The organism is Paenibacillus puerhi (assembly GCF_009846885.1).
Taxonomy (GTDB): Bacteria; Bacillota; Bacilli; order Paenibacillales; family NBRC-103111; genus Paenibacillus_G; species Paenibacillus_G puerhi.
Genome location: NZ_WUWM01000008.1, coordinates 57,297 through 172,639 on the forward strand (window position 1 = coordinate 57,297; position 115,343 = coordinate 172,639).

Sequence of the window (115,343 nt, forward strand, 5' to 3'; positions counted from 1 at the left end):
GCCGGCCTTGTCTTCTACATAAGACGACCCGTATTCGAACAGAAACTACGACAACAAGCGTCTGAATCTTCGATTCAGGCGTTTTATTATGAATCGTCGCGCATAAGGGTATTGCAGGCCACAGGGCCGCATGCTATAATAACAAAACCGAATGGTCATCGGGGTATGGCGCAGCCTGGTAGCGCGCACCCTTGGGGTGGGTGAGGTCGCACGTTCGAATCGTGTTACTCCGAGTTAGCTTTTTTCAGAAAACCACTGGTTTGCGTTTAGTGCGCACTGGTGGTTTTTCTCTATGGCCTCTAGAGGTTGACATCCCTTTCATTTTTCGTCATGATTAAGATTAAATTCAATTGTTGGGCTGGAGGTCATACGGCTATGGATACAAGCCAAAACGAATATTTCGTTATCAAGGCTATGGAGAATGGGGTTCAGGTCATCGGCTTGACGCGCGGGCAGGATACGCGTTTTCATCATACGGAGAAGTTGGATAAAGGCGAGATTATGATCGCACAGTTTACCGACCATACCTCAGCGGTTAAAATTCGCGGCAAAGCGGTGGTCATGACGAAGTTCGGCACGGTAGAGACGCAGGAATAATTTTCTTTGGCAGAGGCAGGCATAGCCTGCTTTTTTTCGTTGTACAATGATAACAGACAGGCCAAGGGCTCATCAGCCCGGCCGCATGCAAAGAACGCCTGCGGCATCAGCCGGTCGCACTTCCCTTGAGGTTGGCAAATGGGTCAAGGAGGAACGCGCCGTGATGAATTGGATCCCCCGTTTGGTTGTCATGACCCTGCTCTCTGCCGGTTTAGCCATCAGCTTGTCCTATCTGCTTAAGCTCGATGAAGACGCTGCGGCCTTCCGCATGAATAAGCCGGTGCAAGTGACGGAAGCGAACATCGTCGACGTGGTGTCTCGCATGCCGCTGCATCTGCGCATACGCAGCGTGGAAGTGAGCCGCACCTATGTGGCGATCGACCTGATCGCCGTCACCACGACCGATGCCGGAGATACGATACGCGATGTCTACGAGATTCCCAGATCCTTATTCGCCGCCTCCACCAATATTAACCAGGTCTTCGTAAGGGTCCTGGATGCTTCCCGCGGCCAGGAAAGCGGAGCTCAGCTGCTGGTGGCTGCGGACGCCAGACGCGACAAAGCGGCGGAGGGCGAGGAGGGTCTTCGTCCTGTCGGGGTGGAGGAGATCCAGGCCTATCTCGATTCGCATTACCGCATGACTTACACGCCCGTGTGGAAGGAGCGGCACCTCAAGTCCAAAAATGAAAAACTGTAAGAAATGACAGTCAGGGCAGAATGCGAAACGAAATTGTTTATGCTATAATGATTTGGATTGAATGGCAGGATTTTTTGTAAGGTTCGGAGGCTTACATATGACTACTTACCGAATACCCGAATTGGCTCGGCCGTATATCGAATACGATATGATTCGGAAGCACACCGATTTGCCCGGATTCCCGGATTTTCGCGCCCGTTTGCTGCATGCTTTCCTGGGCAAGTACAGTACGCTTTCCGGACACCGTGAACTGTATACGCTGGTCACGAGCCTCGTTCAGCTCGGTCTCGATACGCATGACACGGTAAGCATTACGAATGACGACAAGGAGATGAAGGCGGCGCGCGCAAGGCAGCTCAAGGTGCTTGCAGGCGATTACTTCAGCAGCCGTTTTTATTATCTGCTTTCCCAGGCGGGACATATCGAGCTGATCCGGGTTTTATCGGGCGCGATATGCGAAGCGAATCGATTGAAGATGAATTTGTACCTGCTGATGAAGCAGTTCAAATTAACCGCTGAGGAATATATAAAGCAATCGGTTGAGGTGAAAACCAGACTGTTCCTGTCGTTCGACGGAATTCTGGAAACACAGATAGGCCCGATCTGGGCAGAGCTGCTTGAGCTGTTTACGCGCTGCGAGGTGCTCCTGCAAGAGATTGTGCGCTCCGAATCTTCCCAGCACTATCGGGAGAGCTGGGGCTTTTGGCATGTGCTGCAGTGGGGGACGAAGGAAGAAAAGAAAATGCTTCAGCACGAAGAACCCGATCATGCGAAGCTCAGGTCGCTTTGGCTGAAATATAAAGTGACCTCGCAGCTTTATCAGATGCTCGAGGCTTGTACGAAGGAACTGCAGGATAGACTTCAAGCGTTTGAGCCGGACCAGTGGGGCAAGGAGCTTCTCTCCATAGGGGAGCCGTTCCGCAGCTACTTATCGGACAGGCGCGATACGTCAAGCAGAGCCATACTGGAAATATGAGGTGACATGGATGGACACCAAGACCAAGGAACAATTCGTTCATTCCGTATTCGAGAGCATCGCTCCCAAATATGACTTGATGAACGACATCATAAGCTTTCGCCGGCATAAAGCCTGGCGGGAGTTTACGATGCGCAAGATGAATGTTCAGCCAGGGGAGACGGCGATCGATCTTTGCTGCGGCACCTGCGACTGGACGATCAGTCTGGCGGAGGCCAGCCGCTCGGGGAAGATGGTAGGTCTCGATTTCAGTCAAAATATGCTGGACATTGGGGCAGAGAAAATCGGCAGACTCGGGCTGGACAAGCAGATCAGCCTGGTGCGCGGCAATGCGATGGACTTGCCGTATGAGGCTAATTCCTTCGACTATGCGACCATCGGCTTTGCCCTGCGCAACGTGCCCGATCTCGTGAAGGTAATCGAAGAGATGCAGCGGGTCGTTAAGCCCGGAGGCATGGTCGTATCGCTGGAGCTGTCGAAGCCGACCTGGCAGCCTTTCAAGTCGCTGTATTATTTTTACTTCCAGAAAGTACTTCCTTTGCTGGGCAAGCTTATCGCGAAGAAGTACGATCAGTATAAATGGCTTCCGGAATCGCTTGTCCATTTTCCAGACCACAAGCAGCTTGCGGACATTTTCCGTTCGACGGGCCTAACTGACGTACGCGTGTATCCGCTATTCAGCGGTATCGCCGCCCTTCATATAGGGTTCAAGCCGAAGGCTGCAGACGGGCATACAGGAGAATGGTAATCAAGGGAGAATGAGCATCATGTGGAGAAAGACCAAGATTTTTTTGGAAATGATCAAAGTCGAGCATACGCTTTTTGCGCTTCCGTTTGCCTTCATGGGGGCGCTGCTCGGATCGGTCGTCACCTATCAGCAGCTGCCCTCTTGGGCGCAGATCGGCTGGATCCTTCTGGCTATGGTCGGGGCGCGGAGCGCGGCGATGGGGATAAACCGGGTAGCGGACAAAGTATTTGATGCCAAAAACCCGCGTACAGCCATGCGGGCTATTCCGGCAGGATTGATATCGTCGAAAGAAGCTATCATTTTCATTATTATTTCGTTCATCCTGCTGTTTGTGGCCGCGGCTAATTTGAACCCGCTTTGTATAAAGCTGCTGCCGATCGCCGTTTTCTTTCTAGTGTTCTATTCGTACACCAAACGCTTTACGTGGGCATGCCATATCTTCCTGGGCGTAGCGATCGCGCTTGCGCCGCTTGGAGGCTGGGTGGCAGTGACGGGGGAGATCACCTGGACGGCGATCGTGTTCTATATCGGCATCGTGTTCTGGCTTGCCGGCTTTGACGTGATCTATGCTTGTCAGGATACGGAATTCGACCGCAAGGAGGGGCTGCACTCGATCCCCGTCAGATTCGGAATTCCGAAGGCATTGCGCCTGGCCCGTCTGTTTCATGTGATAACGGCTGCCGGTCTGCTGAGCCTGTACTTCTTGACCGAGCTGACCTGGATCTATTTGCTTGGGGTGCTGCTGTCGTTCGCATTGCTCTTCTACGAACACTTTATAGTCAAGCCACATGATTTGAGCAGGGTAAATACGGCCTTCTTTACGATGAACAGCATGCTTAGCATCGCGATGTTCGTCTTCACGCTCATTGATTTGGTGGTGTTTTCGACATGAAGAAGCCTTGGGTGATCGGAATATCGGGAGCCAGCGGAGCCGCATACGGGGTCCGCTTATGCCGATTTTTGCTATCGCGAGGTGAATGTGTCCATCTGATCGTGACCGACGCCGGCTGGCGGGTGCTGAAGGAAGAGCTGGGCTGGGACGCGGCACGGCGTCAGGATACGATTGACCGTCAGTTCATGGGCTTGCCCGGAACGATCGAGTACGTGCCCGTACAGGATATCGGGGCGAAAACAGCCAGCGGCTCCTTTCTGACCAAGGGGATGGTCGTGGTTCCGTGCTCGATGGGGACGCTCGCCAGTCTGGCCAGCGGAGCTTCAGACAATCTGCTCGAACGGACCGCCGATGTTATGCTGAAGGAAGGGCGCAAGCTGATTCTGGTGCCTCGCGAGACGCCGCTGCATGCGATACATCTCGAGAATATGCTGAAGCTTGCTCGCATGGGCGTACGGATGATACCGGCTATGCCGGCCTTCTATCAGGGGCCTCAGACCGTGGACGACATGGTCGACTTTATCGTAGGCAAAGTACTCGACGCTATGGAGATCGAACATCACTTGTACAAAAGATGGGGTATGCCACATGACACCGAACAACCAACCGATAAGGATCGGACGGATTGACTTTACGAATGTCTGGCCGTTGTTTTACTATTTTCCATTCGCTGCGTTCGGCGACCGGCTGGAGGTTTTCCAGCAAGTGCCTACGCAGCTGAATAAAGCGATGGCGGAGGGGCGGATCGATATCGGCCCGATCTCGTCTTTCGCTTATGCCGAGCATGCCGATGATTACTTGCTCTTCCCTCATATGTCGGTCAGCGCCTACCGGCACGTGCACTCGCTGCTGCTGTTCCATCGCAAGCCTCTCGCGGAGCTCGGAGGAGCGACCATCGCACTGCCCACGACGTCGGCTACGACGGTCAATCTGCTGAAAATCATACTGGCCAAGTTTTACCGTGTCGACGTTCAGTATGTGTACCAGGAGCCGAACCTGGAGACGATGATGAATAGCGCGGACGCCGGCTTGCTGATCGGGGATCATGCCATCAGGGCAAGCTGGGAGGATCGCGGTTATCTGGTTACGGATCTGGGCGAGGAATGGACACGTCTGACCGGCCAATGGATGTCATTCGCCGTATGCACGATCCGCAAGCAAGTTGCTCTGGAACAGCCGGAGCTGGTGAGGGCGATCTATAACGCATTTCTGGAGAGCAAGCGCAAGTCGCTGGACGATCTGACCTTGCTGGTCGAGGATGCACAGAGAGCGATTGGAGGAACCAAGGAGTATTGGCAGCAGTATTTCTCCAATCTTTGTTATGAATTCGGTCCGAGACAGTGGGAAGGGCTTCAGCTATACTATCAATATGCGGTGGAGCTGGGCTTCCTGAAGCAAGAGGTTCAATTGCAAATATGGCAAGATAATTCGGTAGCACAGGTGACGGAATGAAATTATTGGATTTGTATGCCAAGTTAAAAAAAGATATCAGCAGCATCGAAAAGGAATTGGAGCGCAGCATCGATGTGGATCATCCGCTGCTGCGCGATGCTTCGCTTCATCTGCTGAAGGCGGGCGGGAAGCGGATACGTCCGGTCTTCGTGCTGCTGGGAGGCAAGTTCGGCAACTATAACCTGGAGCGGATCAAGCATGTAGCGGTTTCCCTGGAGCTGATCCATATGGCATCGCTTGTCCACGACGATGTGATAGACGATGCAAAAACCCGGCGGGGACAGCTGACCGTCCGTTCCAAGTGGGACAATCGGATAGCGATGTATACGGGGGATTATATTTTCGCCAAGGCGCTAAGCATCGTGACCCGGCTGGACAATCCCGCTATTCACCGGATCATGTCCAAAGCCCTGGTGGAAATGAGCATCGGAGAAATGGAGCAAATCCGGTTTTTCTATCATACGGAGCAGTCCGTCCGGAACTATCTGCTTCGCATCAAGCGCAAGACCGCGCTGCTTCTGGCGATCAGCTGCCAGCTGGGCGCGATGGCGTCCGACGCTCCAGAGAAGACGTCCAGGCTGCTTTACCGTTTCGGATATTTTGCAGGCATGGCGTTTCAAATCCGGGACGATCTGCTGGATCTATGCGGGACCGAGAAGGAATTGGGGAAGCCGCCGGGCAGCGATATCCGGCAGGGCAATATTACGATTCCGGTGATTTATGCCTTGGAGAATCCGCAGCTTCGGCCGTCGCTTTTGGAAGAGCTTGACCGGATCAAGGGCTGCGACGGACAGACAAATATCGACCGGTTCCTGGATATGATTCGCGGGAGCGAGGGAATTGCCCGGACGGAAGCGCTTGCCTCCTCATATATCGATAAAGCGATCGCCGTCTTGCAGGAATTACCCGACATTCAGGCGAAGAAAGACTTAACCGGCATCGCTCATTTCTTCGGCAACCGTTCCTATTGATCAGGAGGGCGGCACGGAGACTGAGGGCGAGTCAGGAGAGAGGAGAGAAACGAGCATGGAGAGAACCTTTTTAATGATCAAGCCTGACGGTATCGAACGGGGGCTGATCGGGGAGATTGTGAAGCGCTTCGAGCGCAAAGGGCTGCAGCTCACGGCAGCCAAGCTGCTGCAGGTAAGCCGCGAGCAAGCGGAAAAGCATTACGCGGAGCACGAGGGCAAGGATTTCTATGAGCCGCTCGTCGAGTTCGTCACTTCCGGGCCCGTATTCGCCATGGTCTGGCAAGGGGACCGGGCTATCGGACTTTCCCGCAGTCTGATTGGCAAAACGGACGCTCTCGAGGCGGCCCCCGGGACGATCCGAGCTGATTTCGCGGTACATACTAGACTGAACTTGATACATGGCTCGGATTCGCCGGAAAGCGCGGAAAGGGAGATCGCTAACTTTTTCGCACCGGAAGAAGTCGTCCATTATACGAAATCGGTACAAAAGTGGGTTTAATGCGGAGAGCTGACGAGGTGGGGATGACGGCATGGAGGATCAGGATTTCCTGGGTTTCATCAAAAAAGTAAAGGATTATACGTCCATTGATCTGGCGCTGTACAAAGAGGCTCAAATGAAACGCCGTCTTACTACGCTGCGGATGAAGAAAGGGTATGATACATTTGCTTCTTTCTTCACCGCGATGACCAAGGACCAGGCGCTGTTCTATGAGTTTCTGGACCGGATGACGATCAATGTGTCGGAATTCTGGCGCAACCCGAACCGCTGGGAGGTGCTGGAGCAGCGATTTCTGCCGGAGATGGCCAAACGAACGCGCAGACTCAAGTGCTGGAGCGCGGCTTGCTCGACGGGAGAAGAGCCCTATACGCTGTCTATGATCCTCGCCGAGCTTGGCGTCCTGGGCGAAAGCTCCGTAACCGCTACGGATATCGATGAAGGCGCACTGGAAAAAGCGAAGCAAGGGGTATACTCGGACCGTTCGATCCGGGATGTGCCTGCCAAGTATCTGCAGAAATACTATACGCAGGATAAGATGACTTACAAGATAGCGGATTCGCTTAAGCGCTCGATCAGGTTCCAGAAGGGCAATTTGCTTACGGATCGGTTCGAGACCGGCTACGATCTGATTATTTGCCGTAATGTGATGATCTACTTTACCGAGGAAGCCAAGCACTTGCTGTATCAGAAGTTTGCCGATGCGCTCAGACCCGGAGGCATTCTTTTTGTAGGCAGCACGGAGCAGATTTTCAACCCCGGGCAGTATGGCATGGAATCGGCGGAGACGTTTTTTTATCGGAAAATATAATCGCTTGATGAATAACGGCTGCCAATCAATCCCATACTGTGTAGTATACGGGCTGTCAAGCCAGGTCTGCTGCTGCGGGAGGAGTCGAATTGGACAAGCGTAAGGTCATTACGGCCTATCGCCGGGGATTTATTACGATGCAGGAATGCGCGCAAATCCTCGGCATCGATTCGTTGCAAATTATGGGATGGGTAGACGATCCGCATGGAAAGCAATCGGGACGCAAGCTGGGCAAGCTGCCGGTCAACGGCTAAGCCGGCCCCTCTTCGTCCCCGCGAATACGCCGTACGTGGCTTTTTTGGCCTCGTTACCGGCGTATTTTTGGTTGTAAGAAATCGGACGCCGCCCGTTTTCTGCGCCTATTCGGAGGCTTGCCCGCAAGTAATCGGATGCTCATATCGAAGCAATACGCCACTCAGGAAGGACCTGATATGCGTTACTTTCCTTGTCAAAGAAGCAAGCCTATACTATAATGAGGCAAAGGAATCAGTACATAAAAGCGCTAAAGCGTTTTGTGGCCCATGCCGAATTGATTATGATTTTTATGGGTGTTAGGGGTATGGACGAAAGGGGATAATTTGGGTGAGATATTTAACAGCAGGAGAAACGCACGGGCCGCAGCTGACGGCCATTATCGAGGGCTTTCCAAGTAATGTGAATGTAGATTTCGAAGCGGTTAACGAACAGTTGGCACGCCGGCAGAAGGGTTACGGACGGGGTCGCCGCATGCAGATCGAGAAGGATACGGCCCAGATCGTAGGCGGCGTACGCCACGGCAAAACGACCGGAGCTCCGATCGCCCTGGTGGTGGAGAACAACGATTGGAAGCACTGGACTTCCGTGATGAACATAGAACCGATCGAAGGCAGCGATGAGACGAAGCGCAGAGTGAACCGCCCCCGTCCGGGCCATGCCGATCTCAACGGCGGTCTGAAGTATAACCAGCGCGATCTGCGCAACATCCTGGAGCGCTCCAGTGCGCGCGAGACGACGATGCGCGTAGCTGTAGGCGGCATGGCCCGCGAGCTGCTGAAGGAATTCGGCATCAAGGTCGCAGGTCAAGTCGTTCGGATAGGTGATGTGGAAGCGAAGCGCCAGGATATGCCGATCGACGAGCTGATCCGTATTACCGAGGAGTCACCGGTACGTGTGACGGATAAGGAAGCGGAGGAGCGGATGATTGCGGCCATCGATGCGGCCAAGCAGGACGGCGATACGCTCGGCGGGGTCATCGAATGCATCATCGAAGGCGTGCCCTCCGGTCTTGGCAGCCATGTGCAGTGGGATCGGAAGCTGGACGGACGGATTGCTCAAGCGGTGCTTTCGATCCAGGCATTCAAGGGCGTGGAATTCGGCATAGGCTTCGAGGCTGCCCAGCGCCGCGGTTCTGCCGTGCATGACGAGATTTTGCACGAGGAAGGACGCGGCTTTTACCGCGCGACGAATCGTGCAGGAGGCTTCGAAGGCGGGATGACAACGGGCGAGCCTATCGTGGTCCGCGCTGTGATGAAGCCGATCTCGACGCTGTACAAGGCGCTTCAAAGCGTAGATATCGATACGAAGGAAGCATTCACGGCCCAAGTCGAGCGTTCCGATACTTGCGCGGTTCCGGCGGCAGGCGTCATTCTGGAGAATGTCGTAGCCTGGGAAGTGGCCAGCGCATTCATGGAGAAGTTCGGCGGCGATTCGATCGAAGAAATCCGCAACAACTATAACAGCTACTTGGAGCAAATCAAGAGCTACTAGAAAGAGCGGGTGACCCTAGCGAATGATCAAAGAGCTGGCTGTACAACTGGGAGAACGCTCCTATCCGATCTACATCGGAGAAGGGCTGCTTGAGAATATCGGCAGTTATTTCGAGAAGCACGGCATTTCCAAGGCATCGCCGCTTCTGATCGTGACCGATTCGCATGTGGCGGAGCATTACCTGCATCCGGTAACCGAGCGCCTGCGGGAGGCCGGCTTCCAGCCGGTTGCCCATACGGTGAGCGCAGGAGAGCAATCCAAGTCGCTGCAAGTTCTGGAGCAGGTCGTCACGACTTGTCTGGAAGCGGGGCTTGACCGCAAATCCGCCGTTGTGGCGCTGGGCGGTGGCGTCGTAGGAGATTTGGCTGGGTTCGTGGCAGCCAGCTATATGCGCGGCGTCCGCTTCGTGCAGATTCCGACCACGATTCTGGCGCATGACAGCAGCGTCGGCGGCAAGGTGGCGGTCAATCATCCGCTGGCTAAAAACATCATCGGGGCTTTTCATCAGCCCGAGTTTGTCCTATATGACACTACGACTCTCCAATCGCTGCCGGATCGGGATGTCCGCTCCGGACTGGCGGAAATGATCAAGCATGGGCTGATCTGGGATGAGACATTCACAGTTTGGTGCGAGGACAATGCGGAACGTTTGACGGGGCTTGACCCGGAAGCGCTCCAGTACGGACTGTATATGGGCTGCGGCGTCAAGGCGGAGGTCGTCTCGCAGGATGAACGGGAGAACGATCTGAGGGCCATCCTGAACCTCGGACATACGATCGGGCATGCGCTTGAAGCGGTTGCGGGCTATGGCGAGCTTATGCACGGAGAAGCGATCTCCATCGGGATGGTCGGAGCGGCGATGCTGTCGGTCCGCATGGGCAATCCGGAGCATATTCACACGGTCACCGAGCGGATATTCCGCAAGTTCGGACTGCCGGTACGGATCCCGGCCCACTACGATACGGATGCGATCATGGCCGCGATGATGCATGACAAGAAGTTCAAGGAAGGCCAGATGGTCTACATCGTGCCTACGGAGATCGGCAAGGTGGAAATCAATAAAAACGTGTCCGCAGCGCTCGTCAGAGACATCGTGGAGCGGTTAAAACAGGAGGACTGACGCATGTTCGTAAGGGGAATTCGCGGTGCGATAACGGTAGAACATAACGAAGAGAAAGAGATTTTAAGCGCGACGATCGAGCTGTTGAATCAGATCGTGCAGGAGAACGGCATCGTCCCGGAAGAAATCGCTAACGTCTTCGTCACAGTAACCCATGACCTGACAGCTACCTTTCCGGCACGGGCTATCCGCCAGATGGAGGGCTGGGAGCTGGTCCCCTTGATGTGTTCGGTGGAAATCCCGGTAGAGGGCGGATTGCCCCGCTGTATCCGCTTGATGGTTACGGTCAATACGGAGAAGAAGCAAGCCGAGATCAATCATGTTTATCTCCGGGAAGCCATGCGTCTGCGTCCGGATTTATCGAATTTGACAAACGCATAGCCGAGGTAGTATAGTGATCTTTAACGAGCCTGTGAGAGTCACGGGCTGTGAGCAGAGTAGAGCGAGAGCAGAGTACAGTAGAGATGAGCAGAGATTGGCATGACGGTTCGGCCGATAGGTAAGGAGTAAGTCTGTGCATGGCATCATGGCCTTTTATTTCTTTTGCGTGCAGCCTTCCTTTTTATCAGTCCGGTTATCCCGTCCGATTTATGCCAGGAGCATTCGATCCCTACTGGATTAACGACCGCCTCTACCAAGCGTAGAGGCTTTTTTTATTGACGGGATTCAGAGAAGCAGCGTCCGCCGTGACGATTAGAGGAGAGATGAACGATGTATACACCGGAAGCCCAAGAGGTCATTCGGCTGGCAAAAGAGTATAACCTGATCCCTGTCGTGCGCACGCTGATGGCCGATACGGAAACCCCGATTCGCGTGTTCCAGCATTTTTACGAGGAGAAGCGCTCCTTCCTGCTGGAAAGCGTCGAGGGCGGAGTCAAATGGGCTCGCTATTCGTTTATCGGTACCGACCCGTTCATGATGCTCCGGGCCAAGCAAGGGGAGACGGTCATCGAAGGACCAGAGGGAACGCGCAAGGTCACCGAGAAGCCGCTTGAAGTGCTAAAAGCGTATCTGGGTACATACCGGAGTCCTTCGCTTCCCGGACTTCCTCGCTTTACGGGCGGCGCGGTCGGCTTCTTCGGATACGACCTGCTTCAATATTACGAGAAGCTCCCCGCTCACCGGCAGGATGATCTGCAGATGAATGACGTAGAGTTTATGTTCTGCGATCAGGTCATCGTGTTTGACCATTTCAAGCAGCAGCTCAAGGTGATTGCGAATGTCCATGTGCCCAAATATGGGACAGACGCGGAGATCGCAGCGGCCTATGAAGTGACCTGCGCCAAAATCGAGGCGACGATCGAACGGTTGAAGCGCCCGCTCCCGACGCTAACGATGTCGCACCGTCCTATACCCGACGATGTGCCGCTCGGGGAGATCAAGTCCAATGTGACGAAGGACCAGTTCATCGACAATGTGGAGAAGGCCAAGTCGTATATCCGTTCAGGCGATATTTTTCAGGTCGTGCTTTCTCAGCGCTTCGAGATTGAAACGGACGTGTCGCCTCTTCAGGTATACCGGATTCTGCGCACGATGAACCCTTCCCCCTACATGTACGTGCTGAAAATGGATGATCAGGTCATCGTGGGCACGTCGCCCGAGCTGCTGGTGCGCGTAGAGGACGAGAAGGTGGAAACCCGGCCGATCGCCGGTACGAGGCCCCGCGGGAAGACGCCGGAGCAGGACGAGGCGCTGGAGAAGGAGCTGCTGGCCGACGAGAAGGAGCGCGCTGAGCATCTGATGCTGGTCGATCTGGGCCGCAACGATATCGGTCGCGTATCCGAGTTCGGGTCTGTCAAATGCGATTCCTTTATGGAAATTGAACGATACTCCCATGTCATGCATATCGTCTCGAACGTTTCCGGCAAGCTTGCGCCGAACAAGGACTTTTACGATGCCTTCATCTCCTGCATGCCTGCCGGAACGGTGTCCGGGGCACCAAAGCTGAGAGCGATGGAGATCATCGCCGAGCTGGAGAACGAAGCCCGCGGCGCTTACGCAGGAGCGATCGGATACTTGGGCTTTTCCGGCAACTTGGACACGTGCATCACGATCCGCACGATTATTTTCAAGAACGGGAAGGCGTATGTACAGGCAGGCGCCGGCATTGTCTGGGATTCGGTGCCGGAGAGCGAGTATCAGGAAACGGTCAACAAGTCGATGGGCATGTTGAAGGCTATCCGCGTGGCGGAGGCGGTATTCGCCCCGAAGGCGCGCGAGCTGGCATTGACGAATCACGACTATTACGAATAAGCGGTCAAGCCAATATCGAAAGAGGGGAAACCAGTCATGACGGAATCGGTGATTATGACGGTCCAGCAGGCCGTCCAGAAGCTCATCGGCATGCAGCATTTGACAAGAGCTGAAGCTCGTGAAGTAATGGATGTGATTATGGAAGGCCGAGCTACGCAAACACAGATCGGTTCACTGCTGACCGCTTTGCGGATGAAGGGGGAGACGATCGAGGAGATCGCAGGCTTCGCCGAAGCGATGCGTTCCCGCTCGAATCGCGTGCTGACCGAGCAGTCCGATCTGCTGGATACTTGCGGGACTGGCGGCGACGGGGCGGATACGTTCAACATCTCGACCACGGCCGCCATCGTCGCGGCTGCAGGCGGCATCCGCGTTGCCAAGCATGGGAATCGCGCTATGTCCAGCAAGAGCGGCAGTGCGGATGTGCTGGAGGCGCTCGGGGTCAACATCCAGCTGAACCAGGAGCAAGCGGCGGTATGTCTGGAGCAGGCGGGTATTTGCTTTATGTTCGCGCAGCTGTATCATCAGTCGATGAAGCATGTGGCGGCGTCCCGAAGAGAGCTTGGCATACGCACCGTGTTCAATGTGCTAGGGCCTCTGACGAATCCGGCCGGTGCGGACCGTCAGGTACTCGGTATCTTCGACCGCGGCAAAACGGAAACGATAGCGCATGTCATGCAGGCGCTTGGCGTTAAGCGAGCGCTGGTCGTCGCAAGTCACGACGGGCTTGACGAAATCAGTATTTCGGATTCTACTCAAATTACCGAGCTGAGGGATGGAGAAATCCGGACGACGGAGATTTCCCCCGAGGAGCTGGGATTGCAGAGATATGCGATGAAAGAGATCGTCGGGGGCGACGCGGCAGTGAATGCCGCCATCGTCCATGATATTTTCCGCGGCGCCCGGGGCGCGCGCCGGGATATCGTGCTTGCGAATGCAGGCGCATGCTTCTATGTCACCGGTAAGGCTGAGACGCTTCGCGCCGGCGTGGAGCTGGCGGCCGAGACGATCGACAGCGGCCGGGCGGCTGCGAAGCTGGAGCAACTAGTTCAATGTACGGGAGAGCTGAGCCATGTTTCTTGATCGAATTGTAGTGACGAAAAGGCAGGAGGTCGCTTTGCTTCACGAAGCGGTGACGATTGCCGAGATGGAACGCCAGATCGCGGGCATGCCCGCATGTCTTGGTTTTGAACGGGCATTAAGCACCGGGAAAAAACGTCCGATGGGACTGATCGCCGAGGTTAAGAAGGCATCCCCGTCCAAAGGACTGATCCGCGAGGATTTCGAGCCGGTCTCGCTGGCTGCCGAGTATGAGCGGGCCGGAGCCGATTGCCTTTCCGTGCTGACAGATGTCCAATACTTCCAAGGGGCCAATGATTACCTGACCCGTGTCAGGGAAGCGGTAAATGTACCGCTGCTGCGCAAGGACTTCACCATAGATCCTCATCAAATTTATGAGGCGCGCTGCATTGGGGCGGATGCGATTCTGCTGATCGCTGCGATACTGACGACGCAGCAGCTCCGCGAATATCAGGCGATCGCCCGTTCCATCGGGCTGGATGTGCTGATCGAGGTGCATGATCGCGAGGAGCTGGAGCGCGTTCTTGAGCTGAATCCTTCGATGGTCGGCATCAACAACCGTAACCTGAAGACGTTCGTGACGGATTTGAAAACGACCGAAGAACTGACAGCCCACATCCCTGCGGGTGTAACGGTTGTCAGCGAAAGCGGAATTTCACAGCCCGGCGAGATCGACTGGCTGAAGTCGGTAGGCTCTCATGCGGTGTTGATCGGCGAGCATTTTATGCGCCAGCCTGTCGTGTTCGATGCCGTTCACGATCTGATGGGGCCTTTGACGGAAAGCGAGTCTTCCGCCGCAGCGGTTCAGGGGATGGGCGACTAAGATGACGCTGGTCAAAATATGCGGGCTGCTTACGACGGAGCATGCGCAGCAGGTAGCCCAGCTTCCGGTTGACTATATCGGGCTTGTATTTGCACGCAGCAAACGGCAGGTTAGCCCTGCGCAAGCGGCGGCCATCATCGAGGCTATACGGACCGCCAGCGGGGACCACCATATTAAGGTGACGGGCGTGTTCGTCAATCCGACGCTGGAGCAGCTGGATGCCGTGATGAACGAAGCGGCGCTGGACGTTCTGCAGCTGCATGCGCAGGAGACGCCGGATTTTTGCCGGGAAGCGAAGCTGCGATATGGCGGCGTCGAGGTGCTCAAAGCTTTCTCGCTGAGCGCCCGAACCCAGCCCGCCGCTTCCGAACGGTCGTTAGCGGACGCGGATAAGGCCTCTGGAGGCGAGCATTTGTCGGACCGCGGCTCGAACGTCGATGAGGCTGGATCGGATAGTGCCGATGGTTCGGTCCGCGTCCAGCTTGACCCGTACCGGGGGATGATCGACGGCGTGCTGCTGGATACGCTCGACCCGGTGTACGGCGGCGGCTCAGGGCATGCCTTCGACTGGACCTCGATTCCTCCGTACCAGGCATGGTGCCGGCGGGCAGAGATTCCTCTGCTAGTGGCAGGAGGCTTGCAGCCGGGTAACGTGAGGGGACTGCTGAAGGAGTTTGCTCCTAGCGGGGTGGACGTGTCCAGCGGAGTAGAGACGGACGGGGTCAAAGATATCGTGAAAATAACGACTTTTGTCGAAAGGGTGAAATCAATTGTTTAACGGACCGGATGAACAGGGTCGCTTCGGCAAATTCGGCGGGCGCTATGTGCCTGAGACGCTGATGAATGCGCTGATTGAATTGGAGCATGCGTTCCAGACCTACACCAAGGAAGAACAATTCAAGGAGGAGCTGAATTATTGGCTTCACCGCTATTCGGGTCGTCCGACCTCGCTGTATTATGCCGGCAGACTGACGGAGCATCTGGGCGGGGCAAAAATTTATTTGAAGCGCGAGGATCTGAACCACACAGGCGCTCACAAAATCAATAATGCACTGGCACAAGGCTTGCTCGCCAAATGGATGGGCAAAAAGAAAATTATCGCCGAAACCGGCGCGGGCCAGCATGGCGTAGCAACGGCGACCGTAGCCGCTCTTCTTGGCTTTGAGTGCAAGGTGTTCATGGGCGAGGAGGATATTAAGCGCCAGCAGCTGAACGTGTTCCGGATGAACCTGCTCGGCACCGAGGTCGTTCCCGTCACCTCTGGCACGCGAACGCTGAAGGATGCCTGCAACGAGACATTGCGCTACTGGGTGAGCCATGTGGAGGACACCTACTACATCCTTGGATCGGCAACGGGACCGCATCCGTATCCGGTAATGGTACGGGACTTCCAGCGCATTATCGGGGATGAGTCCCGCAGGCAGATTCTGGAGCTCGAAGGAAGGCTCCCGGATACGGTAATTGCAGCCGTCGGCGGCGGAAGCAACGCGATCGGGATGTTCTATCCCTTCGTACAGGACGAAGGCGTTCAGCTGATCGGCGTCGAAGCTGCCGGTCACGGGATCGATACAGATAAGCACGCGGCTACGATGACGCGGGGGACTACCGGCGTGTTCCAAGGCTCGTTCAGCTATCTGCTTCAGGACGAGCATGGGCAGGTGCAGGAAGCTCACTCCATCTCGGCAGGTCTGGATTATCCCGGCATCGGACCGGAGCACTCGCATCTTAAGGATACGGGCCGGGCTGAGTATGTGCCGATCTCGGATAAGGAGGCGCTCGAAGCGCTTCAGCTTCTGAGCCGCAAGGAAGGCATCATCCCTGCGCTCGAGAGCGCGCATGCCATCGCCGAAACCTTGAAGCGGGCGCCGCTGATGGGCAAGGATCAGGTCATCGTCGTCAGTTTGTCCGGACGGGGCGATAAGGACGTGGAAGCGATCATGAACCACTTGGGAGGTCCGAAGGATGAATCGCATTGATCGGAAGTTTGCCGAGCTGCGCGAGAAGAAGCAGCCTGCATTTATACCTTTTATAACGGTGGGAGATCCGGATCTCCGTACCACTATCGATATTATCCGTACCTTAGAGGAGGCCGGCGCGGCTATGGTCGAGCTCGGCGTGCCGTATTCCGATCCTTTGGCGGACGGACCGGTGATCCAGCGCTCGTCCATGCGGGCGCTGAGCAGCAACCGTATCTCGATACTGGATTGCATCGAAGTGGCCAAGCAAGCGCGCAGCGAAGGCTGCGAGCTGCCCTTTATTTTATTTAGCTATTATAATCCGATTCTGCAGACCGGACTGGAGCGTCTGTTTCCGCTGCTACTGGAAAGCGACATCAGCGGCCTGATCATTCCCGACCTGCCGATGGAGGAGGATGAAGAGCTTCGTGCAGCCGCTTTGGCTCACGACATTCACTTGATCCCTCTGGTGGCGCCAACCTCGAAGGAACGGGTCCAGAAAATTTCATCGCGTGCGAAAGGATTCATCTACTGCGTCTCCTCTCTGGGCGTGACCGGTACCCGTAGCGAGTTCCATACGGGCATCGAGGAGTTTCTGGCCACGGTCAAGGCATCGACCGATCTGCCTATCGGCATCGGCTTCGGAATTTCGAACCGCGAGCAGTACAGCCGTTTTTCGGAGACCTGCGACGGGATCATTGTCGGCAGTGCGCTTGTCCGCACGATCGAAGAAGCTCAGCCTAAGCTTCTGAATCCGGACACGAAGTCCGAAGGGCTTGAACAGATCCGTCAATTTGTGCAAGAGCTGATTTCGTAGACGCGGCAACACCGAAGCCAATCCCCCGGTCCCAGCGAACCGGGGGATTTTGACGTGGCTGCCCTCTTATGTAGTCGTCCTTCACCGCTTTACAGAAAAAAATTGCTGGAACGGCTCCTGCAAATGAGGTAAAATGATATCCGACTGTTTACCCTTACAAAGTTATTGTTAAGTATGACGTCAACGACCCAATTCTAATGAGGTGACTATTCGTATGCAGCCCAAAAAAAATATTGTTCACTTGCCGGTTTATCAGCCGGGAAAACCTATCGATGAAGTAAAACGCGAGCTAGGCTTAACGGAAGTGATCAAGCTGGCGTCCAATGAAAATCCTTTTGGCTGCTCGCCGAAGGCCAAAGAGGCCATTCTGGCGGCTGTCGAACAAACAAGCATATATCCGGATGGCGGAGCGGTGGAGCTGACCCAGGCGGTTGCGGAGGAGCTTGGCGTTCAACCGAACCAGATTATTTTTGGCGCAGGCTCGGATGAAGTGATTCTGATGATCGCGCGTGCGTTCCTGACACCCGACGACGAGACGATCACCGCATTCCCGACGTTCCCTCAATACAAGCATAATGCTGAAGTGGAAGGCGCACGCGTTATTGAGGTCCCAGTCGATGCGAACGGCAAGCATGATCTGAACGCGATGCTGGCGAAGGTGACGGACAAAACCAAGATCATCTGGGTTTGCAACCCGAACAATCCGACCGGCACGATGCTGAATGAAAACGAAATCACCGCGTTTCTGGATGCTGTACCGGGCCATGTGATGGTTGTGCTCGACGAGGCCTACGTCGAGTATAAGGCAAGCGGACAATTTCCGGACAGCATCAAGCTGCTGGACACCTACAAGAATATTGTCGTGCTGCGCACCTTCTCCAAAATATACGGTCTCGCTTCCCTTCGCATCGGATACGGCGTAGGGGATGCGGATGTGATTCGTTCCGTCAATCAGGTACGAGAGCCGTTCAATACGACGACCTACGCTCAGAAGGCCGCGCTTGCCTCTGTACGCGACTCCGCCTTTCTGGAGTTTTGCCGCGATGCCAATGCCAAGGGCATCGAGCAGCTGACGGCGGCGTTTGAAGACCTGGGGCTGCCGTACTTTGAAGCGCACGGCAACTTCGTGATGGTAGATGTCGGCCGTCCCGGCGGCGCCGTATTCCAAAGCCTTCTCCGTCAAGGCATTATTGTTCGCCACGATCCAAGCTGGGGCTATCCGACGAAAATCCGGGTAACCGTAGGCAGCGAGGAGCAAAACAACAAGTTTCTGTCCGCTCTCCGGCATACACTCGGCGAAGTGACGGCTTCATGACAAAAATAGCGATCATCGGAGTCGGTCTGATCGGGGGTTCGCTGGCCCTTTCCTTCAAGGGGAAGCCGGACCTGCATATCGTCGGTCATTCCAATAATCCGGCTTCCGTGGAAAAGTATATGAAGCGGGAGGTCGTGGATCATGCGACGACCTCTCTGGAAGAGGCCGTCCGGGACGCCGATTTTATATTTCTTTGCGTTCCCGTCGGCAACTTGGAAGAATATTTGCATAAGCTGGCAGCGCTGGAGCTGAAGTCCGGCTGCATCATCAGCGACGTGGGCAGCACCAAAGCAGCTGTAGCCGCCAGCGCGAAAGCGGTGAATTTCGGCGGTGCTCATTTCATTGGCGGGCATCCGATGGCAGGGAAAGAGAAGTCGGGCGTCGAAGCGGCGAGTTCCCGGTTGTTCGAGAATGCGTTCTATGTATTGACGCCGGGACCGGATACGCCGGATGAAGCTTATGAAAGGTTAGCCGGCTTGCTGAAGCATACCCGGGCCCACCTCGTCAAGGTCGAGCCTGTGCTTCACGACGAAATTGTCGGAGCCATCAGCCATCTCCCGCACATTATCGCGGTTGCGCTGGTGAATCAGATTGCCCGCTATAATGAATCCAATGAGCTCTATCAGATTCTTGCTGCGGGAGGCTTCCGGGATATTACCCGGATCGCTTCAAGCGATCCCATCATCTGGCGCGATATTCTTCTTACCAATAAGGATGCCGTACTCCGGCTCCTGAAGGATTGGAATGACGAGATCGCCGGGTTAGTCAAGCTGATCGAGCAGGAGGACGGCAAGGGAATCGAGCATGAATTTCAGCAGGCAGGCAGTTTCCGCAGCGGGCTCCCGGAACGGAGAAAGGGCGGCATGCATGCTTTCTACGATATTTATGTAGATGTACCCGACCATCCCGGAGTGATCGGACAAATCACCATGCTGCTGGGCAGCAACAAGGTGAACCTGAGCAATATCCAGGTTATTGAGAGCAGGGAAAATATCCCCGGCGTACTCCGTTTATCTTTCCGTGAGGAAGGCGATATGGACAAGGCGCTGGAGTTATTGAAAAAAGACTACGCGGTATACGTGTAGTCTTTTCCTTTTAGTCGCTGGGCGCGTTGGCTGAAGTGCCGGATAAGGCTAGCCCAGGGGCCCACATATTTGCAAGGCAAGCGAAGGGAAAAGAAGCCAAGTTCGTTCTAATAAAACGTTTTCAAAAAAAACGTTGACAATTTGTAAACGTATACATATAATAAAAGTACAGTATGGTTTCTCTCCACTCCTATCCGAATACTTGCACACTGTGCACCCGCCTGATTAGCAGGCGGTCTTTTTTTTTGCAGGAAATGGATAAACCAGGTTTCGACAAAGCAGGAGTTTTGGCTCATCATCTCGAATGAGTATAGTGCAGGCCAACTTTCTAAAATTTTTTTAAGAAATACCGCAACTTTTTGCTCCCAAACCAGTCAAATTGGATGTCGACACAGGGAGCAAGCGGGAATCACGAGGAGGGTCGTCTACGGCATGACCGATTCCCAGTTGATCCGAGAAATCAAAGACGGCAACGTGCAGATGTACAACGAGCTGATGCGCCGTTACGAACGTAAAATATTAGCTTTCATCTATCATATGCTGAAAAGCTCGCAGATGGAGTCACTCGCAGAAGACCTTTGCAACGAAACATTTTACAAGGCTTACCGAAGCCTGCATTCGTTCCGCGAGGTTGAGGCGACCTTTTCTACGTGGCTTTATACGATTGCGCGCAATACGGTGTTAAGCGAGCTACGCAAACATAAGAATGTGAAAGTTTCGCTGGAGCAGAGCGGGTACACCCCGCAAACCGCTGTGGAGGCGCAGCCGGAACAGACGGCCCTTCGGAACGAGAAGGTGACGATGGTTCGGGAAGCGATCAATAATTTGCCCGAGAAGCAGCGGAGTGCGCTTATTCTGCGCGAGTACGATCAGCTGGATTATCAGGAGATCGCAAACATATTGGGACAGACGGTCAGTTCCGTCAAGTCTCTGCTGTTCAGGGCGAGGGCGAGCGTGAAGCTTCAGCTCGAACCATACTTACTTGAACCTATTTTTGAGGAGTATGAGGGGATGAATCAACGATGAAATGCGAAGACATTCAAGAATGGTTCGGTATTTATTGGGACTTGTCCGAGGATGACGCGAGAAGGAAGCAGGTGGATGAGCATTTGACTCATTGCCCGGCTTGCGCGGAGGAATTCGAGATGTGGCAGGAGAGTACGATGCTCATCCGGACGATAGCCGATACCGAAGGCGCGGTTCTGCCCGGGGGCGGGGTATCCTCTTCCGTGATGGACCGGATCTATCGGGACGAGGCCTGGAGGCTTCCGGTTACGGAGCGTCTCCACCAATTCTCGACAAAGCTCAGACGCAACCTGGCGGCGGCGATCGCCGTATGCATCATGGCGTTCCTGTTTACTTTCTGGATTTCGATTAACCAAAATCAGTCCTTCGAGGCTGCTCTTCCCGAGTCCCCTGTCTTCGGAAGGATCGGAGATCCTGTCGTAGCCGCTTCCGGCTCTCCGGCGGAATCCTTAAACGTACATGCGATGCCGACGGCCGTTGCGAGTCTTAAGGGCTTCAACAAGCCGTTTACGTACCAGGTCGGACCTATTCACAGCGTTAGCGATTACTTGCTTTTTCTTTCTCTGCTGGGCTTGACCAGTACGCTGCTTATTATGAATTGGCTTTCCCGCACGAGACATTGATTTGTAGGCCTGCGGCTCCCAAGGGGAGCCGTTTTCTTTCTAATAAAAAGACATAGCTTCACGGCAGCACATTCGACAGGAGGATACGATGATGACCACTATCGGATTCATTCGTCATGGGACCACAGAGTGGAATCTTGCGGGGCGCATGCAGGGACAGATGGATACGCCTTTGGCCGAGGTCGGAAGACAGCAGGCGGACCGCTTGGCGGCAAGGCTGAAAGGAGAGCCGTGGGACGGGTTGATAGCCAGCGATCTGCAGCGGGCCAAAGAGACGGCCGAGCGTATAGCGGCGGTAACGGGCATTCCTTTGCTGCGGGTGGACAGCAGACTGAGAGAACGGTCCTTCGGCTTAATCGAAGGCACTACGCAGGAGGAGAGGATTGCCCGCTGGGGGGAGCAATGGCGTACGGCCGATGTGGGCATGGAGCCCGACGAACTGCTGCTCCAGCGCTGGCAATCGTTTCTGAACGATATCGAACAGGAGTTTGCAGACCGCAAGCTGCTGATCGTCAGTCACGGGGGATATATCGCTCCAGTCATCGAATCGATTCGCAGGCAGACATTGGACACGCATCTGATGAATACCTCCTTTACCATCCTTCAGCGCAAGGGGACGAACTGGGACTGCCTGCTGTTGAACTGCACGGCTCATCTGGAGCAGGATGCAGCGAAAGGACAAGGCGCTTAAGCTTATGCTTAAGCCGTCCCTTGAATAGAGATAGCTTCCATGACCCTAGAGGGAATATGGAAGCTTTTTTTGTTAGCGGCATGTTTTAAATACGGAACAATTTCCCATAATGGGTAGTAGGATTGAAATGCCTCCCGAGGGATGAAGGGAGTCGCGAAGGGAAGCGTCAAGCATGAATTTAGCCGATATGTTGAGCTACGCTGACATTCATGATCTGGGCCGGATCGCAGGAACGTACGAATGCGAATGCAACGGTCATTCGAAGCATGAACTGATACAGTCCATTCTATCCCGCGTGGGACGCAAGGACGTGCTGAATCATTTCGTTGAGGAATTGTCGATGGAGGATATCCGGTTTCTGAACTCGCTGCTGTTCGATCAGCGCGGATCCTTCAGCCTGGAGGAGCTCATCGCGAGGGTCAGGCAAAGCCGGATAGGTCAGGAGAAAGATCAGGACGACTGGAATCCGCGGGATATGATCGCCCGGTTCAAGCATCGAGGCTGGCTCTTCAACGGGTATTCCCAGCAGACCCGCTATTTGTTCGAGGTCCCGCAGGATCTGAAGCAAAGATTTATCGCGGCGCTTGCCAAACGCTTTGAGGAGACCATCGTGCGGACGGAGGAGCCGGCGGCTTATCGAGACGAGCAACGGCTGCTTGCCGACGATATCGTGCTTTTCCTCCGCATGCTTCAGGGGCAGGAGATAATGCTGACCGCCGAGATGGTGATGTATAAGCGCAATCTGCAGCAAATACTGGATAGCCTGTCGGTTCATGAGGAGCCTGTCGGCAAGACCGCCTGGCGGTTCGGTTACGGCCGCATGTTCCGCGATTACCCCAATCGCTTCTCCTTCATCTATGATTATTGCTACTTCAATGACCTCATCACGGAGCATCATCAGGTGCTGGCCTTAACCGATCGGGGCAGGGAGATCGTAGAAGCAGGCAGCAGGGAGGACCCGGTTCAGCTGTACCGGTTCTGGTTAAGGCTCTATAAAGGACCGATCCCCGGGCTGCAGTCGATCGTTCACTGGCTGAATAAGCTGTCCTCTTCCTGGATGACGCTAGCCTCGGTGAAGAACACGCTCGGCCCGTTGATCCGGCCTTTCTATTACGATACGGCAGAGTCCATCCTGGAGCTGCGTATTGTTCAGATGATGATGCATCTGGGACTCCTTCGTATCGGAGAGCATGAGCGGGAGGGACGCGTGCTGCAGGTGACCCGGCTAGGCGCCGGTATCATCGAAGGCACCTACGTGGCCGAGAATGACCGTATTAAGCTTCCGGTTGACAACCGACAATCCTAGTTGCTACAATCTCTCCGACATTCAACCCCGAGGAGCGATGAACATGCTGCACAGCTATAACGGTATTCATCCGCAGGTCCATCCGAGCGTGTTTTTGGCGCCCGGCGTGCAAGTGATCGGAGACGTAGTGATCGAAGAGGGAGCAAGCGTCTGGTACAATGCGGTGCTTCGAGGCGACCTGGCTCCTATCCGGATCGGGAAGCGAGCGAATATTCAGGACGGCTGCATCGGCCATGTCAACACGAATCAGCCGCTAATCGTAGAGTCTGAGGTATCCGTCGGACATGGAGCCATCATACACGGCTGTCATATAGGCAAAGGCACATTAATCGGTATGGGGGCTATTGTACTAAACGGTGCGGAAATCGATGAATATGCTTTAATAGGGGCGGGGTCGCTGATCACCGAGAACCGCTCGGTTCCTTCCTATACCCTGTGGCTTGGTTCTCCGGCCAAGTTTGTTCGTACACTGACGGATGCGGATCTCGCCAGAATGAAACGAACGATGGAGAGCTACTGTCTGAAGGCCGAAGAATATCGGACCGAGCAAACGTAAAGACGCCCGCCTTACGGAGAAAGATTCTTACATGACCCGGTTTGGAGGTAGGTACTCATGGGCAAAATGAACGTGACAAATGACATGATGCTGAGTTTGTTTGCGGAAATGGTGCTGGACGAAGCCATCTGCAACTTCAGAGAGAAGCGGCTGTATCATGAAATCGATCAGGCTTTGGCTGCGGGAGACGAATCAACCTTTCTTGCCCTCACGAACGAACTCAACTTGCTGCGCTCCCAGGTCAAAGAATCTCTTCATACACAAGGTACGGGACAGATAGAAAACTAATAACGGCACGATTTTTGAAAAAAGACATGTGAGAACCATTCATATGTCTTTTTTTCTGTGTTAAAGTAAGAAGCGGAAAGAAGGTGATACGGTGAAATTTAGTGAAATCGAATCGTCTGCCTGGCCGGGGCTGAAGCCATACCTCGATACGGCGCTGCTGCCGGTGACCGGGCTGGACGGTTCGGAGAATCCGGTAGAGGCGGCCGAGGCGCTTGAAGATCTGAGAGATGTACTCGATCTGATCGAGATCCCGTTCAAAGGAAGAACCGTGACATATCCGGCCATGCATTACATCGGAGACGGGGATGCCGGCGCTGCTTCGCGGCTAGTGATCGAGCATGCCTGCGAGCGTATGAAAAGGGCCGGCTTCCGGTACGTGATTCTCGTGACGGCAGCAAAGCGCGAGATCATGGAGCTGGGCCCGGAATTCCCGGGGGCCGATCTGATCGTGCGGGTGACCGCTGAGGAGCTGGGGGCACAGTACGAGGAGGCGAGACGAGCAGTGGCCGATAAGCTGACCGAGCTTTGGCTTGCAAGGTAATCGGCGTAAACTATGTATGATCTATGCCAAGGGTGTCAATTCTATGTAGAGCAAGCCCTCGAAGCATGGCGTCACAGTTGTGACAAATATGTTAAAACTGCTCCGAACCCCTTGTTTTCCAAGGTGTGAAGTCTTGTCTCCATTCTTGACGCACCCAGTGACGTAGGCTATTATTAGTTATGTCCTAGTATCTGGTGTAAAGTTATGTCGAACGACTGATATATGTTGCAAAAGGGGGTAGAACGAGAATGAACGATCATACGAATCAGGATTCGCCGCATCACGGCGAGAAGCCGGTAAAACGTCGGGAGATGTCCAGACGCCAGTTTCTTTCCTACACCCTTGGCGGAGCAGGAGCTTTCATGGGCGCGGGAATGTTGGTGCCTATGATTCGGTTTGCCGTGGATCCGGTTCTTAAGCCCAAGAAGGAAGCTGAATGGGTTAAGGTTGTGGAAGAATCCAAGATCACGGATGAACCTAAAGTATTTAAGTTTAAGATTCAGCAAGTGGACGGCTGGTATGAGAGCGAGCCTGAGCTTGAAGCCTGGATTTCCAAAGGCAGCGACGGACAAGTGTTTGCATTGAATCCGACCTGTAAGCATCTGGGCTGCACCGTAAACTGGAATTCGAATCCGGAGTTCAAGAATCAATATTATTGTCCTTGTCACGGAGCGCATTACACAGTTGACGGCAAGCAACTGGCCGTTGCCAATGCGCCGCTCGACCAGTACGAAGTGAAAGTGGAGCAAGGCTTCGTGTACCTCGGTCAGCTTGGTCCGAACAAACGGGTGTAGAAAGGAGGCGTAACATCAGATGATTAAAAGTATTTATAACTGGATCGATGAACGCCTGGATATCACGCCGCTGTGGAGAGATGTCGCGGACCATGAGGTGCCCGAGCACGTTAACCCCGCGCATCATTTTTCTGCGTTTGTATATTGTTTTGGCGGCTTGACGTTCTTCATCACAGTTATACAAATTTTGTCCGGTATGTTCCTGACTATGTACTATGTGCCGGATATTATCAACGCGTATGCAAGCGTTGATTATTTGCAGCATAAAGTCGCGTTCGGCGTGATCGTACGCGGTATGCACCACTGGGGTGCCAGTCTTGTTATCGTGATGATGTTCTTACATACGCTCCGCGTCTTCTTTACCGGCTCGTATAAAGCGCCACGCGAGATGAACTGGGTTGTCGGCATGCTGATTTTCTTCGTCATGCTGGGCCTCGGGCTGACAGGTTACCTGCTGCCTTGGGATAACAAAGCGTATTTCGCAACAAGCGTTACGCTTAAGATTGTAGAATCGGCGCCTTACATCGGCCCTTATGCCAAGACTCTGCTGCAGGGCGGCGAGATCGTCGGGGCACAAACGCTGACGAGATTCTTTGCCTTGCACGTGTTCTTCCTGCCGGGCGCGCTGCTTGCTCTGCTCGCCGGTCACTTTATCATGATCCGTAAGCAAGGGATCTCCGGACCGCTATAAGCCTATCGCTAGCGGATCGATCGGATAGACCAAGCTTCATAATAAGGTTCATGAGAACAAAAGAAGGAGGGGCGATACGTGGCTCACGGTCATAAATCTGACGAAAAAATCGTTTATGTAGGCGATTCTCGCGTCCGTGCCAAAGACACGAGAATGATTCCGCAGGACTTCTCGGCATACCCGGGAAAGTCGGAAGTATTTATTCCGAACTTCCTGCTGAAGGAATGGATGGTAGGAGTCGTCGTATTGATGGGGATTCTGGTCCTCGTTATGTCCGAGGCGGCACCGCTCGGCTATCCGGCCGACCCGACGAATACCGAAATCATTCCGATGCCTGACTGGTATTTCCTGTTCATGTATCAATTGCTCAAATACCCTTACACGTCTGGAAACTGGGTAGTACTTGGAACCCTCGGCGTTCCTGGTATATTGTTCGGCTCTTTGCTGCTTGCTCCATTTCTGGATACAGGCAAAGAAAGACGCTTCTACAAGCGTCCGATTACAAGCGCGCTGATGTTTCTGAGTTTGGCTGCGGTCACTTACCTGACTGTGTTTTCCTGGCAGCACTATACACATGAGCTGGAAGCCAAGAACCTTATTCCTGAGCATATTAAACGTGAACAGGAAATGCATGCATCCGGCGGTCAAGGCGGCAGCCCCGTCAAGAAGCCGGCTGCGGCCCAAGCAGCGGCCATCGTGGCTCCAGATGATCCGGCTGCGGCGCTGTATCAAAGATCGACTTGCTTGCAGTGTCATGGCGGCGATCTGAAAGGTATGCCTTCTGCTAAAATTCCTGCCCTGCGCGTCGTAGGCGATTCGCATGACAAGGCAGCCATTCTCGATATCATCAAGAACGGACAAGGCAATATGAGCGCTCAATATGACCTTAACATTGCTAAAGGCCTGACTGCCGATGATATTGACAAACTAGCCGATTGGCTCGCGAAACAGAAAAAGTAAGAGCAAAGCCTGACCGTTTGCAAGCGGTCAGGCTTTTGTATACTAAAGAGAGAGGAGCCCTGCGCTTGAGAGATTGGCGCTTGTCTTATTGGTTCAGCGATGCATTTCTGGGCGGGCGATGGATGCTGACGTTCCTGCTGATTATGAATATTCCTGGCACGGTATACGGCTATATGTGGTATGGCAATCAATTAGCGTATACGGCCAAAGCGTTCGGACTGGCTTTTTTGCCTTTCGTTCCTGACAGTCCGACGGCCAGTCTGTTTTTTTCGCTGTTCCTGCTCTTCCTGGTAAAAGATATGGATCGCAAGCGCGGCTACGCAGTCCCCCCGGAACGGGTGAGCTTGGGACGCGGAGTCGTAGAGGCATTCGCGCTCATCACATCCTTCAAATACGGAATCTGGGCAGTAGCCATGATCTGGGCGGGCGCTTGGCAGGGAGACGAGCTTGGATGGCAGGATTGGATGCTGACCCTGTCTCATCTGGGTATGGCTGCCGAAGCTCTGCTGTATATCCGGTTTTACCGCTTCTCGCTTGTCGCGGCGATGGTTGTGAGCGTCTGGGTGCTATGGAATGACGCGATGGATTATGGCGTCGGGGTGTTTCCATGGCTTTCGGAGGTGCTGATGGATGATTTGACCGCCGTTCAGTGGTTTACCATCGGCTTGAGTGTGATCAGTATAGCGATCGCGATAGTCGTCGGGCTGCGGCGTGTAACGAAGAGCTTACGAGAAAGCCGATGAAAGTCGGTCTAAAGCAGACAACCTTTCCATAGGATTTATGTAGGAGGGGATGTCCAATGGCCGGAAGATGGAGCTGGATAGGGTTGGCGGCGATACTGCTGCTGCCTTTGCTTGGGGGCTGCGGCGATCTTCAAGGCGCGAAGCAGCAAGGGCAGACGGAGCGTACCGCCAGCGTACTGAGCGAGCGGCAGAAACAGCAAATCAAGCTGTTGAATGACGCGGCTGAGGTACTGTATCAGAACATGCAAAAGGGCAATGTGGAAGACGGGCGGGTCGTTATCCAGCAAATCAGCGATCAAGTGACGCAGATTTCATTTGATGGGGTAACATCCATTGAGGGAATGAAGGCCTTGACCGAGACGATAACGCAGGCCAGACGCGTAATGGGGGCGGTAAAGTTTGATCCGGACGCTGGACAGGTTGCTGCGGCGAGGGTGAGGCTGGCAGCCGATGCTTTGTCTCATTCGAGCCAGCCGATGTGGCTGCAGTTTTATAAACCTTTGCAGGATGATCTGGATGCTGTGGAGCAAGCCGCCAAAGCGAACGACAGCTCTGCACTGCATGACGCCATTTCACATCTGGACCAGCATTACGCGACGGTTCATCCCAGCCTCGTAATCGGCAGACCGGCCGAGGACGTGGAGAAGATGGACTCCTTGCTCGCCTTTGTCAAATCCCAAGTAGCCGGGCCGCAGACTTCGCTTCGCAATGTGCTCAACGCGGTACCGCCGATGCGTCAGATGCTGGATAAGCTTTTCATGAAGCGTGAGACGACGGCCTACCTGCCGTATCCCGAGCAGCAAAATCCCATCTTGTGGACCATGGGGCTCGGTTCGTTTATTTTGGCGGCCCTTGGCTTCGCCGGATGGAGACTTTCGAAAAAAAATGACGGGCTCGTTCCCGTCAAGCGGGGAAAAGAGTCCGATTATTGGCAGCGCTCCTAGCCTGTCAGGTCACTGGCTTGAAGCCTTCGCCCACCACATCGTGAACTTCCGTGATAATGACAAAGGCGCGGGAATCGATGGCATGGACGAGGTCTTTAAGCCTTTTTATTTCACTGAGCGCGACGACACAGTACACCACGTTCTTCGGCTGCCCGGAGAACGCGCCGATAGCCGGGAATATCGTAACCCCCCGGTCCAGCTCGTCGGTTATGCGCTCAGCGAGCCGCTCGGCATGATCGGAAATAATCGTGAACGATTTGGCCGCGTAAGCCCCTTCGATCAGGATATCGATGACCTTGGATGAAATAAACACAACGACCAGCGTGTACATGATTTTTTCCTTGGGTAAAAATAGAAGGGAAGCTCCTAATACGACTGCGTCTATCGCGAGAATCAGTCTGCCTACGCTCCAACCCCTCTTTTTATGTAAAATCCTCGCTACGATGTCCGACCCGCCGGTTGTGCCTCCATATCGAAATACGAGTCCTAGACCTGCCCCTAAAGTCACGCCGGCATAGGCGGAAACAAGAAAGTAATCGCTTTCCGTGCGAAAGGGCGCGATCGCCCCCGAATGAATCAGTTCCTCCATCACCCACAAAAAAAACGAGAGCAGCAGGGTTCCACACACGGTATAAAGCATCGAGGCCTTCCCCAGCATTCTCCACCCCAATAGAAATAGCGGAATATTAATGACCAGCGTGGTCAGGGAAGGGGGGAAGCCCGCTATGTAATTCAAAAGCAAAGCTACGCCCGTAATTCCTCCTTCCATAAGTCCGTTGGTTATGACAAAATAATGGAGACCGAACGCGTATACGGCTGTTCCGACAGCGATAGGCAGCAGGTTGCCCAATAGGGTCCAATACGGTTTGTTCAAGCCGCAATCCCCTCCTTTATTTTCATAGGTTCTCCTGTCTTAGCAAAAATAATTTGTCATGAAGCCTCCGTTTGCGTTAACATGGAAATGACGTCTCGTGGAAATTCCCGAACCATGTCAGAACTTGAACTCAAGGCTGGTGAATAATCCGGATTATGGAGAATGAACGCTCATTAAAGGATCTGCAGGACGAGGTCCATGCTTACATATCTCAATTTAAGGAAGGCTATTTCAGTCCTATGTCGATGCTTGCCCGGATGTCGGAGGAGGTTGGAGAGCTGGCCCGGGAGGTGAACCACCAGTTCGGGGAAAAACCGAAGAAGGCGACAGAGGCCGATAATTCGATCGAGCTGGAGCTGGGCGATATTTTGTTCATTACGATCTGCTTCGCCAATTCTTTGGGTATTGACCTGACGGAAGCGCATGATAAAATCATGTATAAATTTCAAACTAGGGATGCGGGCCGTTGGACCAAAATAAACACCGATTCCTAGCGCGAAACATATGCTGTACTATCACCTCTTTCCGTACGGCCGTTCTTCGGGTGCCGGCTTTCTCTCCATAGATTAGAGAAGAAGGGGGCGCGGCAATGGACGGCGAGTTTGCGATAAAGAAAGCGTATGAATCGATTTTGCAGCATGATTTTGAACAGGCGGTCCGCTGGTTCGAGCTTGCGATAGCGATAAAGCCGGACTGCGCTTCCTATCATTATAAGCTGTCCATCACCTACGCTCGCAGCAACAAGCTGCAGAAGGCTATTCGGCACGCAGCGCAGGCATCTGCGCTCGATCCGCAGGATGAGCATTACTCCTTTCACCTGCAGCATCTGCAGGCCAAGGCGTTGCTTGTGCAGGCGGAGAGGTTGTTTGAGGATGAGGATTCGGAGCGGTTATGGCTGGCTGTGTCGCTTGTCAAACGGGCTGCGGAGATGGACCCGCTGTCTCTAGAAGCTTTCCTGCTGATGGCTATCGCTTATGCCAGGCTGGACGAATATCATCTGGCGATTCGAGCCGTAAAGGAATTGCTGAAGCTGGATCCCGCACATTCGATCGGAATCCGGCTGCTCTCGGAATACGAACTTAAGTGGAAAAATTATATGCAGCGTACTTCAACATCGGGAGTGCAGAAAGTGAGGAAGCAGGAACATGGAGCAAGCGAACATTAGAGTAGCGGTAGCTGGAGCAAGCGGCCGTATGGGACGAGAGGTTGTCAAAATGGTTTTGGCCGATCCGGAGCTGGAGCTGGTGGCTGCGGTAGCCCGTTCCGCCAAGCAGACGGATGCAGGTACGCTGGTCGGGGCGGAAGCCTGCGGTATCCCCGTGACGGATGATCTGGAGCTGGCGCTTGTAGAGTCCAGGCCGGATGTGCTTGTCGACTTTACGACGCCTCAATCGGCTGCGGCTCATACGCGTCTTGCCATCAAGCATAAGGTTCGTCCCGTGATGGGCACGACTGGCTTCACACCTCAGGATATCGAGGAGCTGGACAAGCTGTGCAAAGAGAGCGGAATCGGCGGCCTCATCGCACCTAACTTCTCCATCGGCGCTATTCTGATGATGAAATTTGCAGCTCAGGCTGCTAAATATATGCCTCATGTCGAAATTATCGAATATCATGGCGATCAGAAGCTGGATGCGCCTTCGGGCACCTCGGTAAAAACGGCCGAGATGATCTCGCAGGTACGGGGCGAGCTTCGTCAAGGCAACCCTAAGGAAGAAGAGACCATTGAAGGCGCTCGCGGCGGTTATTATGACGGCTTCCGGATACATAGCGTCAGATTGCCCGGCATTTTCGCCCAGCAGGAGGTCGTGTTCGGCGATTTCGGACAGACGCTCAAGATTCGCCATGATTCCTACGAGCGGGCAGGCTACATGCCGGGGGTTAACGTTGCGGTCAAAAAGGTTATGACCTACGAGGGTTTGATTTACGGCTTCGAGCATTTTATCGACTAACGTCTGGGAATGCATGAGGGGACAGTCGGGCGGTCCGAACGGACGGTTTCCGTGTCCTCGTTTTTCCATACGGAAAGCAGGATATCCTAAGGAGGATCATCGTCTATGGCAATGAACATTGCACTTATCGCGCATGACCGCAAAAAAGACGAAATGGTGAATTTTGTAATCGCCTATGAGCATGTATTCGAGCATCATCGCCTGTTTGCGACCGGAACGACGGGAACACGCATCATGGAGCAGACGAATCTTCAGGTACATCGCTTCATGTCGGGACCGCTAGGGGGCGATCAGCAGATCGGAGCATTGGTTGCGACCAATGAGATGGATCTGATTATTTTCTTGCGGGATCCTTTGATGGCACAGCCGCATGAGCCCGATATCATTGCTTTGCTTCGCTTATGCGATGTTCAGGGCATACCTTGTGCAACGAATATTGCGACCGGCGAGATCTTGGTCAAGGCGCTGGACCGGGGAGATTTTGCTTGGCGGGAGCTTGTCCATAAGTACAAGCCCGGTGTGGAAGAATGAGCCCGGGGCTGGATATTCTGGTCTTCGGCGCCCATGCGGACGATGCGGAGATCGGGATGGGCGGCACCATAGCCAAGCAGGCAGAGGCGGGCTGCCGTATCGGCATATGCGACCTGACGCTTGCGGAGATGTCCTCCAACGGCACGGTGGAAAGCAGGCGTGAGGAAGCTTCCGCGGCAGCAGAAGTACTCGGTCTGGCAGCTAGAAGCAATCTGGAGCTGCCGGATCGGGGGCTTGTCTCGGCGCCCGCTTTCATCGAACGCATCGTTGCCGAGATTCGCCTGCACCGTCCGCGCATCGTGTTCGCGCCTTATTGGGAGGATCGTCATCCCGATCATATCGCGTGCAGCCATCTGGTACAGGAAGCCGTATTTAATGCCAAGCTGCGCAAGTATATGCCGGGGGTGCCGGCGCATAACGTAGAACAGACTTACTTTTATTTTATTAACGATACGGTTGAGCCGGATGTGATGATCGATGTCAGCGCAGTCTATGCGACCAAGCAAGCGGCATTGCGCGCCTACCGTTCGCAGTTCCAGACGACGGGCAGCGATGTAGTACGGACGCCGTTGAATCAAGGCTATTTGGAGCGGGTGGAAGCTCGGGACTCCCTCCTCGGTCAGAAGCGATCTGTTGCTTATGCAGAGGGGTTCAAGACGAAGCTCCCTTACATGCCCGTTCGATTTCTGTAAGATGTGTATATCCGAAAGGAGGCAGCAACCATGGATCGGTTGAAAATCGGCATTACCTGTTATCCTACGCTCGGGGGCTCCGGCGTGGTAGCGACCGAGCTTGGCAAGCTGCTGGCGGAGAAGGGGCATCAGGTACATTTTATTACGCACAGCATGCCCTTTCGACTGGGCAAGTTCGATAAAAATATTTTTTATCACGAGGTCGAGGTCAACGACTACTACGTGTTCAAATACCCCCCTTACGACTTATCGCTGGCAAGCAAGCTGGCCCAGGTCGTGAAGCAGCAGCAGCTTGATCTGCTCCATGTGCATTATGCTATTCCTCATGCGGTCTGCGCCCTGCTGGCGAAGCAAATGGTCGGACCTGAGCTCAAGGTCGTCACGACGCTGCACGGTACGGATATTACCGTGCTGGCGCAGGATGAATCGTTGAGCGATCTGATCCGCTACGCGATCAACGGAAGCGATGCGGTGACGGCTGTGTCGGAGGACTTGATCCGGGAGACCAGGCAGCTCCTCGGGATCGAAAAGCCAATCGAGCTTGCCTATAATTTTGTCGATAAGCGGGTTTATTACCCCCGCGAGGTGGCTAACCTGCGCAAGGAATTCGCCCACCCCGACGAAAAAATTCTGATCCATATCTCGAACTTCCGTCCGGTCAAGCGAGTGACGGATGTCGTCGAGATCTTTGACCAGGTTCGCAAAGAGGTGCCGGCGCGGCTTCTCTTCGTAGGCGAGGGCCCCGAGCTGTCCAAGGTGCTTTGTCAGGTGAAGGAGCGGGGATTGCTGGACCGGGTGACCTTCTGCGGAAAGCAGGACGATGTGGCTCAGCTGCTGTCCTTGGCCGATCTCATGCTGCTTCCTTCCGAGAAGGAGAGCTTCGGATTGGTGGCCTTGGAGGCGATGGCCTGCGGCGTGCCTACGATCGCCTCGAATGCCGGCGGTATTCCCGAGCTTATTACCCATGGCGAAACCGGCTATCTGGCGGAGATCGGCGATGTGGACCTGATGTCTCAACTGGCGATCGGTTTGCTCAAAAACGAATCGGCTTATCGGGCGATGCGAGAAGCTTGTCTGCATCGCGCCCGCTACACGTTTTGCAATGATGTGATCACCAGACAATACGAGGCTCTGTACTACAAAGTGCTCGGCCGGCCGGTTCCGCTTGCGCTCAGCGAGAAGCCTTTGCAGTGCTGAAGAGGGAAGGGAACATGATGGAATCGGCCGATCAAGGCCTGCTGAAGGACAAAGCCATGCAGATCATCGCCAGGCTGGAGGAGGCCGGTCATCAGGCGTATCTGGTCGGAGGCTGCGTCCGGGACGAGTGGCTCGGAAGGCCTGTCAAGGATTACGACATTGCTACTTCCGCCCTTCCCGAACGGGTCGAGGAACTGTTCGAGCGGACGATCCCTACCGGCCTGCAGCATGGCACCGTTACCGTGGTCGTCGACCGCTTGCCATTTGAGGTCACCACGTTCCGGAAGGAAGCCGGGTATGCCGATTATCGGCGCCCGGCATCGGTGGAATATATCGAGGTGCTTGAGGAGGACCTGCGGCGTCGCGATTTTACGATGAATGCGATGGCGATGGACGGTCGAGGGAGAATTCTTGACCCGTTCGGCGGACAGGTCGATCTGGACCATGGGGTGTTAAGATGCGTCGGATCAGCGGCTGAACGCTTCTCCGAGGATGCGCTGCGGATGCTGCGCGGTATCCGATTCGCAGCGGAGTATGGGCTCGAAGTAGAAGCGGAGTCGTGGACAGCCTTGGCGGCCTCCGCCCCCTTGCTGGCGCATATAGCGCTAGAGCGCGTCCGCGCCGAGCTGGAACGCATGATGGGCGGAAGCGATCCGAGCCGGGCGCTCCGGCTGCTCGGGCGAAGCAGGCTGCTGGGGCATACGAAAGCCGGGCTTCTGTGGGCAAGGCTGCCGGAGCATCTGGACGATTGGCCGGACCTGGGGAAACTGACCTCTGCCGAGCAAAGGATCGCCTATGTGTATGGAAGGCTGGATGCTCCAGTAAAGGACTGCGCAGCCGATCTGAAGCTGTTGACCTTCTCGGGCAAGCAGATTGACGCGATAACCGCTTTACTGGCCGCCCGCAGCTGGCTCCAGGAATTCCCGCCTTGCGATTCCTCCGCAGTCCGGACGGTTTGGCAGCGGGCCGCCATACGATACGGCAAGTCTACGCTTCATGCGCTGCTTAACCTTTACAGGCTCGATCCCGCTTTTGCCGGCGAAGCCCGTTCTGCCGTGCCAATATGGATCGAAAGCGGCGAAACCTGGCTGGAGCAGATGCCTGCAGCCTCGCTGCAAGAGCTGGCGGTCACCGGACAAGACATTCTGGAGAGGCTGCAGACCCGCGGAGGCCCGTGGACGGGGAAGCTCTTGCAGCGGCTGCTGGAGCGAACGGCGCTTGGACTTCTGCCAAATGACAAGGAGGCTTTGCTCCAGGCCGCTTTGGCGGAATATGATGAATACCGGGAGACAGACAAATTATGACGGATACATTAATCGAGCTGTTCGAGCAATCGAACGGCGCTTTTATTTCAGGAGAACGGCTAAGCGGGATATTGGGAGTCAGCCGGACGGCCGTCTGGAAGCAGATCGAGCGTCTGAAGCAGCAGGGCTATCTATTCGAATCGGTCCCCCGCAAAGGGTACCGGCTCTTGTCCGCTCCGGAGAAGTTCCCTCTGCCTTCCTTTTTGACTAATCTTCGGACCGAGGTATTCGGCAGACAGCTGAAGTATGTCGAGGAAGTAGAATCGACCCAAGCTGTAGCTCAGCGGCTTATACAAGATGGGGCTGCCGAAGGGCTGCTGGTGCTTGCGGAGCGGCAGACGGCAGGGAGAGGACGGCTCGGACGCAGATGGCATTCGCCCAAGGGCAAAGGGTTATGGTTCAGTCTCGTTCTGAAGCCTGACTGGCTGAATATGGCCCGGACTCCACAGCTTACTTTGCTGACAGCCGTTGCCTTATGCCGAGCGGTACGGTCCGTAACCTCGCTGGATGCCGGCATCAAGTGGCCCAACGATCTGCTGGTAGACGGAAAAAAGGTCGGCGGCATCCTGCTCGAAGCCAGCGTGGAGAATGGCACCTTAACCCATGTTATTGCCGGCATAGGAATCAGCGTGAACCTGACGCCTGCAGACTATCCGGACGAGCTCCTGGAGAAAGCAACCTCACTCTGCATCGCAGCCGGAAGAAAGATCGACAGGGCAGAGCTGCTCGCCGCGGTGCTCGCCGAATGGGAACGGCTGTACAAGCTGTACCGGGAAGAGGGCTTCGCACCGGTTAAGCTTCTATGGGAGGCGCTGACGGTGTCGCTAGGAAGAGAGATCGTGTGCACGACGCCACACGGCCAGGCTCGCGGCTTCGCGGAGCGAATCGACGACCAGGGCGCTCTGATTCTGCGGCTAGAGGACGGCTCCCGGCAGACTTTATATTCCGGAGATATCGATTTTAGATGACATCCGGTATCGGTTTTGTTACAATAACAGGTATCTACTTTTCGAATAGTTCGGCAGCGCTAGGCTCGGCTCGTTGGGGCGGCATCCGTATCGGAGCTGCACCCGGCTAGCGGGCAGCGGACTGCCAGGTATAGAATCGAATAGTTGCTTCTAAAGCTTGCTTACTTAATGTCGGATTCTGCTCTGAGCCTAACGGACCGAGACAGAAGGATCATGGGATGAATTTGTCATGTGAACCTTTTGGCTCTCGATCGTGGAGGGACTGGAAGGTTTTTTTGCGTAGCTGCAACAATCCGGCGTACAAACGTTAATACTAAAGTCTATCGACCAACATGGGAAAGCAGGTGCTGTTCTATGGAAACGCGCAAACCGATTACGACGGCCAGACTGCGCAAGATGAAAGAGGAAAAGTCGCCGATCAGCGTAGTTACCGCCTATGATTATCCGTCAGCTATGCTGGCCGAGCAAGCCGGGGTTGAGGTGCTGCTGGTCGGGGATTCACTCGGCAATGTCGTGCTGGGGTATGATACGACCGTGCCCGTAACCCTGGACGATATCTTGCATCATACGAAAGCAGTCACGCGGGCGGCAAAAACCAGCTTTGTGGTGGCCGATCTTCCGTTTGCCACGTACCATGGCAGTCTGGATCAAACGCTTCGCAACGCGGCCCGGCTGATGCAGGAGGGGCTGGCTAAAGCCGTGAAGCTTGAAGGAGGAGCGGAGATTGCTCCTGCCGTTCAAGCCCTCGTGAGGGCGGGCATACCGGTTATGGCCCATCTGGGACTGACGCCCCAATCGATTCATCAGATCGGCGGGTTCAAGGTGCAGGGGAAAACGAACGAGCAGGCGAAGAAGCTGCTGGACGATGCCAGAGCGCTGGAAGAGGCGGGCGCCTTCTCGGTCGTTCTGGAGCTTGTGACCGATGAGCTCGCCAGAGAAGTGACCGATGCGATATCGATCCCTACGATCGGCATCGGGGCGGGAGCGTCCTGTGACGGGCAGGTGCTGGTCTTCCACGATCTGCTCGGCTTCGCGGCGGATACCCAGCCTAAGCGGATGGTGAAGGAATACGCTGCAGTCGGCAGCATGATCCGCGGCGCACTTCAGCAGTATGTGCAAGAGGTGAAATCCCGTCAGTTTCCAGCTGAGCAGCATACCTTTCATCGGCCGGAGGATGTCGCAGTCCATCTTTACGGAGGGGGGAACTCCTGATGCAAGTGATTACGGCTATCTCCGAGCTCAGGTCTGTTATACGGGCCGCCAGGGTGAAACAGCCTGCCCTTCAGGTTGGGTTCGTTCCAACCATGGGCTTTCTGCATGAAGGGCATGCCTCGCTTCTCAAGGCGGCGCGGGATCAATGCGAGCTCGTCGTTCTAAGTATTTTTGTGAACCCGCTTCAGTTCGGTCCCAATGAAGATTTCGAACGCTACCCCCGGGATGAAAAGCGGGATCTGGCCATCGCGGCCGAGGCGGGGACCGATATCGTTTTCATGCCTCAAGTAGCCGAGATGTACCCCTCGCCGATACGAACCACGGTGTCGGTGAGCGAGGTGACACGGCGCTTATGCGGCGCTTCCCGCCCCGGCCACTTTGACGGCGTCGCTACCGTCGTGACGAAGCTGCTGAATATGGTGCAGCCGGACTATGCGTATTTTGGAATGAAGGACGCGCAGCAGGTCGCAGTCATCGAGCAGATGGTGCAGGATTTGAACATACCCGTTCATATCGTGGCCTGTCCGACCTTGCGCGAGGCCGACGGATTGGCCAAGAGCTCGCGCAATGTTTATTTGAACGAGGAGCAACGAGCGCAGGCCGTTCAGCTGAGCGCCGCGCTGCGCAAGGCTCGATCTGCCGTGGAGGAGAGCTGGAGGCATCTGACTCCCCGCGAAGTCGAGGAGCAGGTCCGGGAGGAAATCGCCCGGGCGCCGCTGGCCGACATTGATTATGTCGAGGTGCTGGACTACCCGTCCTTGCAGACAATCGACACGTTCGTCAGCTCCAGGCGGGTCATTATCGCTGTAGCCGTCAAATTCGGGAATACCCGGCTGATCGACAATGTTGTCATTCCTATCCAGTCCTGAGGAGGAGAACTTATGTTTCGAACTATGCTGAAAGCTAAAATCCACCGTGCCACAGTCACGGAAGCCAATCTGAATTATGTAGGCAGCATCACGATCGATCAGGATCTGCTGGATTCTGTCGATATGCTCCCCAATGAAAAGGTACAAATCGTCAATAATAATAACGGTGCCCGGTTCGAAACCTATATCATTCCCGGTCCGCGAGGCTCAGGCGTGATCTGTCTGAACGGAGCGGCTGCCCGCATGGTACAGCCTGGCGACAAGGTCATTATTCTGTCTTACGCGATGATGACGGACGAAGAGGCCCGTCGTCATGTTCCGAGCATTGCCATCATGGGCGACAATAATGAAATCGTCAGTATTCTGAAGGAAGAAATTCATTCCACCGTATTGTAAACCGCATGAAAACCGTCGGGGCGACGCACAATGAATATACCCATACCAAGCGAGCAAAGGTGGGATGTGCGTATGTTCAAGCATCTGTTTGCTTCGATGAACGATATGCTGGATGAAGTGCTGTCGGAATTCCCTTCCTCGACCGGCTTGAAGCGCAAGCAGCTGATGGAAAAGCTAAGATCGCTCAAAGCCATGAGCGATGACTGCATTGAGGATTGGCTGCTCTTCGAAGAAAAGCTGGGGCATACGATGCAGACCGCCGGTATCCCGTCCTTATCCGAGGAGGAGCCGCTGCCAACCGAGTTCTCCGAGAAGCGATCGGACCTATTTATCCGGGCTCAAGGCTATTATAAGCTTCATATGTATGAAGAGGCGGTTTGCCATTTTTCCGAGCTGTTGCGCAAGCATCCCGACTTTACGCTGGCCCGTATTTATTTGGCCATGTCCTATCTGCACCAGGGTCAGAAGGAGGACAGCTATGCCCATTTTCTGTTTCTCTCCGAGCTTACCGACCATGTTCAGTTGAAAGCCATCTCGCTCAATGCGATGGGTTGCATTCAGGTGCAGCTGAATAATCTGGACAAGGCATGCGAATTATTTAACTTGGCTTACCGTACCGATCCGGCCAGCGTTGAGCCTCTGCTGGATATGGGGCTGTGCGCCGAGCTACAGGGCGATCTGCAGTTTAGCTTGATCAGCCTGCGTTACCCCGGCCCGCCGCTGTAGAGCTTGTCTACAGCGGCTTCCTGCAGTTGGCGGCTATTCACTTTTCGCACAGTATGGTATGCTAGAAAGAAGATAGGCTTGCGAAGGGATTGAACTGAACACCGATGAAATTTGCGGTATTGGACTTTGAGACGACCGGCATTTCGGCGACAGACCGAATTATTCAGGTCGGACTTATCATCATAGAAGACATGCAAATTACGGGCCGATATTCGTCCCTCGTTAATCCCGGCATTCGTATTCCAGAACCGATTACAGCGCTTACCGGCATCGATGATTCTATGGTGAAGGACGCCCCCGGCCTTGATTCGGTAATGGCCGATATGGTCCCGCTGCTTCAGGATGCCGCGCTTGTGGGTCATAATATCAGCTTCGATCTGGCCTTTCTGCAAAGGGCGCTGGATGAGAATGGATACTTTGCCTTCGACGGACGGACGCTCGATACCATCGACTTGCTTCGCATCCTGTACCCCGGCATGTCAAGCTTGCAATTATCGATGGTCTGCGATGCCTTCGGCATCGAGCATGAGCGCCCGCATCAGGCTGATAGCGATGCCGAGGTGACGGCGCTTATCTGGCTTGGCTGCCTGGAACGTTTGCAGGCGCTTCCGCTATTGACCCTTCAGCGGCTGGATATGCTATTCAAGGATTCGACGAGCGATCTGGGCTGGCTGATCCACGAAGCGCTCACCTATCGTGAGCATCATCAGCCGCTTGATCCTGATGCGGACCGGTATTTCCGCCAATTCGCCTTGAACGTACGGGATTGGGGAGATGAGGAGCCTTTGCGGGACGAGCAGGAGGTCCGCGCCATGGCTGCTACCTTCGATGAGTTTTACGGCCAGCTCCGCGAGGTTCTGAAGGAACGGTTCGAGGCTTATGAGGAACGAGAGGCCCAGGTGACGATGCTCAGCGAGGTTGAGAGCGCGTTTGAGTCCGGGCGGCATTTGATGGTGGAAGCGGGTACGGGCACGGGGAAATCACTCGCTTATCTGATACCATCGCTTTATTACGGCATGAAGCATGATAAGAAGGTCGTCGTCAGCACCCACACCATCAACCTGCAAGAGCAGCTGCGCGAGCGGGATGTGCCTTTGCTGCACGATTTATTTCCCGTAGGGTTTCAAGCGTCTGTGCTGAAGGGGCGGAGACATTATTTATGCCTGCGCAAATTCGAGCATAAGATCGTAACCCAGGATTTCGAGCCGGGTAAAGAAGACCGGGTGACGGCGGGACAGATGCTGGTTTGGCTGGGCGAAACGAAGCATGGGGATCAGGAAGAGCTTTACATGGCCAACAAAGGCAAGCAATTCTGGCAGTCTGTAGAGAGCGATACGGATTCCTGCCTGAACCGGGCGTGTCCGTGGTTTAAAAAATGCTTCTATCACCGTGCCCGTCATCAGGCGAACACGGCGGATGTCGTCATCACGAACCATTCGCTGCTGTTTACGGATATGAAGGCGGAGAACAGGCTGCTGCCCGCTTATAAGCATCTGGTCATCGACGAAGCCCATCATTTCGAGGAAGTGGCAAGCAAGCATCTCGGAATGGAGCTGCATTACCATACATTGTTGAACACGCTTCAGTGGCTCTATAAGGACAGCAGGTCGGGACAATTGTCGAGCCTGCGCTTTAAGCTGTCTAAAGCCGAGGAAGACCCCCGAGTGGCCGGCTGGAATGCCGCGATCGACCGAGCAGTTGAAAACCTAGTGGAGCTGAAGGAAGAATGGGATCAGCTGAACGAGCTTTTGTTTCAGCTGTTATCTGCACGCAGCGCCGATGCGTCGCAGGGTGAAGGCAGCTCGCTCGTCTTGCGTCTGAAGAAGGATCAGCTGCCACGCGGCTGGGATAAGCTGGATGTCCTGGAGGAAAATCTGCAGCTCCATGCGGGAGAGGCGTTGAAGCACCTGGATAAGCTGCTCTCCGATCTGAAGGAAACCCAGGATGAGTTTGAAGTCCAGAGCCAGGTCACGGATCTGACGGGAACCGTGAAGGAGCTGCACCGACATAAAGAGGACCTGCACTTTTTCATGACGATGCCTGATGACAACTATGTGTACTGGCTGGAGGGAGCCCAGTACGGCAAGAACCGCTCCCTGCAGCTGAATGCGGTACCGGTCGATGTCAGCTCGATGCTTCGCCACCATTTCTTCGAGCCGAAGGACAGCGTGATCTTGACGTCGGCGACTTTGTCGGTCGGCAAGTCGTTTGACTATACTTGCGAGCAGCTCGGCCTTCGTGAATCCGAGCCGACGGGACAGCTGAGAACCGTGCAGCTGCCCTCGCCGTTTAATTATCGCGAGCAAGCGCTTGTGGTCATTCCCCGTGACTTTCCAACGCTCAGGAGCGGTGCTGGAGGGGAGCAAGAATTTGTGGATGCGCTGATACCTTCGCTCGCCGAGGTAGCGCTGGAGACCAAAGGGCGCATGCTGGTGCTCTTCACGTCGAACCGGATGCTGAGGTCGGTGCATGCGGGCCTTAAAGAGATGCTCAGCCCTTTCGGGGTTCATGTCTTAGGTCAAGGGGTTGATAGCGGCAACCGGAGCAAGCTGACCCGGATGTTCCAGAGCAGCCCGGCTTGCGTGCTGCTTGGGACGAGCAGCTTCTGGGAAGGCGTCGATATCCCTGGGGATGCGCTGACGGCTCTGGCCATCATACGCCTGCCCTTCCAGCCTCCGACCCATCCGATCGTGGAAGCGAAGATCGAGAAGTTGAAGCAGAAGAATATGAATCCGTTCATGAAGCTTTCTGTACCGCAGGCGGTCATCCGGTTCAAGCAAGGATTCGGCCGGCTTGTACGAACCGCTTCGGATAAGGGGATCGTCCTTATATACGATACCCGGGTCATCGACACGAACTATGGCAAGTACTTCCTATATTCGCTGCCGGGTCCGAAGATCGAGCATATGAATGCGAGTCAGTTGGTACCGCGTATCAAGCAGTGGATGGAGGAAAAACGAACATGAAGACAATAAAAATATCCGAGGCGGTCGTACGTCGTCTGCCCATTTACTTGCGTTTCCTTAACGAGCTGAGCAAAAAAAATATTTCCACCGTCTCTTCGCAGGATTTGGGCCAAAAGCTGGATCTAAACCCTGCCCAAATCCGCAAGGACCTGGCCTATTTTGGCGAGTTCGGCAAGAAAGGGATCGGTTATGATGTCGATTATTTGATCGAGAAGATCAGACATATTCTTAAGCTGGATAAAGTGATTCCCGTTGCGCTTGTCGGAGCGGGAAACCTGGGGCGTGCCTTGTGCAACTACAATGCCTATCTGAAGGATAATATGAAAATCGTCGCGATCTTTGATGCTCAGGCGTCCAAGATCGGCGAGTCGATCAATAACCTGAAAGTGAAGCCGATGGAGGATCTGGCCGCGGTCATCCGCTCTCTGCATGTCAGGATCGGGATCATTACGGTTCCGGCGGTAGAAGCCCAGCAAGTTGCCAATCAGTTTGTCGAAGCCGGGGTGGAGGCCATTCTGAATTTCGCGCCAGTCATTATTAAAGTGCCCGGCGAAGTCCGCGTTCATCACGCTGATTTTACTACCGAGCTGCAAAGCTTGGCGTATTATCTGGATTAACGACGTTATTTGGAACGAGAAAGCATCAGGTCCGTGCCGGAAGGCGCGGGCCTTTATGAGGTTGGCTCCAGACAGGACAGAGTCGTCGCTGTGTGGCCATTGCTTTTGACACCGCTTGTCTTATGAAGCAGAGCATACAAAAAAACCGTCCTAAGGACGGCCGTTCACAAAGTAGCTTAGATGACGAAGAGAGATATGATTTTGTAAATAATGAAGGCGATCACCATACTGATCGGGATCGTGATAAACCAGGTCATGACCATGCGGGTGACCGTCGCCCATTTCACATCATGAAAGCGCAGGACAGAGCCGGTACCGATGATGGACGAGGAAATAACCTGTGTTGTCGACAGCGGCATTCCCATATGCGTCGACACCTGAATGATGATGGAGGAGTTCAAGTCCGACGCAAAGCCGTTGATCGGCTCGATCTTCAGCAGCTTGCGGCTCATCGTCTTAATGATCTTCCAGCCGCCGATGGAGGTGCCCAGACCCATGGCCGTAGCTGCGGATAGCTTAACCCAGAGCGGAACGTCCAGCGTATCCTGAACATTCAACGTAACTAATGCGAATACGATTATGCCCATTGCTTTCTGCGCATCGTTGCCGCCGTGGGAGAAGGAGAGCAGACCGGCTGATAAAACCTGGAACGAACGGAAGGTGCGGTTCATTTTGGTTCGGGATTGGTTCCCTGAGGCCAGGATGATTCTCTTGAGAATCCACATGATCACGAAGCCGGAGGCGAAAGCGACGATCGGGGACAAGATCAGAATCATAATAATTTCTCTGAAGCCCGACCAGTTCAGCGCGCCTACTCCTGCGCCAGCGATAACGGCTCCGGCAAGCGAACCGATCAACGTGTGCGATGAAGAAGACGGGATCCCGTAATACCAGGTTAGCAGATTCCAAAAAATAGCGGCAATCAGTGCGGCGATTACGATATAAATCCCGTTCTCGATGGTGGCCGGGTTCGCAACGCTGCCGCCGACCGTCTTGGCTACCTCCGAGGAATACAGTGCGCCTACAAAGTTCAGAATCGCGGCGTACATGATGGCAAACCGCGGAGACAAGGCCTTGGTTGAGATGGATGTGGCGATGGCATTCGCCGTATCGTGAAACCCGTTAATGAAATCAAAAATGAGCGCTAAAGCAACGACTATGATTAAGGTGATTAACATGATTTCCTCCTAAAGTCTCCGTGCGGATCTCGTAAGCTGCAAGCGGCAAAGGAAATGGGCTTACGAATAACGCAGCACAACGCTTTCCAGAATGTTGGCAACGTCCTCACAGGCATCCGTCGTTTGCTCCAGACGTTCGTACAATTCCTTTAGTTTAAAGTCATGGTAAGGCTCTGTAGGATTGGTGAAAATTTCGCGGATTCCTTCGCGCATCAACCGGTCGGCCTCGTTCTCCAGGCTGTTGATCTGAACGGTATGCTCGGTAAGCTGCATGTACTTTTTCTTGGACAGCAGCTTCATCGCATCCAGGATGTGCTGACAGCTCGCTACAAGCACGGCAGAGAATTCTTTCATATATTTATCCGTGAAGGTGATGTTCATATAGTCGAAGCGGGCGATGGTGGCCTCGATTCCGTCAAGCACGTCATCCACTTTGGATGCAAGCTCCATGATGTCTTCACGGTCGATTGGAGTTATGAAGACTTTGTTAAGGCCTTTAAAAATTTGGTGTGTGATTTGATCTCCGGCATGCTCGAGGTCCCGAAGCTGGGCGGAATACGTAGCGGGCGGCTCGGTTCCCATCATGGCCGTGCGGAACGTTTGCGCCGCTTGCAGAGTGTTTTCCGATGCTTTAATGAGAAGCAGCAGAAAATCAGTATCATTCTTTTTGGTGAACAGCATGGCTTTCGCCTCCTAGGTTTCTCTTTAGTTTACAAAAAATTAACATTAATACGTAGAAATATGTAGAATAATGGAGCAAATTCACACAAAATTAAAAATAACATAATCGAACACCCCATTGCAATGATAGTTTGAGCCAATCTCAGTTTATCCAAACGGAAGGCTGAGAATCCGCAGGGCATGACGGGCGGCTTTAAGGCCATGGCTTGATTTATAGACGGTGAAACGGTACATTGGAAGTTGGAGTGGCAAGCCAATGGAAGGGACGATTTCTGTGAAAAAAACGCTCATCGCTAACGGTATATTTATTACCATGGACGCAAGCCGTCCTTTTATTCAAGGCCATATGGTCATCGAAGGAGATAAAATCGTCCGTATAAAGGAAGGAAGTCCTTCTGGAGACGAAGGATTCGACGAAACCATGGACGGACAAGGCAAGCTGTTTCTGCCTGGCTTCGTCAATACGCACGGGCATGCGGCTATGTCGCTTCTGCGCGGCTATGGCGATGATATGGCTCTGCAAGTATGGCTTCAGGAGAAAATGTGGCCGATGGAGGCCAAATTTACAGCGGCCGATGTAGCGGCCGGCACCCGTCTTTCCATCCTGGAGATGGTAAAGGGCGGAACCACAACCTTCGTCGATATGTATGATCATATGAATGAAGTGGCGCAAGCGGTCGAGGAAAGCGGCATTCGCGGATGCTTGACCCGGGGCGTTATCGGCCTGTGTCCGCGAGACGTTCAGGACGCCAAGCTGGCGGAAGCGGTCAAGTTCGCCAAGGACTGGCATGGCAAGGCCGACGGCAGGATCACGACGATGCTCTCGCCACACGGTCCTTATACATGTCCTCCGGATTATATCGAAAGAATCGTACAGGCTGCGCATGAGCTGAACCTGCCTATCCATATTCACATGTCGGAAACGGCTCGCGAGGTCCAAGACAACCTAGATCAATACGGATTGAGACCCGTTCAGCATCTGGAGAAGCTTGGCGTGTTCCAGAGACCGACTCTGGTCGCTCACGGCGTTCATCTGAACGATGAGGAAATCGGCATATTAAGCAAATACGATGTGCGCGTATCGCACAACCCGGGCAGCAATCTGAAGCTGGCCAGCGGTATCGCACGAGTTCCCGAGCTGTTGAAGGCAGGGGTGCTCGTTTCCCTGGGAACAGACGGAGCAGCCAGCAACAACAATCTGGATATGCTGGAGGAAATCCGCCTCGCAGCGCTCATACATAAAGGAGTGAGCGGAGATCCGGTCGCGGTCGCTGCAGAGGATGCGCTTCGTCTGGGGACCTTGGATGGGGCCCGCTCGATCTGGCTGGAAGATGTGGGCTCGCTCGCTCCCGGCATGAAGGCGGACTTTATCGCTCTGGATATCGATCAGCCGCATTATTATCCGCGTACAAATCTGCTCTCGCATGTCGTCTACTCCGGCAGCTCGCGGGACGTGACGGATGTATGCGTAAACGGTCAGTGGATTGTCCGCGCAGGCGAGTGCCTAACATTGGATGAAGAACGCATAATTTACGAGGCACAGCGGAGCTTCGAGCGGCTAACCGGAGCCTAGGAACGGGAGAGGAATGACTGCCGTGCGGAAAAAATGGAAATGGACGATCGTCGCCGCGGCAGCGCTGATCCTGATCGCCGCAGCCTTGAACTGGATGTATCACTCCGTATCCCGGGAGGAATGGAACTCCCAGCGGGCAGCCGTGGCTCTCGCCTACGAGAAGACGGCTCTGACCGAGACGACTTGGGTGGAGCGCTTCGTGGGAGACAAAACCTACACGGTCATCTCGGGAGTAGACAAGCTGGGACAGCCTCTCTATGTATGGGTAGGCGGCGAAGGGGAGCTGCGCTCGGAGCTTGCGGCCAACGGAGTAGCCGGTGAGGCAATGGCTGAACAGGTGAAGGCGAAGCACGCCGGGGCCGAGATCATGCGGGTTACGCCTGGGATTCAAAATGACAAGCCGGTATGGGAGATCTTTTACAAATATACGCCGGAAGGTCAAAAGCGCGAGCAACATTTCTACGATTACTATCAATTCTCGGACGGAACCTGGATCGACACATGGCGGCTCTCGATTCAGTAACCAAGAAATAAGCATTTGAATCATTCCGGTTCACGCTGAATAAGCGCGAACCGGTTTTTTTTACGTTTTTCGCAAAGCTGCCACACATTTCATTATCATTTCGTATAGAATCTGTGATATACTTTCTATACAGATTAGTTGATATACTGATTTTGGTTGAGGTTGTTTTTGATTAACTTTTTAAGGAGAGGTGAAGTTATTGATATGAAAATTCGTTTTCTACCGGTTTTGCTTAGCTTAGTCATTACAACGGCGCTCTTGTTCGGCGGATATTTTGCGTATCAAAGCTATGCGATGGAGAGTCCGCTTCAAAAGACCGTTTCGCAAATAGAAGGTGTCGAGCATGTTTCTACTCATTTGACTTCCACAGCGGTGGACATTCAAATCAAGCTTGACGCAGGGAAAAGCCTGCGCGAGGTGTATCAACAAATTCTTAACGAGGGACGTCAAGTGATTGGCAGCCGCGAGCTTCAGCTCAAGGTCAAGGAAGAGCCTTCCGCCAAGCTCGATGAGTGGTGGTCGCTGGCGTTGTTCGAGGTCGCCCAGGCGATGGACACGAAACAGTACGCCCAGATTCCTGCGACGCTTCAAGCCAGAGCGGCTGCGGATCAAAGCTCGGGAATTCGCGCAAGCTCGGAGATGGACGACAAGTTCGTCTATATCACGCTTACGGATGGACAGGCCAACAAGTACGTTATGCTTCCTAGAACGCCTGTAAAGATGGGAGTGTGGCCCAATGAGTAAGTATGGGAAAGAGATTCTGCTCGGAGCGGCGCCAGTCGTCGTAGTGTTTCTATATTTTCTGGGAGTAAACATTATTCCGGTCGTATTTATGGCGGCTATTTTGGGTGCTTTTTTCTTTATGAACCGTGCCCGCAACGGGATGAGCGCCAGCTCCGACCGGAGAGCCAAGGCCAAAGCGCCGTCCTTTATGACGTTCGAGGATATCGGCGGGCAGGATCGAGCGAAGCGCGAGCTTAAGGAAGCTCTCGACTTCCTGATCCGATACGAGGATATCAAGCGGCTGGGAATCCGGCCTCTGAAGGGAATTCTGTTAACCGGACCTCCGGGAACAGGGAAAACGCTGATGGCTAAAGCCGCGGCTCACTACACCAACTCGGTATTCATGGCGGCTTCCGGCAGTGAGTTCGTCGAGATGTACGTAGGCGTCGGGGCGAGCCGCATCCGCGATTTGTTCAAAGAGGCCAAAGCGCGTGCAGTCAAGGAAAAAAAGGACAGTGCGATCATCTTTATCGATGAGATCGATGTTATAGGCGGAAAGCGGGACGGAGGCCAGCATCGGGAGTATGACCAAACCTTGAACCAGCTGCTGACTGAGATGGATGGCATCCACACGAGCGAAAGCCCTCGCGTGCTTATTATGGCTGCCACGAACCGTAAGGAGATGCTCGACAGCGCGCTGCTTCGTCCCGGACGGTTCGATCGCCATATCGATGTCGATCTTCCCGACAAAAAGGCACGTTTGCACATTCTGAATATTCATGCCAAAGGTCGGCCGCTGTCGGAGGAGATCGATCTGGATGCTATCGCGAAGGAAACGTTCCAGTTCTCCGGTGCCCAGCTTGAGAGCGTGATGAATGAAGCGGCGATCTATGCGATGCGCGAAGAAGCTAGCGTGATCGGCCAGCTGCATCTTTCGCTTGCCGTAGATAAGGTCATGCTCGGCGAGAAGACGGACCGCGAGTCCACCAAGGAAGAGCGGGAACGGGTTGCGCTTCATGAGCTTGGCCACGCGATCGTAGCGGAGCGCGTACGGCCAGGCTCCGTCTCCCAGGTGTCGCTTAGCCCGCGGGGGAAAGCGCTCGGATTCGTCCGTCACAATCCCCAGGCCGATCAATATTTGTACACGAAGCAGCAAATTGAAGAGCAGATCATGATAGCGCTCGGCGGCTCCGTCGCTGAGGAAATGTTCTATGGCGGGAGAAGTACAGGGTCCCGCAACGACTTCGAGCAGGCGCTGCAGATGGTTCGGACGATGATGGATTCCGGGCTGACGCGCCTCGGTATTATCGATAGAAATATGGTAACGAAGCAGGAACTCATGAAGGAAAATACGGCGATTCTGGAGGAAGTGACGAACGCGACCCGCAGTTTGCTGGAGCGTCATCGCCGAGTGTTCGAGCAATCCTTGGATATTCTGATCGCTGAGGAGGTTCTATCGGGAGAGCAGTTCCGCGAGCTGCTCGTCAGATTGGAGCAGCCGCAGATCGCGTAATATTGGCACTAAGAGAGGGCAATCCGACGGGATTGCCCTTTTTGCTCGTTAATTGTGGCGAAACTCAAAAAATATCGCAAACTCTGCAACTTTTTAGGTGTACAATAGTCTAATAGAGTGATAGATTTTGTCAAATTTTTGAGTTTCGAGGTGTAAGATGAGGTTTATAACGGCTTGGTTCACATGTTTATTACTGTCGCTGTTGTTGATTCCGGTCGCCTTTGCCGAAACGTCGTCGATCCAGTTGTTTATGAACGGTAAGCAGTTAGTGCCAGAAGTCGCTCCCCAGATAGTGAATGGCAATACGATTGTTCCGGTGCGCATCATTGCCGAGGCGGTCGGCTCCAAAGTCTCCTGGGAACCGAAGCAGCGCAAAGTAACGGTCGAACAAGGTTCGACCCGCATTCAATTGTTTATCGACAAAACGTCCGCTACTGTTAATGAAAAGCCTTTCACGTTGGAAGCGGCTCCGGTTATTATGGACGGAAATACGATGCTGCCGCTGCGCTTTGTGGTTGAACAATTGAATACGAAGGTGGAGTGGGACGGCCTCACTCGGTCGGTGTTTATGTATCAGAACAAGGATAAGGAAGAGGCTGCCGCGGAAGGTGTGGCTGCCGGTGACAAGGAACCCGCGAAGGAGCAGGACGGAACCGGCCTGACTGATCGGGACGGGGGCAAGACGGATGGGAAGGAACTGGCTGTCGATAACGGCAAGCCTGAGGCCGCGGCCGGTGAGCAGAAGAATGACAAACCTTCAACAAAACCGGACAAGGCAGCCGGGCAGACAGGCAAGCCGTCCGAAAGCCTGCAGGCCTCCAGCTCCTCCAAAGACAAGGATAAGGATCAGGCGAATGTCCTGCCAGTGGGCGGCGGAGCCGGGGCAAACGGAAACGCCCCCGCCAAAGCCGGTGAATCGGTAGAATCCACGCCGAAACTGCCGCCGTTGAACAATTCCTTATATGCTGTCACCTTGCTGAAGGATGAGATCCTGATCCAGACCTCGCGAACGGAGCCCTTAGAGCCCAAGGTGTTCCGTCTGAGCAACCCGGATCGGATCGTAATTGATATTCCGGGCATTGAGCTGGACACGCCGCTGACCGAGAAGATCGGCGCTCTTACTGAAGGCTCGCTGGGACTTTCCAGTGACAAAATTGCCAATATTAGATACTCGCTATTTTCAAAAGAGGATTCTATCGTTAGAATAGTAATAGACTTGGCGCAAAAAGCTCAGTTTATGCTCGTTCCGGGAGAGAAGCCCGGGCAATTTTCCTTGCGGATCGCACCCCCGAGATCGCAGTACCTGGTCTATATCGACCCGGGTCACGGAGCCAAGGATAGCGGCGCCGTCTCCAAGCTGACCGGACGCTATGAGAAAACATTCGTTCTTGCCCTAGGCAAGAAGGTGGCCGCGCTGCTGGAGAAAGAGAAAAAAATTCAAGTTGTGATGACCCGGTCTGACGATACGTTCCTGGAGCTTCCGGAGCGCGTAGCGCTGGCCAACAATGCGGATGCCGATTTGTTCGTGTCCATTCATGCCAATTCTGCCGATAAAGAATCGATTCGAGGTACCGAAACGTATTACTATACGGAGCAAAGCGCTGATTTCGCGAACACGATGCATGCGGCACTGCTTAAAGGCACCGGGTTTATCGACCGCAAGGTGAAGAAAAGCGCGTTTCATGTCATTCGCAACACCACGATGCCTTCGGTGTTGCTGGAAATTGGTTTCATGAGCAATCGGGCGGAAGAAAGTCTGTTGTTTCAAGAAGCTTTTCAAGACCAGGTAGCCGCATCCATCGTAGCAGGCATCAAGACGCAGCTTAATCTGGAATAAGGAGTGTTTCTGATGCAAACCCAATGGCACAAGATGTTCATGGCAGCCGCGGTCTTCGCGCTTATCGCGTCGGGCTGCGGGCAGAAGCCGGCAGAGCCGCTAAGTCCGGCGCCTGAGCCAGCCAAGACCGCAGATCCGGGCAGCTCGAACGGCAGCGGATCGGGCGGACAAGCTCCGGTTGCCCCGCAGCCGGCGAAACAATCCCAAAGCGTCAAGGTTTACTATGCAGACGCCAATTTGGAGAAGCTGCTGGAGAAGGAAGCGACGATCGAATTCGGCGAAGAGAAGGACAAATATTTGGCGGCTTTTAATGTACTGAAAAAGACACCAGACGATGCGACGGTGTCCTTGGCCAAACATTTGACCTTCAAGAGCGCCCAGTTGAAAGACGGTCAGCTCACGCTGGATCTCGTAATGCCCGACGAAGCCAGACTTGGATCGGGCGGCGAGGTAATGCTGCTTACAGCCCTTCAGAAAACAGCCTTTCAGTTCGACGAGGTCAAAACCCTAGAGATTCTGCTCGAAGGCAAACAAGTCGAAAGTCTGATGGGCCATATGGAGCTGCAGCATCCTTTCAAACGCTAAACTGCTTTTCGAGACATCTGAAGAGACCGAGAGGAGTACGCGAATTCATGAAGAGAAAGAATCAGAGAAATATTCGCAAGCTGACTGCCGCCGTGCTGGCGCTAACACTTGCATTCAGTGGGTCTGCCTTCGCGGCGGACCCCGCACCTAGTTCAAACGCATCTTCCGGAAGCCTTGTACTTCGCTTCTCGGACGTGGATGGCGCGCACTGGTCCATCAAGCACGTCACCAAGCTGGCGTCGCTCGGCATTATTCAAGGGTATGAAAAGAACGAGTTCCGGCCCGACAACACGGTATCCCAGCAGGATGTAATCGTGATGGCGATCCGCATGATGGGATTGGAGACGGAAGCGCTGGCGAATAAAGCGGAAACGGTTCTGCCTGTTCTTGTCAGCGATTACGCCAAGCCTTATGTGGCCTATGCGTTCGACAGAGGGCTAATCACGGCTGCTGAGGAAGTAGAAAACACCTCGACTAAAAGCGTATGGGGATCGCGCGACGCCACCCGCGAGTGGGTAGCCAAGCTGGTCATCCGCGCTATCGGTAAAAATTCGCTGGCCTCGCAGCAAGCGGCTTCGGCGTCAAGCTTTACGGACGCCGATAAGTTCTCTGTATGGGCCAGAGGCTATGTGAACGCAGCGGTTATGCTGGGGATCGTGCAGGGTTTTGAGGATGATACGTTCAGACCGTCGGGCAAAGTGACCCGCGCTCAAATGGCGGCATTCTTAAGCCGGGCGGATAAGGAATTGACGACCCGCTCAAGCCGGGTGGATATCGGTTATGTGATGGAGCTGACCGACAAGAAGATCAGTGTGCTGAATGCCAAGGGCGATACAAGTACATACAATCTTTCGGCCGATACGGTCATTTACGATGCCAAGGATGACAGCCGGATCCCGCTCAGTCAGATCAAGCTCACCAATGAAGTGTATCTGATTCAAAATCTGAATAATGCGCTTTATATCGAGCTGACGAATGCCGAGGAGAAGATGGAGGTCACCGAAGGGACGCTGAACGATGTGTTCCTCGATGATATGCGTGTATCCGTACAAGTCGGCGGCGCTAGAAAGCTTGTTGAAATAGCGACGAATGTTTCGGTTACGGATAATGAAGGACGCGGCCAGAGCATCGGCTCCATCCCGCTGGGCAGTATCGTACAGCTGAAACGCAACACGCTTCTGAAGGAAACGAAGATTACCCATATTGTCGTGAAGCAAACCCCGCTCAGCAAAACGGCGGACGGTACCATCCTCAGCATAGATCAGACGCAGCATCAAATCAGCTTTCTCGAAGCGTCTAGCGGTCAAAGCGAGTCTTACTCCACGGCGGAGGCCGTCGCTGTGAAGCTTCAGGATGGCGCGGTATCCGATCTGAGCAGGCTGCATGTCGGGGATGCAGTCAGCTATGAGATCAAGGCGAACAAGCTTGCCGCGATCACCGTGAAGAAGCAGGCGGATGTAGTGACAACCGTTCAGGGCACCCTGACTACCGAGATTAGCAAAGACTCTCGCATCCTGACCATATCGCCGAGCGGCGGCAGCTCGTTGTCATCCTATTACGTGAATGACAATGCGCTTGTTTCGATTGGCGGCATGTCTATGGCGAGTCTGTTCGACCTGGAAAAGGGCGATGACGTAACGCTCGATCTGCTGAACGACAAGGTCGTGAAGGTTACGGTGAACAACCGTGAGGTCGAGAACTACGAATTCGCAAGCATAGTCAACTTCGAGTCGACCTCGAAGGTACTGACGATTGCCAAGGATAACGGAGGCTTCGGCGCATTCCAGATTACGGATTCTACCTTGATCAAATATGCAGGCACGACTATACCGGTCACGAATTTCCAATCCAGCTTCCTTGGTACCCAGCCAGGGACTACGAACACGGAACGTAATAAAAAGGTCAATATGAAGGTGTCCAAGGACCGGATCGTTTCGATCGAAATGACTCAGTCGCTTGACGGCATCGTTTCTCAAATCAACACTACGCTGAGCGAAGTGACGCTTCGCACCACCGGTGGGAAAAGCTTGACGCTGAAAGCGCCGGCCGCCGCAGTGGAACTGCAAAATAAAGCGAATGGAACGCTGGCTGACCTCAAAGTAGGGGATTCGGTACAGGCGAACCTGATCTTTACGCAGGATATGTTCAGCTCGTTCGCCGTGAAGAAATCCGGTGTATTCAAAGTGCTGGTGGTCACGCCATCGACCAAGCAGGTAACGGTCAAGGAAGAGAACGGCACGGCCACCTTTACGTTCGCGATAGACAGCTTGGACAAGATCTACAATCCGCTTAAAGCGACTCCGGCATTCGAGGATCTGATGGTCGATGAATACGTAAAGGCGAGCTTTACCGGTAATAAAATGGACTTGATCTCCATCGTGAATACGGTTCGCGGGAAGATCAATACCGTGGATGCGGCTCTCGGCACTATCACCGTGCAGGATTTCCAAGGAGGCGTGCATGTGCTGCCGCTCGGTCAAAACTTTACCGTTAAGAAAACGGACGGCACGTTGTCCGCTTCCCTCACCGACCTGAAAGTCGGGGACCGAGTCGAAATCATCAAGGACGCGACCGAAAAATCGATCATTCATCAAGCGGCTGCCCACAAAAGAACCGTTGCTTCATACGATACGATTCTCGGCCATCTGCTGCTGAAGCCTTCGGGTACGAACAGCAAGGATCGGTATGCTTTGTTCGGCAGAGCATATGTGCATAAGGGAGCAGCGGTCATTAATGCTTCCAGTCTGGTGGAGAACAACGAAGTGACCCTGTACGTCATCGACGACAAAATATATGAGATTGAACAGCCCTAATTTCCATCATAATTGAAACTTTTTTTCCATCATAACCGTCTTAGTAGTGCGCAGTTTGGCACGGCTAGGACGGTTTTTGGCGTTTTGCGAGTTTTTCAGAAAAAATTCGCAAATTGAAGACATATTTCATTGATTCAGACTCTCTGATTCGGTAAACTAAAGAACATAAGCGCGAATGAGAGGAAGGTTGCATGTGAGCCGAGCAAAGGTTCGAAGAATATTGGACACCATCGCGGACATGTTTCCCGACGCTCACTGCGAGCTGAATCATTCCAATCCGTTTGAGCTGACGATTGCCGTGCTGCTGTCGGCCCAATGTACGGACGAGACGGTCAACAAAGTAACGGCGGGCTTGTTTCAGAAGTACAGACAGCCGGAGGATTATTTGGCCGTTCCGCTTGAAGAACTGGAGCAGGATATACGCCGCATCGGGCTATTTCGTAACAAAGCGAAGAACATTCAGGCCCTGTGCGCGCTTTTGTTGGACAAGTTCGGAGGCGAAGTGCCCCGAGAGCATGCCAAGCTTGTCGAGCTGCCCGGAGTCGGTCGCAAAACGGCGAATGTTGTCATGTCCAATGCTTTTGGCGTTCCCGCAATCGCCGTAGATACTCATGTGGAAAGAGTATCGAAGCGCCTTGGGCTTGCCGATGCCGACGATTCGGTGCTGGAGGTTGAGAAGAAGCTGATGAAGCGCGTTCCTGTGGAGGAATGGACGGACACGCATCATCGACTTATATTTTTTGGCCGCTACCATTGTAAAGCCCAATCGCCGAAGTGTGAGATATGTCCGCTGATCGACTTATGCCGAGAAGGTAAACAACGTATGAAAACCGGCTCTAAAAGGAAAACTATACCAAAGAACGAAAAGTCTGGATCAAACCCTAAGGATTCGAGTGAAGAAAGGATAGGATGAGATGAAATGCATATCGGTCTATACAAATGATTTTGAGGTGTTCTCGGATATATACGAGAAAATCCTCCAAACTCCTCTTCAGGAAAACGAAGAAATGCAAGTGGAGGGCGTTGTCGTATCCGAATCCGGCAGTGTACCTGAAAATTATTTGACCCGCATGAAGCAGCGTCCTGAGGTTGTCGTGATGAAAGTGAAGGACAAGGATATCACGATCCTGCAGCACCGTGATGTATTTGAAATATTTATCCCCGAGAAAGAAAATGTGGTACACTAAAAACCGAAGCAATTCGGTTTTTTTCTTTTATGGAGCAAATCGTCAATGAATGAGAGATAGAGGGCAGGTAGAGGAGAAGGATGAAAAGCATGCTTACGTCAACATGGGAACCGCCGCAGCCGCACGGCGGGGAGGGAGGGAATTCCTCCACGACAGAGGTTATTCGCGAATTGCGGGATCGTATGATCGAAGCCGGCGATTGGGATCATGCGGATAAGGTAGCGCAATTGCTGGAAAAAGCCCGGAGCGGGCGGCTCAATATGGCCTTCTGCGGCCACTTCTCGGCAGGCAAGTCCAGTTTGATCAATCGGCTGTGCGGACACCAGCTGCTGCCGTCAAGTCCCATTCCTACGAGTGCGAACATCGTCAGTATCGCCAGCGGAGAACCCGGTGCGACGGTCTGGTATCATCGTAAAGCGGAGGATGGGCAGGCGCGATCGGAGCATGTGCCGCTCGAGCAGCTGGCGGAGCACTGCCGCAACGGAGAAGCGGTAGAGACTATCGATATCACCTATCCGATCCCGATGCTTCAAGACCGGGCCGCACTGCTCGACACTCCGGGGATCGATTCGACTGACGATGCGCATCAATTGTCTACGGAATCCGCGCTGCATCTAGCTGATGTCGTCTTCTATGTCATGGATTACAATCATGTGCTGTCCGAGGTCAATCTCGGGTTTACTAAGAAAATGGTGGAGTGGGGCAAACCTCTTTACTTGATCGTCAACATGATCGATAAGCATAGAGAGCAGGAGGTTGCGCTCGAAGCGTACAAAGCGGGAGTGAAAGAAGCGTTTGCCAGCTGGGGGGTCCGCCCGGACGGCATTCTGTACACATCCGTGAAGATGCCGGACCATCCTGCCAGCGAATGGGATAAGCTGGATTGGTTATTCGCCGGCTTAATCGAGCGTCGTGAGGAACTGGTCCGTCAGAGCCTGGAGAAGTCGGCCCGGGCGCTGGCTTTGGCGCATGCCGCCAAGCTGGAAGAGGACGGCGAACCGGCCAAGGAAGCGCTGCGTACGAGGCTCGCCGAGGACGAGGCGTCCGGCTCGGCCCAGGCGGAATACGCCGAAGCGAGCGGCGAGCTGCGCAGGCTGGAGGCGCTGCCGGCTCAGCTGATGACGCAGCTGCGGGGTGAACTGAACGCGCTGCTGGACAATGCGAACGTGACGCCCGCCTCGACGCGCGATCTGGCGAACGCTTATCTCGACAGCCGCAGGCCGGGCTTCAAGGTCGGCTGGCTTGGAGCGGCTGCCAAGACGGCTGCCGAGCGCGAACAACGGCTCCAGGCGCTAACCAAGGATATAGCCTCTCAGGCACAGACGCAGATCGCACGGCATGTGCAGCAAACCGTCAAGCTGCGGCTGGAAGGTCATGGCTTACCGCCTGAGCGCCTTAACGAGGCTGCCGGTGCCATTGTATTTGAGATTACACCCGAGTGGCTGGCCTCACAGGTTAATGAAGCTGCTGTCTTTGGAGGCGAATACACGCTTACCTATTCCCGGCAAATTGCGGCGGAGCTCAAATCCGCTTATCGGAAGCGGGCGGTCGCTGCGGTCGAGGAGCTAACTGCTGAGCTGGACGCAGCGCTCCGCATGAAATGCGAGGAGCTGGCCGCTCAACTGGCCGAGCTGGAGACGCGGCTCGTGGCGTTCCGCGAGCTCGAGCGGCTGGAGCAGGCCGACGCCGCATACCGCGAGGCGCTGCTGGCGCCGCTGCCGGTGAGCGCGGCGCCCGAGCTGCCTTCGCCGGAGGCGGCGCCCCGGGCAGCGGCAGTCGCTGCCGGGCAGCCGCAGCCGGCAGCGGCCGCGCCGGCGCTGGCCTGGCTGGCCGCTGACGCGGCCGCAGCCGGCGATGGCGCGCAGACGCTCGCCGCCGGCGGTCACCGCGACAGGCTGCGCGAGACGGCTGCGCGGCTGCAAGCCGCGGCGGAGGAGCTTAGCAGCCTGTCCGCGCTGCGATCGGTTCGCCGCTCCTTGCTGGAGAAGGCGGAGCGCCTCAGCGGCAATCGCTTTACCATCGCGCTGTTCGGCGCGTTCAGCGCGGGCAAGTCATCGTTCGCCAACGCGCTGATCGGCGAACGCGTCTTGCCAGTATCGCCGAACCCGACGACAGCGGCGATCAATAAGATCATGCCGCCGGAGCCGGAAGCCGGCTGGCCTCACGGGACCGCCAAGGTGCGGATGAAGAGCCGCGAGCGGCTTGTCGACGATGTGATCTACTCGCTGGAGGCGCTGGGCGCCAAAGCGGAGACGATGGAGCAGGCGCTTCAAGCGATTGCAGGCCTGGAGGCCGACCGCATCCCGGGTAAGGGCAAGCCGCATTACGCCTTCCTGCGGGCTGTGCTGCAGGGCTGGGACGCGATGAATGGGCTGCTCGGGCAGGATCTGAAGATCACGGCCGAGGAGTTCGGCGCTTATGCCGCCGAGGAAGCGAAATCCTGCTTCGTTGAGCTGATCGAGCTCTATTATACAAATCCCTTGACCGAGCAGGGCATTGTACTTGTCGATACGCCGGGAGCCGATTCGATTAATGCGCGGCATACCGGGGTCGCTTTCGACTATATCAAGAATGCGGATGCGATCTTGTTTGTCACTTACTACAACCATGCCTTCTCCCATGCCGATAAGCAGTTTCTGCTTCAGCTCGGCCGGGTGAAGGAAAGCTTCGAGCTCGATAAAATGTTCTTCATCGTCAATGCGGCCGATCTGGCTTCCTCTGCCGAGGAGCTTGAGGGCGTTGTCGGTCACGTAGAAAGCAACCTGCTGCAGCATGGAATCCGGCATCCAAGAATATATCCGTTGTCGAGCTATTATGCGCTGGAAGGGAAGCAAATGCGCGACGAAGCATTGACCGTGCAGTCGGGCATCTCCGCCTTCGAGCGGGACTTTATCCGATTCACCTTCGACGAGCTGACGGATATGGCCGTGCAGGCCGGACAATCGGATATTAGGCGTGCGGCAGAGACGCTCCAGCGATGGATCGAGGGCGCGCGCTCGGATGCAGCCGTGCGCGGGGAGCAGAGCGCTGCGCTTCGAATCGCCTTGCAAGCGGGCGTAAACCGCTTGGAGCGGGCTTCCGGCGAAGCCGATACGACCGAGCTGTCAAAGGAAATACAGGAGCTCCTGTATTATGTGAAGCAGCGTGCGACATACCGGTTCGGTGAGCTGTTCAACGTTGCCTTTAACCCTTCACTGTTCAACGATGACCCGCGGGATACCAAAACTGTGCTGCAATCTGCCTGGGAGGACCTGAGACGGATGATCTCCTTCGATCTGTCCCAGGAAATTCTCGCTACAACGCTGCGCGTCGAGAACAAGATCAACCGAATGGCTAAGCAGGCGGTAGACGTGTGGACGTCGAGGCTGCGCGAGGACATCCCGTCGTTCGAGCCCTCGGGCTTTGAAGCGTTCAAGCTCTCGACTCCCGATCTGCATGAGATACTGGAGGCCGACGAGATTCAGGCCAAGTGGCTCGCTTCCTATTTCAAGAATACGAAGCAGTTCTACGAAGGTGAGGGCAAATCCCAGCTGAGACGTGATCTGGAAGCGAAGCTGGTCGAGCCGATGACCCGCTTCACGGAGGCGCAGGCCGCCCAACTGGAGGCCGCCTATGCCGATCAGCTGCGCCGGGTCGTGGCTGCTCTCGCCGGACAGTGGACGGCCGATCTGGAGGAGCATGTAGCCGGGCAGCTGGAGGCGCTCGATATGAAGCTGGATATGCAAGCCATGCAGGAGAAGCACAGTCGCCTGCTCCGTTTCCTGGTCTCATCCTGATTATAACGATAAGCTGATCCACGATAAGCTCAGAGTGGCGGCGCGCAGACAACGAATCTGCGTGACCGCCTCTTTTGGGTGCTTGATTCCGGTGGTGTGCGTTTGCGCCTGGACTCATCATTCGGATAGGAATGATCGGGGGCGCTCTCCCTATGCATCGCTGCCGGGAGGCCTAATTTTTCGATAAAGAAGCGAAGTCGTAAACGGGTATAAGCAAAAAAGGAAGAATTCGTGAAAGGGCTTACAATGGACTGAAACGGTCTTAAACGGACGAAAAAGATGGGTACAGTTCACTAAATCTCGAGATACGGGGATTTTCCCCTACATAAGCAAGTTTATGCATAGGAACCCTGTTGCCCTGTGCTAGAGTAGATGGTAAACTCCATACAATAACTAAAAACTTACGAAAATTGTCACACATTCGGAAAGGAAGGGGATCCCGAAAGCCCATTAGAAGAACGTGAGGCTGTGCAGCAAGCTGGAGAAAAGCATGGGTCTGTGCAGGTTATTCGAGCTGTCCAAATCGCCTCATGCTTTAGTGCTTTAACGCAAAAAAACAAGCAGGCTTCAGAGGCTTACCAAAAATCGACGGCTGCAAAGGACGATCCTACCCTTGCCTGATGGATACAGCGGGCGGACGTCCGGGAGGAGGAGCAAGCAAGATGCATGTGTTTAATCAGCTTAGAGAGTATTACTGGTCGGAGCGAAGGTACTTTTTTATTTCGATACTTTGTTTGATGACGGTTACAGGACTAGGGCTTGTCTACCCCAATCTGTTCCGTTACTTGATCGACAATGTCATTGCCAACGAACGCTACGAGGAAGTGCCGCTGCTTGCGGTCTCGGTATTCGCAGTCATGGCCTTGAAGGCAACCTTCCAGTTCCTCCACGGCTCCTTCAGTGCCAAGCTGGGCAATCAGACGGCATATAATCTGCGTGAAGCGCTCTATCGCAAGCTGCAATTCTTGTCTTTTCAGTATTACGACAAGGCCAGGACCGGCGACCTCATGTCGAGACTGACAGCCGATTTGCAGGCGGTTCGGGATTTTGTCGGCTTTGGCTTCGTTCAAATTCTGAACGTGTTTATGATGTTCACCTTCGGGATGCTCATGATGCTGTCCATCAATTGGCAGCTAACGCTGATTACGCTGGCGGCCATGCCCTTCCTCGTATTCACGGCGATCCGCTTTGAGGGACGCATTCATCCGGCTTTCCGCCTGATCCGGAAATCGATGAGCACCATGACGACTACCGTGCAGGAAAATATTACGGGCGTCAGAACCGTCAAATCATTTGCCCGCGAGCCGCATGAAATCGAGAAATTCGCGGAGCGGAACACGGACTACAAGGACAATAACGTGATAACCTCGGGCATATGGGCCAAGTTTTTCCCCTTAATGGAATTGTTCGCGAATCTCAGCATTGTCCTTCTGCTCGGTGCAGGCGGCTGGATGGCGATTAACGAAATCGTCACGCTCGGCGAGCTGGTTGCCTTCTATAGCCTCGTCGGTTATATTATTCAGCCCATGTGGGGCATCGGCTTTCATATCAATAACTTCACCCAGTCGAAAGCGGCCGGCGAGCGTTTGCTGGAAATCCTGCATCAATATGTTCATGTGAAAAATAAAGAACATGCGCGAGTGCTCGATCCGGAAAAGGTTCAGGGCCATGTCCGCTTCGAAGGGGTTACATTCGCCTACGGCGAGTCGCAGAAGGCGGCTGTCGAAGATTTCAACCTCGACGCTCCGGCGGGTTCCGTTATCGGTCTGCTTGGCGGAACAGGCTCGGGCAAATCTACGATCATTCAATTGTTGTTCCGCGCCTATCAGGCGAAGCAGGGACGTATCACGCTGGATGGCCAGGATATTCGCGACGTCACGCTGGAAAGCTTGAGGAGTCAAATGGCGGTTGTCTTTCAGGAAACGTTCCTCTTTTCCTCGACGATCCGCAACAATATCGCGTATGGGGTAGAGGATGTTACCCAGGAGCAGATCGAGCAGGCGGCGCGTCTGTCCAAGGCGCATGACTTCATCATGGAGCTGCCTCTTGGGTATGACACCGTTGTCGGAGAGCGCGGACTTGGTCTCTCAGGCGGTCAGAAGCAGCGGATTGCGATCGCCAGAGCCTTGCTGCTGAATCCCAAGATTTTGATTCTGGATGACGCTACGAGCGCTGTCGATATGGAAACCGAGCACGAGATTCAACAGGGCTTTCAGGAAGTGATGAAGGACCGGACTACGTTCATCATCGCTCACCGGATTTCATCGCTTAAGCATGCCGATGAGATCATCGTCCTGGACCATGGGAAGGTCGTACAGCGGGGCACTCATGAGCAGCTCATGAAGGTGCCTGGCCCCTATCTGGATACGTACAATATCCAGTTCTCCGACCAGCCGGTGCTGTCGCTTGACGCAGAGCCCGCTTCGATCGGAAAGCCCTCCTACGGCGGAGGCCATGTCCAGCAGGCAGCGGAGGAAGAGCAGCAGACGCAGCGGGAATCCGCGGCTGCCAGCTCGTATACGAAACGGAGGGGACTGGTCACGTGAGCTCGTCATCCCATACCAATAAAGGCTCGTCGGCAGAAGCCGAAGAGAAAGTAAGATCCAGGTTCGTCTATCAGGACGACGAAGATATGGACAAGGGCTTCGACTGGGTCCAGGTCCGCCGGGTCGGAAAGTACATGAAGCCGTATGCGAAGCAAATGGTGCCGATTATTCTGGTCATGATGGTCGTCGGAGCCATTACGAAGCTGCTGAACCCGCTGTTGCTTGCCTATGCCATCGACCATGCGATCAAGGACAAAAACAGCGCGCAGCTCGGGTATATCGTGCTCGGCATGCTGGGGCTGTACATCGTGCAGTGGTTAGCCAACAATTATCGCATCCGCTACACGAATATGATCGGACAACGCGTGATTTACGATTTGCGCGACGATTTGTTCAGCCATATTCAGCAGCTTTCGTTCCGCTTTTTCGATAAGCGTCCTGCCGGAGCGATCCTGGTTCGCATCACCAATTATGTGAACTCTCTTCAGGATTTGCTGACGAACGGCGTCGTCAATCTGATGATCGATTGTGTACAACTGATCGGTATCATCGCTATTCTGCTGATTTACAACTGGAAGCTCGGCTTGGCGATCATGATAACGGTTCCGATCATGTTCCTCGTATCGACGAAGGTACGTTTGCATATCCGCAGAGCGTGGCAGGTCGTGCAGCTGAAGACATCGCGGATCAACTCGCACTTGAATGAGTGTATTCAGGGGATCAAGGTCACTCAAGCCTATACCCAGGAGAAAGCGAACATGGCTTTCTTTGAGGATATGAACCAGGATAACCAACGTGCGTGGAACCGGGCTTCGACCTTGAACCAATCCTTTAACCCGATTATCGAGGTGACGGGAGCGATCGGGTATTTCATCCTCTTCTTGTTCGGCTCCTATCTCGTCATGAAGGGAGAGATCACGGTCGGCATTCTGGTTGCGTTCGGCGCTTATATCAGCCAGTTCTGGGAGCCGATTAACCGGCTTGGACAAATGTACTCGCAGATGCTGATCGCTATGGCCTCGTCGGAGCGCATCTTTGAATTTATCGACGAGCAGCCGAATGTGGCGGAACGCCCGGATGCCCGCCGTTTGCCGGCCATCGAAGGCAATATCGAATTTGAGGGAATCGAGTTCGAATACGAGCCGGGACGTCATGCGCTGAAGCAGATCAACCTGAGCGTCAAAGCGGGATCGTCCATCGCACTTGTCGGTCATACCGGCTCTGGCAAAAGCACGATCATCAACCTGCTCTGCCGGTTCTATGACGTGACGGCAGGCCGTATACGGATCGACGGGCATGACATTCGCGATGTGACCCTGCACAGTCTGCGCTCCCAGATCGGTATCGTGCTGCAGGATACGTTTATTTTCTCCGGGACGATTCGCGATAATATCCGGTTCGGGCGACTCGACGCGACGGATGAAGAAGTGGAAGCCGCGGCCAAAGCCGTGCGCGCCCACGAATTTATCGTCGATCTGCCGCTTGGCTACGACACGGAGGTACAGGAGCGGGGGAATGTGCTGTCCATGGGGCAGCGCCAGTTGCTTTCGTTCGCTAGGGCGCTGTTGGCCGACCCTCAAGTCTTGATTTTGGATGAAGCGACCGCAAGCATAGATACCGAGACGGAAGTGAAAATCCAAGAGGCGCTGCAGACGCTGCTGGCCGGCCGTACCTCCTTCATCATCGCTCACAGACTGTCGACGATCCGCCATGCCGATCAAATCGTCGTTTTGGATCATGGCGAAATTAAGGAGCAGGGCAGCCACGAGGAATTGATCGCGAGACAAGGCGTTTACTATGGCTTGATTCAGGCGCAGTACCGTTTTTTACAGGAGACGGGCTAAGCGTCAAATAACCGAATGAAGGTAAAGAAACCCCTGATTGGCCTCGATTTTCGGGCTATCGGGGGTTGTTTTTTGCTTATTATTGTCTTATCGGGAACGCGCCGTCATATACTGGAGAAGGGCGTTGCCAGTTAGGATCATCGACCGGGAATACGGTCAGTCAGCCAGTCGGCCAGTCAGCAAAAACGCAATCAGGGGGGAGATAACGTTGAGGATACCTTCACGCAGATGGGGAAAAACGTTAGGAACCATTCAATGGGTTACGGCCTTTGCTGTCATTGCCGCTGTCGTGTTGACGGGACGCTGGTTCGTCAAGGCTCAAGTCGCCAGCCGCTTCGATGTTTTTCTGGATGATCAGCTGCTCGGTACAGTAAGCGACCCGGATGTGGTGAAAAAGTGGAAAATGGAAAAATACAGGGAGCTGGAACGCCAATATACGTCGATGAGGGTTACTTCCAACTTGGAGAGCCTTCATTTCGTTGATAGCCCCCATACCGGCGGCACGATTGACGACGATGCGGTACTCGCTGTACTGAGCCGCAATGCCGTTTATTATTTATACGCGACAGAAATACGGATTGACGGCGCCACGATCGGGTTCGTCAAGGATACGGGAACTGCGGCTGAGCTGCTGGAGCATATCAAAGCTCCCTATACGTCCGGAGTGGCGGACGCGTCACCTGATGCACCCCCCCTCAAGGAGGAAGAAGGGAAGCGCAAAGGGGTACACATCTTGTCTTTGAACGACCATATGGCTGCAGAGGCAAACCGGAAGGTCACGACTGCCTTTGTCCAGGAGGTCCAACTGATTGAAACCATCGCTCAGCCCGGCCAAATCGAATCGTCTTCCGCCGTATTGAAGCGGATTTTGGCGGGGAAAGGGCAGAGCCTTACTTATACCGTACAAGCGGGGGACTGCTTGTCGGTCATTGCGCTGAAGCACCAAATTCCTCTCCAGACGCTGCGCGCGAATAACCCGCAGGTAAAGGGGGATTTTATCCGCATCGGACAACAGCTGCAGCTCACCGTTCAACAGCCATTACTGACGGTGAAAATGACCGAGCTTAGAACGGAGCAATCCAAGGTGCCCAGCGGGGTCGTTTATGAAAAGGACGACACGCTGAAAACGGGCGTTATTCAAATTGTCTCGCAGGGCAAGCCCGGGTTGAAAAAGGTAACGATCCAATCCGTACACATCAATGGCGAATTAACGGAAGAACGGGCGGTGGCTGAGGAGCTGCTGCAGGCGCCTGTGCAGACGGTTGTGAAGCAAGGCACTAAAAAAACGCCCGGCGCAGGCTCGGGCCAATTCGCGATGCCTGTGCTTCGCGGGGAAGTATCAAGCCAATTCGGGCTTCGTTGGGGCAAAACGCATAAGGGCACCGACTTTGTATCTGAGCAGAAGGGGATTCTGGCTTCGGATAGCGGCTCCGTATCCTTTGCCGGCTGGAAAAGCGGCTACGGCAACTGCATCATCATCGATCACAAGAACGGATATGAAACGTTATACGGGCATTTGAGCAAAATAGATGTCAAGGAAGGCGATGCGGTTGCCAAAGGAGAGAAAATCGGAGTTATGGGCAGCACCGGCAATTCGACCGGCATTCATTTGCATTTCGAAATTATTCAGGACGGGGCTCAGCAAAACCCGCTCAAATACTTGAGCAAAAGCAGCCATTCGAGCTGAAGCTCAACCGCGTAGACGGGAGACGCTTCATCGAATCGGACAACCTTCTTATCCAAGGCGTTTTCGGCGGAATATCCGGGAACGTCTTTTTTGGCAGCTTCGTGTTCCGCAGCCCCTTGCTTCCTCTAGATCTGCACGGAATTTGCAAATCGTCTACTGAACCGCTACTCTAAAAAGTATAGCAAGCAGCAGGATGGGATAACGGGAACAGGGGGACGGGAGATGAGCTCAACACGCTGGTTATGGCGTACGGTTGGACTTGGGGCTGTCGTATCAACGGTAATTTGCGCGGGCGGCTTCGCTTATGCCGTAAATCAGATTATGTATCCGCAGGCGGGCTCCTTCGACTCCGGTGCCGAAGTAACGGCTCCAGGTGCGGCTCCGGGTCAGGGGACGGAAGCTCCGGGGAATAACGGTGCAAGCGCAGGGGCGCAAGCCGGCCTCGACTGGACAGGGAAAGAACAGATCCGAATCGTCGCGTGGGGAGACTCGCTGACGGCAGGAACAGGCGATCTTACAGGCAAAGGCTATGTCCGCGGAGTTCGGGACAAGCTGGAGAAGCAGCTCGGCAAGCCGGTATTCGTCTATAATAATTTTGCTATTCCGGGTTACCGGACGACCGATTTGCTTAAGGACTGGGAAGCGAAGCCGGACATTGCGAAATCCATAAGCGAGGCGGAGCTCGTACTTCTGACTGCGGGGGGCAATGATTTGTTCCTGGGCGGAGCCGGTTTGTTTGGTCAGGGACAAGACACTGACGGGGGAGCGACCGTTCCCGGACAGCAGGCCCGGCCGGGCGCTGCGCCAGGGACGCAGGGCGAACAGCCGCAGCAAAGCCCGGGCGGCATCGAGTTCGGAGAAGGCTTCAATCCTCAAGCGGCGGCGGACCGCATTCCCGAAGCGTCCAAGCGGTTGGAGGAGCTATTCGATAAGGTCAGCAAGGCTAATCCGAATGCCCGTATTTTATATATCGGACTGTATCATCCGTTCCTGGATCTGGATCAGAACCGGGCAGGAGCACCCATCGTTCAGCGCTGGAATACGGCTGCCTTCGACATAGCCAGCCGCTATCCGAACATCACAATCGTGCCGACCTATGACTTATTCGAGCTGCAGGGGACGCGATTTTTGTACACGGATCACTTCCATCCGAACCAGCAGGGCTACGAGCGTATAGCCGACCGGATTGCGAAAATCTTGGAATAGTCGATTAGACGTAAGGAGAGAGCGGCATGGAACAAGCGGCAAAGAAGGGCAGGGACGCCGAGATCGTCCTATCGGTCGAGGGCGTGAAGAAGAAAATCGGCAAGCGCTTGATCATTAAAGGGATCTCGTTCGATGTGCGGGCAGGCGAAATTTTCGGTTTCCTGGGGCCCAACGGTTCAGGCAAAACGACTACGATCCGCATGCTCGTCGGACTCATTGCTCCGACGGAGGGCTCCATTCATATTTGCGGATATAACGTATTTAAGCAGCATGAAGAGGCGCTGCAATACGTGGGCTGTATCGTTGAAAATCCGGAGCTGTATCCGTATTTGACCGGTTGGGAAAATCTGGAGCAGTTCGCCCGAATGCTACCTGGCGTGGGCGAGCGACGGATTCGCGAGGTCGTGGAAATTGTCGGGATGGATGGGCGCATTCATGACCGGGTCAAGACGTATTCGCTCGGGATGAGGCAGCGGCTGGGCATCGCGCAGGCGCTGCTGAACGATCCTAAGCTGCTGATCCTGGACGAGCCGACCAATGGCCTCGACCCGCAAGGGATCAAGGAGCTGCGCGAGTTTATCCGCAAGCTGTCCGAAACCGGGCTCAGTCTGTTTGTCTCCAGCCATCTGCTTAGCGAGATCCAGCAGCTGTGCGACCGGGTAGCGATCATCAGCCGCGGCGAGGTAATCCAGGTAGGCGAGGTGGATGCGCTCGTGGACCATAGCCAGACGACGGTCGTATGGACCGTCAGCCCGCCGGAGAAAGCGCTGCAGGTTCTGCAAGCTTTTCCGTATGCGCAGGGGCAAGGCATGTCGGTGGATGAGGCGCCTGGCTTGGATGGGATGACCACGGCGCGCATCGTCACACAGCTGACGGACGAAGCGATACCGCTGCTGTCGCGGCAGCTGGTGGAGGCCGGGGTAGAGCTGCATGGGATCGAGCGGAAGAACCCTACCCTGGAGGACTTATTTTTGCTGCTGACGGAGGGTGAGCGAATTGGCTAGCTTGTACAGCCTGGTGATGAATGAGAGCATTAAAATGATTAAGAAGAAACGTCTGCTCGTCGTCCTGCTCATCCTCGCGGCGATCATTCCGATGTTTACCTATGCGCAGATGAAGGTATCGCAAAATACGCTGAAGCAGTTCGGCACAACGGACTGGAGAGCGGAGCAGCGTCAGAAGATCGCCGATTACACAAGAAGGCTGGGCAGCGCAAGGCTGCCGGATGAATGGAAGCAGCGCGTTCAGGTCGAGGTCAAGATCGCCCAGTACTATCTGGATAAAGATGTGAATCCCGCGTCGCCGAACGGGGTAACCTTTACAGTAGAATTTATCCAGAATGCGGTCGGTCTGTTTATCCCCCTGATGGTGATGGTCATCGCAGCGGATATCGTTTCGGGCGAGCATACAAGCGGTACGATCAAGCTGCTGCTGACGCGTCCGGTCCCAAGGCGAAGGGTGCTGCTTAGCAAGCTGATCTGTCTGGTGCTGTTTTCTTCCGTGATTGTCGTTGCGACAGCCCTGCTCAGCTATCTCATATCGGGTCTGTTCTTCGGATACGGGGGATGGGATCTGCCGAGGCTGATCGGCTTTTCGGTAACGGGGACGGACGTTGATTTTTCCCGGGTGCGTGTGGTGGATCAGTGGTTCTATCTGCTGCTGGAGCTTGGCCTTGTTTGGTTCGCCGCCGTATCGGTAGCGCTGATGACGATGATGGTGTCGGTGCTTGTACGCTCCACGGCAGCGGGGATGGGGGTCATGCTGGCCGTTCTTATATCAGGCACGATCTTGACGAATATGGTATCCTCATGGGAGACGGCGAAGTACTTTTTTATGGTGAATCTGGACCTGACGAAGTATTTGACCGGAGGGCTTCCTCCGATCGAAGGCATGAATTTACCGTTCTCACTGACGGTCTTATGCGTCTGGGTCTTGCTGTCGATCTTCGTATCCTTTGCGGTATTTACGAAAAAAGATGTGTTGAACTAATCCGTTCAAATGTTATAATGCTTCATAGTTGAATGGTTGACTTAACAGGTTTTAGGAGGCTTTCGATGACGGATCAACTCGATTTGGTTGAAAACACGCGGACGGCGGCGGCCGACTACGGAGCAGACGATATTCAAGTGCTCGAAGGGCTAGTGGCGGTGCGCAAGCGTCCCGGGATGTATATCGGCAGCACCAGCTCATCGGGCTTGCATCATCTGGTCTGGGAAATCGTGGACAATGCGGTGGACGAGCATCTCGCCAAGCATTGCTCGCAGATCGACGTAATTATTCATAAGGACCAGTCCGTAACGGTGCAGGATAATGGCCGGGGGATTCCTACGGGCATACATAAGACGGGAGTACCGACCCCCCAGGTCGTCTTCACCATCTTGCATGCGGGCGGCAAGTTCGGAGGCGGAGGCTACAAGAAATCGGGCGGCCTCCATGGGGTCGGTGCATCGGTGACGAATGCGCTGTCCGAGTGGCTTGAGGTTGAAATTTACCGCGATGGCAAAGTACATCGCCAGCGGTTCGAATATTGGGTGGATGAAACGGGCAAGGAGCATGTGGGAGAGCCCGTGACTGGACTTGAAGTGATCGGGAATACCCGGAAAACTGGCACTAAAGTAACGTTTAGACCGGATAAACGCGTATTCCAGAACGGTACGACGATTATTTACGACACGCTCGCTGAACGTCTTCAGGAGATCGCTTTCCTGAATTCCGGGCTGAAGGTCACGCTCACGGACCAGCGCAGCGACAAGGAAGACATCTTCCAGTACGAAGGCGGGGCTAGCCAATTCGTGCAGTTCTTGAACGAGGACAAAAGCGTGCTGCACGACGTCATTCACTTTGCCGCAGATAAGGATGAGATCGAGGTGGAGGTCGCTCTGCAATATAATGACGGCTACACGGAAACGATCGTATCGTTCGTCAACTCGATTCCTACCCGCGGCGGCGGAACGCACGAAACCGGCTTCAAAACGGCCTATACCCGGGTGATGAATGAGTATGCCCGAAAAACAGGTCTGCTCAAGGAAAAGGAAAAAAATCTGGACGGTCAAGATCTTCGCGAGGGACTGATGGCCGTCATCAATATCAAGATGGGCGAGGTCGAATTCGTCGGCCAGACCAAGGACCAGCTCGGCAGCGCCTCGGCGCGGAGCGCGGTGGATTCGGTCGTTGCCGACAAAATGTCGGTATTTCTGGAGGAGAATCCCCAGACGGCGCAGATGGTGATGAAGAAGGCTATCCAGTCGGCCAAGGCGCGCGAGGCGGCCCGCAAAGCGAGGGAAGAGGTGCGCAGCGGCAAGAAGGGCAAGAGCGAGAGCTCGAACCTCGGCGGCAAGCTGACGCCGGCCCAATCGAAGGATGCGAGCCGCAACGAGCTGTTCATCGTCGAAGGCGATTCCGCCGGAGGCTCGGCCAAGCAAGGAAGGGATTCCAAGCATCAGGCGATCCTGCCGCTGAAGGGCAAGCCGATGAACCCGGAGAAGGCCAAGCTTCTCGATATTATGAAGAATGATGAATACAAGGCGATTATCTCCGCTATCGGAGCGGGAGTAGGACCGGAGTTCGAGGTGTCGGAGAGCAATTATGCCAAAATTATCATTATGACGGATGCCGATACCGACGGCGCTCATATCCAGGTGCTGCTGCTGACGTTCTTCTACCGGTACATGAAGCCGCTGATCGATGCCGGCAAAATCTATATCGCTCAGCCGCCTCTGTTCAAGGTCACCAAAAAAGCAGGCAAGGCGAGCACGGTGAATTATGCGTGGACGGACGAACAGCTGCACGAGCTGACCAAAAAGCTGGGGAAAAATGTCGAGCTTCAGCGCTACAAGGGGCTGGGTGAGATGAACCCTGACCAATTGTGGGAGACGACGATGGACCCGGCGACCCGAACGCTGCTTCAGGTTCAGATCGACGACGCAGCCAAAGCGGAGCGCCGCGTATCTACGCTGATGGGCGACAAGGTCGATCCCCGCAAGCGCTGGATTATCGAGAACGTCGACTTCACCGAATATGAAGAATAAGCGGGGGGCAGCAAGTGACTATACTTGAAAACTTTTTGCCGGCCTTTCTGGAAGAGGTTGTTGGCGACCGCTTCGGCCGGTATTCCAAATACATCATTCAAGACCGCGCCATCCCTGATGTGCGCGACGGGCTAAAGCCCGTGCAGCGGCGTATTTTGTACGCCATGTACGATGCCGGCAATACGCCGGACAAGCCATACCGCAAATCCGCGAAAACCGTCGGAGATGTGATGGGCAACTACCATCCGCATGGAGATTCCTCGATCTACGAAGGCATGGTGCGGATGGCCCAGCCTTGGAAGATGGGCCACGTGCTTGTGGACGGACACGGCAACTGGGGCTCGATGGATGATGACCCGGCGGCTGCTATGCGATATACGGAAGCTCGCTTGTCCGAGATCGCCTTGGAGCTGCTTCGCGATATCGAGAAGCGTACCGTCCAGTTCAAGGATAATTTCGATAATACGACGAAGGAGCCGGTCGTACTGCCGGCGCGTTTTCCCAACCTGCTCGTGAACGGCGTCAGCGGGATCTCCTCCGGCTTCGCTACGGAAATTCCGCCGCATAATCTGCGCGAGGTAATCGATGCCTGCATTGCGCTGATCGAACGCCCCGACAGCACGCTGGAGCAGATCATGACGGTCGTCAAAGGCCCCGACTTTCCGACAGGCGGCATCATTATGGGCACGGAAGGCATCCGCGAGGCTTACCGGACAGGCCGGGGGCGTATCTACTTGCGTTCCAAAACCGCGATCGAGGATATGCGCGGCGGCAGACAGCAGATCGTCATCACCGAGATTCCTTATCAGGTCGTGAAGTCGCGTCTCGTCACGGCGATGGAGAACATCCGGCTGGAGAAGAAGATCGAAGGAATCGCCGAGGTCCGCGACGAGAGCGGCCGGGATGGACTGCGTATCGTCATCGAACTGAAGAAGGAGGCCGATGCGCAGGGCGTTCTGGCTTATCTGCTCAAGAAGACGGATCTGCAGGTGGCCTATAGCTTCAACATGGTAGCTATCGTCAACAAGACGCCGAAACAGCTGGGCTTGCTGGATATGCTCCATGCCTACATCGGTCATCAGAAGGAAGTTGTCACCTTCCGCTCGCGATATGAGCTGGAGAAGGCCGAGGACCGGGCCCATGTGCTGGAAGGTTTGGTGAAGGCGCTCAATATTTTGGACGATGTGATCGCCACGATCAAAGCTTCGAAAAATCGGCTTGACGCTCAGAATAACCTGGTCGCGAAGTTCGGGTTCACCGAGCGCCAGGCGGATGCTATTCTTACGCTCCAGCTGTACCGTTTGACCAATCTGGAGATTCATTCTCTGGAGAAGGATTTGAAGGATGTACAGAAAACGATCTCGTATCTACAGGGCATTCTCGGAAGCGAGAAGAAGCTGCTGGCGGTCATTAAGGACGAAATCTCGCAGATCCGCGACAAATATGGCATTGCCCGCCGCTCGGGCATACAGGATGAGGTAGAGGAGCTGAAGGTTAACCTTCAGGTCATGGTCACGTCCGAGGATGTCTTCGTATCGTTGTCCCATGAAGGCTATATCAAGCGGACAGGCAAGCTCTCCTTCATCCGCTCCGGCGGAGAGATCGATAAGACCGGTCTCAAGGAAGGCGATTACTTGCGGCATCTGTTCGATGTCAATACGCTGGATAACCTGCTAATCTTCACCCAGAAGGGGCAGTATTTCCTTCTACCGGTGCACCAGATCCCGGAATACAAGTGGAAGGACAACGGAACGGCTATCGTCAATGTCATTCCGATTCCGAAGGATGACAAGATCGTCAACGTCATTCCGCTGAAGGATTTCGAGGAGTCGGGCAAATCGCTGCTCTTCTTCACCCGCAAGGGGCAGGTGAAGCGGACGGAGCTGAAGGAATATGCGAAGAGCCGTGCTAACGGTATCGTCGCATGCAAAGTGGGGGATCAGGATGCCGTCATGAATGTGCTTCTCAGCTCGGGTCATGCGGATATTTTGCTGGTGACCAAGCAAGCGATGGCTATTCGCTTCAAGGAAGACGAGGTCAATCCGATGGGACGCGCGGCGACCGGGGTACGCGGGATGCTGCTGAAGGACGATGACGAGATTGTCGCTGCAGAGCTCATCGAAGGCTACGAGGGCGAAGTGGTCGTCATCACGGATCTTGGCTACGCAAAGCGCTCGCTGGTAGCGGATTACCCGCTTCAGGGCCGCGGCGGCAAAGGTATCCAGACCTTTGAGTTCAAGGAAGGCAAGGGCGTGAAGCCGAACGGCGCCCATCTGCTAGGCGCATTCACTGTGAAGGAACCGTTCGAGATCACGGCGATCCTGAGCAATGGGGAAAAGGCGACCTTCTCGACCGAGTTAACGCCGCTTGAAGACCGCAAGTCGAAAGGCAAGGCTCTTGTACCGGGAGCGAACAAGACGAATGGGGTCGTTGATTTGGTGAAGTTCACTTAATCATAGCTTGAGTAGGTCGGCTCTTGCCTCTCAAGCAGCTCCAGCATCATTTCCAATACGGCCCACACCGGCATCGAATCGTCCAGACGTTCGAGCCAGTGCGGGTCTTTGATGATGCCTTTTTGCAAGGCCGCTTCTCCGATTTTTTCTTTCCAGGCTTCCATGGGCTTCACTCCTTTACAAGGATTGACAAGCTGCGCATCTGGGCGAATATCCTGTCTGCAATATATGTTGAAGCCCGTCAAAAGGTACCTCATTTTATCGTTTGATGTCTTAAAATATTTAGGTCATTAACCTTTAAAAGAGCGATAAGGGATGTTATAATTAGGAAAACGATAGGATTCCGGGAGTGATGGCTATGGTAACTCAGGATTTCGCCAAATTATGGTGGAAGTTATCCAAAGATTTGCGTACGCATATGGAAACAGAGCTTTCGCCAGGCTTGACGGAGGGTCAGCTGACGGTGTTGGAGCTGCTTATGTATTCCGGCTCGCCGAAAATGAAGCCTTCCGATTTCATCGAATATTTGACGACGACGCCTGCGGCTATCACAACGCTGCTGGACCGGATGGAGAAAAACGGCTTGATCGCGCGAGAACGGGATGAAAAGGACCGGCGTATCGTATGGGTGCTGGTCACCGAGCGGGGACGTGCGGAATGTGCGAGAGGGATGGAGATTCGCGAGCAATTTTTACAGCAGTATTTGGGACGGATCTCCTCTCATAATCAGCAACTGCTTGTGTATCTGCTCGGCAAAGTTGCCAACGCCTAGCCTAAGCCGATGGACAGACGAACATTTCGTGCATACAAAAAGCCTGGAGTCCGGTAAAGACTCCAGGCTTTTTGTATGGACTCCCATAAAGGTCAAGTCGTAAACCTGCCAGCACGGATCAGGATCGCTCATCCCAGAGCTGCCACGGATAGCTCCGGGGCGGCAGGGATTGGAACCGAAGCGCCTCCTTGGTCACAGGATGATCGAAGGCAAGAGCGGTCGACCAGAGCGAAATTTGCTGCCCCGGGACCGCATGTTGACCGCCGTAGCGCTGGTCGCCGACAAGCGGACAGCCGATCGCCGCGAACTGTACGCGGATCTGGTGAGGCCGTCCGGTATGCAGCTCTACCTCCACAAGCGACAGGCCCTCCTGTGTGGACAGCAGCCGGTAGTCGAGGACCGCCTCCTTAGCACCGGCTCGCTCGGCCGCGACGACGGCGACCATGTTCGTGCTCGTGTCCTTAAGGAGGTGGTGGCGCAGCGTGCCCGCAGCGGTCGAAGGCTTCCCATGGAGGACCGCCCGATACTGCTTGCGTATGTTCCGCGTCCTCATGGCATCGGAGAGCCTGGAGGCTGCCTTGGAGGTTTTGGCGAACACCATGACGCCGCCGACCGGGCGGTCCAGACGGTGGACAAGCCCCAGGAACACATTGCCGGGCTTGCCGTGGCGATGCTTCAAGTCGGACTTGATCAGCGTCAGCAGATCCGGGTCCCGGGAATCATCCTCCTGGGTAGGGACGTTCGGCGGCTTGACTACGACGATGACGTGGTTGTCTTCATACAAGACGGGAATAGGAGGAGCGCTCCCTGCCATCGTTAAGCCTCCCACCGGCCCAGGATGCCGCAGGGCAAGGAGAGGCTAGATGCCGTGATCGGCAGCCCGATCTCGCCGCAGGTGATCGAGCCTCCGTACGAGCGGCCGAGCGAGAGCGACAGCACATTCTTGAGGACGGTCGCCGAGATGCCGGTCGTATACGAGTTGATCAGCATGAAGAGCGGCTTATCCGTCATGATGCTCATGCAGGACTCGACGAACGGGTACAGATTCGTCTCCAGCTTCCAGGTCTCGCCGTTCGGTCCCCGGCCGTACGAAGGCGGGTCCATGATGATGGCGTCGTACTTGCTGCCCCGGCGCTGCTCGCGCTGGACGAACTTAAACACGTCATCGGTGATGAAGCGGACAGGCCGGTCTCCGAGCCCCGATAAGTGCAGGTTTTCCTTCGCCCACGTCACGACCCCCTTGGAAGCATCGACATGGCAAACCTCGGCGCCCGCGTATGCGCAGGCGACGGAAGCGCCTCCCGTATACGCGAACAGATTGAGGACGCGGATCATGCGGCCGGCGCCCTGAATTTTATCGATCATCCAAGCCCAGTTGACCGCTTGCTCCGGGAACAGCCCGGTATGCTTGAAGCTGGTCGGCTTGATATGGAAGGATAGGTCGCGGTAGCCGATCGTCCACCGCTCCGGAAGCTGCTTCTTGTATTCCCATTGCCCGCCGCCGCTGGAGCTGCGGTGGTAGTGGGCATCCGCATTGCGCCAATCGGCGGTTTCCTTGGCCAGCGGCCAGATGATCTGCGGGTCGGGTCTGCGCAGGACGATATTCCCCCAGCGCTCCAGCTTTTCGCCTTCGCCCGTATCTAATAGTTCATAATCTTTCCAATCCGTAGCTGCAAACATGCTTTCAGTCCATCCTTCTGTTTTCGTATTCATGCAGGCTTGGTAGCAGCAAGCGAAGCGTTGCGTTGCTTAACCAGCCCTAGCCATTCTGTCTATTTTACATGAATTCCGCTTTCGATTCCACTTTTTCCCCCGCAGGGACGACGCTTTTCCCGCATATAGGAAGAACGCCCGCTCCCAGGGAGCGGACGTTCTTGACGGGGTTGAATGAATGGCCGGGCTTAAGGCAGATCGATCTTCTCGATCAGACCAGGCAGCTCCTCGTTGATAAACTTGCTGTACTGATCGCCAAGCGCCTCGCCGAGCAGGTTTTCCTTCTCCTCCTCGAAGCTGGCCACGCTGCGGGCTTCAACGCGCATCACGTGGTAGCCGTAGGCGGTTTCCACCGGATCGGAGATCTCGTTGAGCTTCAGCTCGATCGCTGCTTTCTTGAACGGCTCGATCCACTGAACCACAGGGGTATCCTTGTACAGGCCGCCATTCTCCCTGGAGCCGTCGTCTTCGGATTCCTGCTTGGCCAGCGCCGCGAAGTCCGCGCCCTTGCGCAGCTGATCCGCCAACTGCTGAGCCTTAGCCTTGGCGGCTTCCTTGGTCCGCTCCTTGCCGTCCCGATCCTCGAATCCGATGAGGATGTGACGGACGGTAGCGGTATGGAGGTCTCCGCTCGCGGCCAGCTCGTCGTAGCGAGCTTTTAGCTGATCGCCCGGCACGGTTTTTGCAAGAGCTTTACGGACGAATACAAGCTGCTCGGCGAAGCCGTTCAGGTCTTTATCGGTCAGTCCTTCTTTTGCCAAAGTGGAGGAAACGCTCGCAGGATCCTGGAGCCCCCCGGTTATTTCCGAGCTTAGATAGGCTAGCTCGCCCGCCACATCGGAGGCCGCTGCGGTCTTTTCCGCATCGCTCAATCGGGAGGCCAAAATCCGGTAGCTAATCATCTCGTCAAGCACATACTGCTGAAATTCCGGGTCTTCGGCGTGCTCCAGGTTCGCGTAGCCGAATGCTCGGTCCAGCGCCATGCGCTTCTGAAGCTCCTGCATGGTAACTTGCCCGCCTTTGTACACGGCTACCGGATGATTGGCCTCGATCCGCTTGCCCACCCAGATAGTACCCGTGTCGTTATCGAAGCCGACCTCCTTGCCGAGCGCTTCGCTGACGAAGCGCAGGGGCACGTAGGTTGTCCCGTTGTGGATGAAGCCTGCGCCTTGCTCCTCGGTCGGTTTTTTTTCGATTCCGTCGAACATATATTTCAGCTCGCGAAAATATACTTCAATTTGTGTCCCGCTCGCGTAGGCGACAGTTCCCGTCAGCATGGCGCCGATCGACAGCCCGAGCACGAGCCCCTTGATTTTCTCTTTCATCTTGTGTCATCCTCTCCCGGGCTCCTCAAGCGGCCAGCCCTCTCATTGGTATTCCACACCTGTACCGGAAATCCTGCCCAGCAGCTCGTATATTAGGCGGAGAACAACATTCAATAAGTTTTTACAACTGCTGGAGAGGAATTTGTGTCGGTCGTGTAGTATTTGTGTAATAGTGGCAGAATACAAAAATAAAGGGGGATGTCTCCAAAGTGATGAGTGTGATCCCCAGTCCCGAGGATTTATATCTGTTTCATGAAGGCAATCTGCACCAGAGCTACCGGATGCTGGGCGCGCATCCCGCCGAGGAAGACGGCGTGGCGGGCTTTCGCTTTGCCGTATGGGCTCCGCACGCCAAGGAAGTCCGTTTAGTCGCCGACTTTAACGATTGGAACGGCAGCGGCCACCAACTCGTCAAACGAAGCGTATGGGGCGTCTGGTCCTTGTTCGTCCCCGGCGTCCGCTCAGGAGAGTACTACAAGTATGAGATCCTCACGCAGGAGGGCACTATCCTGTACAAAGCCGACCCCTATGCGTTCTGGTCCGAGCTGAAGCCTGGAACGGCCTCCCGCGTCTTCGATCTGGAAGGCTTCGTCTGGACGGATCAGAGCTGGCGGGACAAGCAAGGCGCTCGTTCGGTGTATGAATCTCCGATGAACATCTACGAGGTGCATCTCGGTACTTGGAAGAAGAAGCCCGACGGTTCGTATCTGAGCTACAGGGAACTGGCCGACGAGCTTATTCCTTACGTGTGTCAGATGGGATATACCCATCTAGAGCTGTTGCCTCTGGCGGAGCACCCGTACGATCGGTCTTGGGGCTATCAGGCCACCGGTTATTTTTCCGTTACGAGCCGGTTCGGCACCCCGCATGATTTTATGTATTTTGTCGATTGCTGCCACCGGGCTGGTCTTGGAGTCATTATGGACTGGGTGCCCGGTCATTTCGTCAAGGACGAGCATGGCTTGCGCCAATTTGACGGGAGACCTCTTTACGAGCATAACGATCCGAATCTGGCCGAGAAGCCGGAGTGGGGGACGCTTTCCTTCGACTTCTCCAAGAGAGAGGTCGTAAATTATCTTATAGCGAACGCTTTATTCTGGATGGATGTGTATCATATCGACGGGCTGCGCGTGGATGCGGTGGCCAGCGTTTTATATTTGAATTTCGGCAAGCCCCGGCATATGTGGGTGAAGAATGCCTATGGCGGGGAAGAGCATCTTGAAGCTATTGATTTCCTAAAGAAGCTGAACCAGACGGTGTTTCATTATTACCCCGAGGCGTTGATGATGGCGGAGGATTCGTCGGCTTGGCCGCTGGTCACTGCTCCTGTGCATGACGGCGGGCTCGGATTTAATTACAAATGGAATATGGGCTGGATGAATGACATGCTGAAGTATATGGAAACCGACCCTTACTTCCGCAGCGGCAGCCATGGGCTGCTGACCTTCAGCTTCATGTACGCCTTCTCCGAAAATTACGTGCTCCCGCTTTCTCATGATGAGGTCGTGCATGGGAAGAAGTCGCTGCTTAACAAAATGCCGGGCGATTACTGGCAGAAGTTCGCGAATTTGCGGGCGCTCTATGGTTATATGATGGGCCATCCGGGTAAAAAACTGCTGTTCATGGGAGGAGAATTCGGACAGTTTGACGAATGGAAGGATCTGGAGGACCTGGACTGGGAAATGCTCGGATACGACAGTCATCGCAGCATGCACCGGTATGTTCGCGACTTGAACCAGCTGTATCTGCGCGAGCCTGCCTTGTGGGAGCTGGATCACAGTCCCGAGGGCTTCGAATGGATCGACCCCCACGACGAGGGACAGAGCGTCACGAGCTTCCTGCGCCGCTCGCGTAATCCGGAGGACATCCTGGTGATCGTTACCAATTTTACGCCGGTCTTCCACGAGCGGTACCGGGTCGGCGTGCCGTTCTCCGGCGAGTACGTCGAGCTGTTCAATGGCGACGCAGGAGAATATGGAGGCTCCGGCAAGCTGAACGAGGGCAAGCTCAAAACGGACGGAACGCCGTGGCATCAGCGGCCCGACAGCCTGCATATAGCGCTGCCGCCGCTTGCGACAGTCGTGTTCAAACCCATCAGGATCATCCAACCGAAGGCAACCAAAGCGAAGCGAGGAAGGGGCAAAGCCGATGCGTAAAAAAGAGTGCGTCGCCATGCTGCTGGCAGGAGGCGAAGGAAGACGGCTGGGCGTTTTGACCAAACAATTGGCCAAGCCTGCGGTTCATTTTGGCGGCAAATACCGGATCATTGATTTCACGCTTAGCAACTGCACGAACTCGGGCATCGATACGGTGGGGGTATTGACCCAATATCAGCCGCTCGTATTGAATACGTACATCGGCATCGGCACGCCATGGGATTTGGACCGCAAGCATGGCGGCGTCACGGTGCTTCCCCCTTACATGGAGCAGAGCGGCGGGGACTGGTACAAGGGAACGGCCAATGCGATCTACCGCAATATTCCGTTCATCGATCAGTACGACCCCGAATACGTGCTGGTGATCTCCGGCGACCATATTTACAAAATGAACTATGACCTCATGCTGGACTTTCATAAGAAAAACGATGCTGATGCGACCATCGCCGTTATCGAGGTGAAGTGGGAGGAGGCCAGCCGCTTTGGTCTCCTGAGCATCGACGGCGAACGGCGGATTACGGAGTTTGCCGAGAAGCCGAAGGAGCCGAAGAGCAACCTGGCGTCCATGGGCATCTATATATTCAACTGGAAGGCGCTCAAGGAATATCTGATCAAGGATGAGGAGGACCCGGCTTCGAGCAAGGATTTCGGCAAGGATCTGATTCCGCTTATGCTTAGCGACGAGCGCAAGTTGTATGCATATCCCTTCGAGGGCTACTGGAAGGATGTCGGAACGATCCAAAGCTTGTGGGAAGCGAACATGGACCTGCTGGAGGACGAGCCCGAATTCGACCTGAATGACAGGGAGTGGCGGATGTACTCGGTAAACCCGTTTCAGCCGGGACAATATATCGCGCCTACGGCGCAGGTCAAGCGCTCGCTGGTCAATGAAGGCTGCGCGGTCTTCGGGGATGTCGAGCACTCCGTGCTGTTCTACGGCGTCCAGGTCGGCGAGGGCAGCGTGATCCGCGATTCGGTCATTATGCCCAATGTCAAGATAGGCAATCACGTTACCATTCACAAAGCGATCATCGGCGACGGCACGGTCATCGAGGACGGCAGCGTCATCGGAAGCCCGGACAGAGACGGCGAGCAGGATATCGTTCTGATCGGCAGCAATGAGCATATCAGCTCGAACATTACGTCTTCGGTGAAAGGGTGAGCCGCTTATGAAGAAACTGATGGGTGTCATCAATCTTGTAAACGAGCCGGATGATTTGGAGGAATTGACGTACTCCCGCTGCGTAGCCTCGGTGCCCTTCGGCTCCCGATACCGCTTGATCGATTTCTCGCTGTCCAGCATGGTGAACTCCGGGATCAGCAACGTGGCGGTGTTTACCCAGCATAAATTCCGCTCCCTGATGGATCATCTCGGCTCCGGCAAGGAATGGGATCTGGACCGCAAGCGCGGAGGCCTGTTTCTACTGCCGGCGGTTCTTCAGGAAACGACGGGCATGGCCCGCGGCGATTTATACCAATTCTACAGCCATCGCGATTATTTCTACCGGGGCCGCGAGGAGTATGTGCTGATCACCCGATCCCATATGGTATGCAATATCGACTACAAGGCCGTGCTTGAATACCATCTGGAGAAAAACGCAGATATTACGGTGGTCTATAAAAAAGCCGAGGATGCCGAGTTTGCCAAATTCCGCCGCATGGCGATCAAGGACGATGGTCAGGTAACCCTGATGGAGGACCATTCCGGGCGCTTGCGTACCGATAACATCTCGATGGAGATGTACATCATGAGTAAGGAGCTGCTGCTCGACATGGTCGAATCCTGCCTGGCGCAGGGATACGATCATCTGGTTCGGGACGGAATCATGAAAAATATCGACAAGCTCGGCGTATACGGATACCTGCATGAAGGATATACGGGCATCGTCAATACGGTACAGAGCTACTACAAGCACAGCATGCAGCTGTTGAATCCGAAAGTTTGGCGCGAGTTGTTTTTCGATAAAAATTTGATCTATACGAAGGTTAAGGATGAACCGCCTGCCCGCTATGCGGAAACCGCCCATGCCCGCAACTCGCTGATTGCCAACGGCTGCGTCATCGAGGGCAAGGTGGAGAACAGCGTACTGTTCCGCGGTGTCAAAATCCGCAAGGGCGCTTATGTCAAAAACAGCATTATCCTGCAAAACTGCGAAATTGAAGAGAACGTCATTATCGAAAACGCGATTTTGGATAAGGACGTATTTATAAACCGGGGTCGAGTCCTGACCGGAGACAAACAAGCACCGTTTATCGCTTCCAAGACGAAGGTCATCTAAAGATGAAGGCGCTGCATGTGCAGCCGCGCTATAAATAAAGGAGTGGTAGGAAGCCATGAAAGTGTTATTTGCCGCCTCAGAAGCCGTACCTTTTATCAAAACGGGGGGGTTGGCCGATGTCATCGGCTCGCTCCCCAAAGCGCTTGCCAGCCAAGGTGCAGACGTTAGGGTGATTCTTCCCAAGTACGGGCAAATCCCGTCCTCCTATACCGATCGGATGGAAGCTATAGCCGTATTCGATCTGTATATGGGCTGGAGGAAGCTGTACTGCGGTATCTATAAGCTTGAGCACGAGGGCATCATTTACTATTTCGTCGATAACGAATATTACTTCGCCCGTCACGGCTGCTACGGCTACGGCGACGACGCGGAACGCTTCGCTTTCTATTGCCGGGCGGTGCTCGATTCGCTTCAGCACATCGGGTTCATGCCCGATATCCTGCATTGCCACGACTGGCAGGCCGGCATGATTCCGGTGCTTTACCGGGCGCATTTCAGCTATCAGCCCGCCTATGCGCATATCCGCACGGTGATCACGATCCATAACCTGAAGTATCAGGGCGTCTTCGGACAAGATGAGTTTCGGGATTATTTCACACTGGGGGATGAGCATTTTCACGGGCATGCGCTGGAGCTGCATGGCGGCGCAAGCTTCCTGAAGGGAGGCTTGCTGTACTCCGATGCCATCACTACGGTCAGTCCTACCTACGCGGAAGAAATTCAGACCCCCTATTACGGCGAATATATGGACGGGCTGCTGCGGAGCCAGAGTCATCGACTTCAAGGTATTCTCAACGGGCTGGATTATGATGATTTCGATCCGATGAACGATCCGCATATCGAGTTCCATTACCGCGATTCTCTCGCGAAGAAGCAACTGAACAAGCTCAAGCTGCAGGAGCGGGTCGGGCTGCCGGCGCGCAAGGATGTGCCGCTGATCGCTCTGGTCACCCGGCTGGTCGACCAGAAGGGCTTGTCCTTGATCGACAGGGTCATCGGCGAATTGCTGGAGCTGGATGCCCAGTGGATCATCGTCGGTACGGGCGAGCCTCGGTTCGAGCAGCTGTTCCGCTGGGCGGCGGGCGCTTTCCCGGACAAGGTATCGGCGAACATACTGTTCGATGAGTCGCTTGCCCGGCAGGTGTACGCGGCATCCGATCTGTTCCTGATGCCTTCGCTCTTCGAGCCGTGCGGTATCGGACAGCTGATTGCGATGCGCTACCGGAGCGTGCCTATTGTCCGGGAAACCGGCGGCTTGAAGGATACGGTTACTCCGTATAATGAAGAAACCGGGGAAGGAACCGGCTTTACCTTCGCTAATTACAATGCGCATGATATGCTGTTCACGATCGAGCGAGCTGTCCGGCTGTACCGGGAGCCCGGCGTATGGACCAATCTGATGTCTAATGTGAAGAAAAAAGATTTCAGCTGGAAAAAATCAGCTCAGCAGTACAAAGCGCTGTACGAATCCTTAGCGCCTGTCAGCGTATAGACAAAAAAGAGCGGACTCATGAAAGAAGCCAGCCTGCGGATTGCTCCGCCGGTTGGCTTCTTGTATCCTATGGAGCTTACGCCCCTACGATATCGCTCGGGTTTCTGCCGGAAGCCGGCTGAACATCGAAACGGAGCTTGGAGCGGTGTCCGGCTGTGAGCCCTCGACACGCGTTCCTTCATGATGGAAGGAACGGTTGATGGTCAGCAGCGTATGGAGCAGCTCGAACATCTCGGATTGATCAAGCTCCAGCGCGCTTGGACCGGCGGCTGGCCTCGTTTCCAGAATACGGACTCGAACGGCCTTATTTCCGGCGTCCATTTGAACTTCCATCTGATCCTTAACCAATACAGTTTCCCACATACTGATCACCTGGCCCTTGGTCGATATACTGAGGTCCTCACTTGGAGTGACGATTTCTATCCTATGCGCGTCCGGGCTACTTTATGACACCGATAATGACAACGATAATAGGCGGAGCATCTAGGATTGGCGTTCGAACCCAAGTATAATGATCGATAGAAGGATGAGAAGGCTTCTTACGCGAATGAAAGGAGAGGGAAGCATGAAGCAAGCGGCAATCCGCTCACTGAATATAGCGCTGCCCCAGGTTATTCAATATGGCAGCAAGGAGGTACTTACCGGGATGGGCAAGCTTCCCGTTGCGGTTCCTCTGCATCTGGGCTTTACAGGCTTCCAGGGAGACGGGCAGGGAGATAGGGTGCATCACGGAGGAGTCGAGAAGGCCGTGTGCGTCTACCCGATAGAGCACTATGGATTTTGGGAGCTTGAAATGGACAGGAAGCTGGGACCTGCCGCCTTCGGCGAAAACCTGACAACCGAAGGGTTGACGGAGGATCATGTACACATAGGCGATACGTTCTTGTTAGGCGAGGCGATCGTCCAGATCAGCCAGCCGCGACAGCCCTGCTTCAAGCTTTCGCTCCGCTACGACTGGTCCTCTATGCCTCTGCGAGTACAGGAGACGGGATATACGGGCTATTATTTCCGCGTTCTGAAGGAAGGGACCGTCGCCTTGGGCGACAAGTTTGTGCTGCACCAAGAACATCGCTTGCGGATCAGCGTATCTGAGGCGAACCGTCTTATGCATGTGGATAAGCATGACCGTCCGGGGCTGCTGCGGCTGCTGGCTGTCGAGGAGTTGTCAAGCAGCTGGCAGCAAAGGCTGTACAAGCGTCTGGAGGGCGGCTCGGAGGACGATCAAGCAAGATTGAAGGGGTAGGGCATGAAGAAAATATTACTGATCGAGGACGAGCGAAACCTGGCTCGCTTTGTAGAGCTTGAGCTGCGCAATGAAGCTTACTTGGTAACTGTCGCATACGAGGGAACGAACGGATTGGAGCTGGCGCTGCAGGAAGAATGGGGCGTTATCCTGCTCGATCTGATGCTGCCCGGCATCTCCGGGCTGGATATATGCCGGCAAGTCCGCGCGATCAAGCGAACGCCGATCATTATGCTGACGGCCAGGGATAGTATTGCGGATCGGGTGTCGGGACTCGATAGCGGAGCGGATGACTACATACCCAAGCCCTTCGCGATAGAGGAGCTGCTCGCACGCATACGCGTTGTATTCCGCAGGCAGGAGGACGAAGCGGGGGAGGCAAAGGAAGGCAAGTCGCTGCTGGTCTTTCAGAATCTGAGCGTGGATACGGATTCCAGAATGGTACGCAGGGGAACAGAGCTCATCGAACTGACCAAGCGTGAATATGCGCTCTTCGTAACGTTTATGAGCAATGTGAACCGCGTCTTAACCCGTGAAACGCTGCTGGACCAAGTGTGGGGCTTCGATGCGCCTGTGGATACGAATGTGGTGGATGTGTACGTTCGTTATTTGCGCAATAAAATCGATACCCCCGGCGAGGCCAGCTATATCCAGACACAGCGGGGGATCGGGTATGTGATGCGCAGATGAAAATGAAGATGAAGCCGAGCGCCGCTTTCCAGCAGATTCCGATCAAGTGGAAGCTGACCATCTGGTCGGCCTTGTTGTTATTCCTTCTGTTAGCCGCTTATAGCGTCGTCCAGTATATATTCGTTGAGAAATGGATGATGAGGCAGGAAATTGCCGGGACCTCGCAAAATATGACCGAGGTTCTAAATTATTTTCTGGAGAATGAGGTGTCTTTCCAGGACAATCAGCTGCCGCAAATTCGAGGCTATCTGGAAAAGGTAAATCATCCGAGGCAATGGATTCGCGTCTGGGATGCCCAAGGCCGGCTCCTGATCACAGTCGCTCCTGGCGGGGAAGCTGACTTTCGGGAGCCGGCAGGGGAGCTCCCTTCCGGAGAGGAAGGCACATGGCATCTTGACGGCAATAGGCTAGTCATGCGAAAGACATTTACGATCCTGCAAGTTCAAGGCATGGTGGAGATCGTACGCAGCACTGAGGAGTTCGCCAAGCTTATTGAGGCCTTCTCCCGGATCATGCTATTGTGCGGACTCGGAGCTGTAATCATCAGCGGGCTCGGGGGGCTTCTGCTGGCTCGTCAGGTTTTAAAGCCCTTGCAGGCGATGGCGGACACGATACGCAAAATCAAGCATATGGGCCTGCAGGAGCGGATGCCGCTTACCCCCAATCAGGATGAAATTCATACGCTGATGGTCATGTTTAACGGGATGATGGATCAGGTTGAAAAAGCCTTTCAGCAGCAGAGGCAGTTTGTGGAGGACGCCTCCCATGAGCTTAGAACGCCGATCGCGATCGTCGAGGGGCATCTATCCTTGTTGAAGCGCTGGGGCAAGCGGGATCCGGCTATTTTGGAGGAATCGCTCGACGTCTCCATCCAGGAGCTGGCGAGATTGAAGGGCCTGGTTCAGGAAATGCTTGCCTTGACCCGAGCCGAACAAGGGCAGCCGCATACAGGAGTAGAGGTATCCCGACCCGATGAAGTTATACGGCAAGCTCTCAGGCTTGTGGAGGTTATTTCGCCCTCGATCCGATTTTCAGCGAATGTAGAGCAGATCGCGCATCTGGGCATAGAGGTGCCGGCGCAGCATCTGGAGCAGATTCTGCTCATCCTGCTGGACAATGCGGTGAAGTATGCCGGATCTGACGATGACGCGGAAATCGCGGTCAATGCCTTCCCGAGGGATGGAAACATCCATATTCAGGTCATTGATCAGGGCATCGGGATCCCTGAAGCGGATCTTCCTTATGTGATGGACAGATTTTACCGGGTGGACAAGGCAAGAAGCGGAGGGCAGGCCGGTCATGGACTAGGGTTGTCAATCGCCAGCAGGCTGGTTGACCGCTACCGGGGAGCGATAGAGCTGGAAAGCAAGGAACAGGAAGGAACCACCGTAACCGTATCTTTTCCGGCGGTACGGCCGGCTCCTGGCGTGTAGCCGGTGAAGAGGAACACTGGGCTGCATGCTTTTTTTTAATTTTCACATCATTTTCTAATGTTTGTCCACTACAATGGGATTTGGCTGTTTGAGTAGTAATGATATTCATTCTCACCTTTAATTGAGAATGAATATTATTATTGAACCTTTACCCTTATACCAGAGAGGATTAGTGAAATGAAAACGAATATGAAGCTTGGTATCGCGAATCTAATGGTGGCCGCCGTTGTTTTGACAGGCTGCGGCACAAACCCGTCGGGCAGTGTGGCTCCGAATCAGGAAAGCAAACCGGATGCGGCGGGAGCGGCGGGCAAGGCGACCGAGCAGGCTGTTCATGTATTTACGGCAAGACATTATGAGGTGGACACCAAGCTGTTCGAGGCGTTCACGAAGCAAACGGGCATCAAGGTCAACGAGATCAAGGGTACGGCGGAGGAGCTGGTCGAACGTCTGAAGCGGGAAGGAGCCAGCTCGGAGGCTGACTTGTTCATCACGGTGGATGGCGGTGTCCTGAATTATGCGAAGCAAAACGACGTGCTTCAGCCGCTGCAATCGGCGGAGATTGACAAAAACGTGCCGAAGCAGTGGCGGGACAAGGACAACAGCTGGGTCGGGATCGCAACTCGCGCCCGCGTTATTGTCTACGCGAAGGATCGGGTAAAGCCGGAGCAGCTGTCCACCTATGAGGACCTGGCTGACGACAAGTGGAAGGGCAAGCTGCTTGCGCGTTCTTCATCCAGCTTATACAATCAGTCGCTGCTCGCATCCCTCATCGAGTTGAACGGAGAGCAGCAGGCGGAAGCCTGGGCCAAGGGAGTCGCTGCGAACCTGGCACGGAAGCCTGAAGGCGGAGACCGGGATCAGGCCAAGGCGATCGCAGCCAAGATCGGCGATGTAGCGATCATGAACACCTATTACGTCGGGCAAATGCTAAATTCGAAGGATGCGGAGGAGGTTAAGGTGGCTCAGAACATCGGCGTCTTCTTCCCGAATCAAAGCACAACCGGTACCCATCTCAACATCAGCGGGGTCGGATTGACCAAGCATGCCAAGAACAAGGCCAATGCTATCAAGCTGGTGGAATACATGACAGGCAAGGAAGGCCAGACGATACTGACTAACGGCAGCTTCGAATTTCCGGTGAACGAGGCGGCTGATAAGCCTGAGCTGCTGAAGACATGGGGAACCTTCAAAACGCAGCAGCTGGACTTCTCGAAGCTTGGAGAGCATAACAAAAAGGCCACGGAGCTGCTGAATAAGGCAGGCTGGAAATAAGCGTGAAAGGGAGACGATGGCTGCATAAGCTGAGACGAGGCAGCGATGTGTGGACCGCTATTACGGGAATTGGGGCCGCGCTGGCCCTTCTTCCGTCTCTGTACATTGCAGCGGGCTTGTTCGAGCGGCCGACGGAGAACTGGGAGCATATTCAAGCCTATATGCTGAAGGATTCTGCGCTTCAGTCGCTTTACCTGGTGGCGGGCACAGTGGGCTGCACGGTTATCATCGGCGTCGCGTTGGCTTGGCTCGTGACGGTCTATGATTTTCCGCTCCGGGGGTTTTTGTCCTGGGCCCTTGTGCTGCCGCTGGCGGTACCGCCTTACATCGCCGCTTATACGTATAGCTCCATGTTCAGCTACACGGGCGTCATTCAGACGTTTATGCGCAATAAGCTCGGCTGGACGCCGGATCCACGCTACTTTGATATCATGTCCATGCAGGGCGCCATTGCGATTTTCACCCTGTTTTTGTTCCCCTATGTCTATGTGATCGTCAAAGCCTTTCTTGAGAAGCAGAGCGCATCTTATATGGAAAATGCCAGACTGCTCGGCAGGCATCCGTTCGCGGTTTTTTGGCGGGTGGGCCTGCCGATTTCGCAGTCTGCGATAGTTGGCGGAGCCAGCCTGGTTGCCTTCGAGGTGCTGAACGACTATGGAGTGGCGAAGTACTACGGCATCTCGTCATTCACGACGGCTATCTTCACCACCTGGTTCGGGATGAGCGACGTAAGCTCGGCATTCCGGCTGGCTGCCCTGCTCATGCTGGCCGTTACCGGGCTGTTCCTGATCGAGCGGCTGCTGCGCAGACGCAGACTTTACAGCTCCACTACGAGTAAAGTACGCGAGCTTCGCCGTAGAAGGCTGCAAGGCTGGCCGGCCTATGCGGCTTGCTTGCTCGGCCTGGCGATCGTAGCGCTGTCGTTCTTTATTCCGGTGGCGCAGCTCGCCGTGTGGGCTGCATGGACGTACCGGGACGTGGTCAATGCTTCTTTTATCCGGCTGGTGCTCCATACGCTGTTCATTTCGGCGATCACAATCGTGATTTTGATGGCTTTCGCTATCATAGCGGCCAATGTAAGCCGCATGCGCCGCTCCCCGTTTACGATGGTGCTGTCCAAGCTGCTGTCGATGGGTTACTCTATGCCGGGAGCTGTGCTTTCTATCGGGGTGCTGGCCGTATTCATCTCCCTGGACCGCAAGCTTGCGGGATGGTACGGGTGGCTGGGACTTGGGGAGAACAGGCTTGTGCTGAGCATGTCGCTGGCTATGCTGGTATTCGCCTATGTCGTTCGTTTCCTGGCCGTGGGCTACAATGCGGTAGAGGCCGGCTTCGAGAAGACCGGCACGCGCTATTCGGAGGCTTCCCGTCTGCTGGGGTTCGGGATGACGCGAACGTTCTTCAAAGTGGATCTGCCTCTGATCAAGGGAGCCGTTCTGGCGGGCTGCATCCTTACTTTCATGGAGATCGTCAAGGAGCTGCCCCTGACGCTGCTGCTTCGGCCCTTCAATTTCGAAACGCTGGCGACGAAGGCCTATCAGTATGCCAGCGATGAACAAATTCATCAGGCTTCGGTGCCATCCTTGCTGATTATCGGCATCGGGATACTTTCAGTGGCCTTTTATCATCGGTTGGGAGAGAAGAAATCCTCATGACTTTTTTCTGCATGTCGCATGTATCCTTTCAATATTCGAAAAAAACGGGTCCGGTTATTCGCGATTTCTCGCTGCAGGCGGAGCAAGGGGAAGTCGTAGGTATTCTGGGGAACAGCGGGAGCGGCAAGAGCACCCTGCTGCGGCTTATCGCAGGACTCGACGAGCCCTGTACCGGGCGTATCGCGCTCAATGGGCGGGTACTGGCGGACCAGGGGGTATTCGTCAATCCCGAGCATCGCGGGATCGGGATGGTCTTTCAGGATTACGGGCTGTTTCCGCATCTTACGGTCGAGCAGAATATCCGCTTCGGCATGCATCGGATGGGCAAGCGCGAGCGCGAGGAGCAGCTGCTGCGTATGCTGGAACTGGTGCAGCTGCAGGATTTCCGCCACCGTTATCCGCATGAGCTCAGCGGCGGACAGCAGCAGCGCGTGGCGTTCGCAAGGGCGCTCGCCCCAGGGCCGTCCATGCTGCTGATGGACGAGCCTTTTAGCAACTTGGACGCAGGGCTGAAGGGCAGCATACGAGAAGAATTGAAAGAGCTGCTGCTTGCAGCCCGCACAACCTCGATACTCGTCACACATGACGAAGAGGATGCCAAGGTGCTCTGCAGCCGGATAATCCACATGTCGGCGGAGCCTTTACTTTACGTCTAACGACCTGCATCCGTGCTCCTAAAGAAGACCTGGGCTGTCCCGCTTAGGTCTCTTTGGCACGCTCATGGTGCTTAAACCCTATTCTGTGAATAATGGCTGGACTTCCCATTTTCATCGATGATATGCTTGCGTTAAGCCGATTTCCGGGAGGACGTTATGCACAGCACTCTTTCGCGCCTGCGGTTGTATTTGAGAAAAAATGCGCTGTTGATGAAGATCTTATTGTCATATGTCGTGACCGGCTCCATTCTGCTAAGTGTCCTCTCCTACGTACTCTACAGTCAATTCTCCCGAAGTATGCTCCTGCAGGTTCACGATCAGTCCGAACGCATGCTGGAGCAATCCTACAATGTCGTAGAAACGTACTGGTCCTCGACGATCCTGTACTTAAGCCAATTCCACGTGTATTACAGTGTACCGACCAGCCTGAATGACAGCGCCGTTACGTATAGCCCGATCTTCCGGGCGCTATTCGCCGATGCCCACGAATCGATCGAGATGGGCGATATTTCTCAGAAGCTGACGGAGATCGTCAATTCCAACCCGCTGATCGAATCGGTATATATCTATAACGCGAAGGCCGACCGGGTGTTCTCGAACTTGACTGTGGCGCAGCCGGTTGCGGAGTTTTTCGATCAAAGCATCATGGAACAGATCCGGAATATCGCGCCGGGAACGGACCGGGCATTCGTCCCCCGCAAGGTCAGCTATTCGCTGGCAGGCAAGGAGACGGACTATCATGCTATTTCGGTGCTGTTCGTAGAGGATGCAGCCCAGGGAAAGCCTCAAGCGGTGCTCGTATTCAATCTAAAGCAAAGCGCGCTGCAGCAGATCGTCAAGCCGCGTACGGGCGATGAGCCGAGCCGGCTGTTTATTATCGACAAAGAGGGGATGGCCATCTCCCATCCTCAGCTTTCCAAGGTGAACACCCGGCTGACGGAAGAAGGAGATTATATCCGCAAAGTGCTGGAAGGCCAGGACAGCGGCTATTTTATGGATGAAGTGGATGGACGCAAGTCCATTATCACGTATCGGAAGTCCGATATGACGTTCGGATGGACATACGTAAGCGTGGGCGATTACGAGGAGCTGCTGTGGAACTTCTCCAAGCTTGCCCGTGTGGTTGCGATGATGACGCTTATCTTTATCGGGGTGAGCCTGATCATTGCCGTATGGCTCACGCGCAATATGTACAAACCGCTGTTTCGCCTCCTCCGCAAGGTTAGGACGGCCGGTGGGACATACCCCCAGCCGGAGGTGCTCGGCGAATACGAATATTTGAACCGCACCTTCGACTCGCTGGTGAGCAACGTCCATGAGCTGCAGGCTTCGGTACGAGACGGGATGCCCGCCTTGAGGGCAGGCATCCTGAAACAGCTGCTGCTGGGGGAGCTGACCAGCGAAGAGGAAGCGGCTGAGAAGGTCGGCAGGCTGAACATCAGGCTGGATGCCAGCCGGTATGTCGTGGCGGTCCTACGTCTATGCGGTTACCGGGAGCTGACGGGCAGTCGCAGCGTGCGGGATATATCCTTGCTCCGCTTCGCCTTGATGAACATCTCGGCTGAAACCTTCGAGTCCGAGCTGCAGGTTGAGGTTGTAGACGGCGAAACGGATCATATTGCGGTCATGATCAACATGCCGGGCGAAGCCGAGCAAATCCCGCAGCACCTTGAAACGATACGGCGGCTGCTCGCAAGCGTCCAGCTGAACGCCGGGCATTATCTGAATGTTCTGCTGACAGCGGCGATCGGCCATCCGGTCGAGCTTCGGAAGCAGATGCATCTCTCCTACGCAAGCGCTCTTCACAGCTCGGAGTACCGGTTGATGTATGGAAAAAACGCGATTTTGTCCTACAGCGTTATTGCCGCAATCCCACGCGAGGCGTATGCCTATCCCTTCGCGCTGGAGAAAAAGGTAGTGGAAGCGGTCAGAGCCGGAGATCGCGATAAGGCAGTTGAACTGCTTGAGGAAATCATGGCAAGTATACGCCGCTTCACCTATGATGAAATTTTGCTCTCATTGACGCAGCTGGCGCTGGCGCTAGGCGAAGCCGCCGCCGCTGCCGATTCCGATTCCGGCGAAGAGGATATCCGCTTGTCCTACAAGACCATCATGCAGGAGCTGGCCGGATGCGATGATCTGGACGATGTCAGAGGCTGGTTTTCCCAGCTCATCGGACGACTGGCCGAGCTGTTCAAGGAACGCCGCGAGAATAGAAACAAGGAACTGATCGAGAGGATCCAGCAATTCGTGCAGGAGCATTATCGCGATCCGGGCTTGAACGTAGAGGCGGTATCCGAGCATGTGGATTTATCTCCGAACTACGTAAGGACGTTATTCAAGGGCAACACGGAGAAGTCGCTCAGTCTCTACATCAGCGAGCTTCGGTTCGCCGAGGCCAGACGGATGTTGATCGAAACTGAGCTGCACGCCAATAAGATTGCGGAGCTCGTCGGCTTCGGCAGCGGCAAATATTTCTACTCCGCCTTCAAGAAAGCAACCGGACAGACGCCCGACGAGTATCGGAGAGCCGGCAAGTCAAAAAATCAGCCGGACCCAGACCCATGAGGATAGCCCCGACGCACCCGGCGTCGGGGTTATTTTTTTAACAATCCGCACCATTGTTAGGTTTGGAGAGAGGGCGTTTTTTTACCAGACGCCGGTTTTTATAAGATTCGGCCTTTTGTCCCTGCGGTCATCCCAGGTACGATAAGCGCAAGGATGGCAGCGAGCTTCCCTTCCGTACCTGGAAAAACCGCTCCTCCTGACAACAAGTTAAGGAGTGATGAGCCGCATGGATCCTGCAACCGTCAGCTCACGCAGCCTGAAAGCAACCGGCAGGCGGGAAGTCGTCTTCGGCCGGGCGTTTTTCAAGGAGCTGCACAAGAACAAATATTTATATGCACTCACAGTGCCGGCCCTTCTGTACTTTGTACTGTTCGCTTATTTGCCGATGTTCGGCATGGTGATTGCTTTCCAGGATTACAATCCGATTAAAGGGATTTTTGGAAGCGAATTCGTAGGCCTTAAAAATTTCGATTTCTTCTTTACCAGTAACGACTGGCTGCTGGTGACCCTGAACACGCTTTATTTGAACACCTTGTTTATCGTCGTAGGTCTGGCCGTTCAGGTCGCCTTCGCCGTCATGATCTCCGAGATCGGCTGGAAGCCGTTCAAGCGCGTGACTCAGTCGCTCATGCTGCTGCCGTATTTCATATCCTGGCCTATTGTCTCCATGTTTGCGGTATCCCTGTTTGCCACGGAGGGCGGTTTGATTAACAAGCTGCTCGTGAGCATCCAGCTCGATCCGATCGCCTTCTACCAGAACCCGGAAGTCTGGCCAGCCACCCTTGTGTTGCTTAAGGTATGGAAGGCTACCGGCTACGGGGTCATCATCTATCTGGCCACGATTACTTCTATCGATACGGAAATTTATGAGGCCGCGCGCATCGACGGGGCGAGCCGGCTGCAGGCCATTCGGCATATCACGATACCGCTGCTAGGGAATACGACCATCCTGCTGCTGCTCCTTGCCGTGGGCCATATTTTCTACGGGGACTTCGGGATGATCTACGCCTTGATCGGCGACAATGCGCTGCTGTATCCGACGACTGACGTTATCGATACGTTCGTCTTCCGTGCGCTTCGACAATACAGCGACATGTCCATGTCTTCCGCGATCGGCATGTACCAGTCAATCGTCGGGTTTCTGCTCGTGCTCGGCGCCAATACAGTCGTCCGTAGGCTAAACAAGGACGCCGCCTTATTTTAAGTCGCTATCCTATTTAATATTGGGACTTCTAAATAGAGAAGGAGAGACGTAGGGATGAAAGTAACGACGACCGGCGAAAAACTGCTGCTGACCGTTTTTTATACCGGTTGCGCGCTGTTTGCCATCGCGTGTCTGGTGCCTTTCCTGATCGTGCTGGGAAGCTCGCTCACCGATGAGACGGCTCTGCTGCAGACCGGATACCGGATCCTGCCGCAGCCGTTCTCTTTGGAAGCATATGCCGCTATCTTTTCGACCGATGTCATCTATAACGCCTATTCCGTTACGCTGTTCGTCACGATCGTCGGAACGGCGCTCAGCCTGCTAATCACCAGCGGCGTATCGTATGCCGTATCGGTGAAAAGCGTGAAATACCGCAATTCGATTCTGTTCTTTATCTGGTTTACGATGCTCTTTAGCGGCGGGCTTGTGCCCTGGTATATTCTGATTACCAAATACCTGCATCTGAGCAACAGCGTATGGGTCATGATCTTACCGGCCCTGGTCAATCCGTGGTTTATGTTTCTGCTCCGCAATTTTTTCATGACGATTCCCGACTCTCTGGCGGAGTCGGCCAAAATCGACGGGGCGAACGATATTTACATTTTGTTTCGGATCGTACTGCCGCTTTCGCTGCCTGCGCTCGCCACGATCTCACTGTTTTATGCGCTTGACTATTGGAATGAATGGTTCAAAGCGATTCTGTTCATCGACGATCCGGCCAAATATCCGCTGCAGTCGCTCATTATCCGCATTATCAGCAGCATGAACTTTACCAATCAGCTGTATACCGGGGCGGTAAGCATCCCCTCCTATACGATCCGCATGGCGACCGTCATCATGACGATCGGTCCGATCGTGCTGCTGTATCCGTTTATTCAGAAATATTTTGTCCAAGGCTTGACGGTAGGCGCCGTAAAGGGTTGAATCCGGTCAATGACCGGTTCACATATTGGTTAAGCTCAGAGGAGGGTACGAGATTTGAAAAAGAAAACGCTTCAGTACGTAACGGTGGCGGCCGCCATGTCCCTGTTGTTCGCCGGTTGCAGCACGCCCCAGCAGCAGCCGCCAGCGAAGCCGGATGAAAAGCAGCTTCCCAGCACGGGCAGCGATACGCCGGCACAGCCTAAGAAAACGCCGGAACCGGTAACCCTGCATTTTTATTTTCCCGGCGATCCGCCGAAGGACCAGCAGGCCGTGCTGGACGAATTTTACAACCGAACCAAGGATACGCTCAATACGAAGCTTGTGTTCAACTGGGTGCCTTGGGATCAGCTCAAAGAGAAGATCGGACTGAAGCTCGCCTCCGGAGAGCAGGTGGATGCGGTATTCGATGCCCAGTGGAATACGATGCCGCAGATGATATCGAAGGGAACGTATATCCAGCTCGATTCTTACTTCAACAACGACAAATATCCCGGCTTGAAAAAAGCGTTCCCGCCCGAATACATCAACAACAATAAGTTTATCGACGCCAAAAACGAAGAGCATATTTACGGAATTCCGTTTACCCGCAACTATGGCGCTGCCGGAACTCTCATCATTCGGAAGGACCTCAGGGTCAAGTACGGGTTGCCCGAAATCAAGTCGGTCGCCGACCTGGAAGTCTTCTTCGATGAGGTGTTAAAGAATGAAAAGGGAATGGTTCCTTTCGGAGTCAAGGGCTCGCTGGCGTCGCTCGGCAACTGGCTTGAGCCGTATAGCAAGCCAAGCGGCTATTCGGCCATACTGGCCGGAGATTTGCTGACCAAGTTCGCGATCAAGGATGGCAAGGTCGACGTCATCTTCCATGGAGAGGATATTTCCAAGCTGCCTCCGCCGATGAATGACAAGCAGAATGCCTACGTTAACGAAATAACCGCCCGCAAGTGGCAGCAAAAGGGCTATATGGAGAAGGACGTTATCAGCCAGAAAGATGACAGCGGTTTCTTCAAATCCGGTAAATTCGCCGTCATCGGCGGAGACACCGGAAGCGCTACCCTGCATCGCGAGCTGAAGCAGGCGGTTCCGGGAGCGGAGCTGGAATACGTCAGCCTCGTGCCGGGCGTCGCCGAAGGAAAACCCGGCTCGCTCACAACCGACTTCAAGGCATGGAATTTCTCCAGCATCCCGGTTACCTCCAAAAACGCAGACCGGGTCATGGCGTTCTTCGAATGGCTGTACGCCGATCCGCAAAATCACGATTTATTCGAATACGGGATACAAGGCAAGCACTGGGAGCCGGTCGGTTCCGATAAATTCAAGATACCTGCCGGAGCCGATGCTTCCAAGACCTACAGCTTCCCGGGTTATGTCCTGACGTGGAATCCATCCTTCGTCCGCTACCCCGATGATTTCCCGGAGAGCGGTCTGAAGATCGAGCAGTACACCGCCAAGCAGGAATCTTTCGTCAAATCCCCGATCGCCGGCTTTACGCTCAATGCGGAACCGATCAAGAGCGAGCTGGCCAAGGTTGGTCCGGAGTTCAAGAAGGCGCGTACGATAGCGATGCTCGGACTGACTGACAATTACGAAGGCGTCTATAACGAGGCGTTGGAGAAGATGAAGAAGATGGGCCTCGAAACCATTCGTGCGGAAATCCAAAAACAACTGGAGGCGTTCCTCGCCGCTCAAAAAAAATAGTCACCTCGGGCAGCGCGGCAAAACATCCACAGGTCCCCGGTCGGAGCTTAGGCTTCGACCGATTCCGCGTCCTTCAAATAGGGCTACGGTCTTACTGTGGACTATAGAAATAGGCAACATGTCCGGTGATGTGAGAGCGCTTTCTTGAATACGATACAGCATCACCGGAAATCGAAAAGGAGGTGGTTCTAAGCACGGCTCCGAGGAGAACGCCCGAACGGGTTCAAACACCAGGATTCGACACCGGATGCCATGAAGCTAAGCTGTCGAACAGGAGAAAGCGTCGGAAATTGCGTTGTCGAAAGGAGCGAGAAGCTGGGTGATGTGGTGTCCGTTGGAGTTTTTTGCATGCAGGACTTTGATCGAGTGCGACCGCAATGCAGGCTGCAAGCCGATTATTCTAACGCTAAGCATCTATGCGAGTCAGTTCCGCGGAGCGGAAGGATGCCCGGCCCGGACACATCTATCATAGGGAGAAGGGAATCCTCTTGTTCGCAGGACGGTTCGTCAAGCTGCGGCTGTAGAATTAACCGGTAATCGAGTCAAAAGTTGTCGCCTGGATCAGAGAGTTATCCTCCTGATCGACTATCTAATAGTAAAGGAGTCAATCTTATGTCGCGATTAAGAAAACGGTTTCTCAGCACAGCGCTGGCCGTCTCCATGCTGCTCGGAAATCTGTGGGGGCTTGCCCCGCCAGGTTCGCAGGGCGTTCCTATGGCCCATGCGGAGCAAATCCCCGCGATAAGCGGCGAAACGTCAGGAAGTAACTCCACGGACATGACTATCGAAGGGGGGCCTTCGATCGAGCCTCCGGCAGCCGCGGCAGACAATGTGACGGACTCCGTCTATACCGGCACGCCGCCGCAAGCTGTAGCGCCGGCCGTGTATGGCAGCCCGATGCCGGTTGTCATGAATGTGTACGGGAACCAATTGCCCGGATTGATCGCTCACTGGGATTTTGAGCAAATAACGAACGGGAAAGTTGCCGATGTATCCGGGAACAATCATACGGCAACCGTTTACAATACGACCTTGACCAATCTGGGCCGCAATTCCAAGGGAATGTATTTCAACGGAACGAACGCTTTTCTTAGCGGGGGACCGGCGAGCAGCTATGATTTGCGCACGGGCTTTTCGGTTACCATGTGGGTACAGCCGGAGGCTCAATCCAATGGCATACACAAATTTATCTCTTGGGACGACGGCTTCCGAACGAGCGGCAACGGCTTCGAGATGGGCCTTGCGGCGAGCGGAACAAGGTTCTCCTTCATGCTGAAGAACGAGGTAACCCGCGAAGTCGTCAATACGTATCATCCGATCACCACCATGTTCGGAAGATGGAAGCATATGGCGATGACCTGGGACCCGGACAGCAAAACGATGAAGATTTACCAGGACGGCCAATTTGCCGGCCAGGCTACCTTCGCGGGTCCTCTGCTTTATCCGAACCGGGACCTGTGGATCGGAAAAAACAACGAGAACTACTTTCATAAAGGGATTATGGACGAAGTCAAGGTATATAATCGCGCGCTCAGCGCCGCCGAAATTATGCAAGATTATCAGGACTTGCCCAGTATTCCCGTAACAGGCATCACCTTAAGTCAAACGGCCTTGAACCTGCCTCAAGGAGCGACGGCGCAAGTCACTTACACCATAGAGCCCTACCATGCCAAGGATCTAGGGGTGACCTGGTTAAACAGCAATCCGGCCGTAGCTACGGTTGATGAGTTCGGCCGCATTACGGCAATCAGCGAAGGGACGACCGTCCTTACGGTTCAAACCCGCGACGGCGGACACACGGCGCGCTGTACGGTTCAGGTCTATGTTCAGCACCCGACAGGCGTGTCTTTAAATAAATCCAGCACGACGATCGAGGAGTATAGAACCGAACGGTTGTATACGACGGTAACGCCTTCGAATGCTTCCAACCATGCGCTGGTCTGGAGCTCCAGTAATCCGGCCGTGGCGACGGTCGATGAGGTGGGGGTAGTCCGGGGGTTGATGGCCGGCCAGACCACGATAACGGCCATCACGGTAGTCGGCGGCTACTCGGCAAGCGCTCAGGTGACAGTCCGAAAAACGGCCATAACGGGACTTGCTCTGAGTAAATCGGCTACGGCCATTCTAGCGGGGGGGACCGAAACGCTGTCCGCGACAGTGAGCCCATCCACCGCGACGCATAAGGAAAGATTAAGCTGGAGCTCGAGCAACGAGGCGGTAGCGACTGTCGATGCGGCAGGACTGGTTATAGCACGCGGCGCAGGACAGGCGATCATTACCGTCAAGGCCGACGATGGAGGGATGACGGCCTCCAGCACGGTGACGGTGCCGTCGTTTGGTCAAGGGATTTGGGGGAAGGTGATCGTGCTCCGGGATTATTTGAACATCTATGATTTTCCGGAGGAGCTGATTCAGTATCCGCTTGTCTTCCCAGCAGGCACGGTGATGAAGAACCATCTCAAGCTGACAACGGCTGCGGGCCAGGAAACGCCATATGAGCTTACGGAGATGACGGAAGACAATCAGGGCTATTTGACGGCGGCCACCATCCGTTTCCGGGCGAATCTGCCGAAGGGAACGATCAAGGCTTTTCTGTTGGATTACGATCCCGGCTATGACTATTCGGCAGCTTTCAGCCCGGTCATCACGGTGCAGCAGCAGCCGGATGGAAGCGCGGTTCTCTCGGCCAATCAACAGCAGATCAAGGTTCCTGCCGGAACCTCGACCTATGAGGGCGGGCTGGCGCTATCGGAGACTTCTGCTCCGATCATAGCGGTATCGCGGGACGGGCAAAACTGGGCGGGGCTTGGTTCGTTCCATGGCCCAGCCGCTGTGAAAACCACTTCGATAAGCGGGGCGGTTGTAGAGCATAGTTTGCTGTCCCTGACCTATGAGATCACGTATACCTTCACCGGCGGACGCCAGTACAAGGTACGGCTTACGCTGCGGCATAATGATAAGCATGTCACGGTCGACGAGACGCTAAGCGGCTTTGAGCCGGGCGATGAGACGTACTTCAAATTTTCCATGATGAATGGCATTAATCCGGATGGCCGATTAGTGATGAGCAATGGGGGATATATATCGAACTATTCGGGTAAATACGACGAAAAGCTTGCAGCGGGAGGCAAGCTGCCCTATGAGCTTGGTCTGTATGCGGTCAATAATTATGGCGTGATGCGCTCCACCGTATTTTGGAAGGATAGCGGGGCCAATGCCCTCATCTTCAGTTTGTACCGCAATCGCGAGTGGCAGTCTTCGCAGCGGTTTTTCTATCAGTCGCCGGGTCCGCAGAACTTAAACTTCTACAGCTCGGACGTAGATAAGTATATGCAGATGCGCCTGGAAGGGACGGAGCGGCACTGGGCGCTTGGCTTGATACCACGAAGCGAAGTGACCGTCACCGGGCGAACGGCAACGCACGCTGGGAAGACCTGGCTGGCCAATTCGTCGATGACCGACTACGAGAACAAGTGGGGGGCCGGTCCGGAGGTTCGCTTGTGGCAGAAGCTGTCGGACTTCAGTCTGGACCGCTACAAGAACCTGGTGCTGGATTGGACGGAAAACCCCGAGCTTGCACTGGATCTGCCGGGAAGCGAGCGGAACATGTCAGGGAATGAAACGGTGACTTATGCAAGCTGGCTGGCATTTCAATTGAATTACAAGTTCAACCCGCTCGTCGAGCGCTATCTCGATGCTTCGCTTCCCCAGCGCAATGACCGTACTTTCCTGGAGGAGTATGCGAACAGCAGATGGAGCTGGACGCCGGCACAGCGTCAGCAAGCGAGAGCCCTGATCGCGTTCAACGCCTATAACTCGGCCGAAGACACGAACTTCCCTCATACGTCGATGATCTCGGGTCACGCCAACTTCACCATCGACGGCAAGCAGGCGCTAGGCATCACGGTCGGGGTATTCCCCGAGCATCCGGCTGCGCCCGTATGGAAGAATGAGTTCATGACCTACTACAACGAATGGCTTAGTATATTCGTACGCAGACCGCGGCCCGAGTTCAACGCCAAGGGGGGGCGCTGGTATGAAAATCCGACGACCTACAGCCTGGCATCGCTCAGACCGTCCTTGATGGCTTATTGGGGATTGAAGCAATATGACGGGACGGACTTGTTCGACCACTCCAAGTTCCGGGATTGGATGCGCTGGAATATCAATATCATGGTGCCGGCAGAGGGTGGCATTCGGATGTTGCCGCCCCAAGGAGCTCATGCCCTGGCAAGCGACCTGCCCGGCGGAGAATTTGCCAATGTGTTCGAAGCTACGGTGGCCGCTCTCAAGAGCAGCAACAATCCGGTCAACGTCACCCTTGGCAAAAATCTGGAATGGACGATATCGAAGGGAACTCGAGGAATCAAGCCGGTGTTGGAATCCACCTTGTATAGCGATTATGGCGCCGTCATGCGTTACGACTTCGGGGGACCGCACGAAGCCTACCTCAACATCCAGCAGTTATATGGCCGCGCCTACCGCTGGTCCACCGTATCCAACGGCAATTTGATCTATTCGGCCAAGGGCAAGCGCCAAAGCTGGAACGAGGCGGAGACGAACGGGGACAGTCTGAATGTCGAGTTGCTGTCCGATTTCGTGCCTGCCGGTTCGACGGCCTCCCTCGGAGACCGTCCGGTCGAGGGCGTGCTCTATGACTTCGATTTTGCCCAGTATTACAGGGCAGAAGGGAAATCAGCCCCTTACCTGGGCAGAGGAGTTATGATGGTGCGGGATGATTTCTTATCCATCTACGACGAGATGACGGATCAGGCTGCGGGCACGTTTCATTGGAACAACTCGGGCTACAAGCATACCGGGGAACTTCCTTACCTGTATCCGGTCAAAGCCGGCACCGGATCGCAGATGCATCTTGTTGCCCCCAAAGGGGTAGGCTCCGGGACGGTGACGGGCAGCACCTATGGTTCAGGACCTTTATCTGTTGTAAGCGCCGTTTATGGAGCGATAGTCAATGGCAATGAATATGTGTTCATGGCTGGCAAGAATGAGGCACAGCTGGACGTCACCGGGCCGAACTTCTTATTCATCGGTAAAGTGGGGTATGCGAGCTGGCAGGCGATGGCTTTGTTTGAAGGCAAGAAAATCGGACTGGGCGGATTTATCCTTGAACGCATCCAAGGAGATTTCGGCTTCAGCGCGCAGAAAGTAAGCCGCGGGCAGATGAAGGGAAGGATAGCAGGGAAAAGCGGAGGCTCCTTGCGGATATCCCTGCCGGCAGACTTCTATCTGAACGGCTTGTCGGTGACGATCGATGGAGCTGCCGTTCCCTTTACGGTCAGCGGGCGCAACGTTTACTTCGATGTGTCGATCTCACAGCCTGATGGCTATAAATCCTATGTGATTACATCGCAACCGGATTAATGCGCAGCCCGTATGCGATGGCCTGAGTCTGCTGTACCGTCCTGCACGTAACGGGAGGAGGTCCGCATGCTATGCGGACCTCCTTCGTATGATCGGGGCGCGAAAGGGTACGCTGAGAATCGGAAGAAAAGCGAGCGAAAGGAGGCGGCGATATGCGGCCAATGAAAGCTCTACTTGTAGAGGATGTCAAGATTGTCCGGGAAACCCTGGCCAAGCATATGGACTGGCAGGCGCTAGGCTTTGAGCTGGCAGGCGTATCGGAGGACGGGGAGCAGGCGCTCCGGCTGATCGGGCAAGCTCCCGACGATCCGCCGGACCTGCTTGTGACGGATATCGGCATGCCCGTCATGGACGGTATGGAGCTGATCCGCAGGGTCAGAGTGCAGTATCCGGATACCCGCTGCATCATTCTGTCGGGCCTTGGGGAATTCCAGCATGCCCAGGAGGCGATTAAGCTGGGAGTATCCGACTATGTGTTGAAGCCGGTCGATATCGAAGCGTTGGCGGAGGCCGTCCGCAAGACTGCTGAGTCTATCCGCCAAGCACATAGGACGCGTGAGGAGATGCGGCAGGCGGACCGGATCGTAAGGAGCCAGCTTCCCCATCTTACCGCCAATCAGAACCACCCCTCCGGCCCTCCGGGACAATTGAAGACGCGCAAAACCGTCGACCGGATTCTGGAGCTTATCCAGGCCGAGCTGACCTCCAGCGCCTTATCCTTGCAATTTATTGCCTCGAGCGTTTATCTCAGCGAAAAATATGTGAACAGCGTGTTCAAGCAAGCGATGGGGACCACGATTGCCAGCTACATCATCTCGCAGAAAATGGAGCTTGCCGGAAACCTGCTGAAGGACCCGACCGTGAAAGTCTACGAGGTGTGCGAGCGGATTGGGTACATGGATCAGGATCACTTTCGCGAGAGCTTCAAGAAGCATCACGGCTGCACGCCGACTGAATTCCGCAATCGCTATGTGTAGACGGGGGAGGGAACGGCTTGGACATCATCATTACCCGGCACCGTGGCAAGCCATCCCGGCTGTATCAGCGGATCGTCCTCCCGGTTACGGCGCTGTTGATTGGACTGGTGTTGACACTGACGCTAAGCGCTGGGGCTATCCTCGTCGCGATACAGAATGCCCAAACCGAGAAAAACGTGCGTCAATCGATGGATTACGTGTACCGGAGCGTTTGGTATCAGTTCAACAGCCTGAAGAATATACCGAGCTATCTGATCTCAAGCCGGGAAATCGAAAGTATGCTGGAGCAACGGTACACCGTCCGTACGGATGCGGTGAATGACTATTATAGCTTGTTCACCGAGCTTGAGAGTATGTCTCTGATGTCGCTGCTAAACGAAGTGGACCCCTACAGTCATGCGCAAATCTCTTATCTGGTCTCCGTACTGGTCGGAGAGACAAGCGGCTTGTATGAGCTTGCGACAGACCGGGTAGCTACGTTCAACGGAATATACAAGGACGATGATGTGCGGGATACCGAATGGTTCCGCAAGCTGTCGGAGCCGGGCAATCCGATGGTGTGGTGGGCGGAGCCCGGAGCGGATGGCGGCAGCGGATATATTTATACGGCCAAGCGCAAGGTCAGCCTGAGGGACGGCCGCGACCTGGGCGTTGTCGTCGTGGCTTACAGCATACAAAATATTGGAGCCATCCTGAGCCGGAGCGGTCTGGAGCAGGGGGAATATCTGCTGGTGGATGAGAGAAACCGTATCGTCTATGGAGACGGGCGGGACATCGGGTATGACGGCGGCAGCGAGTTCTTCCAGGCGGGTCATGCCGAGAGGCGCTCGGGCACCTACAAGGAGAAGGTGGGCAAGGAGATGTCCTGGGTATCCTCCAAGCCCTATGATAACGGCTGGAGACTGATATCCATCGTTCCCGTGAAGCATCTGGACGATTATACCGGATGGATAGCGCTGGTAGCGTTCGCCGTCAGTCTGCTTGTGATCGTCGTGACCTCTTTGCTGCTGCGCCGGATAGTATCCCGCGTCTCCTTGCCGATCACGGAGCTGGCCGCTGTTATGAAACGGGTGGAGCTTGGCGATCTTCAAGAGCCCGAGCGCAGGAGGCCGACCATGATCGAGGAGATCGATCTGCTATATCGCGGCTACGGGCATATGATCAAGCGGCTGAATCAGCTGATCCAGGAGGTTTACGTGCAGGATATTACGGCCAAGGAGCTTCAACTGGAGCTGCTGCAGGCCCAGATCAATCCGCATTTTATGTATAACACGCTGGACATGATTAATTGCCGCGCCTTGTCCCGAGGCGATCAAGAGACCGGCCGGATATCGCGGCTTCTGGCGAGCGTACTCAGGCTAGGACTGAACAACGGCAGTCCGGTCATCGAGCTTAGGGATGAATTAAGGCAGGTCAAAAGCTACTTGGAGATCCACACGATGATGAACGAAGGGCTGTCCTATGAGATCGAGGCGGACGATGAGCTGGGCCGGGTAAAAGTCGTGCACTTTATGCTGCAGCCCATCGTGGAAAATTGCATCGTCCATGGCTTTCGCTCGAAGCGGACGGATTGCCGGATACGAATCCGGGCCAGCCGCGAGGGGAAAGAGCTAGTCATCGAGGTCAGCGACAACGGATGCGGTGCGGAGGCGGAGCGATTGAATAGGGAGCTGGCAAGCGGGGCGGGGCAGCGGGCTGCAGGCTTCGGCACGCGCAATGTCGACAGGCGGATCAAGCTTCGCGTCGGGGCCCGATATGGGATCAAGTATGAGCGAGCGAAGGTGGGAACCTGTGTGAAGCTAAGGCTGCCTGCCGAACTGGAATGAGGCTATCCATCGACAATCCGATTTTTCCCCGGGTATTTCGTTCGAATCCCCGGTTTATCGGGAGCCAAGTTTCCATTATCGTATAGATGTAAGCCCTTACTTGATGTGATGGCCACACGTCAAGTAAGGACGGATAGGGGAAAACAGACAGAGAGGAGCTGATGGGCCGTGAGCACGGTAATCCGAACGACCGCTGCAGCAAGCGGGACCCGAAGCAAAGCCGTGCTGGTGCGTATATGGAGATTCAGGCTGTTGTATATCATGCTGATTCCTGCTGCGGTTTGGGTATTCGCTTTCGACTATATGCCGATCTACGGACTCGGCACCGCTTTCCTTCATTATAACTATGTGGAGGGAATAGCGGGCAGCGAGTGGGCAGGGCTGCACTATTTCCGACAGCTGTTCGAATCGGAGATGTTCCGCAACGCTTTAACCAACACGATCATCATCAACCTGTACAAAATGATCAGCGGCTTCGTATGTCCGATTCTGTTAGCGCTTGCGCTAAGCGAGGTGAAGACGGCCTGGTACCGGAAAACGCTGCAAACGGCTGTCTATCTGCCGCGCTTCGTCTCCTGGGTCGTCTATGGGGGATTGATCACGATCCTGCTGTCGCCCGAGACGGGGATCGTCAATAAGCTGATTGTGCTGTTCGGGGGAGAGGCGGTCTACTTCTTGGCAGAGCCTCATCTGTTCCGGGGGCTGCTCGTCATCACGGATGCGATGAAAGAGATGGGCTGGGCCGCTATCGTCTATATCGCCGCTATCAGCGGTATCAATCCCGAAACCTACGAAGCGGCTATCGTCGACGGTGCTTCCCGGATGCAGCGCGTCATTCATATCACACTGCCCGGGATCGCGACGACGATCATCGTACTGTTCATTCTTCGCATCGGCTTTATTATGAGCGCCGGGATCGATCAGGTGTTGAATCTGTACAATCCGATGGTCTATGAGGCAGGAGATATTTTGGACACCTACATTTACCGGATGGGCATCGAGCAGTTCAATGTAAGCCTGGCGACGGCGGCGGATGCCGTAAAGGGCGTAGTCGGTCTGGTGCTCGTTCTGATCACCAACGCTGCAGCCAAACGGATCAACGGCGATTCCGGCATCTTTTGAGAGGAGGCCCGACATAATTATGAACCGGATCAAGAAATCGCTTGGCAGGATGGAATGGAACGAGCGGCTGTTCGTCGGGATAAACTACTCCGTTCTGACGCTGATTACGCTGGTGATCGTGCTGCCCTTCTGGTATGTGATGGTTGTCTCGATAACGCCCTATCAGGAATTTATCGAGCGCAACGGCTTCATCCTGCTGCCGCGCCAGTTCAGTCTGGAATATTACGAGTACCTGCTAAGAGAAGGCTCGACAATCTACAAGGCATATTACACGACGATACGCAATACGGTAGGCGGGGTGATGCTAGCTTTGTTTCTAACGGCGACCTCGGCCTACGCGCTGGCCGAGAAGCAGCTGCCCGGACGGCGCTGGATTTTGCTCTTCTTCGTCCTGACGCTGTTCTTCCGGGGAGGAACGGTTCCGCTCTACATCACGGTCAAGCAGATGGGCTTGTTGAATACGGACATCATCCTGATTCTCATCATGGCCTATAGCGCATTTCTCATGATTATTATGAAAACCTTCTTCGAATCGCTGCCCGAAAGCCTGCGGGAATCCGCCGCGATCGACGGAGCCTCCGAGTTCCGCATCCTGTGGCAAATCGTTCTGCCGCTGTCGACGCCGGCGCTGGCAGCGATCGGTCTTATGTACATGGTGACGTATTGGAACGATTTCTTCAACGCGCTTCTGTATGTGTCCGACTGGAACAAAGCCCCGGTTCAGCTGGTGCTGCGGACGATCATCGCCAACTCCAGTCTCCCGCCGGAGCTGCTTGAGGCGGCCGGGACGACGCCTCCGCCGACAGTAGGCATACAGATGGCGTGCATTATCATCGTAGCGCTGCCGATGCTCGTGATTTATCCGTTTCTTCAGAAGTACTTTCAGCAGGGTATGCTGATTGGTTCGATCAAGGGCTAGACGGGGAGAAACTATCCTCAGCTCATGCTTCGCCCTACTAGGTAGAAGGGCTGGTAATTCGATTATGGGAGGTTCACGACTATGGAACGCAACCGCAAGCTGCCTTATGCTGTTCTGTCCACGCTATTGCTCAGTGCGGTGACAGCTGCCGCCTGCTCGAATGGCGGAGGGAAGGCGGGAGATCCGCAGACGCCGGCGCCGGCGCCCGCTCCCGCTCCAAGCAACACACAGGGGACGGAACCCAAACCAGAGGGGGCTTACGAGATTAAGTGGCTGCGTGCCATCGACGTATCGAAGCCGTATGATCCGGGCAAGGACGTCATCAAGGACGCCGTGGAGAAAGCGCTTAATATTAAGTTTAACGTGGAACTGGTCGACAATCAGCAATATAAGACGAAGCTGAATCTGAAGATGTCCAGCGGCGACGTGCCTGATCTTGTTCGGATCGATGTAGCCGATGATTTTCAGAAATACGCGCCTCAGGGAGCGTTTGTCGATCTGACCACGCTGATCAATGAGAAAGACACGCCGAATCTGATCAAGGAGGTGCCGCCTGCGATTCTGGAGCTGTCCAAGGTAAACGGCAAAATCTATGGAATCCCCTATGCGGGCGGCCCGGGCTCGGGATATAGATGGAACATCGTGATGCGCAGCGATTATTTGCAGGCGGCTGGCCTGCAGCTGCCCAAAACGCTCGACGAGTACTACGCGGCGCTCAAGAAGATTAAGGAGCAGAAGCCGGAGGTCATCCCGCTCGGCGGTTATACCGCCCAGATCGGCGAAACGAAGTATGCGAACAATTCCTTCGATCTGGTATTCGGCGCCTTTGGCGTGACGCCCGGATACTTTACTCAGAAGGACGGCAAGTTCAGCAATTACGATATCGATCCCCGGACCAAGGATGCGCTCGCTTTCCTGCAGAAGATGTACGCCGAAGGGTTGATCGATAAGGAATTCGCCACGATCAAGGAAGAGCAGCTGCGCGATAAGCTTTATGCCGGCAAGCTGTTTTCCTGGATGGGCTGGTGGTCGACAGCGAGCGATTACGATACGCAGATCGAGACGTTCGAAGCGAAGAAATCCGGCAAGCTTGGGAAGGACGATAAGCTGCCCGATCAATCGAATCAGCCTTTCAAATATTTGGCGCTAACCGACGCTCTGACCGGCAAGGATGGCACTTATGTGGCTCCGCAGGGCGCTCCTTTCTCGCAGGTGTTCGCGATCAGCGCGAAAACGAAAGACCCCAAACGGCTGCTGTCCATCATCGATAAAGGACTGACAGCTGACAATCAACAGCTGAGCATCTGGGGAATCGAGAATGTAGACTTTGCCATCGAGAATGGAAAGCTGAAGCAGAAGGTCGATCATATCGACCCGAAAACACAAGTGGATAAAGACGGGAACTTCCGGGGGATGCAGGGCTATACCTGGGCGCCTGGCCTGAACGGCTGGCCGCGTTACCTGGAGGCGACTCCGCTTCGCAGGGAGCAGGCGCTCGGCATCGCCATTCAGAACAAATATCAAATTCAGGATGCTTCCAACTACTTGACCTCCCCGACGAAGATCGCCAAGCTGAAGGAGCTGAATACGCTTAGGGATTCCTACTTTACCCAGATCATCATGGGCGGAGATTTGAAGAAATTCGACGAGTTTGCAGCCAAGTGGAAGTCTCAGGGAGGCGACCAGATTCTGAAGGAGCTGGAGGAATCCTATAAGCAGAAGCTTGGGAAATAAACGCCAGCCAAACGCATAGTGAGCCTGTCGCCGCCATCTGAAGCAAACGGATGGCGGCGCTCGTGGCCTAAGGAAGGGCCCGGGCAGACGGTCCGGGACGGGTTTGAACATGGAGTACACTCCGGAAAGGGAGGGATATCATGTACAGACGGACATTGCGAAGAAAGGGGCAGCAAAAAATCTGCTTGTTGATGATTGCCTGTTTGCTGGGCGTTTTGCTGCCTGTACCTGCGGCGGCGGCGACTCCGGCTCCAGTAGAGAATATACGGTTCCACGAGAATTTTGAAAGCGCATCCAACCAGTGGGACGGGTTCGCCTGGACGAAGGAGAGCGATACCGGGTCCAGCTCGACCGTCGGCTCTCTGACTTCCACGAACGGGCAATATCCGACGGTCCGAGCGAGGCCCGGGGCTTGGACCGGGTATGAGACGAGCAATGCGGACTATACGTACACGTTCCGGGCGAAGGCAGAAGAGGCCGCTTCGGGAGAGCCGAAATTTGTCCGGACGCTGTTCCGCTACAAGACGACAGGAGGCGGCGCCCCTGACTATTATTACTTTGAGCTGAGGCCGGGCATCAAGACCGTCTATTTCGGTAAATATGCCGGGGGCGTCGATATCCGGTTGTCGGGCCCCTATCCGATATCCGGCAAAGTAAGCGGGTTTCAAGAGCAAGCCTGGTATGATTATACGGTCAGCGTACAAGGCGATCGGTTCAGGCTCTCGATCGGTGACGTGCTGATTGCCGAAGCGTCGGACAGCTCGCATGCGAGAGGGACGATCGGCTTTGCCGCCAAAAATGCGACGATCCGCGTAGACGATATCCGCGTCATCGCTCCTCAGGAGCCTGCAGGCGTTCCGCAAATTGTCCATACTCCTCCGGGTCACGTGCGTGCGGGCGAGCCTGTGACAGTGACGGCCTCCATCTACGAGCCGGGTACGGTTCCGTCAGCCGTATACGGTACGACGCCGGTGGCGGCCCAGGTGTATTTTGCATACGGGCAAAATGCGGCTTATCAAGCTGTGACGATGCAAGGGACGGGGAATTCCCTCTATACGGCGACTATACCGGCCGCGGCTTCCGGGCCTTTGCGTTATTACATCCGGGCCGTTGGCAGCAGCGGGGGGATTGCGATAAGTCCCGGCACCGGAGCATACGAGGTCCCCATGACGCCTGCCCGTCTTGTGATCGGGCATACTCCTCTCGCCAATGTGCCCTATAATGCCGATGGTGCGGGGGGATTCACCGTGAGCGGTCTGACAGCTGGAGCAACGGTGTCGGCAGCCGTCTATTACCGCTATGGCGAGGAGGCGGCATTTGCATTCGTGGAGGCGGTCCAGGAGGGAAACGGCTTCAGCTTCAAAATTCCCGGGACGAACCAGCATGATTCCGTTCATTATTACCTGGAAGCCCGAAGCTCGGACGGGGCCGCTGGAAGATCGCCTGAGACGGGCGAGCATACGTATGCGATTCGCCCGTTTGTCCGGTATTTCACGGATTTCCAGCAGGACGCGGTAGGAAGCATGCCGGTCAACTGGGCCAAACGGGGCAATCAGACCAACGTCGGCGTATATGAGGAAGGGAACGGAAACAAGGTGCTGCGCTTCGCCAATACGAAGGACGGGGATACCGCTTCAGCCAAGTTCGTCCATTCCTTATATCAAAACCTCGACCATGTCAAAGTGACATTCCGGGCGAAATACGTGAACCGCAACACGAACCCGAGCACCCTTTACAATTTGTGGCGGCTGCGTTACCGGGCCTCCGACACTCAGCTATACAATACGATGGAATGGTCGACCCACAATACCAAATATATCATGTTTCGGCGAACGCCCCAGGGCGGCTATACGAATGGCAACTACTACCGGTCAGCCCCCGATGAATGGCATACGTACCAGATCGAGGCATCCGGTATCCATCATCGACTTCTAATCGACGGCGAGCAGGTGATCGAATTTGATGACTTTGCTGTGGATGCCCCAAGGAAAGGCTTCCTGCAATTCGATACGGTTAACGGGATGGAGCTGCTGATCGACGATCTGGAGATCTCCCCGCTGCCGCCTCCGTTCACGTTCTACGCTCAGCCGGCGGATGATTATGCCGGCATCTATGAGTACGGCGACCCGCTGGGGCTGGATGTGACGCTGGGCTCCGGTCCCAAGGCGCAGAGCTTCAAGGTCAGCTACACGATGTCCCGGGCCGATGGGGACCGCTCCGAGGTCGCGTCGGGTAGCACGACTATCCGGCTGCAGGCCAATGAAGTGTTGACGGAGACCATCCGCTTCGAACCGGGACCGCAGCCTCTCGGCACGTACGATATCCGTGTGGAGCTGGAAGTGGACGGCATCCAGGCGCCGGAGAAAACGAGAGTCATGCGGGTAGCGGTAGTTCGCCGGACTGCCGTTACCGGTCCGCTTGACCTGGATCATGCAACCAAGTTCGGCTTCAACACAGGCTACGACCCGACCTGGCATCCAGACATGCTGGACAGCGTCTCGGCGATGGGCGTCCGCCATGCGCGCCAAGAATTCGACTGGGCGGCAGTCGACCGCAATAACGGCAGGTACGATTTCTCGGCCTATGATGAGATCGTGGCAAATATGGGCTCGCGCGGCATAGCCGTTACGCCGATCATGGGCATTGCGACCAACGGGGCATACGACAGCTCGGGAGTGGCGGATACGCCTGCAGCGCTGGAGGCGCTGGGCGCATTTACCCGGGCCATGGTCGGGCACTATAAAGGTTCCATTCGCCGGTGGGAGATGCCCAACGAGCCGGAGCTGGCCTTCCGGCCTTATATTCCGCAAGAGCTGGTGCAGGTTCAGAAAACCTTCTATCGGAATATGAAGAAGGCCGATCTGGACGCCGTTCTGATGGCCGGCGATCATACGTCAGGGGTGGTCGGGGTTCTGCCCGCGGAGCTCGAGCTGGGCTCTTACTCTTATGCCGATGCTTTCTCTTATCATCGGTACACGTACGGCGTCATGCCCGACGGCTTTATCCAGCAGCAAACCGGCAGCGTCCAGCAGCTGATCGACGAGCTCGGCGGGTGGAAGGATCTGTACATTACGGAGTCAGGCTGGCCGACGGCGCTCTCTGGTTATCCGAACGTCTCCCAGGAAGCGCAGCGGGATTATGCGGTGCGCGGATATTTAATCGATATGATATCCGACCGGACGGCGGCGCTGTATCATTTTACGTGGAAAAATGCAGGCTTCGATGATAATTTCTACAATACCAGCTTCGGGGTGACGGACGGCAATGGCCGTCCCAAGCTGGCTTACGCGGCATTAAACACGTTGATGACGACACTGGACCGGGGACGATATGCAGGCAGACTGGATACCGGTGATCCGAGCATCGAGGCTCATATGTTCTTGAATAAAGGAGACCCGGTCCTCGCATTATGGAAAAAAGTCAATTACGGCACCGAGCCCGTGGAGCAAGCGCCGGTATCGACCGTGACCCTGGCGGCGTACGGACCGGAACCCGTGCTGACGAGGACGGACGTCAATGGGCAGGAAAGCGCATTGACGGCAGAAGGGGGCGTTTACACGCTGACGGTTGGCGGATCGCCCGTATACTTGACGGGACTGCGTCCCCAGACGCTGTACGAGTCGGCCCGGGCGCTGCTGGAAGCGCGGCTGCCGGATATCATAGCGAAGCTCCAGGCTGCAGCCGAGGGCGTCGACGGAGCCTCTGCCGCAGCGGAGATCGCCGAAGCGGGCCGGATTCACGGCCTGATCGAGCAGGCGCTGCAAAGTACGGATCCGTCAGCTCGGGCATCGGGCATCGAGCAGGCGATCCGGGATGTGTACGCCTTGATGGGCTCGGCGGCCGATCGTGCCGGCAGCGGCTCGCTGGATCGCATCCGCGTCTATGTGGCGCTGGAGGCGCTTTATGACTATGCCGAACGGGCCGCGATGTCTTTGGCGGCGGCAAGGCAGGAGCTGGGAGTCGCCGGCGTGGCGCTGGACTATGCGGCTGCACTCGGTTCTGAAGGAACGAGTGACAGCGGGACCGCGCGGTATGCCTATGAGCGGAAGATCGGCGAGCATGGACTGATGCCCGTATCGACCTCCGCCATGATGCGGGCGAACCGCTATGGCCGACTGGCCGAGCAGGCCAAGTCAGAGGGTGATGAAGCGCTCAGCTATGCATATAACTTGCTGGCCCGGGAATTTGCCGGAGCCGTCCGGCATATGGTCGCCTCCGAGCCGGTGATCTCGACGGAAGTGACGATGTCCGCCGAACGGGTGTACGGCGATATCGAAGCCGGTGACGACCGTTCGGTCAGCCTCGCCTTGACCAACCGGACATCCGCGTCCAAGACGGCGGTTCTTAAACTGATCGTTCCCGAGGGCTGGGAGAGCGCGCAGACGGGGGAGCAAGTGGTGTCCATCCCGATCACGGGAGGCGGCAGCGCGGTTCATACCTTCTCCGTCAAAGCGCCGGTCGATGCCGTTAAGGGCATCTATCATGCGACCGTCATCCTGGAGCTGGACGGAAAGCAATCCGATCTGATCCAGATCCGGATGAATCTGATCGATGCGATCGGCACGAAAATCATGCCGGTAACCGTTCCGGTCCAGCAGCTGCAGGAGGTAACCGTCAGGCTGACCGGCACGTCGCGCGCCGCCAAGTCCGGACGGGTTCTGCTCAAAGGGCCTGACGGAGAGCTGCTTGAGCCAGTGCTTCCGGGGGGAGATGCGTTCGAGATTATGCCCGGACAGACGATCGACGTGAAGTTTCGCTGGACGGACCGGACGGATCGTCCGTACCGGGAGTATGTATGCGAACTGGCCGTCATCGATACGGTGGATGCCAGGCTTATGTTCAGCGATGCTGAGGCTTCTCTGGATTTCCTGCTTGTTCAGAAGGCCGGTACGGCCCCTGTCATCGATGGCGACTTAAGCGATTGGGCGGATGCCTTCCCGATTCATCTGCGGGGCGCGGAACGCAATGCGACCGGATTGTACGATAAGGAAGATCTGGATGCGACGGCTTATCTCAAATGGAATGAACAGAATCTGTATCTGGCGGTCAAGGTGAGGGACGATATCCATAAGGCCTCCGAACCGCCCTCCGGCATATGGAAAAACGATTCGATTCAAGTAGCCATAGACCCTTTGAATGATAAAGGGGGCAGCTATCGTTCGGACGATGTGGACTTTGGTCTTGCCCTGAACGACTTCGGCGAGCATCTCGGTTATGTATTTGCCGCCTCGCCGCCTAATCAGACCGGAGATATTTCGTCTGCGATTCCTTTTCATATCCAGCGCAATGACCAGACGCATGAAACGGTGTATGAGGTACAACTGCCGGGGAATTCCATCGTCAAGGATCTTCAGTCGCGGCTGTCGCTAGGGCAGTGGATCGGGTTCAATGTCGTCGTAGGAGACGCCGATTTCCAGGAAGGCCGTCAGAACTATGTAGGCTGGACCAAGGGAATTGCCGACAGCAAAAATCCCGGCTTGTACGATAGCTTCCTTCTTACGGACGCTCCGTTCACTCTTCCTGAGCGGGATACGCTTCCTCCCCATTCGGAAGCCTCGATTGTAGGGGAAAGCGCGGGGGGATGGTATACCTCTGACGCGATCGTCACGCTGACGGCGCAGGACGCAGGCTCGGGAGTGAGCGCTCTGCGTTACAAAGTGAACGAAGGTCAGGGCTGGAGCGTGTACGAAGCTCCGATCCGAGTGGCCGCGGAGGGCGTCCACCGTATCGCTTACTTCGCCGAGGACAATGCCGGCAACCGGGAAGAAGTGAAGGAGGTCGAGGTCAGGATCGACCGGACTGGTCCTGTAGTGGGCTCGCTGGCGCGGACGGCCTACCGGCAAGCTGAAGTCATCGAGCTCGCGGCAACCGCAGAAGACTCGCTAAGCGGCATGGCTTCGCTCGAGCTGCGTCTCGGAGGCGCGCTTCTGACGGCTCCAGCCGTCATCCCAGCGGCCACGTTGAGTCCCGGCCCGCACTCTCTTCTCGTGACGGCCCGCGACAAGGCGGGTCACGTCAGCAGCCGTTCCTTCCAGCTGGAGGTGGGGGTTGCGCTAAGCGAGCTCGATGATATTATCGAGCTGGGCCGGGCAGACGGACGCATCGCGAACCAGGGGGTCGCGGCCAGTCTGCTTGTCAAGGCCCGGCTGGCAGCCAGCCTTCCTGCGGGCTCATGGCTGCAGGCGCTTCTGCTGCAGGCGATGAGGCTGGAGATCAAGGCGCAAGCGGGGCGGAAAATTGCCGCGCCGTTCGCTCAGCTGCTGCTGCAGGATCTTGCGTACTTGCAGAATCAGCGATGATAGCTTGCTCGGATAGCAGGCGTATCGTGATGGGCTGACACGAACCGACGGTTCGGTCAGCCTTTTTTTTTAGCCTGAAGCCTTTAACGGGTTCCAGCACATGCAACCTTGCAAGACTGAGAATTTTTGCTTAAATCTACATTAGCGGCGGAATCAACCGGGCAGCAGCCGCATACTCTACACTAGTCATAAAGCGATATGTCAAGGAGAGGTGAGACGGATGGCTGTCGTAAAAGCCAGAGAGCAGGATATTGACCTGCTCGCCAGGCTGCTCCGCGCCGAAGCGGAAGGGGAAGGGGAGCAGGGCATGCTGATGGTCGGCAATGTCGGGATCAATCGGATCAGGGCGAACTGCTCGGATTTCAAAGGAATCCGCACGATCGACCAGATGGTCTTTCAGCCGCATGCCTTCGAAGCGGTACAGCACGGCTATTTCTACCAAAAGTCCAGAGACAGGGATAAGCGGCTGGCAAGAAGGTCCGTGAACGGAGAACGATTGTGGCCCGCCCAGTTCAGCCTCTGGTACTTCAGGCCGGAGGGCGACTGTCCT

The 115,343-nt window shown here is 54.9% G+C and carries 97 protein-coding genes and 1 tRNA gene (1 of these 98 only partly in view); 90 read left to right on the forward strand and 8 right to left on the reverse strand.

The features are described 5' to 3' along the window. Positions 1-159: 159 nt before the first annotated feature. From GSF01_RS08895 to GSF01_RS09060, 35 genes are all read left to right on the forward strand, one after another. Positions 160-233, forward strand: a tRNA-Pro gene (locus GSF01_RS08895). A 142-nt stretch (positions 234-375) separates the two neighbouring features. Continuing rightward, positions 376-597, forward strand: a complete 222-nt coding sequence (gene mtrB / locus GSF01_RS08900) for a trp RNA-binding attenuation protein MtrB (protein WP_159882992.1) — start codon at positions 376-378, stop codon at positions 595-597. A 163-nt stretch (positions 598-760) separates the two neighbouring features. After that, the gene (locus tag GSF01_RS08905) at positions 761-1,294 is read left to right on the forward strand and encodes a hypothetical protein (RefSeq protein ID WP_159883310.1); all 534 of its coding nucleotides are present in this window, start codon (positions 761-763) and stop codon (positions 1,292-1,294) included. Between the two features lie 97 nt (positions 1,295-1,391). Continuing rightward, a complete protein-coding gene (locus GSF01_RS08910; RefSeq protein WP_159882994.1) occupies positions 1,392-2,270 on the forward strand; it encodes a heptaprenyl diphosphate synthase component 1 in 879 nt (292 codons plus the stop codon). A 10-nt stretch (positions 2,271-2,280) separates the two neighbouring features. After that, on the forward strand, positions 2,281-3,018 hold the full coding sequence (locus GSF01_RS08915) for a demethylmenaquinone methyltransferase (protein ID WP_159882996.1): 738 nt from the start codon (positions 2,281-2,283) through the stop codon (positions 3,016-3,018). Positions 3,019-3,037: 19 nt separating this feature from the next. Then, positions 3,038-3,910, forward strand: coding sequence for a UbiA-like polyprenyltransferase (locus tag GSF01_RS08920; protein WP_159882998.1), 873 nt, complete (start codon positions 3,038-3,040; stop codon positions 3,908-3,910). Continuing rightward, positions 3,907-4,539 carry a UbiX family flavin prenyltransferase gene (locus GSF01_RS08925; RefSeq protein ID WP_159883000.1) on the forward strand — a complete coding sequence of 211 codons (633 nt, stop codon included), beginning with the start codon at positions 3,907-3,909 and terminating at the stop codon, positions 4,537-4,539. Before GSF01_RS08920 ends, GSF01_RS08925 begins: the two co-directional genes overlap by 4 nt. Next, complete coding sequence (locus GSF01_RS08930; RefSeq protein WP_159883002.1) at positions 4,499-5,362, forward strand: menaquinone biosynthesis protein; 864 nt, start codon at positions 4,499-4,501, stop codon at positions 5,360-5,362. The genes GSF01_RS08925 and GSF01_RS08930 overlap by 41 nt, the downstream gene beginning before the upstream one ends. Next, entirely contained in the window at positions 5,359-6,333 is a 975-nt protein-coding gene (gene hepT, locus GSF01_RS08935) for a heptaprenyl diphosphate synthase component II (RefSeq protein ID WP_159883004.1), read from the forward strand. The genes GSF01_RS08930 and hepT overlap by 4 nt, the downstream gene beginning before the upstream one ends. 55 nt (positions 6,334-6,388) lie before the next feature. Continuing rightward, entirely contained in the window at positions 6,389-6,832 is a 444-nt protein-coding gene (gene ndk / locus GSF01_RS08940; protein ID WP_159883006.1) for a nucleoside-diphosphate kinase, read from the forward strand. Between the two features lie 31 nt (positions 6,833-6,863). Continuing rightward, positions 6,864-7,640, forward strand: coding sequence for a CheR family methyltransferase (locus GSF01_RS08945; RefSeq protein ID WP_159883008.1), 777 nt, complete (start codon positions 6,864-6,866; stop codon positions 7,638-7,640). Positions 7,641-7,729: 89 nt separating this feature from the next. Next, complete coding sequence (locus GSF01_RS29290) at positions 7,730-7,894, forward strand: hypothetical protein (RefSeq protein ID WP_201305343.1); 165 nt, start codon at positions 7,730-7,732, stop codon at positions 7,892-7,894. Positions 7,895-8,216: 322 nt separating this feature from the next. Further along, complete coding sequence (gene aroC, locus GSF01_RS08950; protein WP_328803662.1) at positions 8,217-9,386, forward strand: chorismate synthase; 1,170 nt, start codon at positions 8,217-8,219, stop codon at positions 9,384-9,386. 22 nt (positions 9,387-9,408) lie between these two features. Further along, positions 9,409-10,506: a 3-dehydroquinate synthase gene (aroB, locus tag GSF01_RS08955; protein ID WP_159883012.1), complete on the forward strand. Its 1,098-nt coding sequence runs from the start codon at positions 9,409-9,411 to the stop codon at positions 10,504-10,506. Between the two features lie 3 nt (positions 10,507-10,509). Then, on the forward strand, positions 10,510-10,887 hold the full coding sequence (aroH, locus tag GSF01_RS08960; protein WP_159883014.1) for a chorismate mutase: 378 nt from the start codon (positions 10,510-10,512) through the stop codon (positions 10,885-10,887). A gap of 330 nt (positions 10,888-11,217) precedes the next feature. Next, entirely contained in the window at positions 11,218-12,759 is a 1,542-nt protein-coding gene (gene trpE, locus GSF01_RS08965) for an anthranilate synthase component I (protein ID WP_159883016.1), read from the forward strand. Between the two features lie 36 nt (positions 12,760-12,795). Beyond that, on the forward strand, positions 12,796-13,842 hold the full coding sequence (gene trpD, locus GSF01_RS08970) for an anthranilate phosphoribosyltransferase (protein ID WP_159883018.1): 1,047 nt from the start codon (positions 12,796-12,798) through the stop codon (positions 13,840-13,842). Then, positions 13,832-14,662 carry an indole-3-glycerol phosphate synthase TrpC gene (trpC, locus tag GSF01_RS08975; protein ID WP_159883021.1) on the forward strand — a complete coding sequence of 277 codons (831 nt, stop codon included), beginning with the start codon at positions 13,832-13,834 and terminating at the stop codon, positions 14,660-14,662. The genes trpD and trpC overlap by 11 nt, the downstream gene beginning before the upstream one ends. Position 14,663: 1 nt before the next feature. Next, positions 14,664-15,440 (forward strand): phosphoribosylanthranilate isomerase, encoded by a 777-nt coding sequence (locus GSF01_RS08980; RefSeq protein WP_159883023.1) that lies wholly within the window; start codon positions 14,664-14,666, stop codon positions 15,438-15,440. Beyond that, positions 15,433-16,638 carry a tryptophan synthase subunit beta gene (gene trpB, locus GSF01_RS08985; protein ID WP_159883025.1) on the forward strand — a complete coding sequence of 402 codons (1,206 nt, stop codon included), beginning with the start codon at positions 15,433-15,435 and terminating at the stop codon, positions 16,636-16,638. The genes GSF01_RS08980 and trpB overlap by 8 nt, the downstream gene beginning before the upstream one ends. Beyond that, positions 16,625-17,434 carry a tryptophan synthase subunit alpha gene (gene trpA / locus GSF01_RS08990; RefSeq protein ID WP_159883027.1) on the forward strand — a complete coding sequence of 270 codons (810 nt, stop codon included), beginning with the start codon at positions 16,625-16,627 and terminating at the stop codon, positions 17,432-17,434. Before trpB ends, trpA begins: the two co-directional genes overlap by 14 nt. A gap of 214 nt (positions 17,435-17,648) precedes the next feature. After that, positions 17,649-18,749 carry a histidinol-phosphate transaminase gene (gene hisC, locus GSF01_RS08995; protein ID WP_159883029.1) on the forward strand — a complete coding sequence of 367 codons (1,101 nt, stop codon included), beginning with the start codon at positions 17,649-17,651 and terminating at the stop codon, positions 18,747-18,749. Beyond that, the gene (locus GSF01_RS09000) at positions 18,746-19,834 is read left to right on the forward strand and encodes a prephenate dehydrogenase (RefSeq protein ID WP_159883031.1); all 1,089 of its coding nucleotides are present in this window, start codon (positions 18,746-18,748) and stop codon (positions 19,832-19,834) included. The genes hisC and GSF01_RS09000 overlap by 4 nt, the downstream gene beginning before the upstream one ends. A gap of 432 nt (positions 19,835-20,266) precedes the next feature. After that, the gene (locus tag GSF01_RS09005; protein ID WP_159883033.1) at positions 20,267-20,860 is read left to right on the forward strand and encodes an RNA polymerase sigma factor; all 594 of its coding nucleotides are present in this window, start codon (positions 20,267-20,269) and stop codon (positions 20,858-20,860) included. Then, positions 20,857-21,483: an anti-sigma factor family protein gene (locus tag GSF01_RS09010; RefSeq protein WP_159883035.1), complete on the forward strand. Its 627-nt coding sequence runs from the start codon at positions 20,857-20,859 to the stop codon at positions 21,481-21,483. The genes GSF01_RS09005 and GSF01_RS09010 overlap by 4 nt, the downstream gene beginning before the upstream one ends. Before the next feature lie 88 nt (positions 21,484-21,571). Next, positions 21,572-22,174, forward strand: a complete 603-nt coding sequence (locus GSF01_RS09015; RefSeq protein ID WP_235941364.1) for a histidine phosphatase family protein — start codon at positions 21,572-21,574, stop codon at positions 22,172-22,174. A 172-nt stretch (positions 22,175-22,346) separates the two neighbouring features. Next, entirely contained in the window at positions 22,347-23,480 is a 1,134-nt protein-coding gene (locus tag GSF01_RS09020; protein ID WP_159883037.1) for a hypothetical protein, read from the forward strand. A 43-nt stretch (positions 23,481-23,523) separates the two neighbouring features. Then, positions 23,524-24,036, forward strand: coding sequence for a gamma carbonic anhydrase family protein (locus GSF01_RS09025; RefSeq protein ID WP_159883039.1), 513 nt, complete (start codon positions 23,524-23,526; stop codon positions 24,034-24,036). 57 nt (positions 24,037-24,093) lie between these two features. Beyond that, positions 24,094-24,324, forward strand: coding sequence for an IDEAL domain-containing protein (locus tag GSF01_RS09030; protein WP_159883041.1), 231 nt, complete (start codon positions 24,094-24,096; stop codon positions 24,322-24,324). 91 nt (positions 24,325-24,415) lie between these two features. Next, positions 24,416-24,865 (forward strand): DUF2487 family protein, encoded by a 450-nt coding sequence (locus GSF01_RS09035; protein WP_159883043.1) that lies wholly within the window; start codon positions 24,416-24,418, stop codon positions 24,863-24,865. A gap of 248 nt (positions 24,866-25,113) precedes the next feature. Beyond that, positions 25,114-25,659 (forward strand): QcrA and Rieske domain-containing protein, encoded by a 546-nt coding sequence (locus tag GSF01_RS09040; RefSeq protein WP_159883045.1) that lies wholly within the window; start codon positions 25,114-25,116, stop codon positions 25,657-25,659. 19 nt (positions 25,660-25,678) lie between these two features. Next, a complete protein-coding gene (gene qcrB / locus GSF01_RS09045) occupies positions 25,679-26,350 on the forward strand; it encodes a menaquinol-cytochrome c reductase cytochrome b subunit (protein WP_072327644.1) in 672 nt (223 codons plus the stop codon). 78 nt (positions 26,351-26,428) lie between these two features. Further along, positions 26,429-27,310, forward strand: coding sequence for a menaquinol-cytochrome c reductase cytochrome b/c subunit (locus GSF01_RS09050; protein ID WP_159883047.1), 882 nt, complete (start codon positions 26,429-26,431; stop codon positions 27,308-27,310). Positions 27,311-27,375: 65 nt separating this feature from the next. Next, positions 27,376-28,053 carry a DUF1405 domain-containing protein gene (locus GSF01_RS09055; RefSeq protein WP_328803657.1) on the forward strand — a complete coding sequence of 226 codons (678 nt, stop codon included), beginning with the start codon at positions 27,376-27,378 and terminating at the stop codon, positions 28,051-28,053. A 56-nt stretch (positions 28,054-28,109) separates the two neighbouring features. Next, the gene (locus tag GSF01_RS09060; RefSeq protein ID WP_159883049.1) at positions 28,110-28,997 is read left to right on the forward strand and encodes a sporulation protein YpjB; all 888 of its coding nucleotides are present in this window, start codon (positions 28,110-28,112) and stop codon (positions 28,995-28,997) included. 4 nt (positions 28,998-29,001) lie between these two features. Here the strand turns inward: GSF01_RS09060 and GSF01_RS09065 are convergent, their stop codons facing one another. Continuing rightward, complete coding sequence (locus GSF01_RS09065) at positions 29,002-29,871, reverse strand: YitT family protein (RefSeq protein ID WP_235941365.1); 870 nt, start codon at positions 29,869-29,871, stop codon at positions 29,002-29,004. A 155-nt stretch (positions 29,872-30,026) separates the two neighbouring features. On the opposite strand from GSF01_RS09065, the gene GSF01_RS09070 reads away from it, so the two are divergent. From GSF01_RS09070 to GSF01_RS09135, 14 genes are all read left to right on the forward strand, one after another. Beyond that, positions 30,027-30,365: a nucleotide pyrophosphohydrolase gene (locus GSF01_RS09070; RefSeq protein ID WP_159883051.1), complete on the forward strand. Its 339-nt coding sequence runs from the start codon at positions 30,027-30,029 to the stop codon at positions 30,363-30,365. Between the two features lie 95 nt (positions 30,366-30,460). Then, positions 30,461-31,036 carry a hypothetical protein gene (locus GSF01_RS09075; RefSeq protein WP_235941366.1) on the forward strand — a complete coding sequence of 192 codons (576 nt, stop codon included), beginning with the start codon at positions 30,461-30,463 and terminating at the stop codon, positions 31,034-31,036. Beyond that, the gene (gene dapB / locus GSF01_RS09080; RefSeq protein WP_159883053.1) at positions 31,017-31,823 is read left to right on the forward strand and encodes a 4-hydroxy-tetrahydrodipicolinate reductase; all 807 of its coding nucleotides are present in this window, start codon (positions 31,017-31,019) and stop codon (positions 31,821-31,823) included. Before GSF01_RS09075 ends, dapB begins: the two co-directional genes overlap by 20 nt. 111 nt (positions 31,824-31,934) lie before the next feature. Next, positions 31,935-32,354: a methylglyoxal synthase gene (locus tag GSF01_RS09085; RefSeq protein ID WP_201305349.1), complete on the forward strand. Its 420-nt coding sequence runs from the start codon at positions 31,935-31,937 to the stop codon at positions 32,352-32,354. Further along, positions 32,351-33,046, forward strand: coding sequence for a bacillithiol biosynthesis deacetylase BshB1 (bshB1, locus tag GSF01_RS09090; RefSeq protein WP_159883057.1), 696 nt, complete (start codon positions 32,351-32,353; stop codon positions 33,044-33,046). Before GSF01_RS09085 ends, bshB1 begins: the two co-directional genes overlap by 4 nt. 30 nt (positions 33,047-33,076) lie before the next feature. After that, complete coding sequence (gene bshA, locus GSF01_RS09095; RefSeq protein WP_159883059.1) at positions 33,077-34,243, forward strand: N-acetyl-alpha-D-glucosaminyl L-malate synthase BshA; 1,167 nt, start codon at positions 33,077-33,079, stop codon at positions 34,241-34,243. A gap of 14 nt (positions 34,244-34,257) precedes the next feature. Then, a complete protein-coding gene (locus tag GSF01_RS09100) occupies positions 34,258-35,547 on the forward strand; it encodes a CCA tRNA nucleotidyltransferase (protein WP_235941368.1) in 1,290 nt (429 codons plus the stop codon). After that, positions 35,544-36,515 (forward strand): biotin--[acetyl-CoA-carboxylase] ligase, encoded by a 972-nt coding sequence (locus tag GSF01_RS09105; protein WP_159883061.1) that lies wholly within the window; start codon positions 35,544-35,546, stop codon positions 36,513-36,515. Before GSF01_RS09100 ends, GSF01_RS09105 begins: the two co-directional genes overlap by 4 nt. Before the next feature lie 354 nt (positions 36,516-36,869). Next, positions 36,870-37,727, forward strand: coding sequence for a 3-methyl-2-oxobutanoate hydroxymethyltransferase (gene panB / locus GSF01_RS09110; RefSeq protein ID WP_159883063.1), 858 nt, complete (start codon positions 36,870-36,872; stop codon positions 37,725-37,727). Further along, positions 37,727-38,596 carry a pantoate--beta-alanine ligase gene (gene panC, locus GSF01_RS09115; protein ID WP_159883065.1) on the forward strand — a complete coding sequence of 290 codons (870 nt, stop codon included), beginning with the start codon at positions 37,727-37,729 and terminating at the stop codon, positions 38,594-38,596. Before panB ends, panC begins: the two co-directional genes overlap by 1 nt. 12 nt (positions 38,597-38,608) lie before the next feature. Beyond that, positions 38,609-38,992, forward strand: coding sequence for an aspartate 1-decarboxylase (gene panD, locus GSF01_RS09120; protein WP_159883067.1), 384 nt, complete (start codon positions 38,609-38,611; stop codon positions 38,990-38,992). A gap of 72 nt (positions 38,993-39,064) precedes the next feature. Then, a complete protein-coding gene (locus GSF01_RS09125; protein ID WP_159883069.1) occupies positions 39,065-39,718 on the forward strand; it encodes a tetratricopeptide repeat protein in 654 nt (217 codons plus the stop codon). A 104-nt stretch (positions 39,719-39,822) separates the two neighbouring features. Continuing rightward, complete coding sequence (gene dinG, locus GSF01_RS09130; protein ID WP_159883071.1) at positions 39,823-42,684, forward strand: ATP-dependent DNA helicase DinG; 2,862 nt, start codon at positions 39,823-39,825, stop codon at positions 42,682-42,684. Further along, entirely contained in the window at positions 42,681-43,301 is a 621-nt protein-coding gene (locus GSF01_RS09135; RefSeq protein WP_159883073.1) for a redox-sensing transcriptional repressor Rex, read from the forward strand. Before dinG ends, GSF01_RS09135 begins: the two co-directional genes overlap by 4 nt. Positions 43,302-43,477: 176 nt before the next feature. On the opposite strand, the gene GSF01_RS09140 is transcribed toward GSF01_RS09135, so the two are convergent. Together GSF01_RS09140 and GSF01_RS09145 are read right to left on the reverse strand one after the other, a co-directional pair. Continuing rightward, positions 43,478-44,479 (reverse strand): inorganic phosphate transporter, encoded by a 1,002-nt coding sequence (locus GSF01_RS09140; RefSeq protein ID WP_159883091.1) that lies wholly within the window; start codon positions 44,477-44,479, stop codon positions 43,478-43,480. Between the two features lie 60 nt (positions 44,480-44,539). After that, positions 44,540-45,160 carry a DUF47 domain-containing protein gene (locus tag GSF01_RS09145; RefSeq protein ID WP_159883093.1) on the reverse strand — a complete coding sequence of 207 codons (621 nt, stop codon included), beginning with the start codon at positions 45,158-45,160 and terminating at the stop codon, positions 44,540-44,542. A gap of 256 nt (positions 45,161-45,416) precedes the next feature. On the opposite strand from GSF01_RS09145, the gene GSF01_RS09150 reads away from it, so the two are divergent. The 18 genes from GSF01_RS09150 to gyrA all read left to right on the forward strand — a co-directional run bounded on the left by GSF01_RS09150 (position 45,417) and on the right by gyrA (position 73,454). Then, the gene (locus GSF01_RS09150; RefSeq protein WP_407945754.1) at positions 45,417-46,733 is read left to right on the forward strand and encodes an amidohydrolase; all 1,317 of its coding nucleotides are present in this window, start codon (positions 45,417-45,419) and stop codon (positions 46,731-46,733) included. 13 nt (positions 46,734-46,746) lie between these two features. After that, positions 46,747-47,256 (forward strand): cell wall elongation regulator TseB-like domain-containing protein, encoded by a 510-nt coding sequence (locus tag GSF01_RS09155; RefSeq protein WP_235941369.1) that lies wholly within the window; start codon positions 46,747-46,749, stop codon positions 47,254-47,256. A gap of 204 nt (positions 47,257-47,460) precedes the next feature. Beyond that, entirely contained in the window at positions 47,461-48,000 is a 540-nt protein-coding gene (locus GSF01_RS09160; protein ID WP_159883097.1) for a hypothetical protein, read from the forward strand. A gap of 139 nt (positions 48,001-48,139) precedes the next feature. Then, positions 48,140-49,492, forward strand: a complete 1,353-nt coding sequence (locus tag GSF01_RS09165; RefSeq protein ID WP_407945755.1) for an AAA family ATPase — start codon at positions 48,140-48,142, stop codon at positions 49,490-49,492. 157 nt (positions 49,493-49,649) lie between these two features. Continuing rightward, positions 49,650-51,329: an N-acetylmuramoyl-L-alanine amidase family protein gene (locus GSF01_RS09170; RefSeq protein ID WP_159883101.1), complete on the forward strand. Its 1,680-nt coding sequence runs from the start codon at positions 49,650-49,652 to the stop codon at positions 51,327-51,329. A 12-nt stretch (positions 51,330-51,341) separates the two neighbouring features. Further along, positions 51,342-51,914 carry a GerMN domain-containing protein gene (locus GSF01_RS09175; protein WP_159883103.1) on the forward strand — a complete coding sequence of 191 codons (573 nt, stop codon included), beginning with the start codon at positions 51,342-51,344 and terminating at the stop codon, positions 51,912-51,914. 47 nt (positions 51,915-51,961) lie between these two features. After that, positions 51,962-54,727, forward strand: a complete 2,766-nt coding sequence (locus GSF01_RS09180; protein ID WP_159883105.1) for an S-layer homology domain-containing protein — start codon at positions 51,962-51,964, stop codon at positions 54,725-54,727. Positions 54,728-54,965: 238 nt separating this feature from the next. After that, on the forward strand, positions 54,966-55,640 hold the full coding sequence (nth, locus tag GSF01_RS09185; protein WP_407945756.1) for an endonuclease III: 675 nt from the start codon (positions 54,966-54,968) through the stop codon (positions 55,638-55,640). 1 nt (position 55,641) lies between these two features. Beyond that, positions 55,642-55,914 (forward strand): NAD/NADP transhydrogenase alpha subunit, encoded by a 273-nt coding sequence (locus tag GSF01_RS09190; RefSeq protein ID WP_159883109.1) that lies wholly within the window; start codon positions 55,642-55,644, stop codon positions 55,912-55,914. Between the two features lie 89 nt (positions 55,915-56,003). Next, on the forward strand, positions 56,004-59,690 hold the full coding sequence (locus GSF01_RS09195; protein ID WP_235941371.1) for a dynamin family protein: 3,687 nt from the start codon (positions 56,004-56,006) through the stop codon (positions 59,688-59,690). A gap of 662 nt (positions 59,691-60,352) precedes the next feature. Next, on the forward strand, positions 60,353-62,236 hold the full coding sequence (locus tag GSF01_RS09200; protein WP_159883113.1) for an ABC transporter ATP-binding protein: 1,884 nt from the start codon (positions 60,353-60,355) through the stop codon (positions 62,234-62,236). Then, on the forward strand, positions 62,233-64,080 hold the full coding sequence (locus tag GSF01_RS09205; RefSeq protein ID WP_235941372.1) for an ABC transporter ATP-binding protein: 1,848 nt from the start codon (positions 62,233-62,235) through the stop codon (positions 64,078-64,080). The genes GSF01_RS09200 and GSF01_RS09205 overlap by 4 nt, the downstream gene beginning before the upstream one ends. A gap of 208 nt (positions 64,081-64,288) precedes the next feature. Next, positions 64,289-65,767 carry a M23 family metallopeptidase gene (locus tag GSF01_RS09210; RefSeq protein ID WP_159883116.1) on the forward strand — a complete coding sequence of 493 codons (1,479 nt, stop codon included), beginning with the start codon at positions 64,289-64,291 and terminating at the stop codon, positions 65,765-65,767. Between the two features lie 222 nt (positions 65,768-65,989). Further along, positions 65,990-66,973 carry a GDSL-type esterase/lipase family protein gene (locus GSF01_RS09215; protein ID WP_159883118.1) on the forward strand — a complete coding sequence of 328 codons (984 nt, stop codon included), beginning with the start codon at positions 65,990-65,992 and terminating at the stop codon, positions 66,971-66,973. A 26-nt stretch (positions 66,974-66,999) separates the two neighbouring features. Continuing rightward, the gene (locus GSF01_RS09220; RefSeq protein ID WP_159883120.1) at positions 67,000-67,977 is read left to right on the forward strand and encodes an ABC transporter ATP-binding protein; all 978 of its coding nucleotides are present in this window, start codon (positions 67,000-67,002) and stop codon (positions 67,975-67,977) included. Continuing rightward, positions 67,970-68,962, forward strand: coding sequence for an ABC transporter permease (locus GSF01_RS09225; protein ID WP_159883122.1), 993 nt, complete (start codon positions 67,970-67,972; stop codon positions 68,960-68,962). The genes GSF01_RS09220 and GSF01_RS09225 overlap by 8 nt, the downstream gene beginning before the upstream one ends. A 65-nt stretch (positions 68,963-69,027) precedes the next feature. Further along, positions 69,028-71,001, forward strand: a complete 1,974-nt coding sequence (gene parE / locus GSF01_RS09230; RefSeq protein WP_159883125.1) for a DNA topoisomerase IV subunit B — start codon at positions 69,028-69,030, stop codon at positions 70,999-71,001. A gap of 14 nt (positions 71,002-71,015) precedes the next feature. Next, the gene (gene gyrA, locus GSF01_RS09235) at positions 71,016-73,454 is read left to right on the forward strand and encodes a DNA gyrase subunit A (protein WP_159883126.1); all 2,439 of its coding nucleotides are present in this window, start codon (positions 71,016-71,018) and stop codon (positions 73,452-73,454) included. On the opposite strand, the gene GSF01_RS29295 is transcribed toward gyrA, so the two are convergent. Then, positions 73,451-73,618, reverse strand: a complete 168-nt coding sequence (locus GSF01_RS29295; protein ID WP_201305344.1) for a hypothetical protein — start codon at positions 73,616-73,618, stop codon at positions 73,451-73,453. The two genes, gyrA and GSF01_RS29295, sit on opposite strands and share 4 nt — an antisense overlap. A 194-nt stretch (positions 73,619-73,812) precedes the next feature. Between GSF01_RS29295 and GSF01_RS09240 the strand changes: the two genes are divergently transcribed. Then, positions 73,813-74,226, forward strand: a complete 414-nt coding sequence (locus tag GSF01_RS09240; RefSeq protein ID WP_159883128.1) for a MarR family winged helix-turn-helix transcriptional regulator — start codon at positions 73,813-73,815, stop codon at positions 74,224-74,226. Positions 74,227-74,344: 118 nt separating this feature from the next. On the opposite strand, the gene GSF01_RS09245 is transcribed toward GSF01_RS09240, so the two are convergent. The 3 genes from GSF01_RS09245 to GSF01_RS09255 form a co-directional block, all read right to left on the reverse strand. After that, the gene (locus GSF01_RS09245; protein ID WP_159883129.1) at positions 74,345-75,040 is read right to left on the reverse strand and encodes an RluA family pseudouridine synthase; all 696 of its coding nucleotides are present in this window, start codon (positions 75,038-75,040) and stop codon (positions 74,345-74,347) included. A 2-nt stretch (positions 75,041-75,042) separates the two neighbouring features. After that, on the reverse strand, positions 75,043-75,906 hold the full coding sequence (locus GSF01_RS09250) for a class I SAM-dependent methyltransferase (protein ID WP_159883131.1): 864 nt from the start codon (positions 75,904-75,906) through the stop codon (positions 75,043-75,045). Between the two features lie 221 nt (positions 75,907-76,127). Then, complete coding sequence (locus GSF01_RS09255) at positions 76,128-77,264, reverse strand: peptidylprolyl isomerase (protein WP_159883133.1); 1,137 nt, start codon at positions 77,262-77,264, stop codon at positions 76,128-76,130. Positions 77,265-77,476: 212 nt separating this feature from the next. On the opposite strand from GSF01_RS09255, the gene glgB reads away from it, so the two are divergent. The 4 genes from glgB to glgA are packed head-to-tail and all read left to right on the forward strand — an operon-like array spanning position 77,477 to position 83,191. Further along, positions 77,477-79,420, forward strand: coding sequence for a 1,4-alpha-glucan branching protein GlgB (glgB, locus tag GSF01_RS09260; protein ID WP_201305351.1), 1,944 nt, complete (start codon positions 77,477-77,479; stop codon positions 79,418-79,420). After that, a complete protein-coding gene (locus GSF01_RS09265; protein ID WP_159883137.1) occupies positions 79,413-80,582 on the forward strand; it encodes a glucose-1-phosphate adenylyltransferase in 1,170 nt (389 codons plus the stop codon). The genes glgB and GSF01_RS09265 overlap by 8 nt, the downstream gene beginning before the upstream one ends. A gap of 7 nt (positions 80,583-80,589) precedes the next feature. Further along, entirely contained in the window at positions 80,590-81,699 is a 1,110-nt protein-coding gene (glgD, locus tag GSF01_RS09270) for a glucose-1-phosphate adenylyltransferase subunit GlgD (protein ID WP_201305345.1), read from the forward strand. 55 nt (positions 81,700-81,754) lie between these two features. After that, positions 81,755-83,191, forward strand: coding sequence for a glycogen synthase GlgA (gene glgA / locus GSF01_RS09275; protein WP_159883139.1), 1,437 nt, complete (start codon positions 81,755-81,757; stop codon positions 83,189-83,191). 84 nt (positions 83,192-83,275) lie between these two features. Here glgA and GSF01_RS09280 read toward each other — a convergent pair whose 3' ends face one another. Beyond that, positions 83,276-83,554, reverse strand: coding sequence for a hypothetical protein (locus GSF01_RS09280; protein WP_159883141.1), 279 nt, complete (start codon positions 83,552-83,554; stop codon positions 83,276-83,278). Between the two features lie 202 nt (positions 83,555-83,756). Here GSF01_RS09280 and GSF01_RS09285 point away from each other — a divergent pair, with 202 nt between their 5' ends. From GSF01_RS09285 to GSF01_RS09370, 18 genes are all read left to right on the forward strand, one after another. After that, entirely contained in the window at positions 83,757-84,434 is a 678-nt protein-coding gene (locus GSF01_RS09285; RefSeq protein ID WP_159883144.1) for an MOSC domain-containing protein, read from the forward strand. Positions 84,435-84,437: 3 nt separating this feature from the next. Beyond that, the gene (locus GSF01_RS09290; protein ID WP_159883146.1) at positions 84,438-85,124 is read left to right on the forward strand and encodes a response regulator transcription factor; all 687 of its coding nucleotides are present in this window, start codon (positions 84,438-84,440) and stop codon (positions 85,122-85,124) included. After that, on the forward strand, positions 85,121-86,557 hold the full coding sequence (locus GSF01_RS09295) for a HAMP domain-containing sensor histidine kinase (RefSeq protein WP_235941373.1): 1,437 nt from the start codon (positions 85,121-85,123) through the stop codon (positions 86,555-86,557). The genes GSF01_RS09290 and GSF01_RS09295 overlap by 4 nt, the downstream gene beginning before the upstream one ends. A 177-nt stretch (positions 86,558-86,734) precedes the next feature. Then, the gene (locus GSF01_RS09300; protein ID WP_235941374.1) at positions 86,735-87,832 is read left to right on the forward strand and encodes a Fe(3+) ABC transporter substrate-binding protein; all 1,098 of its coding nucleotides are present in this window, start codon (positions 86,735-86,737) and stop codon (positions 87,830-87,832) included. Between the two features lie 2 nt (positions 87,833-87,834). Next, positions 87,835-89,487 carry an ABC transporter permease gene (locus tag GSF01_RS09305; protein WP_159883149.1) on the forward strand — a complete coding sequence of 551 codons (1,653 nt, stop codon included), beginning with the start codon at positions 87,835-87,837 and terminating at the stop codon, positions 89,485-89,487. Continuing rightward, positions 89,484-90,143 carry an ABC transporter ATP-binding protein gene (locus GSF01_RS09310; protein WP_159883151.1) on the forward strand — a complete coding sequence of 220 codons (660 nt, stop codon included), beginning with the start codon at positions 89,484-89,486 and terminating at the stop codon, positions 90,141-90,143. Before GSF01_RS09305 ends, GSF01_RS09310 begins: the two co-directional genes overlap by 4 nt. Before the next feature lie 156 nt (positions 90,144-90,299). Next, on the forward strand, positions 90,300-92,711 hold the full coding sequence (locus tag GSF01_RS09315) for an AraC family transcriptional regulator (protein ID WP_159883153.1): 2,412 nt from the start codon (positions 90,300-90,302) through the stop codon (positions 92,709-92,711). Between the two features lie 226 nt (positions 92,712-92,937). Next, positions 92,938-93,915 (forward strand): ABC transporter permease, encoded by a 978-nt coding sequence (locus GSF01_RS09320; RefSeq protein WP_159883155.1) that lies wholly within the window; start codon positions 92,938-92,940, stop codon positions 93,913-93,915. A 54-nt stretch (positions 93,916-93,969) separates the two neighbouring features. Further along, entirely contained in the window at positions 93,970-94,839 is an 870-nt protein-coding gene (locus GSF01_RS09325) for a carbohydrate ABC transporter permease (RefSeq protein ID WP_159883157.1), read from the forward strand. A 54-nt stretch (positions 94,840-94,893) separates the two neighbouring features. Further along, positions 94,894-96,534, forward strand: coding sequence for an extracellular solute-binding protein (locus GSF01_RS09330; RefSeq protein ID WP_159883159.1), 1,641 nt, complete (start codon positions 94,894-94,896; stop codon positions 96,532-96,534). Between the two features lie 612 nt (positions 96,535-97,146). Next, a complete protein-coding gene (locus GSF01_RS09335; RefSeq protein WP_159883161.1) occupies positions 97,147-101,916 on the forward strand; it encodes an Ig-like domain-containing protein in 4,770 nt (1,589 codons plus the stop codon). Between the two features lie 152 nt (positions 101,917-102,068). Then, positions 102,069-102,893 (forward strand): response regulator transcription factor, encoded by an 825-nt coding sequence (locus GSF01_RS09340; RefSeq protein ID WP_159883164.1) that lies wholly within the window; start codon positions 102,069-102,071, stop codon positions 102,891-102,893. A gap of 17 nt (positions 102,894-102,910) precedes the next feature. Continuing rightward, positions 102,911-104,719: a cache domain-containing sensor histidine kinase gene (locus tag GSF01_RS09345; protein ID WP_159883167.1), complete on the forward strand. Its 1,809-nt coding sequence runs from the start codon at positions 102,911-102,913 to the stop codon at positions 104,717-104,719. Positions 104,720-104,887: 168 nt separating this feature from the next. Beyond that, entirely contained in the window at positions 104,888-105,841 is a 954-nt protein-coding gene (locus GSF01_RS09350) for an ABC transporter permease (protein ID WP_235941375.1), read from the forward strand. Between the two features lie 19 nt (positions 105,842-105,860). Next, on the forward strand, positions 105,861-106,760 hold the full coding sequence (locus GSF01_RS09355) for a carbohydrate ABC transporter permease (RefSeq protein WP_159883169.1): 900 nt from the start codon (positions 105,861-105,863) through the stop codon (positions 106,758-106,760). A gap of 81 nt (positions 106,761-106,841) precedes the next feature. After that, a complete protein-coding gene (locus GSF01_RS09360) occupies positions 106,842-108,494 on the forward strand; it encodes an extracellular solute-binding protein (protein ID WP_159883172.1) in 1,653 nt (550 codons plus the stop codon). A gap of 140 nt (positions 108,495-108,634) precedes the next feature. Then, a complete protein-coding gene (locus GSF01_RS09365) occupies positions 108,635-114,793 on the forward strand; it encodes an OmpL47-type beta-barrel domain-containing protein (protein ID WP_159883175.1) in 6,159 nt (2,052 codons plus the stop codon). A 220-nt stretch (positions 114,794-115,013) separates the two neighbouring features. After that, on the forward strand, positions 115,014-115,343 hold the 5' portion of the coding sequence (locus tag GSF01_RS09370) for a cell wall hydrolase (RefSeq protein ID WP_159883178.1). 99 nt of this gene lie beyond the right edge of the window; the window shows 330 of its 429 coding nt (coding positions 1-330); its start codon is at positions 115,014-115,016; its stop codon lies beyond the right edge, outside the window.

Bases quoted from the DNA above. Each gene is read 5' to 3' on its own strand.
- GSF01_RS09310 (WP_159883151.1), top strand. From the start codon at position 89,484: ATGACTTTTTTCTGCATGTCGCATGTATCCTTTCAATATTCGAAAAAA.
- GSF01_RS09300 (WP_235941374.1), top strand. From the start codon at position 86,735: ATGAAAACGAATATGAAGCTTGGTATCGCGAATCTAATGGTGGCCGCC.
- GSF01_RS09140 (WP_159883091.1), bottom strand. From the start codon at position 44,479: ATGTTAATCACCTTAATCATAGTCGTTGCTTTAGCGCTCATTTTTGAT.
- GSF01_RS09340 (WP_159883164.1), top strand. From the start codon at position 102,069: ATGCGGCCAATGAAAGCTCTACTTGTAGAGGATGTCAAGATTGTCCGG.
- GSF01_RS09005 (WP_159883033.1), top strand. From the start codon at position 20,267: ATGACCGATTCCCAGTTGATCCGAGAAATCAAAGACGGCAACGTGCAG.
- GSF01_RS09190 (WP_159883109.1), top strand. From the start codon at position 55,642: ATGAAATGCATATCGGTCTATACAAATGATTTTGAGGTGTTCTCGGAT.
- GSF01_RS09125 (WP_159883069.1), top strand. From the start codon at position 39,065: ATGTTCAAGCATCTGTTTGCTTCGATGAACGATATGCTGGATGAAGTG.
- trpE (WP_159883016.1), top strand. From the start codon at position 11,218: ATGTATACACCGGAAGCCCAAGAGGTCATTCGGCTGGCAAAAGAGTAT.
- GSF01_RS08905 (WP_159883310.1), top strand. From the start codon at position 761: ATGAATTGGATCCCCCGTTTGGTTGTCATGACCCTGCTCTCTGCCGGT.
- GSF01_RS09355 (WP_159883169.1), top strand. From the start codon at position 105,861: ATGAACCGGATCAAGAAATCGCTTGGCAGGATGGAATGGAACGAGCGG.
- GSF01_RS08930 (WP_159883002.1), top strand. From the start codon at position 4,499: ATGACACCGAACAACCAACCGATAAGGATCGGACGGATTGACTTTACG.
- GSF01_RS09195 (WP_235941371.1), top strand. From the start codon at position 56,004: ATGCTTACGTCAACATGGGAACCGCCGCAGCCGCACGGCGGGGAGGGA.
- GSF01_RS09250 (WP_159883131.1), bottom strand. From the start codon at position 75,906: ATGTTTGCAGCTACGGATTGGAAAGATTATGAACTATTAGATACGGGC.
- GSF01_RS09255 (WP_159883133.1), bottom strand. From the start codon at position 77,264: ATGAAAGAGAAAATCAAGGGGCTCGTGCTCGGGCTGTCGATCGGCGCC.
- bshA (WP_159883059.1), top strand. From the start codon at position 33,077: ATGGATCGGTTGAAAATCGGCATTACCTGTTATCCTACGCTCGGGGGC.
- GSF01_RS09360 (WP_159883172.1), top strand. From the start codon at position 106,842: ATGGAACGCAACCGCAAGCTGCCTTATGCTGTTCTGTCCACGCTATTG.
- GSF01_RS09030 (WP_159883041.1), top strand. From the start codon at position 24,094: ATGGGCAAAATGAACGTGACAAATGACATGATGCTGAGTTTGTTTGCG.
- GSF01_RS08980 (WP_159883023.1), top strand. From the start codon at position 14,664: ATGACGCTGGTCAAAATATGCGGGCTGCTTACGACGGAGCATGCGCAG.
- GSF01_RS09105 (WP_159883061.1), top strand. From the start codon at position 35,544: ATGACGGATACATTAATCGAGCTGTTCGAGCAATCGAACGGCGCTTTT.
- GSF01_RS09015 (WP_235941364.1), top strand. From the start codon at position 21,572: ATGATGACCACTATCGGATTCATTCGTCATGGGACCACAGAGTGGAAT.
- GSF01_RS09240 (WP_159883128.1), top strand. From the start codon at position 73,813: ATGGTAACTCAGGATTTCGCCAAATTATGGTGGAAGTTATCCAAAGAT.
- GSF01_RS09295 (WP_235941373.1), top strand. From the start codon at position 85,121: ATGAAAATGAAGATGAAGCCGAGCGCCGCTTTCCAGCAGATTCCGATC.
- bshB1 (WP_159883057.1), top strand. From the start codon at position 32,351: ATGAGCCCGGGGCTGGATATTCTGGTCTTCGGCGCCCATGCGGACGAT.
- GSF01_RS09365 (WP_159883175.1), top strand. From the start codon at position 108,635: ATGTACAGACGGACATTGCGAAGAAAGGGGCAGCAAAAAATCTGCTTG.
- GSF01_RS29295 (WP_201305344.1), bottom strand. From the start codon at position 73,618: ATGGAAGCCTGGAAAGAAAAAATCGGAGAAGCGGCCTTGCAAAAAGGC.
- trpC (WP_159883021.1), top strand. From the start codon at position 13,832: ATGTTTCTTGATCGAATTGTAGTGACGAAAAGGCAGGAGGTCGCTTTG.
- glgB (WP_201305351.1), top strand. From the start codon at position 77,477: ATGAGTGTGATCCCCAGTCCCGAGGATTTATATCTGTTTCATGAAGGC.
- mtrB (WP_159882992.1), top strand. From the start codon at position 376: ATGGATACAAGCCAAAACGAATATTTCGTTATCAAGGCTATGGAGAAT.
- GSF01_RS09000 (WP_159883031.1), top strand. From the start codon at position 18,746: ATGACAAAAATAGCGATCATCGGAGTCGGTCTGATCGGGGGTTCGCTG.
- ndk (WP_159883006.1), top strand. From the start codon at position 6,389: ATGGAGAGAACCTTTTTAATGATCAAGCCTGACGGTATCGAACGGGGG.
- GSF01_RS08925 (WP_159883000.1), top strand. From the start codon at position 3,907: ATGAAGAAGCCTTGGGTGATCGGAATATCGGGAGCCAGCGGAGCCGCA.
- GSF01_RS09010 (WP_159883035.1), top strand. From the start codon at position 20,857: ATGAAATGCGAAGACATTCAAGAATGGTTCGGTATTTATTGGGACTTG.
- GSF01_RS08920 (WP_159882998.1), top strand. From the start codon at position 3,038: ATGTGGAGAAAGACCAAGATTTTTTTGGAAATGATCAAAGTCGAGCAT.
- nth (WP_407945756.1), top strand. From the start codon at position 54,966: ATGTTTCCCGACGCTCACTGCGAGCTGAATCATTCCAATCCGTTTGAG.
- GSF01_RS09220 (WP_159883120.1), top strand. From the start codon at position 67,000: ATGGAACAAGCGGCAAAGAAGGGCAGGGACGCCGAGATCGTCCTATCG.
- parE (WP_159883125.1), top strand. From the start codon at position 69,028: ATGACGGATCAACTCGATTTGGTTGAAAACACGCGGACGGCGGCGGCC.
- GSF01_RS09145 (WP_159883093.1), bottom strand. From the start codon at position 45,160: ATGCTGTTCACCAAAAAGAATGATACTGATTTTCTGCTGCTTCTCATT.
- GSF01_RS09075 (WP_235941366.1), top strand. From the start codon at position 30,461: ATGGACGGCGAGTTTGCGATAAAGAAAGCGTATGAATCGATTTTGCAG.
- GSF01_RS09290 (WP_159883146.1), top strand. From the start codon at position 84,438: ATGAAGAAAATATTACTGATCGAGGACGAGCGAAACCTGGCTCGCTTT.
- GSF01_RS09335 (WP_159883161.1), top strand. From the start codon at position 97,147: ATGTCGCGATTAAGAAAACGGTTTCTCAGCACAGCGCTGGCCGTCTCC.
- dapB (WP_159883053.1), top strand. From the start codon at position 31,017: ATGGAGCAAGCGAACATTAGAGTAGCGGTAGCTGGAGCAAGCGGCCGT.
- dinG (WP_159883071.1), top strand. From the start codon at position 39,823: ATGAAATTTGCGGTATTGGACTTTGAGACGACCGGCATTTCGGCGACA.
- GSF01_RS09200 (WP_159883113.1), top strand. From the start codon at position 60,353: ATGCATGTGTTTAATCAGCTTAGAGAGTATTACTGGTCGGAGCGAAGG.
- GSF01_RS09040 (WP_159883045.1), top strand. From the start codon at position 25,114: ATGAACGATCATACGAATCAGGATTCGCCGCATCACGGCGAGAAGCCG.
- GSF01_RS09070 (WP_159883051.1), top strand. From the start codon at position 30,027: ATGGAGAATGAACGCTCATTAAAGGATCTGCAGGACGAGGTCCATGCT.
- panC (WP_159883065.1), top strand. From the start codon at position 37,727: ATGCAAGTGATTACGGCTATCTCCGAGCTCAGGTCTGTTATACGGGCC.
- aroB (WP_159883012.1), top strand. From the start codon at position 9,409: ATGATCAAAGAGCTGGCTGTACAACTGGGAGAACGCTCCTATCCGATC.
- GSF01_RS09215 (WP_159883118.1), top strand. From the start codon at position 65,990: ATGAGCTCAACACGCTGGTTATGGCGTACGGTTGGACTTGGGGCTGTC.
- trpD (WP_159883018.1), top strand. From the start codon at position 12,796: ATGACGGAATCGGTGATTATGACGGTCCAGCAGGCCGTCCAGAAGCTC.
- GSF01_RS09165 (WP_407945755.1), top strand. From the start codon at position 48,140: ATGAGCGCCAGCTCCGACCGGAGAGCCAAGGCCAAAGCGCCGTCCTTT.
- GSF01_RS08910 (WP_159882994.1), top strand. From the start codon at position 1,392: ATGACTACTTACCGAATACCCGAATTGGCTCGGCCGTATATCGAATAC.
- GSF01_RS09060 (WP_159883049.1), top strand. From the start codon at position 28,110: ATGGCCGGAAGATGGAGCTGGATAGGGTTGGCGGCGATACTGCTGCTG.
- glgA (WP_159883139.1), top strand. From the start codon at position 81,755: ATGAAAGTGTTATTTGCCGCCTCAGAAGCCGTACCTTTTATCAAAACG.
- trpA (WP_159883027.1), top strand. From the start codon at position 16,625: ATGAATCGCATTGATCGGAAGTTTGCCGAGCTGCGCGAGAAGAAGCAG.
- GSF01_RS09160 (WP_159883097.1), top strand. From the start codon at position 47,461: ATGAAAATTCGTTTTCTACCGGTTTTGCTTAGCTTAGTCATTACAACG.
- GSF01_RS09280 (WP_159883141.1), bottom strand. From the start codon at position 83,554: ATGTGGGAAACTGTATTGGTTAAGGATCAGATGGAAGTTCAAATGGAC.
- aroH (WP_159883014.1), top strand. From the start codon at position 10,510: ATGTTCGTAAGGGGAATTCGCGGTGCGATAACGGTAGAACATAACGAA.
- GSF01_RS09265 (WP_159883137.1), top strand. From the start codon at position 79,413: ATGCGTAAAAAAGAGTGCGTCGCCATGCTGCTGGCAGGAGGCGAAGGA.
- panD (WP_159883067.1), top strand. From the start codon at position 38,609: ATGTTTCGAACTATGCTGAAAGCTAAAATCCACCGTGCCACAGTCACG.
- hisC (WP_159883029.1), top strand. From the start codon at position 17,649: ATGCAGCCCAAAAAAAATATTGTTCACTTGCCGGTTTATCAGCCGGGA.
- GSF01_RS09085 (WP_201305349.1), top strand. From the start codon at position 31,935: ATGAACATTGCACTTATCGCGCATGACCGCAAAAAAGACGAAATGGTG.
- GSF01_RS09315 (WP_159883153.1), top strand. From the start codon at position 90,300: ATGCACAGCACTCTTTCGCGCCTGCGGTTGTATTTGAGAAAAAATGCG.
- GSF01_RS09180 (WP_159883105.1), top strand. From the start codon at position 51,962: ATGAAGAGAAAGAATCAGAGAAATATTCGCAAGCTGACTGCCGCCGTG.
- qcrB (WP_072327644.1), top strand. From the start codon at position 25,679: ATGATTAAAAGTATTTATAACTGGATCGATGAACGCCTGGATATCACG.
- GSF01_RS09320 (WP_159883155.1), top strand. From the start codon at position 92,938: ATGGATCCTGCAACCGTCAGCTCACGCAGCCTGAAAGCAACCGGCAGG.
- GSF01_RS09100 (WP_235941368.1), top strand. From the start codon at position 34,258: ATGATGGAATCGGCCGATCAAGGCCTGCTGAAGGACAAAGCCATGCAG.
- GSF01_RS09245 (WP_159883129.1), bottom strand. From the start codon at position 75,040: ATGGCAGGGAGCGCTCCTCCTATTCCCGTCTTGTATGAAGACAACCAC.
- panB (WP_159883063.1), top strand. From the start codon at position 36,870: ATGGAAACGCGCAAACCGATTACGACGGCCAGACTGCGCAAGATGAAA.
- GSF01_RS08945 (WP_159883008.1), top strand. From the start codon at position 6,864: ATGGAGGATCAGGATTTCCTGGGTTTCATCAAAAAAGTAAAGGATTAT.
- GSF01_RS09025 (WP_159883039.1), top strand. From the start codon at position 23,524: ATGCTGCACAGCTATAACGGTATTCATCCGCAGGTCCATCCGAGCGTG.
- GSF01_RS09170 (WP_159883101.1), top strand. From the start codon at position 49,650: ATGAGGTTTATAACGGCTTGGTTCACATGTTTATTACTGTCGCTGTTG.
- GSF01_RS09155 (WP_235941369.1), top strand. From the start codon at position 46,747: ATGACTGCCGTGCGGAAAAAATGGAAATGGACGATCGTCGCCGCGGCA.
- glgD (WP_201305345.1), top strand. From the start codon at position 80,590: ATGAAGAAACTGATGGGTGTCATCAATCTTGTAAACGAGCCGGATGAT.
- GSF01_RS09020 (WP_159883037.1), top strand. From the start codon at position 22,347: ATGAATTTAGCCGATATGTTGAGCTACGCTGACATTCATGATCTGGGC.
- GSF01_RS09150 (WP_407945754.1), top strand. From the start codon at position 45,417: ATGGAAGGGACGATTTCTGTGAAAAAAACGCTCATCGCTAACGGTATA.
- hepT (WP_159883004.1), top strand. From the start codon at position 5,359: ATGAAATTATTGGATTTGTATGCCAAGTTAAAAAAAGATATCAGCAGC.
- GSF01_RS09175 (WP_159883103.1), top strand. From the start codon at position 51,342: ATGCAAACCCAATGGCACAAGATGTTCATGGCAGCCGCGGTCTTCGCG.
- GSF01_RS09135 (WP_159883073.1), top strand. From the start codon at position 42,681: ATGAAGACAATAAAAATATCCGAGGCGGTCGTACGTCGTCTGCCCATT.
- GSF01_RS09285 (WP_159883144.1), top strand. From the start codon at position 83,757: ATGAAGCAAGCGGCAATCCGCTCACTGAATATAGCGCTGCCCCAGGTT.
- GSF01_RS09325 (WP_159883157.1), top strand. From the start codon at position 93,970: ATGAAAGTAACGACGACCGGCGAAAAACTGCTGCTGACCGTTTTTTAT.
- GSF01_RS08915 (WP_159882996.1), top strand. From the start codon at position 2,281: ATGGACACCAAGACCAAGGAACAATTCGTTCATTCCGTATTCGAGAGC.